This is a genomic window from Streptomyces sp. NPDC005820 (genome assembly GCF_040630255.1).
Classification (GTDB): Bacteria; Actinomycetota; Actinomycetes; order Streptomycetales; family Streptomycetaceae; genus Streptomyces.
Map to the genome: position 1 here is coordinate 1 of NZ_JBEXXE010000003.1, position 115,343 is coordinate 115,343.

At 70.8% G+C, this 115,343-nt stretch carries 79 protein-coding genes and 1 tRNA gene (1 of these 80 running past the window's edge); 44 read left to right on the plus strand and 36 right to left on the minus strand.

Translation table 11 applies throughout. From position 1 onward, the window contains the following. Positions 1-96: 96 nt before the first annotated feature. The 3 genes from ABZ464_RS04260 to ABZ464_RS04270 are packed head-to-tail and all read right to left on the minus strand — an operon-like array spanning position 97 to position 4,087. A complete protein-coding gene (locus tag ABZ464_RS04260) occupies positions 97-2,013 on the minus strand; it encodes an ABC transporter permease subunit (RefSeq protein ID WP_359270699.1) in 1,917 nt (638 codons plus the stop codon). 5 nt (positions 2,014-2,018) lie between these two features. Continuing rightward, a complete protein-coding gene (locus tag ABZ464_RS04265) occupies positions 2,019-3,527 on the minus strand; it encodes an ABC transporter substrate-binding protein (RefSeq protein ID WP_359270701.1) in 1,509 nt (502 codons plus the stop codon). Between the two features lie 14 nt (positions 3,528-3,541). Continuing rightward, the gene (locus ABZ464_RS04270; RefSeq protein ID WP_359270704.1) at positions 3,542-4,087 is read right to left on the minus strand and encodes a GNAT family N-acetyltransferase; all 546 of its coding nucleotides are present in this window, start codon (positions 4,085-4,087) and stop codon (positions 3,542-3,544) included. Between the two features lie 163 nt (positions 4,088-4,250). Between ABZ464_RS04270 and ABZ464_RS04275 the strand changes: the two genes are divergently transcribed. Next, positions 4,251-5,198, plus strand: a complete 948-nt coding sequence (locus ABZ464_RS04275; protein ID WP_359270707.1) for an ArsA-related P-loop ATPase — start codon at positions 4,251-4,253, stop codon at positions 5,196-5,198. 62 nt (positions 5,199-5,260) lie between these two features. Further along, positions 5,261-5,653: an SCO5389 family protein gene (locus ABZ464_RS04280; RefSeq protein ID WP_359270710.1), complete on the plus strand. Its 393-nt coding sequence runs from the start codon at positions 5,261-5,263 to the stop codon at positions 5,651-5,653. 82 nt (positions 5,654-5,735) lie between these two features. Here ABZ464_RS04280 and ABZ464_RS04285 read toward each other — a convergent pair whose 3' ends face one another. Genes ABZ464_RS04285 through ABZ464_RS04300 form a run of 4 tightly spaced genes read right to left on the minus strand, consistent with a single transcriptional unit; the run spans position 5,736 to position 14,793 of the window. Beyond that, on the minus strand, positions 5,736-6,824 hold the full coding sequence (locus ABZ464_RS04285; RefSeq protein WP_359270713.1) for a DNA helicase: 1,089 nt from the start codon (positions 6,822-6,824) through the stop codon (positions 5,736-5,738). After that, positions 6,821-8,668, minus strand: a complete 1,848-nt coding sequence (locus ABZ464_RS04290) for a DUF1998 domain-containing protein (protein ID WP_359270715.1) — start codon at positions 8,666-8,668, stop codon at positions 6,821-6,823. Before ABZ464_RS04290 ends, ABZ464_RS04285 begins: the two co-directional genes overlap by 4 nt. Further along, a complete protein-coding gene (locus ABZ464_RS04295) occupies positions 8,665-11,790 on the minus strand; it encodes a helicase-related protein (protein ID WP_359270718.1) in 3,126 nt (1,041 codons plus the stop codon). The genes ABZ464_RS04290 and ABZ464_RS04295 overlap by 4 nt, the downstream gene beginning before the upstream one ends. 48 nt (positions 11,791-11,838) lie before the next feature. After that, positions 11,839-14,793: a sigma-70 family RNA polymerase sigma factor gene (locus tag ABZ464_RS04300; RefSeq protein WP_359270720.1), complete on the minus strand. Its 2,955-nt coding sequence runs from the start codon at positions 14,791-14,793 to the stop codon at positions 11,839-11,841. 546 nt (positions 14,794-15,339) lie between these two features. Between ABZ464_RS04300 and ABZ464_RS04305 the strand changes: the two genes are divergently transcribed. The 4 genes from ABZ464_RS04305 (at position 15,340) to ABZ464_RS04320 (ending at position 30,034) form a co-directional block, all read left to right on the plus strand. Further along, positions 15,340-21,627, plus strand: coding sequence for a protein kinase (locus ABZ464_RS04305; RefSeq protein WP_359270723.1), 6,288 nt, complete (start codon positions 15,340-15,342; stop codon positions 21,625-21,627). A 29-nt stretch (positions 21,628-21,656) separates the two neighbouring features. Continuing rightward, entirely contained in the window at positions 21,657-24,602 is a 2,946-nt protein-coding gene (locus tag ABZ464_RS04310; RefSeq protein WP_359270726.1) for a helicase-related protein, read from the plus strand. Continuing rightward, the gene (locus tag ABZ464_RS04315; protein WP_359270729.1) at positions 24,602-28,678 is read left to right on the plus strand and encodes a DNA methyltransferase; all 4,077 of its coding nucleotides are present in this window, start codon (positions 24,602-24,604) and stop codon (positions 28,676-28,678) included. The genes ABZ464_RS04310 and ABZ464_RS04315 overlap by 1 nt, the downstream gene beginning before the upstream one ends. 105 nt (positions 28,679-28,783) lie before the next feature. Next, positions 28,784-30,034 (plus strand): hypothetical protein, encoded by a 1,251-nt coding sequence (locus ABZ464_RS04320; RefSeq protein WP_359270732.1) that lies wholly within the window; start codon positions 28,784-28,786, stop codon positions 30,032-30,034. Positions 30,035-30,098: 64 nt separating this feature from the next. Here the strand turns inward: ABZ464_RS04320 and ABZ464_RS04325 are convergent, their stop codons facing one another. Together ABZ464_RS04325 and ABZ464_RS04330 are read right to left on the minus strand one after the other, a co-directional pair. Next, on the minus strand, positions 30,099-30,287 hold the full coding sequence (locus ABZ464_RS04325; RefSeq protein WP_359270735.1) for a DUF397 domain-containing protein: 189 nt from the start codon (positions 30,285-30,287) through the stop codon (positions 30,099-30,101). Next, positions 30,284-31,159 carry a helix-turn-helix transcriptional regulator gene (locus tag ABZ464_RS04330; RefSeq protein ID WP_359270738.1) on the minus strand — a complete coding sequence of 292 codons (876 nt, stop codon included), beginning with the start codon at positions 31,157-31,159 and terminating at the stop codon, positions 30,284-30,286. Before ABZ464_RS04330 ends, ABZ464_RS04325 begins: the two co-directional genes overlap by 4 nt. 165 nt (positions 31,160-31,324) lie before the next feature. On the opposite strand from ABZ464_RS04330, the gene ABZ464_RS04335 reads away from it, so the two are divergent. The 5 genes from ABZ464_RS04335 (at position 31,325) to ABZ464_RS04355 (ending at position 37,090) form a co-directional block, all read left to right on the plus strand. Further along, positions 31,325-31,786, plus strand: coding sequence for an ATP-binding protein (locus ABZ464_RS04335; RefSeq protein WP_359270741.1), 462 nt, complete (start codon positions 31,325-31,327; stop codon positions 31,784-31,786). A 114-nt stretch (positions 31,787-31,900) separates the two neighbouring features. Continuing rightward, on the plus strand, positions 31,901-33,190 hold the full coding sequence (locus ABZ464_RS04340; RefSeq protein ID WP_359270744.1) for a PIN-like domain-containing protein: 1,290 nt from the start codon (positions 31,901-31,903) through the stop codon (positions 33,188-33,190). Between the two features lie 13 nt (positions 33,191-33,203). Then, entirely contained in the window at positions 33,204-35,501 is a 2,298-nt protein-coding gene (locus ABZ464_RS04345) for a competence protein CoiA family protein (RefSeq protein ID WP_359270747.1), read from the plus strand. 178 nt (positions 35,502-35,679) lie between these two features. Further along, positions 35,680-36,666, plus strand: a complete 987-nt coding sequence (locus tag ABZ464_RS04350) for a hypothetical protein (protein ID WP_359270750.1) — start codon at positions 35,680-35,682, stop codon at positions 36,664-36,666. After that, on the plus strand, positions 36,659-37,090 hold the full coding sequence (locus ABZ464_RS04355) for a hypothetical protein (protein WP_359270753.1): 432 nt from the start codon (positions 36,659-36,661) through the stop codon (positions 37,088-37,090). The genes ABZ464_RS04350 and ABZ464_RS04355 overlap by 8 nt, the downstream gene beginning before the upstream one ends. Positions 37,091-37,158: 68 nt before the next feature. Here ABZ464_RS04355 and ABZ464_RS04360 read toward each other — a convergent pair whose 3' ends face one another. Continuing rightward, entirely contained in the window at positions 37,159-37,839 is a 681-nt protein-coding gene (locus ABZ464_RS04360) for a tellurium resistance protein (protein ID WP_359270755.1), read from the minus strand. Positions 37,840-38,055: 216 nt separating this feature from the next. Between ABZ464_RS04360 and ABZ464_RS04365 the strand changes: the two genes are divergently transcribed. From ABZ464_RS04365 to ABZ464_RS04385, 5 genes are read left to right on the plus strand one after another with little or no spacing between them, the layout of a single operon-like run. Beyond that, positions 38,056-39,525, plus strand: coding sequence for a hypothetical protein (locus ABZ464_RS04365; RefSeq protein WP_359270758.1), 1,470 nt, complete (start codon positions 38,056-38,058; stop codon positions 39,523-39,525). Further along, the gene (locus ABZ464_RS04370; protein WP_359270760.1) at positions 39,522-40,025 is read left to right on the plus strand and encodes a hypothetical protein; all 504 of its coding nucleotides are present in this window, start codon (positions 39,522-39,524) and stop codon (positions 40,023-40,025) included. Before ABZ464_RS04365 ends, ABZ464_RS04370 begins: the two co-directional genes overlap by 4 nt. Positions 40,026-40,058: 33 nt before the next feature. Next, positions 40,059-40,727: a VWA domain-containing protein gene (locus ABZ464_RS04375; protein WP_359270762.1), complete on the plus strand. Its 669-nt coding sequence runs from the start codon at positions 40,059-40,061 to the stop codon at positions 40,725-40,727. Next, positions 40,724-41,872 (plus strand): protein phosphatase 2C domain-containing protein, encoded by a 1,149-nt coding sequence (locus ABZ464_RS04380; RefSeq protein WP_359270764.1) that lies wholly within the window; start codon positions 40,724-40,726, stop codon positions 41,870-41,872. The genes ABZ464_RS04375 and ABZ464_RS04380 overlap by 4 nt, the downstream gene beginning before the upstream one ends. Beyond that, positions 41,869-42,822, plus strand: coding sequence for a hypothetical protein (locus tag ABZ464_RS04385; protein WP_359270767.1), 954 nt, complete (start codon positions 41,869-41,871; stop codon positions 42,820-42,822). The genes ABZ464_RS04380 and ABZ464_RS04385 overlap by 4 nt, the downstream gene beginning before the upstream one ends. 31 nt (positions 42,823-42,853) lie before the next feature. Here the strand turns inward: ABZ464_RS04385 and ABZ464_RS04390 are convergent, their stop codons facing one another. Both ABZ464_RS04390 and ABZ464_RS04395 read right to left on the minus strand, forming a co-directional pair. Continuing rightward, complete coding sequence (locus ABZ464_RS04390; protein WP_359270770.1) at positions 42,854-43,336, minus strand: hypothetical protein; 483 nt, start codon at positions 43,334-43,336, stop codon at positions 42,854-42,856. A 49-nt stretch (positions 43,337-43,385) separates the two neighbouring features. Then, positions 43,386-45,062 carry a DUF262 domain-containing protein gene (locus tag ABZ464_RS04395; protein ID WP_359270772.1) on the minus strand — a complete coding sequence of 559 codons (1,677 nt, stop codon included), beginning with the start codon at positions 45,060-45,062 and terminating at the stop codon, positions 43,386-43,388. Between the two features lie 251 nt (positions 45,063-45,313). On the opposite strand from ABZ464_RS04395, the gene ABZ464_RS04400 reads away from it, so the two are divergent. Both ABZ464_RS04400 and ABZ464_RS04405 read left to right on the plus strand, forming a co-directional pair. Next, entirely contained in the window at positions 45,314-47,785 is a 2,472-nt protein-coding gene (locus ABZ464_RS04400) for an AAA family ATPase (protein ID WP_359270775.1), read from the plus strand. Continuing rightward, positions 47,782-48,192, plus strand: a complete 411-nt coding sequence (locus tag ABZ464_RS04405; RefSeq protein ID WP_359270778.1) for a hypothetical protein — start codon at positions 47,782-47,784, stop codon at positions 48,190-48,192. The genes ABZ464_RS04400 and ABZ464_RS04405 overlap by 4 nt, the downstream gene beginning before the upstream one ends. Positions 48,193-48,299: 107 nt before the next feature. Here the strand turns inward: ABZ464_RS04405 and ABZ464_RS04410 are convergent, their stop codons facing one another. Beyond that, complete coding sequence (locus ABZ464_RS04410; RefSeq protein ID WP_359270780.1) at positions 48,300-48,944, minus strand: hypothetical protein; 645 nt, start codon at positions 48,942-48,944, stop codon at positions 48,300-48,302. Between the two features lie 285 nt (positions 48,945-49,229). Between ABZ464_RS04410 and ABZ464_RS04415 the strand changes: the two genes are divergently transcribed. The 3 genes from ABZ464_RS04415 to ABZ464_RS04425 are packed head-to-tail and all read left to right on the plus strand — an operon-like array spanning position 49,230 to position 54,422. Then, positions 49,230-51,038, plus strand: coding sequence for a DUF4357 domain-containing protein (locus ABZ464_RS04415; protein WP_359270782.1), 1,809 nt, complete (start codon positions 49,230-49,232; stop codon positions 51,036-51,038). Then, the gene (locus ABZ464_RS04420; protein ID WP_359270785.1) at positions 51,035-52,246 is read left to right on the plus strand and encodes a restriction endonuclease; all 1,212 of its coding nucleotides are present in this window, start codon (positions 51,035-51,037) and stop codon (positions 52,244-52,246) included. The genes ABZ464_RS04415 and ABZ464_RS04420 overlap by 4 nt, the downstream gene beginning before the upstream one ends. Positions 52,247-52,286: 40 nt before the next feature. After that, the gene (locus tag ABZ464_RS04425) at positions 52,287-54,422 is read left to right on the plus strand and encodes a UvrD-helicase domain-containing protein (protein ID WP_359270788.1); all 2,136 of its coding nucleotides are present in this window, start codon (positions 52,287-52,289) and stop codon (positions 54,420-54,422) included. Between the two features lie 30 nt (positions 54,423-54,452). On the opposite strand, the gene ABZ464_RS04430 is transcribed toward ABZ464_RS04425, so the two are convergent. Further along, the gene (locus tag ABZ464_RS04430) at positions 54,453-56,144 is read right to left on the minus strand and encodes an N-6 DNA methylase (RefSeq protein ID WP_359270790.1); all 1,692 of its coding nucleotides are present in this window, start codon (positions 56,142-56,144) and stop codon (positions 54,453-54,455) included. A gap of 935 nt (positions 56,145-57,079) precedes the next feature. Here ABZ464_RS04430 and ABZ464_RS04435 point away from each other — a divergent pair. Next, a complete protein-coding gene (locus ABZ464_RS04435; protein WP_359270792.1) occupies positions 57,080-58,945 on the plus strand; it encodes a coagulation factor 5/8 type domain-containing protein in 1,866 nt (621 codons plus the stop codon). Positions 58,946-59,111: 166 nt separating this feature from the next. Here ABZ464_RS04435 and fusA read toward each other — a convergent pair whose 3' ends face one another. Together fusA and ABZ464_RS04445 are read right to left on the minus strand one after the other, a co-directional pair. After that, positions 59,112-61,244 (minus strand): elongation factor G, encoded by a 2,133-nt coding sequence (gene fusA / locus ABZ464_RS04440; protein ID WP_359270794.1) that lies wholly within the window; start codon positions 61,242-61,244, stop codon positions 59,112-59,114. Positions 61,245-61,573: 329 nt separating this feature from the next. Beyond that, entirely contained in the window at positions 61,574-62,275 is a 702-nt protein-coding gene (locus tag ABZ464_RS04445) for a nucleotidyltransferase domain-containing protein (RefSeq protein WP_359270796.1), read from the minus strand. Between the two features lie 414 nt (positions 62,276-62,689). On the opposite strand from ABZ464_RS04445, the gene ABZ464_RS04450 reads away from it, so the two are divergent. From ABZ464_RS04450 to ABZ464_RS04480, 7 genes are all read left to right on the plus strand, one after another. Beyond that, a complete protein-coding gene (locus tag ABZ464_RS04450; protein WP_359270798.1) occupies positions 62,690-63,850 on the plus strand; it encodes an FAD-binding oxidoreductase in 1,161 nt (386 codons plus the stop codon). 31 nt (positions 63,851-63,881) lie between these two features. Continuing rightward, positions 63,882-64,181 carry a (2Fe-2S)-binding protein gene (locus ABZ464_RS04455; protein WP_359270799.1) on the plus strand — a complete coding sequence of 100 codons (300 nt, stop codon included), beginning with the start codon at positions 63,882-63,884 and terminating at the stop codon, positions 64,179-64,181. Continuing rightward, the gene (locus ABZ464_RS04460; RefSeq protein ID WP_359270801.1) at positions 64,174-65,583 is read left to right on the plus strand and encodes an FAD-dependent oxidoreductase; all 1,410 of its coding nucleotides are present in this window, start codon (positions 64,174-64,176) and stop codon (positions 65,581-65,583) included. The genes ABZ464_RS04455 and ABZ464_RS04460 overlap by 8 nt, the downstream gene beginning before the upstream one ends. Before the next feature lie 238 nt (positions 65,584-65,821). Then, the gene (locus ABZ464_RS04465) at positions 65,822-66,727 is read left to right on the plus strand and encodes a dihydrodipicolinate synthase family protein (protein WP_359270803.1); all 906 of its coding nucleotides are present in this window, start codon (positions 65,822-65,824) and stop codon (positions 66,725-66,727) included. 37 nt (positions 66,728-66,764) lie between these two features. Continuing rightward, positions 66,765-67,766, plus strand: a complete 1,002-nt coding sequence (locus tag ABZ464_RS04470; protein WP_359270806.1) for a proline racemase family protein — start codon at positions 66,765-66,767, stop codon at positions 67,764-67,766. A gap of 71 nt (positions 67,767-67,837) precedes the next feature. Continuing rightward, positions 67,838-68,548 carry a GntR family transcriptional regulator gene (locus tag ABZ464_RS04475; protein WP_359270809.1) on the plus strand — a complete coding sequence of 237 codons (711 nt, stop codon included), beginning with the start codon at positions 67,838-67,840 and terminating at the stop codon, positions 68,546-68,548. A gap of 165 nt (positions 68,549-68,713) precedes the next feature. Then, positions 68,714-70,015, plus strand: a complete 1,302-nt coding sequence (locus ABZ464_RS04480) for an NAD(P)-binding domain-containing protein (protein WP_359271414.1) — start codon at positions 68,714-68,716, stop codon at positions 70,013-70,015. Between the two features lie 170 nt (positions 70,016-70,185). Here ABZ464_RS04480 and ABZ464_RS04485 read toward each other — a convergent pair whose 3' ends face one another. The 9 genes from ABZ464_RS04485 to sucC form a co-directional block, all read right to left on the minus strand. Further along, complete coding sequence (locus ABZ464_RS04485; RefSeq protein ID WP_359270812.1) at positions 70,186-71,532, minus strand: cytochrome P450; 1,347 nt, start codon at positions 71,530-71,532, stop codon at positions 70,186-70,188. 8 nt (positions 71,533-71,540) lie between these two features. Then, entirely contained in the window at positions 71,541-72,134 is a 594-nt protein-coding gene (locus ABZ464_RS04490) for an ATP/GTP-binding protein (RefSeq protein WP_055639148.1), read from the minus strand. Then, positions 72,109-72,486 carry a DUF742 domain-containing protein gene (locus ABZ464_RS04495; RefSeq protein WP_055639149.1) on the minus strand — a complete coding sequence of 126 codons (378 nt, stop codon included), beginning with the start codon at positions 72,484-72,486 and terminating at the stop codon, positions 72,109-72,111. The genes ABZ464_RS04490 and ABZ464_RS04495 overlap by 26 nt, the downstream gene beginning before the upstream one ends. Further along, positions 72,483-72,884: a roadblock/LC7 domain-containing protein gene (locus tag ABZ464_RS04500; RefSeq protein WP_055639150.1), complete on the minus strand. Its 402-nt coding sequence runs from the start codon at positions 72,882-72,884 to the stop codon at positions 72,483-72,485. Before ABZ464_RS04500 ends, ABZ464_RS04495 begins: the two co-directional genes overlap by 4 nt. Next, the gene (locus tag ABZ464_RS04505) at positions 72,881-74,053 is read right to left on the minus strand and encodes an ATP-binding protein (protein WP_359270815.1); all 1,173 of its coding nucleotides are present in this window, start codon (positions 74,051-74,053) and stop codon (positions 72,881-72,883) included. Before ABZ464_RS04505 ends, ABZ464_RS04500 begins: the two co-directional genes overlap by 4 nt. A 492-nt stretch (positions 74,054-74,545) precedes the next feature. Next, a tRNA-Leu gene (locus ABZ464_RS04510) sits at positions 74,546-74,630 on the minus strand. Between the two features lie 675 nt (positions 74,631-75,305). Continuing rightward, positions 75,306-76,847, minus strand: coding sequence for an aldehyde dehydrogenase family protein (locus ABZ464_RS04515; protein WP_359270818.1), 1,542 nt, complete (start codon positions 76,845-76,847; stop codon positions 75,306-75,308). 9 nt (positions 76,848-76,856) lie between these two features. Then, entirely contained in the window at positions 76,857-77,747 is an 891-nt protein-coding gene (sucD, locus tag ABZ464_RS04520; protein WP_359270821.1) for a succinate--CoA ligase subunit alpha, read from the minus strand. Between the two features lie 17 nt (positions 77,748-77,764). Beyond that, on the minus strand, positions 77,765-78,901 hold the full coding sequence (gene sucC, locus ABZ464_RS04525) for an ADP-forming succinate--CoA ligase subunit beta (RefSeq protein ID WP_359270824.1): 1,137 nt from the start codon (positions 78,899-78,901) through the stop codon (positions 77,765-77,767). Between the two features lie 143 nt (positions 78,902-79,044). Between sucC and ABZ464_RS04530 the strand changes: the two genes are divergently transcribed. From ABZ464_RS04530 to ABZ464_RS04550, 5 genes are all read left to right on the plus strand, one after another. After that, positions 79,045-80,727 carry a thiamine pyrophosphate-binding protein gene (locus tag ABZ464_RS04530; RefSeq protein WP_359270827.1) on the plus strand — a complete coding sequence of 561 codons (1,683 nt, stop codon included), beginning with the start codon at positions 79,045-79,047 and terminating at the stop codon, positions 80,725-80,727. Positions 80,728-80,738: 11 nt separating this feature from the next. Beyond that, complete coding sequence (gene frc, locus ABZ464_RS04535) at positions 80,739-81,971, plus strand: formyl-CoA transferase (RefSeq protein ID WP_359270830.1); 1,233 nt, start codon at positions 80,739-80,741, stop codon at positions 81,969-81,971. A gap of 4 nt (positions 81,972-81,975) precedes the next feature. Further along, positions 81,976-84,120 carry an acetate--CoA ligase family protein gene (locus tag ABZ464_RS04540; RefSeq protein WP_359271417.1) on the plus strand — a complete coding sequence of 715 codons (2,145 nt, stop codon included), beginning with the start codon at positions 81,976-81,978 and terminating at the stop codon, positions 84,118-84,120. 122 nt (positions 84,121-84,242) lie between these two features. Continuing rightward, positions 84,243-85,631, plus strand: coding sequence for an OFA family MFS transporter (locus ABZ464_RS04545; RefSeq protein WP_359270833.1), 1,389 nt, complete (start codon positions 84,243-84,245; stop codon positions 85,629-85,631). Between the two features lie 3 nt (positions 85,632-85,634). Beyond that, positions 85,635-87,056, plus strand: coding sequence for an OFA family MFS transporter (locus tag ABZ464_RS04550; protein ID WP_359270835.1), 1,422 nt, complete (start codon positions 85,635-85,637; stop codon positions 87,054-87,056). A gap of 133 nt (positions 87,057-87,189) precedes the next feature. On the opposite strand, the gene ABZ464_RS04555 is transcribed toward ABZ464_RS04550, so the two are convergent. The 4 genes from ABZ464_RS04555 to ABZ464_RS04570 all read right to left on the minus strand — a co-directional run bounded on the left by ABZ464_RS04555 (position 87,190) and on the right by ABZ464_RS04570 (position 90,666). Next, entirely contained in the window at positions 87,190-87,867 is a 678-nt protein-coding gene (locus ABZ464_RS04555; protein WP_359270838.1) for a GntR family transcriptional regulator, read from the minus strand. Positions 87,868-88,087: 220 nt separating this feature from the next. After that, a complete protein-coding gene (locus ABZ464_RS04560) occupies positions 88,088-89,035 on the minus strand; it encodes a beta-ketoacyl-ACP synthase III (protein ID WP_359270841.1) in 948 nt (315 codons plus the stop codon). Between the two features lie 172 nt (positions 89,036-89,207). Beyond that, positions 89,208-89,351 carry a hypothetical protein gene (locus tag ABZ464_RS04565; protein WP_167738980.1) on the minus strand — a complete coding sequence of 48 codons (144 nt, stop codon included), beginning with the start codon at positions 89,349-89,351 and terminating at the stop codon, positions 89,208-89,210. Next, entirely contained in the window at positions 89,317-90,666 is a 1,350-nt protein-coding gene (locus ABZ464_RS04570) for an OFA family MFS transporter (protein ID WP_359270843.1), read from the minus strand. Before ABZ464_RS04570 ends, ABZ464_RS04565 begins: the two co-directional genes overlap by 35 nt. A gap of 227 nt (positions 90,667-90,893) precedes the next feature. On the opposite strand from ABZ464_RS04570, the gene ABZ464_RS04575 reads away from it, so the two are divergent. The 5 genes from ABZ464_RS04575 to fdhD are packed head-to-tail and all read left to right on the plus strand — an operon-like array spanning position 90,894 to position 97,337. After that, positions 90,894-91,865: a 2-dehydropantoate 2-reductase gene (locus ABZ464_RS04575; protein WP_359270846.1), complete on the plus strand. Its 972-nt coding sequence runs from the start codon at positions 90,894-90,896 to the stop codon at positions 91,863-91,865. 10 nt (positions 91,866-91,875) lie between these two features. After that, positions 91,876-93,795: a molybdopterin-dependent oxidoreductase gene (locus tag ABZ464_RS04580; protein WP_359270849.1), complete on the plus strand. Its 1,920-nt coding sequence runs from the start codon at positions 91,876-91,878 to the stop codon at positions 93,793-93,795. A gap of 5 nt (positions 93,796-93,800) precedes the next feature. Then, the gene (locus ABZ464_RS04585) at positions 93,801-95,624 is read left to right on the plus strand and encodes an NADH-ubiquinone oxidoreductase-F iron-sulfur binding region domain-containing protein (protein ID WP_359271420.1); all 1,824 of its coding nucleotides are present in this window, start codon (positions 93,801-93,803) and stop codon (positions 95,622-95,624) included. Continuing rightward, the gene (locus ABZ464_RS04590) at positions 95,621-96,481 is read left to right on the plus strand and encodes a 2Fe-2S iron-sulfur cluster-binding protein (RefSeq protein ID WP_359270852.1); all 861 of its coding nucleotides are present in this window, start codon (positions 95,621-95,623) and stop codon (positions 96,479-96,481) included. The genes ABZ464_RS04585 and ABZ464_RS04590 overlap by 4 nt, the downstream gene beginning before the upstream one ends. A gap of 7 nt (positions 96,482-96,488) precedes the next feature. Next, the gene (gene fdhD, locus ABZ464_RS04595; RefSeq protein WP_359270855.1) at positions 96,489-97,337 is read left to right on the plus strand and encodes a formate dehydrogenase accessory sulfurtransferase FdhD; all 849 of its coding nucleotides are present in this window, start codon (positions 96,489-96,491) and stop codon (positions 97,335-97,337) included. Between the two features lie 72 nt (positions 97,338-97,409). On the opposite strand, the gene ABZ464_RS04600 is transcribed toward fdhD, so the two are convergent. Beyond that, the gene (locus ABZ464_RS04600) at positions 97,410-97,937 is read right to left on the minus strand and encodes an isochorismatase family protein (protein WP_359270857.1); all 528 of its coding nucleotides are present in this window, start codon (positions 97,935-97,937) and stop codon (positions 97,410-97,412) included. A gap of 80 nt (positions 97,938-98,017) precedes the next feature. After that, positions 98,018-99,034 carry a bile acid:sodium symporter family protein gene (locus tag ABZ464_RS04605; protein ID WP_359270860.1) on the minus strand — a complete coding sequence of 339 codons (1,017 nt, stop codon included), beginning with the start codon at positions 99,032-99,034 and terminating at the stop codon, positions 98,018-98,020. A 139-nt stretch (positions 99,035-99,173) separates the two neighbouring features. Between ABZ464_RS04605 and ABZ464_RS04610 the strand changes: the two genes are divergently transcribed. Further along, positions 99,174-100,091, plus strand: a complete 918-nt coding sequence (locus ABZ464_RS04610; RefSeq protein WP_359270863.1) for a LysR substrate-binding domain-containing protein — start codon at positions 99,174-99,176, stop codon at positions 100,089-100,091. A 188-nt stretch (positions 100,092-100,279) separates the two neighbouring features. On the opposite strand, the gene ABZ464_RS04615 is transcribed toward ABZ464_RS04610, so the two are convergent. Continuing rightward, the gene (locus ABZ464_RS04615) at positions 100,280-101,260 is read right to left on the minus strand and encodes an AsnC family transcriptional regulator (protein WP_359270866.1); all 981 of its coding nucleotides are present in this window, start codon (positions 101,258-101,260) and stop codon (positions 100,280-100,282) included. 143 nt (positions 101,261-101,403) lie between these two features. On the opposite strand from ABZ464_RS04615, the gene ABZ464_RS04620 reads away from it, so the two are divergent. From ABZ464_RS04620 to ABZ464_RS04630, 3 genes are all read left to right on the plus strand, one after another. Continuing rightward, a complete protein-coding gene (locus ABZ464_RS04620) occupies positions 101,404-103,050 on the plus strand; it encodes an MFS transporter (protein WP_359270869.1) in 1,647 nt (548 codons plus the stop codon). Positions 103,051-103,285: 235 nt separating this feature from the next. Next, positions 103,286-105,112: an AMP-dependent synthetase/ligase gene (locus ABZ464_RS04625; RefSeq protein ID WP_359271423.1), complete on the plus strand. Its 1,827-nt coding sequence runs from the start codon at positions 103,286-103,288 to the stop codon at positions 105,110-105,112. Between the two features lie 99 nt (positions 105,113-105,211). After that, positions 105,212-106,048: an aldo/keto reductase gene (locus tag ABZ464_RS04630; protein ID WP_359270872.1), complete on the plus strand. Its 837-nt coding sequence runs from the start codon at positions 105,212-105,214 to the stop codon at positions 106,046-106,048. A gap of 132 nt (positions 106,049-106,180) precedes the next feature. Here the strand turns inward: ABZ464_RS04630 and ABZ464_RS04635 are convergent, their stop codons facing one another. The 4 genes from ABZ464_RS04635 to ABZ464_RS04650 form a co-directional block, all read right to left on the minus strand. After that, positions 106,181-108,724: a hypothetical protein gene (locus tag ABZ464_RS04635; protein ID WP_359270875.1), complete on the minus strand. Its 2,544-nt coding sequence runs from the start codon at positions 108,722-108,724 to the stop codon at positions 106,181-106,183. 370 nt (positions 108,725-109,094) lie between these two features. Beyond that, on the minus strand, positions 109,095-110,048 hold the full coding sequence (locus ABZ464_RS04640) for a class I SAM-dependent methyltransferase (protein WP_359271426.1): 954 nt from the start codon (positions 110,046-110,048) through the stop codon (positions 109,095-109,097). Between the two features lie 166 nt (positions 110,049-110,214). Further along, complete coding sequence (locus ABZ464_RS04645) at positions 110,215-111,939, minus strand: glycoside hydrolase family 6 protein (protein ID WP_359270878.1); 1,725 nt, start codon at positions 111,937-111,939, stop codon at positions 110,215-110,217. A 75-nt stretch (positions 111,940-112,014) separates the two neighbouring features. After that, on the minus strand, positions 112,015-113,511 hold the full coding sequence (locus tag ABZ464_RS04650; protein WP_359270881.1) for a cellulase family glycosylhydrolase: 1,497 nt from the start codon (positions 113,509-113,511) through the stop codon (positions 112,015-112,017). Between the two features lie 264 nt (positions 113,512-113,775). On the opposite strand from ABZ464_RS04650, the gene ABZ464_RS04655 reads away from it, so the two are divergent. Further along, positions 113,776-115,343, plus strand: the 5' portion of a protein-coding gene (locus tag ABZ464_RS04655; protein ID WP_359270883.1) for a glycoside hydrolase family 48 protein. The gene runs 1,348 nt beyond the window's last position; the window shows 1,568 of its 2,916 coding nt (coding positions 1-1,568); its start codon is at positions 113,776-113,778; the stop codon falls past the right edge of the window.

Below are 115,343 nucleotides of genomic sequence, written 5' to 3' on the forward strand. Positions count from 1 at the left end.
GTGGGTCACCATCACCACCGTCTGGCCCAGTTCCCGCACGGAGTTGCGCAGGAAGCCCAGCACCTCGGGGGGGGAGAGGGGGGAGCCGGCGGCGGTTCATCGGACCCCTCCGACGCGTATGCGCTCACGGCCCGTTGCGGTGACCGCGAGGGCGCCCAGCAGGGCGAGGACGGCGGCGGGGGCGAGAACGGCCCAGGGTGCGCGTTCGGCATAGGGCTGGTTCTCGGCGAGCAGCAACCCCCACTCCGGGGACGGTGGTTGGGCACCGAGCCCGAGGAAGCCGAGCGAGGCGAGCGCGAGCGCGACCCCGGGCAGCCGCAGCAGGGCGTGCCGGACCACCGGCGGCAGCACGGCGGGCAGGAGCGCCCTCCGCAGCAGATACCCGCGTCCGGCGCCGAGCGCACGGGTGGCGGCCAGATGCAGGGTGGCCCGCTCCTGCCGCAGCAGCGCGGAGGTGTGCGCGGCGAGCGGCGCCCACGCCACGGCGGTCACCGCGACCACGGGAGTGGCGTCCCCACCGCCCCACAACGCGGTGACGAGCAGGGCCGCCACCACGGGCGGCACGGCGTTGACGGTGTCCACGAGCGGCCCCGACAGCCGGGGCACCAGCCCGAGCAGCACACCGACGACGAGGGCCGGCACACTCACGGCGAGGGCGAGGAGGAGGGTGTCGAGAGCGCCGTGGGCGACCCGGGCCAGCATGTCCCTGCCGAGGGCGTCGGTGCCGAAGGGGTGGATGGGGGTGGGGGGTTGGAGACGGGTGGTGGTGTCGACGGCGAGCGGGTCGCGGGGGAGGCCGAGGGCGAGGACGACGAGCAGCAGGAGGGCGTAGGCGACGGGAGGACTGTATGCAATGGGCGGGATCCTGCGGGCGGTCGACGGTCGGCAGTGGCGTGTATGCGATGTCCGGTGGAGTGCATGCGATAGCCGGTCGAGTGCGTGCGGTCGCCGGTGGAATGTATGCGGCAGCCGGTCGAGTGCGTGCGGTCGCCGGTGGTGTGTATGCGATGACTGGTCGACCGTGTGCGATGGCCGGTCGAATGTATGCAGTGGCCGGTGGAGTGTATGCAGCGCTCCGTCGCGCAGGGCGGTGCCGACGAGCCGCCCCCCTGCCAGGCGGGCCACCGCCGTGGTGACGGCGGCGAGCGCGACGAGGGCGAGCGTGCCGGCCTGCAGGACGGGGAGGTCCTGGGCGAGGGCGGCCTGGAGGGTGGTGCGGCCCAGGCCGGGGATGTCGAAGATCTGTTCCACGGCGACCGCCCCTCCGGTCAGCCCCACGGCGAACAGCCCGAGGTTGGGCAGCAGTTCGGGCAGACAGCGGCGCAGCGCGTGGCGGGCGACGGTGCGGCCGGGCAGTCCGCGGGCGAGGGCGGCCGGGGCCCACGGTTCGGCGAAGGCGGCGGGCAGTCGGTCGTGGAGGAGGCGGCCGAGGACGGCGCCGGCGGGCAGGCCGAGGGCGAGCGCGGGCAGGACGGTCCACTGCGGCCCGTACCAGCCGAGGGCGGGCAGCCAGCCGAGCCGTACGCCGACGACGGTGGCGAGGACGGACGCGATGAGGAACTCGGGCAGCGCGGCGAGTACGGCGGAGACCGAGCCGCCCGGGGTCCGTCCGTGCAGTCGGCGTCGGGCGCCGAGGTACAGGGTGCGGGCGCACACCCCGGCGGCCGTGCAGCAGGCGACGGCGAGGGCCACCGTCATCAGCAGCAGGGATGCGCCCAGGGCCTGGGTGACGGCGGGGGCGACCTCGGCGCCGGAGATCCAGGAACGTCCGGCGTCCCCGCGCGGCAGCCCGCCGAGCCACCGCCGGAGAAGCACCAACGGGCCTTCGTCCAGACCGAGTTGGGAGCGGACGGCGGCCAGGGTCTCGGGGTCGGGGTCGCGGTCGGCGGAGCGGGCCTTGAGGACGGTGAGCGCCGGGTCGGTGTGCGAGAGCCAGGGCAGCAGCCCGATCCCGCACACCAGGGCCGCCGCCAGTCCGGCACGCCACAGCAGTGCGCCCACCCGGATTCGCATGCGGTTCAGCGCCGGGTGCCGGTGCCGACCAGGGTGCGCTCGTACGGGTCGAGGAGCACCCCGCCGACGGTGTCCGCGACCCCGGTGATGACGCGCTGGTGGACGAGGGGGACGACGGCGTCGGTGCCGAGGATCACGGCCTCGGCGGCCAGTGCGGCGTCCTGCCGCTCGCCGGTGTCGGCGACCGCCTGCGCCCGCTCCACTGCCTGGTCGACGTCCTTGTCGCACAGCAGCGCCAGGTTGTAGCCGCCGTCGCAGGTGAAGTCACCGGCGAGCAGGGAGACCGGGTCGCCGGTGTCGAGGAGGCTGTTGCGGGCGCCGACGAAGGCGTCGAACTTCCCGGCCAGCGCGTCGCTCTCCAGGCGCGCGTACTCGCGCACCTCCAGCTTCACGGTGAACCCCGCCTTCTCCAGCTGCTGCTTCAACACCTGTGCGACTTCCGGGAGTTCGGGACGGTTGTCGTAGGTGGCGAGGGTGATCGAGGCGCCGTCGGGCTGCCCGGCCTTCGCCCGCCCGACCGGTGCGACGCGCTTGGCCTCGGCCCAGGTGACGGCGGGGCCGTAGAGGCCGGCGCCGGGGTCGGCGTGGCCCTCGTATACGCCGTCGGCGAGCGCTCCGGTGTCGACGGCGGCGCGGGCGGCGGCCCGCAGTGCGGGGTCCTTGAAGACGCCCGACTCCGTGTTGAGGTGGAGGCTCGTGGTGCGGGTGGTGGAGGTCTCCCGGCGGCTGTCGGCGTCGAGAACGGCGGCCTGGGAGACGGGTATCGCCTCGGCGAGGTCGATCCGGCCGGTGCGCAGGGCGTTGGCGCGGGCGGTGCCGTCGGCGATGAACCGGGCGTCGATGCCGGCGGCCTGGGCGCGGCCGCCCCAGTAGTCGTCGAACCGGTCGAGGGTGGCGGCCGTGGTGCCGGTGACCTCGGTGAGGGCGAAGGGCCCGGTGGCGGTGCCGACCGGGTCGACGGCGTCCTTGTCCTCGTACGCCTTCGGAGCGAGTACGGCGAGTGCGGGACTGGCCAGTCGCAGTGGCAGCACGGGGTCGGGTGCGGTCGTGGTGATCCGTACACCCGTCGTGCCCTGTGCCCGGGCCGTGAGGGTGACGCCGGACAGGGCGGCCGGGGCGGGCGCGGCGCGGCCGGCGCGGGTGAGGGCTGTGACGACGGCGGCCGGGGTGACCTCCGTGCCGTCCTGGAAGACGGCCTCACGCAGGGTGAACAGCCAGGTCCGGTCGGACTCGCGGCGCCAGGACGAGCCGAGGGCGGGTGCGGCGGCGCCGTTGGCGTCGAGGGCGGTCAGGCCCTCGGTCACGCCGAGGCGGCTGAGGATCGTGGCGTCGGCGCCGTACGGGGAGAGGTTCTCGGCGGGCGGGAAGGCGAGGGCGACGCGCAGCCGCGTTCCGTCCTTGCCGTCGGCCGCCTCTCCGGCATCGCCGGTGGAGGCGAAACAGCCGGTGAGCAGCGGGGCGAGGAAGAACGCGGCGAGGAGGCGGGGGCTTCGGGGGCGGCGGGGAGAGCGCATGGGGGAAGGACGACCTAGGGGGTGAGGGAGGGCAGGGGGACCTCGAAGTGGACGATCCGCTGGCCGCCGCCGGGGTCCTCGCGTTCGTCGTGCACGACCTCGCCGAGCGACCGCCAGAAGCCCTCGGCTCCCTCGACGGCCGGGTCGGTGTGCAGATAGACGGAGCGGTATCCGCCGTCGGCGGCGGCGAAGGCGAGGAGTTCCGTGACGAGCCGGCGGGCGAGACCGCGCCGCCGGTGTTCGGGGCGTACGTACACCCGGCGCAACTGCGCGCTCTCCCCGGACGGGAAGCGTGCGGCGACCCGTCTCGGGTTCGGCGGATGGGCGGGCCCGCGGGAGTCGAGCGCGGCGGTGCCCACGACGTCGCCGCCGACGCCGTCCAGCGCCACCAGCAGGGTGTGGCGGACCGGGGTGAGATACGCGGCGGCCGGGTCGATGATGTCGCCGTGCCAGCGGGGGACGTATCCGGTGCCGAAGTCGCGGTAGACGGTGTCGAGCATGACGGCACGGGCACCGTCGAGGTCGTCACGGCCAGCGGGCCTTATGCAGTATTCACGCACCTGCACATCATATGCATTAAGCCGCTCGGTAACGATCACCCGCGACCCTCCTATGCGCTCGACCCCGCCCGGCCCCACTCCGGCCCTCCCGACTTGACAGTGATCACGATCGAGCCCTAAATCTAGCCACATGACATTCATTTTCAAAACGGCGGGCCGGTAGATGCGCGTCGCGTTCGTCGGCAAGGGCGGCAGCGGCAAGACCACCCTGTCGGCGCTGTTCGCCCGCGAACTGGCCCGCTCGGGCGCCCCCGTCCTGGCCGTCGACGGCGACATCAACCAGCACCTGGCCGAGGCGCTCGACCCCGACGCCGGCCCGTTCACCGCCGCGCCCCTGGCCGCGCACCTGGGCGAGATCAAGGACCTCCTGCGCGGCGCCAACCCGCGGATCGCCTCCCGCGAGGCGATGGTCAAGACCACCCCGCCGGGCAGGGGCTCACGGCTGCTGCGCCTGCTGGGCGACGACGAGTTGCACGCACGCCACGTCCAACGCATCGGCGGCGTCCCGCTGATGGTCACCGGCGCGTTCGACGAGAGCGATCTGGGAGTGGCCTGCTACCACTCCAAGCTCGGCGCCGTCGAGCTCTACCTCGGGCATCTGGTCGACGGCCCCGGCGAGTACGTGGTCGTCGACATGACCGCGGGCGCCGACGCCTTCGCCTCCGGCCTGTTCACCCGCTTCGACATGACGTTCCTGGTGGCCGAACCCACCCGCAGGGGCGTCTCCGTCTACCGCCAGTACCGCGACCACGCCGCCGAGTTCGGCATCCCGCTCGCCGTGGTCGGCAACAAGGTGACCGGCGAGGACGACCTGTTGTTCCTCAAGGAGCAGGTGGGCGACGACCTCCTCACCCACCTGGCCATCTCCCCCTGGGTCCGCTCCGCCGAACGCGGCACGCCCCAGGGCGAGTTGGAGGCGCACAACCGCCACGCACTCGCCGTCCTGCGTGAGACGGTCGACGCCCGCCCCAAGGACTGGCCGACCCTCCACCGCCACGCCGTCGCGTTCCACCTGCGCAACGCACGTGCCTGGGCGGACGCGGCGACGGGCCAGGACCTGGCGGCCCAGGTGGACCCGGAGTTCGTCCCCGGCCCCGCCTCCCTCGCCTGACCACCCCAGCGGCTTCCCTTTTCCCAGTTTGTCCCCTCCCCCACTACAGAAACAGGACACCCATGTCTCTCGACGTCTCCCCGAAGCTCCTCGCCGAGGCCGAAGCCGGTGACATCCGCGAGGCGGACTTCGTGGAAACCGTCCGCACCTCCCTCCCATACGCCTACGACCTCATCGAATCCCTCTCCGTCCGGCTCCACGCCGGTATCACCGAGTTCACCGACAACCAGACCCCGCCGCCCTCCGAGCAGGAGCGCGGCCAGTTGCTGCGCGCCCTGGCCAGCGACGCCATCCGCGGCAGCCTGGAGCGCCACTTCGGCGTCGCCCTCGCCTTCCAGAACTGCCACCGCGTGGCCGCGTTCCGGCCGGAGGCCCGGGCCGGACAGACGTACACCCGGTTCACCTCGACCCGGGCGCAGGTGCTGAACCAGTCGGCGGAGCTGCGGGACTGCTGACCGGCCACCCGTCGACGACGGTCCGTCTGCCCGGGAACAGCGGCGCCGGGCAGACGGGCCCCTTCGGCCTCCTGGCACAGGGTCAGCCTCGCAGCAGTGCGGCAGGTCCCACCTGGGCCAGCAGCGACGGCTCAGTGTCCCCTTCGTAGCAGAGATGCAGTTCGCGCCGGGCGCGGGTGGCCATGACGTAGTACTCCATGCGCAGTGCGCCCGACGTGGGATCGGTGGCCGCGTCGGCGTGCGTGTCGGGAACTACGACGGTGTCGAAGCCCAGACCCTTGGCGCTTCTGCGGTGAACCAGGACGACGCCGGGGCGGTCCAGGTCCAGTCGGCGGTAGCGGCTTCCCCGCGGGGCCTCGGAGGTGTACAGCTGAGGCTTCAGCCTGGGTGCCCTGTTCTGGAGTGTGCCGAGCAGCGAGAACTGAGCGCTCTTGGATCTCGTGATCACCCCGATGGTGTCTTGCGGATGCTGCTGGGCCAGCAGTGCCACCAGGTCGGCGACGCCACGCTCAGGAAAGCGGTGCAGCCGTGGTGGCGGACCCTCCCGTTCCGGCATCGGAGGAAGGCCCGGCCCCGTATGGAAGTGTGCCGCGAAGGAAGCGATCTGCAACGTGTTGCGGTGATTGCCGTCGAGTTCGTGACGGGCGCAGTGTCCCAGGCGCTCGGCGATCTCCGCGAGGGTGGAGTTGGTGTCGGTGAGACGCTGGCACTCGTCCGCGTACACCGTGGTGCGGGCTCCGAGCAGTCGGCACAGGCGGTAGAACTCCGGGGGGAGGTCCTGCCCTTCGTCCACGACCAGGGTGAGTCCCGGCGGAGGGCCGGTCTCGGCGGCCCGCTCGTACAGGGCGGGCCAGTCGAACCAGCCGTCCTCGGTACTGGGCGGCCGCCCGCCGTACCACTCGGTGAGCCAGGCGTGCACGGTCCGCACCCGGACGCTGCGGTCCGCGGGTCCCAGGGTGTGCACGGCGCCGGCGAGAGACTGGTGCAGCAGGTTGGAGTAGGTCAACAGGACCACCGGCGTTCCCGTCAGGGCGAGCATGACGGCCCGCTGGGCGGCCAACAGGCTCTTCCCGCTCCCCGGCGGGCCGCTGATCAGGTGATTGCCGTCGAAGGGCAGCCCGTCCAGGCAGGAGCGCTGTTCCTGGGTGAGGTCGAGATAGGTGACCGTCACATCTCCTCCACGGCGCCGGCGGCCGCGGCGCGGGCCGCGGCGACGATGGATTCCAGGTAACCGGGCACGTTGTCGCCGCCGATCACGAGAGCGCGGTCCAGGAGGGTGTTGCCGGTCTCGCAGCTGGTTTCGGGGAGCAGCGCGCAGGCGTGGCAGGCCGCGCGGTTGAGGTTGCCGAATCCCTGGCCGGTGTGTTCGGCGCAGAGCGGGTCGGCAGAGCACCAGGCGGCGGCCTCCGTCATGCGCAGCAGCGTCTCCGCCAGCTGCGGCGGCTCGCCCTGCCGGACGAGGCCTCCGAGGGTGCCTTCGGCGTCGCCGGCGGCCGTGTAGACGAGGATTCCGTACTGGTCCTGCTCGGGGCGTGCATAGATCCGTTCCCGCAGACTCGCCGTCGTGTACCCGGACTCGAAGGAGAGCTGGCGGATCAGCAGATGCGCCAGGGTGTGCAGGAGCACGAAACGAGGCCCGAGCTCCGGTCCGGTCAACGCTTCCAGCCGGTCCTTCTGGAAGGAGCGGTCGAGATCGGCCCGCATGCCGGCAACGTGGCGACCGACCCTCATGTCGCCTTCCCACGCCGCGAGTTCCTCCCGGTCGAGGGTGAGGAAGATCCCCTCGCCGAAGACCTCCACGGCCGGCAGCCATCTCAGGCGCCGTGCGGTGTCGGCGGGGACGGCGGTGGCATCCGGGGAGACGCGGGTGAAGCCCGACAGGGCGCGTACCTCGCGCAGCCGGTCGGCGAGGACGATCCTGCCGAAGCGGCGGCCGAGGCCGGCCCAGGGCTCCGCGGTCTCCCCGGCGAGGCCGAGCGTGGTCTCACGCAGCGCGAAGTCACGGGTGGCCGGAGGTGTCGGTGCCATGAAGGCGTCCCATTCCTCTCGGCTCAGATCGGGCCGGGCCGGGGTCTCGGATCCGGAGGAGGAAGTCGCGGGGGTCTGCCCCGTCTCCTCGGCGACGAGTGCGTCGAGGAGTTCGTCGTCGGCGCCGGTGTCCTCCTGGATCATCGTACGGAAGACCTCCGCGCGAGGTGTCCCGGTCACCCGGCACAAGGACACCCACAGGTCGTGCCCGCGCACGCGTGCGGCCAGGGCGTCGTCCGTCAGGAGCGGTACGTCCGTCTCGGGGATGTCGAGCGCCGAGTGCACGATGGGGTAGTACAGGTTCCCCGCCGTGCGCTGTACGACCTGTACAGGCTTCACGCACTCCACGGCCTCACTCGCCCGCTGCCACGGATTGCGCCCCGAGCAGCGCATTCCGTGCGTGCCGAGGATGTCGAGCAGGTCCCGGGCGGCTCCGCAGTCCTTGGCGGCGCAGGCGACGGAGAGTGCTTCGAGGCCTGAGGCACGCTCGGAGACCAGGAAGCGCAGCTTCTCCCGTTCGCCGCACTGTCGCCGCTGAGCGGCCTCGCGCCGCGAATGGGCCCAGAACCACCAGTCGACGTCACTGAGATGCCCGGCCGCGCAGATCTGCACGAACCGCATGGGGGCGAGGGTGCGGGCCGGCGAGCACGACGGACAACGCGGCGGCTGCCCCGGCTTCTCGTCCGCGATGCGCCACCGCTTCATACGCCGGCAGGCGCCGCAGAAGAGCCACGACGGGAAGCGGATGTACGGCGCTCCGGGGGCGTCCGGCGTGTCGAAGCGGTCGTTGGCCGTCGCGGGCGCGGCGTAGAAGCCGGTTACGCCGAGCCGGGAGGCCAGCCGTGGTGACTCGACCCGCTGCTTGCCCCGGCCCGGCCAGTCTCCGATGCCGGTGGCGACGAACGATTCGCCCTGGATGTCGAAGACCGCTCCGACCCCGAACGGCAGCACCGTCTGAGACTGTCGTACCCGTAGCGTGCGGCTCACAGGTCGGCTCCCTTCACCATCACCTGGCATTCCCTGTCGACGTTGCGCATGGAGTTCGGCGTCTCCCACAGGCCGTACTTCTGCTCGAAACTCTTGATGAGGTTGGACTGGCCCTTGCCCTGACTGCGGTAGTACAGCTCCCGGCCCTCCTTACGGGCTTCGCGTGCGGCGTCCTCCCAGTCGGCGAGGAGATCGGCGAGTTCCTTCCGCACGGCGTCGCCGACTGCGGGTTCGCATGTCTCGGCGTGCACCGCCAGGTGCTCCGCGAGGGCCTGCACTTCGGGCATCCGGTGGAGCACCTCCCCCGCCCGGTTCTCCGCGGCGAGGCCGAGCCGGTGCCGGACGAGGATGACGAGGGCCGCGTGCAACGCTCGGCGGCGCGAGGGCACCGACCAGGGAGTGACACTGGTCGGCTCGACGTGGCGGTAGAGCGAGCGGTGGTACACGTCGAACGCCTCGTAGTGCGAACGGTCCCGGGGACGCGTCGCGTTGAAGAAGGTGACGACGAGGCCGGGGACGGAGTGACGGCCGACCCTGCTGGTGGCCTGGATGTACTCGGCCGTCGTCTTCGGCTGGCCCTGCATGAGCATCAGCGCGAGCCGCTTCACGTCGACGCCGACGGACAGCATGTTGGTGCACGGCAGGAAGGAGACGGACTCCGGGTGGTCCCATCGCCTCTCCAGCCGGTCGAGGAGCACCGGCTGTTCGGCCCGTGGCAGGTTGCTGGTCAGTTCCTGCACCTGGTGGTCCGGCAACTCCCGTGTACCTGCTCCGGATTCGAGGCCGGCGAGCTGAGCGGGAATGTCGTCGGCCGCGGCGGTCACGGTGCGCCCCAGCTCGCGGAGGCTGTGGTGGTAGGCGACGAGCGTCCAGTAGGCGTCCCGGTGTTCCTCGGGCAGTTCCCACGCACCCTGCAGCAGAGCCGCGGCGACGGCGACGGCGGCACGACCGGCCGTGTGTCCCTGAGCCATGACGCCCAGGTAGCGGCGTCCGGGGCGGGAGGTGTCGGGTTCGGCGAAGTAGGAGTGGCGGGCGTCGATCCCGGCGGGCGGAAAGAGCTGTGCCCGAGCGCCGTACAGGGCCCGGATCTGTTCTCCGGAGCGGCGGATCGTCGCCGTCGACGCCACGACCTTGGGTCCGATGCCGTCGGGCGTGGTGCACAGTCCGAGCACGGCGGACTCGTACATGCCCACGGTGGTGCCGAGGGGGCCGGTCAGCAGGTGCAGCTCGTCCTGGATGACGAGCGACGGTGGCAGGTGCGGGCCTCCGCTGCCGAACAGTCGTCCGGCGCGGGGCTCCCACGCCAGCCGGGCGAACTTGTCCACGGTGCCGAGGACGAAGGTGGGCGGGCGATCGTAAAGGTGCTCGTCCACCACGGCGACGGGAAGCTCGTCGTGGAAGGCGCACTCGTCGCGTGGGCAGAAGAAGGCGAACGAGTCCGCGCCGACCCGTACTCCGTAGTCCCGGATGTCGGGCGACTTGTGGGAGGGCAGGACGCGGGTGCCGCACCACGGGCAACGGTCCAGGATGAACACGTCCTCCGGGCGCGCGGCGGCGCGCACGTCGTCGAAGGCCGCGCGGGCCTTCTCGTACGTGTTCGGGGTGGTGGTCTCGCCCACCCACAGGCCGATCGAGAACGGCTCCTCGCCGTAGGTGGCGGGATCGGCGCGGCGGAGGGTCTCCAGGGCGCACACGGTGGTGGCCGCGCGCTGGAACTGCTGGGTGGTGAGGAGGCTGAGGGTGTAGCGGCTCAGGACGGCCGTGCCTCCCCCGTCGGGTTCGCGTCTGCGCAGGACCATGGTGAAGGCGGCGAGCAGGAGGTACGCCTCGGTCTTGCCTCCGCCGGTCGGGAACCAGATGAGGTCGGTGACGGTCCGGTCCCGGTGCCGTGCGTCGACCACCCCGTCCAGGGCGAGCAGGAAGAAGGCCAGCTGGAAGGGGCGCCAGACAGCTTCCGGGGCCGGCCCCGGATCCAGGGGTACGGCGTCACGGCGGGACCGGCGGGTGCCCGCCAGGTCGGGGGCGGAGTGACGCATCTGGAGAGCCATGGCACGGTTGGCCGTGCGGAAGGCGCGCAGCAGTTCAGGGCGGGACGGGTCGCACAGGGTGCGGACGCCGGACTCGATGCGGGTGACGGCGGCACCGATGCGGTCGAGGACGCGGTCGGCCGCCTCCCGGCCCCAGTCGGGGATGTCCGCGTTCAGCTGCCCGACGTACCAGGCACGATAGTCTGCGGCGAACTCCCATAGTTCTTCACGGAGTTGGTCGGCCGTGACAGCGGGATCGGCGAGGTGTGCGAGGTCGAGCACCGGGGAGCCGCTGAGGCCGGCGGCGCGTACGCCGGTGACCTCGGCTTCGGGCATGACGGCCGTCCGCAGCCCCGTCACCCGCTTCCCTGTGGCGTCGTACCGCTCCTCGACCGCGCAGCCGTGGCCCACGGCGTGGGTGCGCACGTGCCGGTACTGAAGGCGCAGTTCCTGCTCCTCCGGGTCCCGGCTGGCCAGCCGGACGCTCGGATACTGGAGCACCCGGCCGTCCACGGCACGGGCCTCCAGCTCCACCTGGAACAGCATCCGGTCCCATTGGGCGGCCCGGCCCAGGGCCGGTTCGTGGTGCGCGGCGTTGACCAGCGCCACGGTGACGAGTTGTCCGGTGCCGAACGCGCGGCGGCGAACGCGGAGCTCGGCGCGCCCGTCGAGGACGGTGACCTGGCTGCGGTCGGGACCGAGCGTATGCGTCTCGGCGGGGAGGGGGACGCGCTGCCAGCTCCGGCCCCGTTCGCTGGTGCCGGCGCGCGTCTCGTAGCGGGCGCCCGCGCAGCGGATCTCCACGGTGGTGGCGTCGGTGTAGAAGCTGAGGCCGAGCGAGGAGGGCAGCCAGGAGTTGGACTCCGGGACCGGGTCGCCGGCGGGGGCGGTGTCCTCGGCGGCGCGTTCCGTGCCGGCCCCCTCCGGGTCCTCTGCCGCGAGGTACAACTGCCTTTGCAGATCCGCCTCTTGGGGATAGAGGGTGCCCATCAGATACTCCCGGTCGGGCGGGGCTTCGAGCGTCTCGTCTTCGCCCAGGGCCGGACCTACGAGTCGGCGGTGGAGATGGGCGACGAGTTCCTGTCTGGGATCCATGGTGTTCCTCGAGAAGTACGGGCAGGAGGGTGCGACGGCTCCATGCGGTCAGGAGCGGCGCCAGCGGTCCCGGAACGACGCACGGCCGGCGGCGGCTTCCTGCTCGGCGGCGAGCTGTTCCTGTAGTTCGGTGATGCGGGCCCGGGCGTCGTGCTCGGCCTGGGCGAGTCGCTGCGCAGCCCACTGTTCGGCCGCCTGCACCTGTGCTGCCGCTTCCTGGCGGGCCGCGCCGAGGTCACGGTCGCGTCGACTCAGCTCGGCTCCAGCCAGCCGCAGCCGCTCCTCAAGTTCCTCGATGCGTGCTTCGGTCTCCTCGCGGTAGCGGCGCAACCGCCGGTCACCCTCGTATCCACGCTGCTCGGCGCGGGCCGCCCTCTGCTCGGTCTCGCCCGCCCGCCGCTCGATCTCGGCGGCCCGCTCCTCGGCGAGGGTCGCGCGCCGGTCCGCCTCCACCGCCCGCTGGTCCGCTTCGGCCGCCCGCTGCTCTGCCTGGTCGGCGCGCAGACGTGCCACAGCCACCTGCTGCTCGTCGCGGGAGGCGCGCCGGGTGGCGGACAGCGTCTCCTGCGCAGCGCGCTCCGCTCGCTCGGCCGTGACACGCTGCGCCTCTCGGTGTTCCTCCCTGAGCTGCGCGAGCCGCTCCTCGGCCTGTCCGCGCAAGTGCCGCTGCCGGCGCAGCAACGCGGTGTCCACGCGGCGCAGGAGCGTCTCTTCGAGGGTGTCGAGCTGTCGCTCGGTCTCCGCCTCCGCAGTGGCGACCCGGTCGTCGGCCGCCTGCCGCTCCTCGGTCAACCGCTCCTGGTGCTCCTGCCGCATGCGCGCGATCTGCGCCTCGTACGCGTGGCGCAGATCGGCGAGAGGGCGGTCGGCTGCGGCGCTGTGTTGCGCGGATTGCTTCTCGTCCTCGGAGGGCGGGACGCGATCGAGCACCGGGGCCTGTCGCACGGGCACGTCGTCCGAGGGACTCGGAGAGCTGCCGTTCGCGTTCGCGGGCTCCTCCGCCGTCACGGTTGACGGCTCCGCGGCCTTCTTCCGCCGCTCCATCGCGGCGGCGAACTCGCGCAGGGCGTCGCGTACGGCGATGCGCGACTCGGTGTTCACCAGCGGCCGCCTGGCCAGATACGTTCGCGGGGTCACGCCGACCAGCGCCTCGGTCCGCCGCTCGAAGAAGTCCTCCGGTCTCAGACCGGCCTCCTTCACGCTGTCGAAGACACGCTGCAGCACTTCCAGGGCTGCGAGTACCTGCTGGTCCGGCGCCTGCCCCTCCCGCGCCGCGCGCACCACGTCCGCCGCGGCGGACGGCCCGAGCAGCACCGAGAGCTGGGAATGCCCCAGCGCCAGCAGCGCGTACCCGGCGAGCCAGTCGATCGCTCCGTCGAACGTCGCCGACATGCGTACGGCCTTGTCCCAGTCCGCCGTGTACTGCACCGGCTGAGGCGCGTCGGACGCCGCGCTCGGCTCGTCGCTCCGCGGGGCAGCCTCGGGGAGGGAAGCCTCACTCGAAGACCCCGCAGGAGCCGAAGACGTGGTCGGCGCCGAGGGCGTAGGAGTCGAAGGCGTGGCGTGCGCCGAAGCGGCCGACTCCGCGAGCGGATCGGGCGCATCCCGTCCCCCGCTCTCCTCCGCAGCTCCGGTCTCCTCCTCCGCCGCCTCGGTCTCCTCCTCGGTGCCCGGCAACGGCTCCTCAAACGGCGGCGACGGCTCCTCGGGCGGCGGCGAGGGCTCCTCGTCCAGCGTGAGCGGGGGCAGCGCATCGGGCTGCGCCTGCGGCTTCTCGTCCCGCCGCGGATCCCCGACGGCAGCGGCACCAGCAGCCGACCGCTCGCCTCGAGCACGCCGGTTCGCCGACCGGCCTTCTCCTCCGTCCACGCCGGCTTCCCGTCCGTCCCCGTCCCCGTCCGCTCCGGGGATCCCCGCCCTGCGCAGTCGCTCCCGGAACGCCGGGAGCGCCTTGCCCTCCACCTGACGGATACGCTCCCGGGTCACCCCGAACTCCCGCCCCAGCTCGTCGAGCGTCGAGGGTTCGTCCCCGTCGAGGCCGAGACGCCGGACGAGGACGCGGGCGTCGCGCTCGGAGAACGTGTCCACGACGGCCATCACGGCCTCCAGCACGAGGGTGTTCAGCACACCGTGTTCCACCGACGGCAGGGCCTTGGCCTCGCCCACGAAGTCACCGAGCGTCGCGCCGTCCCCGATGACCCGGTCGAGGGAGTCGGTGCGCCGGCTCAGCTTCCGGATCTCCTCCACCTTCTGCACGCTCATGTCGCAGTGCACCGCCACGTCCACGGCCCGCGCGGCGCGCCCCTGTGCGGCCAGGGTGCGCTCGGCGGCGGCCACCTTGCGCATCTGTTCGTGCATGTGGACGGGGACCCGGATGAGGGCGCCCTCGTCCGCGATGGCCCGGGTGACCGACTGACGCACCCACCAGGTCGCGTACGTCGAAAACTTGTTCCCCATGCTGGGGTCGAACTTCCGCGCGGCCCTCAAGAGACCCAGCACACCGTGCTGGAACAGATCCTCGTAGTCCAGCCCCTGTTCCAGATAGCCGCGGACCAGGGAATGCACCAGGCGCTGGTTGTGCAGGACGAGACAGTCCCGGGCCCTGATCCGGAGGTCGTCGCGCGGCAGAGCCACCAGCTCCGCCTCCTCGGGCTCGCGCGTCACACGGTCGGCGCCGCCACGGAGCAGGACCGCCAGACCGACCTCCGCTTCCGCGGCGAGAATGCGGTTCTCGGGCCGCCGCTGAACGCGGTCCACGCCGAGGACGGACAACGCGGCCGCCACGGCTCCCGCATACGCACCGGCGTCCGGTCCGGGCCCCGCCTCCGCATCCTCCGGGTCGCTCGCGGCCCCGCCGCCGGGCACGGGCGGGGCCACCGAAGGTGCGGGAGTGTCCGCCCGGCCGTCCACGGCCTTCACCTTCGCGCCCTCGCGCAGTTCGGCCGCCTCCCGCGCGTTCAGCCCGGCCAGCCTGATCACGCCGTCCAGGGCCGGCGAGGCCACATATCCCTCAGCGTCCGCGTAACGCGTCAAGAGCGCCCGAACCTGCCCGACCCGTGCCGACACATTTTCTTCACGGTTTTGTGCAACCTTTTCCACATCCGGAGAGTCCGCGTCTACATGTACGCGGACGTTCCGGACCGGCAGGCCCAATCGGGCCAGCTCGTCCCGCAGCCGGGCAGACTCGGCCTCGCCGAGTCCCAGGGTTCTCACCTGCTGAGCGAAGACCGGCTCGGGCACGGCACCGTTCACGGCCGCGCGCCTCAGCCGATCCAGCAGATCCCCCAGCGCGGCTCTCCATCCGGGCGCACCTGCCGCACCGGTGACGCGATCCTTCACGCCATCCACCCCCCACTCACTTCACGGCGAGATTAGAAGCGTCGCGTTGACGATGTCAACAGATGATTCCCTATCGATTTCTCCCCCGTTCGTGTACCGTGACGACTGCCTCACTGTCCGTTCTGACACCATGGGCCGTGCGGCGGCAGAGCAGGGGGCGCGTTCCGGTTCGCAACCGCGAGAACGCAGGCAGAAGGCAGAGGAGCGGCAGTGAGCCACGAGCTCGTCGACGGCAGATTCCGCATCGGGCGTGTCATCGGCAGGGGCAACATGGGAGAGGTCCACCAGGCCGAGGACCTGCACACTCCCGAGGGGGCGCCCGGGCGGACGGTCGCCGTCAAGACGATCCTGCGGCGCCGCACCGGCATCCAGGTCGACACCACCGGTGACAGCAAGGCCGTGGACCGCTTCCAACGCGAAGTGACCATCATGCGCCTGCTGGATCATCACCCCAACATCACCAGGCTCGTCGCGGGCGGCATCGCCGCAGACCGCGACGGTCTGCCCTACCTGGCGATGGAGTTCCTGGACGGCGAGTCGCTGCGCGACCTCGTCGAGGAGGAGTCACAGCTCCCGATCCCCTGGGCCGCCGCCATCGGTGCCCAGATCGCCGCCGGTCTCGCCGCCGCGCACGCGCAGGGCGTGGTCCACCGCGACCTGAAGCCCGCCAATGTGATGCTCACCCGCGGCGGGGGCACGGTCAAGGTGCTCGACTTCGGCATGGGCAGCATCGTCGACGACCCGGACCAGACCCGTCTGACCAGCACCGGCGTCAGCGTGGGCACGGCCCGCTACATGGCGCCGGAGCAGTGTCAGGCCCGGCAGGTGACGCAGGCCGCCGACCTCTACGCGCTCGGCTGCGTGCTCTACGAGATGCTGGTCGGCGTTCCCCCGTTCACGAGCGAGTCCGCGTACGAGCTCGCCGAACGGCACGTACACCAGGAGCCCAGCCCGGTCCGCGTGATCCGCCCCGAGATCCCGGCCGAGCTCGCCCGCCTCGTGGACCGGCTGCTGGCCAAGGATCCGGCCGACCGTCCGGCCGACGCCGTGACCGTACGGGACGCGCTGCTCCCCCTGGCCACGGTGGCCGACGGCCCGAGCCTGGTGCCCGCGTGGCGTGAGCTGGACCCCACGCTCCCGCTGCGTGCCGCCGCCCCGGCGCCCGCCCCCGCCGCGGAGCAGCCGGCGCCGGTGACCGCGTCCGGTACCGGCATGGACGTCTTCGGCGTCCACCGGGCGCTGATCCGCGACTACCGCTCCTTCACGGAGGGCGGCACGGTCATCCGGGACGAGCGCGTCAAGGCGTACGTCGCGAAGGACCTCGACGACAAGTCCCAGTGGCCGAACCCCTGGCTGTCGCTCAACCCCTTCTTCCAGGGCGGCGGCACGGTGGTCGAGCTCGCCCAGCAGAAGGTGCTGCACCCCGAGTGCGCCCGCATCTTCCAGGCGAGGAAGACCGAGGGGGGCACGGTGTGCGACGGCCGCCCCCTCACGCTGCACCGGCACCAGCGCGACGCCATCGACGCGGCCGCGTCCGGGGCGTCGTACGTCCTGACCACCGGCACCGGGTCCGGCAAGTCGCTCTCCTACATCGTCCCGATCGTCGACAAGGTGCTGCGCGAGCGCGACGAGGAGGGCCCGAGCGCCCCCAAGCGGGTGCGGGCGATCATCGTGTATCCGATGAACGCGCTCGCCAACAGTCAGCTGCGTGAGCTGGAGAAGTTCCTGCGCGACGGCTACGGCGCGGGCCGGGAGCCGGTCACCTTCGCCCGCTACACGGGGCAGGAGGACGACGCGAAGCGCAAGGAGATCCGCGACAACCCGCCGGACATCCTGCTCACCAACTACGTGATGCTGGAGCTGATGCTGACCCGCCCGGCCGACCGGGCGAGCCTCATCCGCATGGCGCGCGGCCTGGAGTTCCTCGTCTTCGACGAACTGCACACCTACCGCGGCCGCCAGGGCGCCGACGTCGCCCTTCTCGTCCGCCGTGTCCGCGAGGCCTGCCAGGCGGAGAACCTCCAGTGCATCGGCACCTCGGCGACCATGTCGACTGAGGGCACGCTGGAGGACCAGCGCCAGGTGGTCGCCGACGTGGCGAGCACGCTCTTCGGTACGAAGGTCCGCCCCGAGCACGTCATCGGGGAGACCCTGGTCCGCGCGACCGGCGAGGCACCCGACACCGTGTCCGCCGGACGTCTCGTCTCTCCCGCCCCCCGCGCCTACGACGATCTCGTCCGCGACCCCCTGGCCCGCTGGGTGGAGGACCGCTTCGGGCTCGTCGAGGACAGGGCCGCGGGCCGCCTCGTACGGCGGCCCCCGGCCCAGGTCGAGGTCGCGGCACGGGAGTTGCACGAGCAGTCGGGCGTCGACGAGGCAACCTGCGCGGAGGCGATCCGCGCCACGCTGGAGGCCGGCTCCCAGGCGCTCAACCCGCGCACCGAACGGCCCTTGTTCGCCTTCCGGCTGCACCAGTTCCTGTCCAAGGGCGACACCGTGTACGTCACCCTCGAGGACAAGTCCTCCCGCCATCTGACCCGCTCCTACCAGCTCGAACAGCCGGGCAGCGGCGGCAAGGTGCTGATGCCCCTGGCGTTCTGCCGGGAGTGCGGCCAGGAGTACCTGACGGTGTGGCGAACCGAGAAGGACGACGCCATCCGCTACGAGGCCCGCCGCGACACCTCGGCGACGGGCGGCCGGCAGGGCGACGGCTATCTGTACGTCGACCACGAACGCGAGTGGCCATCCAATGTGCAGTATGCGGTCGACGATCGACGGTTGCCGGAATCCTGGCTGGAGCTGGACGACAAGGGCCAGGAGGTCCTCAAGCGCGCCTACCGCGACCGGGTGCCGAAGGCCGTCACCGTCGACACCTTCGGCCACGAGGGGCGCGGCGAGCTGAAGGCCGCGTTCATCCCGTCGCCGTTCCTGTTCTGCCTGCACTGCGGTGTGGCGTACGAGCAGACGCGCGGCCGGGACTTCGCCAAACTGGCCACGCTGGACCAGGAGGGCCGCTCCTCCGCGACCTCGCTGGTCTCGGCGTCGATCGTCCGCTCGCTGAAGTCGGTGCCGGAGGAGGCCCTCGACAAGGAAGCGCGCAAGCTCCTCACGTTCGTCGACAACCGGCAGGACGCCTCCCTCCAGGCAGGCCACTTCAACGACTTCGTGCAGATCACCCAGCTGCGCGGGGCGCTGTACCGGGCCGCGCTGGACGCCGGCGAGGAGGGGCTGCACCACGAGGAGCTGGCCGCGTCGGTGACCAACGCGCTGGCCGTCTCCCCCGCCGACTACACCGGCGAGGCCGATCTGCCGCCGTCGCTGGCCCGCAACGCGGCCCGCACCCTGCGGGACGTGGTCGCCTTCCGGCTCTACCTCGACCTCGAGCGCGGCTGGCGCATCACCATGCCCAACCTGGAGCAGACGGGCCTGCTGGAGATCGACTACGAGGACCTGGACTGGGTCGCCGCCAAGCAGGACCGCTGGGAGGGAACCCACCAGGCGCTGCGGGACGCCGACCCGGCGCTGCGGGCGGAGATCACGAAGGCGCTGCTGGACGAGATGCGCCGCTCGCTCGCCATCGACGTGTCGTACTTCCGCGACGACACCTTCGACTCCCTCCAGCGGGCGAGCGAGGAGCGGCTGGTGGACCCGTGGGTGCTGTCCTCTGCCGACAAGCCGCGCGTCGGCACGGCCTACCCGCACCCCTCCCGCCCCGGTATGGACCGCTCCAGCCTGTTCCTCTCCGCGCGGGGCAAGTTCGGCAAGTACCTGCGGCGCGCGGACCGCACCTTCCGCGACCTGGACCAGGACGACCTGCAGCTGATCATCACGGAACTGCTGAAGGTCCTGACCAAGGCCGGCCTGGTGAAGGAGGTGGAAGCGGCCCCGCAGCGCGCCGGACGCTACCGCCGGACGTCGTCGGCCACCGCGACCGGCTACCGGGTGGCCGCCCAGTCGCTGGTGTGGCGGGCCGGCCGGGGCGAGTCGGGCGCGCACGACCCGCTGACCCGCACCTACCAGAGCGGCGACGGCCCGCGCATCAACACGTTCTTCCTCAAGCTGTACCGGGAGACGGCCGACGCGCTGTCCGGCCTGTACGCCCGCGAGCACACCGCCCAGGTGTCCCCGGAGGACCGGGAGGCCCGTGAGGAGGCCTTCCGCAAGGCGGAGCTGAAGCTGCTGTACTGCTCCCCCACCATGGAGCTGGGCGTCGACATCTCCTCGCTCAACGCGGTGATGATGCGCAACGTGCCGCCCACGCCCGCCAACTACGCCCAGCGTTCGGGCCGCGCGGGCCGCAGCGGCCAGCCCGCCCTGGTGACGACGTACTGCGCGACGGGCAACAGCCACGACCAGTACTACTTCCGGCGCTCCGAGCGGATGGTGGCGGGCGCGGTCGCCCCGCCCCGCCTGGACCTCGCCAACGAGGACCTGGTCCTCTCCCACCTCCAGGGCATCTGGATCGCCGAGGCCGGACTGCGCCTGGGCCGCTCCCTCCCCGACGTGCTCGACGTGTCGTACCCGGAGGGCGGCGACCGTCCGGACCCCGCGCTCGCCCTGCTGCCCGACATCCAGGCGGCGGCGCACGACGACGGCGCGCAGCGGCGCACGGTGGACGCGTCCCTCCGCGTCCTCGGCCCTCTCCTGCCGTCGTTCGTCGACACGACGTGGTGGCACGACGACTGGATCCAGGACAAGGTCAGAACCGTGGCGGAGCGGTTCGACCGCGCCTTCGACCGCTGGCGGAGCCTGTTCCGCGCCGCGCTGGACGACCAGTACGTCCAGAACAAGCGCCGCCTGGACTACAGCCTCACCGAGGGCGACCGCAACCGGGCCAACGCCCGCCGCCGTGAGGCCGAGACCCAGCTGAACCTGCTCATGAACGAGAGCGTCGACAGCAAGTCGGTCCTCTCCGACTTCAACCCTTACCGCTACCTGGCCTCGGAGGGCTTCCTCCCCGGCTACAGCTTCCCGCGCCTGCCGCTCGCCGCGTACATCCCGACGATCGGCCGGCGCAGGGGCGACGGCGACTACCTCCAGCGTCCCCGCTTCCTCGCCATCCGCGAGTTCGGTCCCGGTTCGCTCATCTACCACGAGGGCGCCCGCTACCAGGTCACCCGCATCCAGCTGCCGCCGGACTCCTCCGGCGACCTGACCACGGGCGAGGCCCGCCGCTGCCCCCACTGCGGCTACCACCACGAGCCGAAGGACCGCGAGGACCGCTGCGGGTTCTGCGACGAGACGCTCGGCGCGGCGACGTACGGCCTGCTGCAGCTGCACACCGTGTACACCACGCGCCGCGAACGCATCTCCTCGGACGAGGAGGAACGCCGCCGGGCGGGCTTCAGGCTGGAGATGTCGTACCGCTTCCACGACCACGGCATCCGCAAGGGCCGCCTCAACGCGACGATCGCCGACGGCTCCGGCGGGCAGCTCGCCGCGATCGCCTACGGCGACTCCGCGACCGTCCGCATCACCAACACCGGCCGGGTGCGCGCCCGTACGAACGAACCGCCCGGCTACTGGCTGGACCTCGCCGACGGCCGCTGGATGAACGACAAGGACGCCTCCGAGGCGTCCGGCGACTCCAGCGAGCTGCCGGTGGTGGACGCCGACGGCAATGAGCGCCGCCGCAAGAAGCGGGTCATCCCGTACGTGGAGGACCGTCGCAACATCCTCGTCGTCACCCTCGACGAGGCGCTGCCGGAGCCGATCGCGCTGACGCTGATGTACGCGCTGGAGCGGGGCATCGAGGCCGCGTTCGAGCTGGAGGACGCCGAGCTGTCGAGCGAACTGCTGCCGCCGGACGACGGCCCGAGGCGGCGCATCCTCTTCATGGAGGCCGCGGAGGGCGGCGCGGGCGTCCTGCGCCGACTCCAGGCCGAGGACGACGCCCTCGCCAAGGCGGCCCGCCGCGCGCTGGAGATCTGCCACTTCTCGGCCGACGGCAAGGACGAGGGCGGCGAGGAGCACCGCCCGGGGCGGGCCTGCGCGCTCGGCTGCTACGAGTGCCTGCTCACGTACGGCAACCAGCTCGACCACGCCCTGATCAACCGGCACACGGTGGCCGCACTGCTGGTGCGGTTCGCGTCGGCCACGGCGCGGCGGGAGGCACGGGGCGAGTCGCGCTCGGAGCAGTACCGGCGTCTGGTCAGCGACCCGGAGCCGACACCGGTGGAGGAGTCCGCCGCCGAGCTGGCGGCGCAGTGCGACTTCCTGGGCTGGGCGAAGGCACGGGGCCTGCGGCTCCCCGACGAGAAGGACGTCTTCCTGACGGAGGCGAACGCGGCACCGGACTTCGTCTACCGGCTGCCGGGCGCGAACGTCGCGGTCTTCGTCGACGGCCCCGACACCGAGACGACCGCGTTGCGTGACGCCGACGCCGAGGAACGGCTGCTCGACGCCCGGTGGGACTTCGTGCGCTTCGCCCACGGCGCCGACTGGGACGCCGTCGCCGCCGCCCACACCCGCTACTTCGGCTCCCCCGCCACCGACTGACCGACCACCAAGAGGATTTGACGATCGCTATGGCATTCACGTTCTCCGCCGGATCCCTGGTGAAGGCCCGTGGCCGCGAGTGGGTGGTGCTCCCCGAGAGCGAGCCCGACCTGCTCGTCCTGCGCCCGCTCGGCGGCTCGGACGACGACATCGCTGCGGTGTTCCCCTTCGAGCCCGTCGAGGAGGCCCGTTTCGCGCCGCCGGAGCCGGCCGACCTCGGCGATCAGCGGGCGGCCGGCCTGCTGCGCACGGCACTGCGCGTGGGCTTCCGCTCGGGCGCGGGCCCGTTCCGCTCGCTGGCCGGCATCGCGGTGGAGCCGCGCGCCTACCAGCTGGTGCCGCTGCTGATGGCGCTGCGCCAGAAGACGGTGCGCATGCTGATCTCGGACGACGTCGGCATCGGCAAGACGGTCGAGGCGGGCCTGGTCGCGAGCGAGCTGCTGGCGCAGGGCGAGGCGAGCGGCCTGGCGGTGCTGTGCTCCCCGGCCCTGGCCGAGCAGTGGCAGCAGGAACTGCGCAGCAAGTTCGGCATCGACGCGGAGCTGGTGCTGTCCTCGACCGTGTCACGTCTGGAGCGCGGCCTGGACCTCGGACAGTCCCTGTTCGACCGCTACCCGAACGTGATCGTCTCCACGGACTTCATCAAGTCCACGCGCCATCGCGACGACTTCGTACGTCACTGCCCGAACCTGGTGATCGTCGACGAGGCGCACACGTGCGTGGCGGCGGACGACACGTCGGCGAGCGCGCAGAGCCAGCTCCGCTACGAGCTGCTGCGCCGGGTCGCGGCGGACGCCGATCGCCACCTCCTCCTGGTGACGGCGACCCCGCACAGCGGCAAGGAGTCGGCCTTCCGCAACCTCCTCGGCCTGGTCAAGCCGGAGCTGGCGCAGGTGAACCTGGAGTCGGAGGCGGGCAGGAAGCTGCTGGCCCAGCACTTCGTGGCACGCAAGCGGGCGGACGTACGCCAGTACCTGACGAAGGAGGACGGCCTGGCGGACGACTCCCTGGCCGAACGCACGGCCTTCCCCTCCGACCGCTACTTCAAGGACGAGACGTACAAGCTGTCCCCCGACTACCGGGCCCTGCTCGACGACGCGATCGCCTACGCGAGTGAGCGGGTCGAAGAGGCGGGCGGCCAGGGCAGGCGGGAGGCCCGTATCGCCTGGTGGTCGGCGATCGCCCTGCTGCGCTCGCTGGTCTCGTCCCCGGCGGCTGCCGCGCAGACGTTGACGACCCGCTCGGCGGCGGCGATCGCCGCGAGCGCGGAGGAGGCCGACAAGCTGGGCGCCCCCCTCAACAGCGACGCGGCGGACAGCGACGCCATGGAGGGCATGGACGTGGCGCCGGGCGCGGAGACGGACGAGGGGAGGGTGAAGTCCCGCCTGGCCGAACTGGCCGAACGGGCGGAGCGGTTGCGGGGTCCGGAGCAGGATCTGAAGCTGAAGTCCCTGATCAAGCATCTCAAGGCGCTCCTGGCGGACGGCTACAACCCGATCGTCTTCTGCCGCTACATCCCGACGGCCAAGTACCTGGCGGAGCAGCTCGCGAACGACCCGGAGACGAAGAAGCGCGGCCCCCTGGGCGCGAAGACGGTCGTCAAGGCGGTCACCGGCGAGCTGTCGCCGCAGCAGCGCATCGAGCGGATCGAGGCACTGGCGGCGGAGGCCGGCGAGGACGCGGCGGCCCGCCGCGTCCTGATCGCCACGGACTGCCTGTCGGAGGGCGTGAACCTCCAGCACTACTTCGACGCCGTCGTCCACTACGACCTGGCCTGGAACCCGACCCGCCACGACCAGCGCGAGGGCCGCGTCGACCGCTACGGCCAGCGCCGCGACGAGGTCCGCGTCATCACCCTCTACGGCGACGACAACGGCATCGACGGCAAGGTCCTGGAGGTGTTGATCAAGAAGCACCGCCAGATCAAGAAGGACCTCGGCATCTCGGTCTCCGTCCCCGACGAACTGTCGACGGGCGTGACCGACGCGATCGTCGAATGGCTGCTGATGCGCGGCCGCGAGAACGAGGACGCGCTGTTCAGCGCGGACGCGTTCAAGGTGAGCACGACGAAGCTGGACAACGACTGGAACTCTGCGGCGGAGCGCGAGCGGCAGTCCCGCTCCCGGTTCGCCCAGCGTTCCATCCACCCGGAGGAGGTGGCCCGCGAGGTCGCCTCGATCCGGGAGGCGCTGGGTGGCGCGGGCGAGATCCGGACGTTCGTACGGGAGGCGCTGGGGGCGCTGGGCGCGGTGCTGCGGGGCGCCGATGGTGAGTCGGGGAACTTCACGGCGCAGGTGGGCGGCACCCCGGCGGGCCTGCGGGACGCGCTGGCACCGGTGGTGGGGGCGGAGGTCGTGGAGAAGGACCGGGAGATCCCGTTCCGCGGCGACCCGGCGGTGGCGCGCGGCGAGGCGGCACTGGTGCGCACGGACCCGGTGGTGGGCGCACTTGCTTCCCATGTGCTCAACGCCGCGTTGGACACCCAGGCGGAGGGCGCCCGCCCGGCCCGCCGCTGCGGGGTGATCACGACGGACTCGGTGAGCACGCGGACGACGCTGCTGCTGGTCCGCTACCGCTTCCACCTCACGCTGCCGTCCCGGAGCGGCGAGCGGCAGCTGGTGGCGGAGGACGCGCGGCTGCTGGCCTTCGAGGGCGCGCCGAGGAACGGGACGTGGCTGACGCCGGAACAGGCGGCGGGCTTGCTGGAGGCAACGGCGTCGGAGAACACCGACCCGCACTTCGGGGAGCGCACGATGACCCGCATCCTCAGCCAACTGTCCGATGTGGGAGACCACTTGGAGCGGTACGGCGATGAGCTCGCCGCCGACCTGGACGCGGCCCACCGCCGGGTGCGGGCCGCCTCCGGCGAGATCGTCCGGGGTCTGTCGGTCACGGCCCAGAAGCCGGCCGACATCCTCGGCGCCTACGTCTACCTGCCCGCCACCGCCTCTGTCGCCGCTGGAGTGTCCGCCTGATGTCCGCCACCACCCGCAACCAGGTGTTCACCGCCGTCCACACGGTCGGAGGTCTGCTGCCGGCCGACATGCTGGTACGGATCTCCGAGGGCAAGGACGTCCCGGGTTCCAAGCCCGCCGACTACGGCCTGCCGTCGTCCCGTTCGGTACGGGACGAGTCCGAGCGCAGCTGGGAGTATCTCAAGCCGCTGTGGCGCGAGATCCGCAAGCGCCTCCCGGAGGACCGGGAGACGGGCATCCCGGCGAGCGACCCCACCGGGCTCGCGGAGAACGACTGGCTGACCCCGCTCTGGCGCGAACTGGGCTTCGGCCGCCTGACGCAGGTCGGCGCGTCGGGCATCACCGCCGACTCCGACGCGGAGAAGAAGTTCCCGGTCTCGCACCGCTGGCACCACGCCCTGATCCACCAGACGGCGTGGAACGCCGAGTTGGACAAGCGACCGGGCGGCGCGGGCACGGTCCCGCCCCAGTCGATGCTCCAGGAGTGCCTGAACCGTACGGAGGCACACCTGTGGGGCGTCCTGACCAATGGCCGCCAGGTCCGCCTGTTGCGGGACTCCAGCGCGCTCGCCACGGCGTCGTACGTCGAGTTCGACCTCGAGGCGATCTTCGACGGTGAGTTGTTCAGCGAGTTCGTGCTGCTGTACCGGCTGCTGCACGCCTCGCGGTTCGAGGTGGCGGAGGGCGCGGCGCCGTCCTCGTGCTGGCTGGAGAAGTGGCGCACGGAGGCCATCGCCTCGGGCACGCGCGCCCTGGACCAGCTCAGGAAGGGCGTGCAGGAAGCGATCACTTCGCTGGGCACGGGCTTCCTGCGGCACCCGGAGAACACTGCGCTGCGGAAGGACGTCCGCCCGAAGGCCCTCCAAGCTGCGCTGCTGCGCATGGTCTACCGCCTGCTCTTCGTCTTCGTCGCCGAGGACCGTGAGGCGCTGCTGTCGCCGGGGGCGGAATCGCAGGCACGCGAGCGCTACGAGACGTACTTCTCGTCGGCGCGACTACGGGCCCACGCCAGGAAGCGGCGGGGCACGGCTCACGGTGACCTGTACGAGGCCCTGCGGATCGTCCTCACCGCGCTGGGTGACGAGAAGGGCCGCCCGGAGTTGGGCCTGCCCGGCCTCGGCGGTCTCTTCAACGACACGGACGCGGACGCCCCGCTGCGCGACCTGAGGCTCTCCAATGAGGCCCTGCTGACGGCTGTACGACACCTCTCTCAGGTCCGGGACGGGAGCTCGGGCCGCTGGCGGGCGGTGGACTACCGGCACCTCGACGCTGAGGAGCTGGGGTCTGTCTACGAGTCCCTGCTGGAGCTGGAGCCGAAGTACAGCGCGGCCGACCGCACGTTCACGCTGGTGGAGGTGGCTGGCAACACCCGTAAGACGACAGGCAGTTACTACACACCGTCCTCGCTGATCGAATGCCTGCTGGACTCCACGCTGGACCCGGTCATAGGGGATGCAGTGCGGCGCGGTGAGGAGGCGGCGGCGCGTTCGGGGGCCGCCGATCCGGCCGAGGCCATCGTCGACGAGCTGCTCTCCCTGACGGTCTGCGACCCGGCCTGCGGCTCCGGGCACTTCCTGGTGGCGGCGGCCCGCCGCATCGCCAAGCAGGTCGCGGCCGTCCGGGAACGCAACCCCGAGCCCACACTGGACGCGGTGCGCCACGCCCTGCACGAGGTCGTGGCCCGCTGCATCTACGGCGTCGACCTCAACCCCATGGCCGTGGACCTGGCCAGGGTGTCACTGTGGCTCGAGGCACTGGAGCCGGGCAAGCCGCTGAGCTTCCTCGACGCGCACGTCAAGCACGGCAACGGCCTGATCGGCGCCACGCCCAAGCTGCTCCGCGACGGCATCCCCGACGAGGCGTTCATCGCGACCGAGGGCGACGACAAGAAGCACGCGAAAGCCCTGGAGAAGATCAACCAGCAGGAGCGGGTGGGGCAGGGCAGCCTGTTCGACCTGGGCGGGGAGGCGGTCAGCGTCGCCAACACCGTCTTCGCCAGCGGCTTGCGGTCCATCACGCTGGCCCAGGCGGAGGAGCTGACCGACGTACGCCGGCAGGAGGACGCGTACGAGAAGTGGACGGGCTCGTCGGACTACCGGCGTGCGCTGCGTGTCGCCGACGCGTGGTGCGCGGCTTTCGTGTGGTTGAAGACGCCGGAGGCGCCTCGGCCGGTGACGTATGCGGTGTTCAAGGCGCTGGAGGATCCGAGCGGTCAGGGGGTGGCCGCGGAGACCGAGACCGAGATCGGGCGGCTGCGCGGGCAGTTCGCCTTCTTCCACTGGCACCTGGAATTCCCCGAGGTGTTCTCCGTTCCGGAGAACGGCCGGAGTGTGTCGCCGGACACCGGTTGGGCGGGGGGCTTCGACTGTGTCGTGGGGAACCCGCCGTGGGACAGCGTCGACTTCCGCGAGCAGGAGTTCTTCGCCCAGCGGGCACCCGAGATCGCGGAGGCTTCCAGGACCGCCGTACGCAAGAAGATGATCGAGGCGCTCAAGGACTCGCCGGACACGCTTCCGCTCTACGAGGAGTTCGAGGCGGGCAAGCGGAAGGTGTACGCCGAGAGCCACTTCTTGCGGCGGTCGGGCCGGGTTCCGCTGACGGGGCAGGGGAACCTCAACACGTACGCGGTCTTCACGGAGACGGACCGCATACTGCTTGGGCCGGAGGGGCGGGCGGGGGTGATCGTCCCGACGGGGATCGCCACGGACGCGCGGACGCAGCACTTCTCCGGGGATCTGGTGCGGCGGGGGGCGATTGCTGCGCTGTATGACTTCGAGAACGCGGTACCTCTCTTCCCCGGCGTGCACCGCTCGTTCAAGTTCAGCATTCTGTCCATGGTCGGCCGTTCCCTGCGCGAAACGGCGGCTCGATTCGCTTTCTTCCTGCATGACCCGGCTGAACTGGACGACGCGAACAAGGCGTTCACGCTGACGCCGGACGAAATCGCGCTACTCAATCCCAACACGGGCACGCTTCCGGTGTTCAGGTCGAGGCGCGATGCCGAGATCACACTGGTTATGTACAGGCGACTGCCCGTCCTCTGGAAGGACGGTGTCCCCACGGGCAATCCGTGGAATGTACTGCTCTTCGCCATGCTGCACATGAGTCACGACTCGGCTCTCATGCACCCCCGCGATGAACTTGAGGACGACGGCTGGACGCTCGAGGGCAATGTCTTCACCCGGAACGGGGAGCGAATGCTCCCTCTCTACGAGGCGAAGATGCTCCACCACTATGACCATCGCTGGGCCACGTACGACACTTCAGGCGACACCAGATCCCTGTCCATGGAGGAGAAGGACGACGGTGACACTCTGGTTCTGCCCCGGTACTGGGTAGCGGAGGAAGACGCACCGTCCGGCAAGATCGGCAAGGACGGAGAGAAGATCTCCATTCCGGGTGTGCGCACACGCCTCGCCGACAAGGGATGGGACAAGGACTTCCTGCTTGGCTGGCGCGACATCTGTCGAGCCACGGATGAGCGGAGCATGATCAGCTCTCTTATGCCGACAGCCGGTGTCGGCGACACTTTCCTACTGGCGTTCTCACGCTCGCCAGAACTGCTGTGCGCTGCTTGGTCATCGTTCGCATTCGACTATGCGGCGCGACAGAACTTGAGCGGCACCCACCTGAAGTTCTTCACGGTGAAGCAGCTTCCCGTTCCCGCTCCCACTCAACTCTCACCACACGCCGCCATCATCGTCCCCCGACTCCTCGAACTCGCCTACACCACTACCGACATGGCGGGTCTCGCCAAACACCTCGGCGACACCAGCGCCCCCTTCCGATGGGACCAGGACCGCCGTCAACGCATCCGCGCCGAACTCGACGCCCTCTTCTTCCACCTGTACGGCGTATCCCGCGAAGACGTCGACTACATCCTCGACACCTTCCCCATCGTTCGCCGAAAGGACGAGGCCAAGTTCGGCACGTACCGCACCAAGGAACTGATCCTCGCCGAGTACGACCGCATGGCCGCCGCCGGCCTCACCCTGGAGAACCCACTCGTCGAGGGCGAGACCTACACCTCCACCCTCACCCCGCCCCCGGGCCACGGCCCCCGCCACCCCGCCTGACCGCGCCTCGCTCCCCGGGGGCTGATGTCGCGTCTCCACAAAGACACTTGCAAGGTCCAGACGGCGGTCACTGGCCAACCACGACAAACACTTCAGGAGCAGGCGTTGGACAACGAGATCCAGCTGATCAGTGACGGCGATGGACTGGCGGTCATCGGGAATGCGACGGACGTCGAACGCTTCCTCACCTCGGAAGGACTCCCGTCGAAGGACCTCGGGGCGCAACGATTCAAGTCCGTCTTCGGTACCGGGGCCACAGTCGCGCAGGCGGGTTCGGACATTGCCGCCAACTCCGGTCGCTGGGTGAAGCTGACCAAGGAGTCTGCGGAGCGTGTCAAGAAGTTCGGGCTGATGGAAAGCAAGACCCCAGGAATCAGCCACGCGATGATAGGGAAACCCGGCTCGATCAAGAATTGGCTTCAGATCGAGAAGGGGGCCGGCTCGTTCCTGACCAACCCCGCACGTCTGGCTGGTGCCGCAGGGCTCATGGCACAGCTCTCGATGCAGCAGACCATGGATGAGATCACCGACTACCTCGCCACGATCGACGAGAAGGTCGACGACGTGCTCCGCTCCCAGAAGGATGCTGTGCTGTCCCGCATGATCGGAATGGACCTCGTGATCGAGGAGACCATGACCATCCGAGAGCAGGTGGGTCGAGTCTCCGAGGTCACGTGGTCCAAAGTGCAGGCCGCGCCGACGACGATAGCGGAGACCCAGGCGTACGCATTGCGTCAACTCGACGCTCTCGCGGAGAAGTTGGAAAACCAACCCAAGATCGGCGATCTCGCCACGAAGGTCAAGGAAGTCGAGCCCAAGGTTCGGGAGTGGCTCGCTGTTCTGGCTCGCTGCTTCCAACTTCAGGACGCGATCGCCGTGCTCGAACTCGACCGGGTGCTGGACGCGCATCCGGATCAGCTGGATCAGCACCGCCTCGGGCTTCGGGCCGCCCGACAGAACCGGCTGGATCTCATCTCGCGGAGCACCGAGCGCTTGGTGGCCCGAATGAAAGCGGCTGCCGCCGCAGCCAACTCGAAGGTGCTGCTACACCCGACCAAATCTCCGGTTGTGGTGCAGTCGAGCAATCACGTGGTGACCGGCGTCCATGCCTTCCACGAGCGGCTCGGGATCGAGTCCGGTCGGCAGTCGTCGGAGGCAAGACGATGGGGGGAAGCGGCGACGGAGGTGAAGGACAAGGCGCTTGAGACTGGAGCGAAGGGCGTCAGTGCCGCCAGAAGCCTCGGCAGCGTGACCCTCGACCGGGCCAGTTCGGTCAAGGGCAGGCTCTCCAGCGAGATCGCCGAGCGAGCCCACCGCCTGCGCAGGGACGAAAAAGAACGTGCCGAGGAAGGCTGAGTGAGCGTCAAGTGCCCACACCGTGGGGCGAGCCATCAACCGCGCGCCCCACGGCTGGCCTCTGTCAGTCCCGCGCCGCCGCGAATCCCACGAACCGCGACCACTCCTCACGCCCGATGGCGAAGTGAGGGCGCGTCACATCCTTGGAGTCCCGGACGCAGACGGCCTGTTCGGTGAGGGCGACCTCAACACAGTCGTCACCCGAGCTGCCGCTGTAGCTGGACTTAAACCAGGCGAGTTGCGTCATGCTCATAGCTCTCCTCGGAGTCTCTCCAACAGACCCCGCGAGTCCTTAGGGTTCAGGGCCTGCGAGCGCAGTGTGTCATAGCGCTGGTGGAGGACCCTCACCTCTTTCGGGTCGGAGATCAGCCGACCGTTCTCCTGCCCTTCGCAGTACGCCAGCCCCTGGCCTTTCGGCGTCTCAAGCAGTCGTACAGGACCGTCCAGACAGGCGTGAAACTCTGCCTCCATCGGCATGAGTTGCAAGGTCACGTTGCGGCAACCCGTTCGCTCAAGGACGTGATCCAACTGACCCCGGAGCACATCCGCACCACCCAGTCTGCGCCGGAAGACACCTTCCTCCACGATGAAGTGGAACGGCACGGTGGGCCGCTCGTACAGCATTCTCTGCCGCTCGCGCCGCGCCTCCACCTGGGCCTCCAACTGCTCGTCCGTGAGCAGCGGAAGACGGTTCTCGAACAAGGCCCGCGCATACCCCTCCGACTGCAACAACCCCGGCACCAGCCTGCACTCATACGTACACAAACTCACCGCCTCCCGCTCCAGCCGAGCCCACCGCCGGAACCAGGCCGCCAGCCCGACATCCCCCCGCCCCCGCGTCACGTACCTGGAGCCCCTCCGCAGCGCGCCGGTGTTCCCCAACACCTCCTCCGCCCGCTCCACGAACGCCAGATCCGGCATTCGCCGCCCCAACTCCACCGACTCCACAGTGTGTTTGGAGAACCGGACCAGGTCCGCGAACTCGGCCCTGCTGTACCCCGCGTGCTCCCGCAGCGCCTGCGCGACCGCCCCGAAGGTCCGCAGGCTGTCCGAGGGATCTGGCTCGCGGTCGATCTCGCCGCCCGTCAGGTCGTGGTCGCTCTCCGTGCCGCCGCCGTCGGTCATCCGCGGCCACCTCCGTGTTCGTACGTGCTTCGTGGCCCCCACGCCCCGACAGCACCCAGGGTGACGGAAAGACCCCCGTACCGTCCACGGAATGTGCCCGTACGCTGACGCAGCGTACGTATCCAACAGCCCCGCGACACCTCTCGCACCCACCACCATGGCCCCATGAACGTGCCCCTCCCCCAACTCTTCTCGCCCGCACACACATTCGCCCAGCCGCTGTCCGCCACCCGACGCGCGGCCCGGCTCGCCCGCCTCCTCACCACCCGACAGCTCGAGGTCTGGCAGCTGTCACCCGCCGTGACCGACCGAGCCGAGCAGATCGTCGCCGAACTCGCGGCCAACGCCGTCCTCCACGGCCGCGTCCAAGGGCGCGACTTCCGCCTCGCCCTCACGCTCCACCCGGAGGCCGGCGTCCTGCGGATCGCCGTCAGCGACGCCCGCCCGGACCGCTTCCCCCTCGTCCCGGGAGACGTACCGCCCCTCCCCGACGCGGAGTCGGGCCGAGGCCTCCTCCTCGTCACCGCCCTCGCCGACCGCTGGGGAATGGACCTCTCCACCCCTCCCCTCAAGACGGTCTGGGCGGAACTCGACTGCCACCCTCCCCGCTCCCACGATCACCATTGATCGCGAAAAGTCCCCAGTTCACTGCCTCCCGGCACCCCTGAAGCGCTAGGGTCACCACGCACGCACCGGTGAGCGAACGTAGGTCCGGCGCACGAGTGACCGACGGGGGCAGCGGTGACCGAGACGACGCCTGGCGCGGACGACGTCCGTGGCCTCTTCGACGACTTCGGGGCTTTCCGGACCCCGACCGCCGAAGACTTCACAGCCGTACTGACGGGCGGCCTCGTCGCCCCGGACGCCAATGTCCTGCTCAACCTCTACCGGTACACCGAACAGGCACGGACCGACCTCCTCCAGGCGCTCGGCGCACTGGACGACCGGCTCTGGGTCCCCCACCAGGTACTCGTGGAGTTCTGGCGGAACCGGGAAGGAACCATCGGCGACGCGCGCTCGACCGGGACGAAGGCCGCGGAGGACATGGCCGGGCATGTGGCTCAGGCGGTGAAGACCCTGCGCACCTGGGCCAACCATGTCGCCCTGCCCGACGCGGAGTTCGACCGGCTTCGCACCCAGCTCTCCGAGGTGTTCGACGACGTCCAGGAGACGATCGTCAACGTCGGTGAGGGTGAGTGGCAGAACATCACGCCCGACACGAGCACCGACCCGGTGATCGCCCGCCTGGAGCCCGCGCTGGCGGGCCGCGCCGGGGCTCCCCTCGGTTCGGAGGACCACGACAAGGCCGTGAAGGAAGGGATGCGCCGGGTCGAGAAGCGCATTCCCCCGGGCTACATGGACCGGAGCAAGGACGGAGACGGGGCGTCCGGCGACTTCCTCGTCTGGGAGCAGATCCTCCGGGAGGCCGCCCACCGCAAGTGCGACGTGCTGTTCGTGACCGCGGACGGCAAGGAGGACTGGTGGCGGAAGGAGCGGGGCTTCAGTCGTGGACCCCGGCCGGAACTCACCGCGGAGCTCAAGGCACGCGGCGGTGGCCGACTCCTCATGCTCACTCCCAAGCGCTTCCTCGAAGTCGCCGCGCCGATCCTGAAGTTCAACCTGCGGGAGGGGTCGGTCGAGGACATCGAACGGGTCGAGCGGATCGGGACGGAGGACAAGTACGGCGGCTGGTCCGCCGCGGCACTGCACGAACTCTTCGACCGCCTGGCGTACGAGGGCTACCAGAACCGTGTCGACGTCATCAGGTACGCCGCCGAGATGAACGGCTTCGCGAGCGCCCTGAGCGTCTACGAGATCTGCGACTACGACGACGACCGCACCCTCAGGGGCTTCACCCGTCCGGTCAAGCGCATCGCCGGCCAGCTCCGTCAGCTCGGGAAGATTCCCGAGTCCGCGGTCTCCGTCCTGGAAACCCAGTACGAGCCGGGCGAGATGAAGGCCTCCGGATTCTCCGTCGACCCCCTCCTCGTGCCCTTGGTCAACGAGCTGACGGACGACGCCGAGGACTGACGCGAGGACACCCATGCCGTTCGAGGACGAGGACACGCGCAAAGTCCAGACCGCCGTCATCGGCCGGGCCGAATCCGACTGGCCCGTCTTCCTGCCGTACGACCACGACGACTTCGACCGCTTCATGCGCGGCCGGACCCGCGACGACTTCTACTGCGGCGTCCTGCTGGGCGGCTGCGGCAAGAAGCTGACTCCGAAGCGGTACACGGAGAAGAAGTGCCACTTCGCGCACCGGCCGCCCGTGCACTGCCGCCGCACGGAGACCGGTGAGGCCAGCGCCGACCACCTCTATATCGGGCAGGCGCTGCGGCGCTGGCTGCTGCGGCAGGGGTATCAGGACGCCGAGATCACGTACCTGGACCCCGGCTCGGTGCACGGTGGAGCTGTCGAGGTCCGGTTCGGTGAGGGCCGGTCCCGGCTCGTCCGGGTCCAGTTGGCCCGCCTCTCCCTCCGCGAGTGGCAGGAGACCCGCGAACGCCTCGCCGACCGGCACACCCACGTCCACTGGGCGTACGGACCGTACTGCGGGCTCTCGCACAACGAGGTGGACGCCGCCGGGCACGCCATCCGCATCTCCTGCCGCACCGAGGGCGAGACCCGCGAGGTGTACGTCGGCACGCAGTACCCGGACAACAGCCTCGCCTGGTCGGCCCTCACCGAGTGCCGCCTGTCGGACGTGGGGATCATCACGCCCCGCCTCGACGCCGAACCGCCCGCGAGCAGCACCCCCGTTCCCGCCCCTGCGCCCGTGGCCTTCCCGCTGGCTCCAGGCACCCTCGCCTTCACCGCGGCGACCGAACTCCCGGCACCGCGTCCCGACCCGGACGGCACCGCCGTACGCCTCTACGAGGCCGACCTCCAGCCGATCGGCTCGGCAGTCGTCCGGGCCCGGATCGCCCTGCCGCACGCCCATCCCGCCCCTCCTCCCCACCAACTGCACGTCATCTACTCCTCAGCGCGTCTGCTGCCGCTCACCGAAGCGGCTCCCTCCGGGCCCGCCTGGCTCATCCGCGCCGACGGCGCCTCGCCCCTGCCCCAGCAGACCGACTCACGCTGGCCGGACCTGCGCCCCGGATCTCCGCCGCCCGAGCCGGCTCCACCAACCCCCACGGCGACCGGACCGGCCGCCTCGACACCCCGCCCGCTCCCCCTCGGTGAGGCCGAGACGATCCATGTCTTCCGCTCAAGGCTCGGCGTCGTCGCCCGTGCCCGCGGCCTCATCAGCTGGGAGACGCTCGTCGGCCACGCGGGAGCGGCACCCGTCGGCATCACACCGGAGGAACGCGTCCGCCTGCTCATCGCGGTGGACCACCCCCGAGCCGACGGCAAGCCCGTGCTGTCGGCCCTCGTCACACCTGACCTCGCCCCAGCCGCACCCGCCCCGTACTTCGCTGAGGTCCTCGCCGGCCTCGGCTGGAGATCCGACCTGTCCGAGTCGAAGGTGGCGGAGATCTGGGAGCGCGAGCGAACGACCGCCTACTCCCTCGCGCCGGCGGCCGAAGCCGCAACCGCTGCGACACAGAACGAGGCGCGGCTCGTGGCCCGGTTCCGCGAGCATCTGGAACACGTCGCCAAGGCACACGGCATCATCAAGTGGTCGACCCTGCTCAAGAAGCAGCACATCTCGCCGTCCACGCTGTCGGACCAGGACCGGGTTCGACTGCTGGCCGCTGTGGACAGGTCCTACGTTCCCGGCCGACGGATGTTGTCGGCCCTGGTGAAGGCGGACGGCCAGACTCCGGGCCCGGCCCCGTTCTTCGGCGACGTGCTGGCCGAGTTGGGCTGGAAGCCCGATGCTGCCACCCCGACCGTGGAGGCGGCCTGGCGGGCCGCCGTGGACCGCGCCCACGCGCGGGGCACACGAGCCGTACCCGCTGTCGGCAGCGCTGCCGCCGATCGCCCCACCGAGGAGGACCGCGTGCGCTGGTCCAAGCTCGGGACCACCAAGAAAGCCGTGGTCGTGGCCGTTCGGCGGGCGCTGATCGACGCCGCCCGGCGGCAGGTCTGCGTGGGCTGGCACACGCTCGCCGCTGCCGCCCGGCTCAAGCCGACGGACCTCACCGACCGGACCAGGGAAGCGATCCTCGTGGCGGTCGACAGCCCGCCCACCTATGGGGTTCTGCTCTCCTCCCTCGTGGTCGCCTCCGAGCACACACCCGTGCCGTACTTCGACGCCATCCTCAAACGCCTCGGACGGCCCCACGGCCTGCGCCCCATCGAGCTGGGCCAGCTCCGAAAGGCGGAACAAGCCCGAGCGTTCGCGGCGTACAGCGCTGCTGCCGGCACTGACGGTTCGAAGGAGCGAACATAAGATCGAACCGCCACCGAATTACATCCTGTTGACAGCGCTAACAAGCTGTCGCCATGCTTGAAGTGCCAACAAGGCGCATCAGGAGCACGCCTGGCCCCTTTCGCCGCGCCCAGCAACGGGTATTGACGGTTGAACCCACTGGTTCACACAGGGGCATTGAGGCACCAAGGGGGAGACCGTGCCCATCTTCATACCATTCATACTCATCGGTGTCGGTGTGGCGACCGGCGGTAGCGGGGCCGTCCTCGGCGGCAAAGGCGCCCACGACATCAAGCGTTCGAAGGGCCGGCTCAAGGAGGCGAGCCAGTGCTACGAGCGACGCCGAGTCCAGACCGAGGACGCACTGGCAGCGACGAACACCGTCCTCGAGGCACTGGGGCAGCAGCAGAGGCAGGCGCGCCTCGATGTCGTCGCACGCATGGTCGACTTTCTGCGTCGTCACGAGCGACAGGTACGCGAGAGCGAGCGGCTGCTGGTGGAGGGCATCGACGCCACCATGACCAAGATCCCCGGACTTCGCGGCCTCGACGTGGACGCGGTGGCATGGATCGGCGGGGCTCTCGGATCCGCGGCGGCGGGAGCGGGCGCGGGCGCCGGGATCACGGCGGCAGCGAGCACCTTCGGGGTCGCGAGCACCGGAGCTGCGATCTCCGGCCTGGCGGGCGCCGCGGCCGAGAGCGCGACCCTCGCTCTCCTGGGTGGTGGGACGCTGGCATCGGGTGGCGGCGGGATGGCCCTGGGGGCCACGGCGCTCAACTTCGTCACCATCGGTCCCGCGCTGCTCGTCGGTGGACTGGTCCTCAAGGGCCAAGGAACGAAGGCGATCACCCAGGCGAGGGAGTTCGAGGCGAAGGTCGCCGTGGCGATCGCCGAGCTGGACGAGACTGACACCCGCCTGAAGGGCGTCGACGCCCGCGCCGCGGAGCTGCGTGAGCTTCTCACGGACCTCACCTCCCGAGCGCTCGAGGCGCTGGAGCTTCTGGAGTCCGAGCCGTTCGATCCGCCGAGGCACGCCGCGCGCTTCCAGCGGGCCATGGCACTGGTCATGGCGGTCCGCGACGTGGCGGCGACTCCGATCGTCGACGCCGAAGGCGAGTTGGACGAACGCAGCGCGAACCTCACCATCAGGTACAGCCCGTTGACCGAAGGAACTCAGAATGCCTGACCGACCCAAGGTGCATGTAGGCAAGGTCGTCAGCGCGGCCAAGAGCTCCGTTCAGGCGATGGACGGCTTCGCCGCGCTGAACCAGATCGTCGAAGCCGCCCGTGAGTGCATCCACATCCACGAGGTCGAGAGCACCAAGAGAGCCCGGCTGGAGGCCTACGAAGCCACGGAGGTCGCTCGGATCCGGGCCGCCGAAGCCGTCCTCAAGGACTACTTCACACAGGCATTCGCGGAGCGGCGCAACGTCTTCGAGGAGATGTTCGCCCGGCTGGACAGGGCGCTCGACGAGGGCAACGGCGAAGTGCTGAACACCGTCGTACGTGGGATCGTCGACATCGCCAAGAGCTCGCCGCTCGCGGACATCGGAGACCTCTCCCAGGTCCGGGCGGCCCTGGACGACCCGGATCAAGTGTGGGAACTCTGACCGCTACACGTTGAGAAGGGCGCGCCTTCCGGGGACCGGACTCCTCATCAGCAAGCGAACCGCCCCCCTCACAGAGGAGGCTTGACCCCGGGCACCCACTCGAAGCCGAAGCCGTACGCCTGGTCGATGAGCTGCTGGTTCGACGACCAGGGTGTGGCGGTGAACCAGCGGACCTCACGGCGGAGGTCGAGCGTGTCGCGCCCCGGGGTCAGCAGGGCGATCGCGCACGAGGTGGCCCCGGGCGGGGAGTCGTCGAGGTGGATCCGCCAAGTGCCGCTCGGCGCACTGATGGTGACGACGCCGCCGAGCGTCCGAAAGTCTGCGGCACCCTCGTAGATGTAGACGTGGACGAGGAGCTTCGCGAACTGACGCCGGTGCTCCAGGTTGATCCGCAGGGTCTCCCCGTCCGAGGTCTCGCCGGTCCGGTCGTCCTGGTCGAGGCTGACGTAGGGCCAGGCGTCGAGGTCGCCGAACACCGCTCCGAGCGGCTGCACCGCCGCACCCATGCCGTCGTGGGTGAGAACCATGCAGCCCAGGTCGAGGTCGGCCTCGGAGGCGACCGACCAGTTGAGGTTCACCTGGAGGACACCCCGCCCCGCGATCTCGGCGCGCGGCGTCTGCCGGGTGAGCTCGACCGTACCCGTACCCGTGCGCGGCGCCGGCTCCCGCGCCGTCCGCCTCCCGGACTCGACGGGAGACCCGCCTCCGGTCAGCTGGATGACACCCCGTCGCCTGCCGTCACCGCTCAAGAAAGCCCCTTGATTCAGCCCTTCGCATGACCGCTTCGCGCCATGCCGTCCACCGATGAGATCGTCGTCTATTATGGCGCGACTGGTGAAGAAGATGTGAAAGTCTGCGCCAGTTAAGTTCTGCGCGGCAGGGGGCATGCGCCGCTGGTCCCAGCCCAACCGTCGCCGCGCATTGAAGTGCAAAAACGTCCCGGCGTACACCGGGCAGGGGTGGGAATGTTCGCGGGGATACAACTCGACAAAGGGGTGACGGCACGTCACCTCGAGGACCTGGCGCAGGATCCTGCGCTCGCACCGCGCGCCGAGGAACTGCGCGCACTGGCACAGGCACTCGGCTCCACCGACACGGAAGCCCTCGACGCCTGGGCCGATCTCGACCTGATGGGGCACTTCGCCCGGCCCGAGAGTGTCGCCGAGCCCGTGGCCGAAGGCCGGGGCGCACGGTTCGACTCGGTGCTGGACTGGGTTCTCGGGGCCCTGGTCTTCCTGCCGCTGCTCTTCACCTGGTTCGGCCTGTGGCAGGCGTCGAGCGCGTACGGGGCGCTGACCGGTGACGACCCGAAGGCCGCGGGCCGGCCGTTCCTCCAGCTCTGGCAGTCCGGGTTCGACGGACACCTGGGCGGGATCTTCCGCTTCGGGCACGTCGCCGTGGGCGGGTGCCTGACCCTGGCGATGCTGTTCGTGCTCACCGCGGTGCACGGCTACCGGCGTACCGTCGCCGAACGCCGTGAGGAGGAGGCACGCGGGCGTACCCGTGCGGCTCTCGCCCGTCTGGCCCCAGTCCTCACCCGGGCACAGCTCTCGCTCAACGCCCACCGGTTCGCGTCCCCGCAGCGCTTCGCGGCGGAGCTGAACTCCGCGGCGGGGCGGCTCCAGCGTATGCAGACCAAGGCGATCGCCACGCAGGAGGAACTCACCCGGGCCGCCCAGGTGGTCGGTGAGGCCATGGACAAGGCTGAGCAGCGTCTCGCCCAGGCCGAGTCGTACGTGCGGCCGATCGAGCAGGTGGTGCTGCGGATCGAGGAGACCGTGCGCGACAGCGGGACGGCCATCCAGTCCGCCGTACAGGGCTTGGACGATCCGGTGACACAGGCGGGGCGGCGGCTGGCCGACGCCGTCAGCGGACAGACCGGTGTGCTCGACAAGGCGCTGGAGGAGCTGCGGACGGCCGGGGACGGGATGCGCGATCTCCTCGCCCGGACCGCGGACCGGCTGGAGACCGCGGTCGGCGCCAACGGCAGCAGCGTCCACAAGGCGCTGTCGGACGCGGCGCAGCAGGTCGAGGACTCCCTGACCGTGCTGGCGGCCTCGCAGCGCGGGTTCACCACCGGCGTCGAGGTCGTCGCGGACGTCAACGGCCGGCTGCTCCACGACCTCGGCGCGGTCGCCGACCGTACCGGTGAGGCCGCGGACGTCTCGCGCGAGGCCCTGCTCGGCATCGAGGCCCGCAGCCTCGCGCTCCACGAAGCCGCCGACCGCTTCACCGGCGTCACCGACGCCCTGGTACAGGCCCTGCGCGAGACGGAGACCGCCCGCGCCGAGACCGAGGCGGCGCGGGTCGAGGCAGAGACGGCACGCGCTGAGGCGGAGGCGGCGCGGGCCGGGGCCGAGGCGGCCCAGAAGCGGGCCGAGGACGAGCTACGGCAGGCGAAGGAGCTGCGGGCCGGGATCGGATCCGCGCGGTGAGCCCGTCGAGAAGAGGGTTCCGTTTCACGCCGCTGCATCTCGCCGGATGGCTCTTCGCCGACATGCTGCTCGTGCTCGCCCTCGTCTCCATGGGGGACCGGGGCGATCCGCTGGCCGCACAGGCCGCCACCCGTCCTTCCCCGTCCGCCTCGGCAGCCGACGCCGAGCCGTCGCCCGAACCGAGTCCGACTCCGCAGGGTCCCCGGTCGGTGGAACGCAAGCCGGTGAAGGTCCATGTGACGGCGGCGGTCGGTGACACGGCGCGGATGGTGAAGCAACTCCGTGCCGCCACCGCCCGCTACGAGGGCCGCGCCGCCGCCTTCGTCCTGACCTTCGGCCAGGCCGTCGAACCCAGTGACGGCCAGGCTTACGCCCGCGAGATCAACAAGTCTCTGCGCAAGGCGCGACCGGACATGTTCACCGACGCGACGACGCGGGACTTCTGGAACGGCGGTTCCGCGGGCGCGGCCGATCTGGAGATCTACTTCTACACCCGTTGACGGCTGCGCCGTCTCCTACGCTCAGGAGAGCTCATGCAGATCCTGCCCTTCTACATGGTGTGCGACGAGTCCGGTTCCATGGCCGGACCCGACGGCGTGGACACCATCAACGCGGCGTTGCCCGACCTCCACCACGAGATCAGCACCAATCCGAGCGTCGCGGACAAGACCCGCTTCGCGCTGGTCGGTTTCTCCACCCAGGCTTCCCTGTTGCAGCCGCTCGCCGACCTCAGCGAGCTGACGCAGCTGCCGTCGCTTTCGGCCGGCGGGGTGACCTCCTTCGGCGCCGCGTTCCGTCTGCTGAAGGACACCATCGACAAGGACGTCGCGGCCCTCAAGTCGGAGGGCCACGACGTCTACCGGCCGGTGGTGTTCTTCCTCTCCGACGGCATCCCCACGGACGACGACTGGCGTACCGCGCTCAAGGAGTTGAAGGAGTTCCGTTACGCGCCGAAGATCATCGCGTTCGGAATCGGCGACGCCGACGCAGCGATCATCTCCGAAGTGGCCAACTTCAAGGCGTTCATGCAGCAGGACCAGACGGTCACCCCCGCCGTCGCGCTCCGCGAGTTCGCCTCGAGTCTCACCCGGTCCATCGTCAATTCGGCGACCAGCATGGACTCCCAGGGCGGCGAGGGATTCCAGCTCGACGTCCAGGACCACGTGCCCGGCTTCACCCGCGTCTCCCTGGACAAGCTGTGAGCGGCCCGGCGTACGACGGAGGATTCCGCGACGCGCACGACGATCGGGGGCACACGGCCGCGGCCGTCGATCCCGACGGCCTCGACGCCCACATCGCCGGCCTGCCGTACGGGGTCATGGCGCGTGAGACCATCACCCGGGTCCCGGAGGCCCCCGTGCCGCCGGCGCCACCGGCCCCTCCGACGCCCGAGGGCCCCCAGCCGTACGCGGAGCCCGAGGCGGAGCCCCTGCGGGGGGTGCCGGCACACGTCGGCAACCGCCCTCCCAGCTATCCGCCCCACCCCCTGGGACGCCCCTCCGTGCGGGACACGGAGGACGCGTTGGCCGCCTTCTCCCCCGTGGTCCTGCTGGACGGGGCCCATATCGGGCGGTTGACCGTGCGGGCCGCCTCCGTGCGGGGCGACTCCCACAACTGGGAGGGCAGCTGCCGCCAGGACGCCATGACCGTGACGCGGATCGGCCCGCCGGAGGCGGAGATGCTCCTGCTGGCGGTCGCCGACGGGGTGGGCTCCGCGGTGTACTCGCACGTGGGCTCGTACGAGTTGTCCCGCCGGGCAGCCGTCTTCCTGGACCGGGAGGCGGAGAGCATCCACGCGGCGGTGTGCGCTCGCGACGAGAACGAACTCCGCGTCCTGGCCACCAAGGCGGTCGCCGGCGCAGCCGCCGAACTGCGCGCCGCATGGGCCCAGGCCGCGCAGCACAGGCCCCGCCCCTACGCCGACCAGGACTACGCCACCACCTTGCACGTCCTGCTGATCCCCACGGACCCCGGTATCCGCGACCGTGTCCTGTGCAGCGTCGGCGACGGCGGTCTGTTCGTGCTGCGCGAGGGCGGCTGGGAACACGGGGACCCGGACGACGGCGCGGGACTGCTCGACACCCGCACCGAGGCGCTCCCGCACGCCTACCGCAGCGTCAAGGCCACCCTGGTGCGCACCATGCCGGGCGAGGTCCTTCTGCTGGGCACCGACGGCATCACCAACCCTCTCACCCAGAAGGACCCGGAGTTCGCACGCCGCCTCGCCGAAGCGTGGGGCGGACCCGAGGTCCCTTCCCTCTCCGACTTCCTGTGGCAGGCGCAGACGCGGGCGAAGTCCTACGACGACGACCGGACCGTCATCTGCGTGTGGGAGGAGCGGGCATGAGCGCGGAGGACGGCGCCGATGTCCTTCTCTCGTCGCTCACCATGGGCGAGCAGGCCGGCAGTGGCGGCCAGGGCGATGTGTACGCCGTCGGCGACGGGGCGCTGCTCTACAAGCAGTACAAGGTCCCGGCCAAGGTCAACGGCGGTGCGCTCGCGGACCTGGTCGCGTTCCGGCAGGGGCTCGGCCAGGCCGACCGGACCCGCCTGGACGCCCTCGCCGCCTGGCCGTTGTGCCGTGTGGTCGAGGGCGGCCGGGCGCTCGGTTTCCTCATGCGGCGTGCCCCGTCCCCCATGACGTGGCGCACCGCGACCGGGGCGACGAAGCTCCTTGAGCTGCAGTACCTGATCAGGCCGCCGAAGGTGGCCTGGCAGGAGGTGTCGCAGCCGACTCCCGAGCAGCGCAGGGTGCTCGCGCTGGCCTGCGTCGAAGCCATCGGCTGGTTCCACGACGCCGGACTGGTGATCGGGGACATCTCGCAGGCCAACGTCCTGTGGTCCCTCACGCCCGACCCCGCCGTCCACTTCCTGGACTGTGACGGCTTCCGCCGGGTGGGGCGGGACGCCGTCCAGGCCCAGGCCGCCACTCCCGACTGGAACGACCCGCTCGCCCCGTCCACCGAGGCGAGCGTCGACACCGACGCGTACAAGACCGCCCTGACCGCCGGGCGCATCCTCGCGCGGGAGCCGTACCTCAGGCCGGTCCAGGCGTTGCGCCCCGTCGTCGGCTGTCTCAACGAGCGTCAGGCCGCGGCGGCGGAAAGGCTCTTCGCTCAGGCCGCCGGCGAGCGTGGAACCCGGCCCCGCCCGGCCGAGTGGCATACAGCGCTGAGCGACCGCGGCACGATCACCCTCACCGCGGCGACACCCCGGCCTCGTCCGTCCGTCGATCACACGGTCCTGGACGGGGTGCGCAACCGGACACCGATCGACTTGAGGGCACCACGCCAGTAGACGGGGATCCGGCGCTGAGCGGCCCCGGATCCTACCGATACCCCTCGACAGCCTCCTCGTACGGCAGCAACCAGGGCTCCAGCTCGGCCCGCACCACATCCGCGTCACCCGGCGGCAGGGTCAGCGACGCCCGCCGCATCCGTACGCTCCACGTGGCCGGATCGGGGAACACGGCCAGCCACGGCACCAGGTCACGCAGCACCAGCCCCTCCCGGAACCGCGCCAGAGCCGACACCTCCAGTCGACAGCCCTCCGTGAAGCTGCGCTCCCCGAAGACCACCGGGTCCTCCAGTACCCGTACCGGACTCGCCACGCGCGCCCTGGCGATCACGCGGCCAAGGTCGCGGGTCGGATTCCGGAAGCAGCCACGCGTCGTGTAGACGAAGATCTCGTCGCCCTCCTCCAGCGCCTGGGCCGCCTGGGAGCGCCCCGCCGGGAACGCCATGCGCTGCTCGGTCACCACCCAGCTCAGCGCGGCACGGTCACCGATGATCAGCAGGTGCGCGGAGGACATGCGGGGCACGCTAGCAGGGGATGTCCCCCTCCCCTGCGCAGGCTGCAGGTCACAAGCTCCACGCCCCGGCGAGCAGGCCTACGAGATGCCGTTGCTGTGCCTCCAGCACCTCCGGAGTCCAGTCGTCGTGCCGGAGCACCTGGCTGGTCAGAGCGAACGGGACGGAACCGCTGCTGCCGGTGAAGTACTTGGCCTTCTTCGTGGCGAAGTCGTAGTTCTGGGCGACGGAGTTCTTCACCCGGTTGAGCAGGACCAGATTGCCGAGCCGATGGGTCCAGTGCGCGCGCTGGTCCTCGTCGAACAGGTCGGTCCACCGGGAGCCGGGATCCGGATTCTGCGGGAGCACGTGCTCGACGGTGATGAGCGGCAGGTCGTACGTCACACCGTGGGCCTCGGAGAGCAGTTCGTCGACGCGGAGCAGCACATACTTGCGGATCTTGGCGACGAGGTACAGCTCGCCCTCGAGCCGGGCTCGGGTGTCGGCCCTCTCGGCGTCGGTGAGCGCGAGCGCCGGGGAGTCCAGGCCGAGGCCCTGGTCCAACTGGCGGAGGAGCTCAGCGAAACGGGTCACGCGCGGTGTGGTGTAGACGCGCCGGATGAACATACTGGCGGACAGACGCTCCAGGGCACCGAGGAAGCGGTCGAGCCAGACCGGGTCGTGTTCGTGGTTGTGCAGGGCCCACAGCGCGGCCGGCCTCCAGTCGTTGTTGTCGGTCTGCCGGAGGCGCTTGAACCAGGCGTTGACCTTCTCCGAGCCGGACGACGCCTCGTACCGCGCGTCGCGAATCTGCGCATAGGCTTCGGCGTACGGGACGATGACGTCGTTGACGAAGGTCTCGGCCTTGTCCGGCAGGTAGTGGCTGAGCACCTGCGCGGGGAACTCCTTGAGCAGTTTCCCCTCCGCCCGCTTCTTCTCGTAGATCATCCGCAGATGGAGGAAGAGGTCGGCGAAGTCGTCCCTGCCCAGAGCCTCTTCGGCGTCCTCCCACTTGCGGGCGCAGTCCTCCGAGTCCTGCGGGACCTTGATCGCCCCGATGACCGTCGACTTGAAGATGTCGGTGGGCGAAAGGTCGAGGCCGCGGGAGTTCATGACACTGAAGATCCGGTGCGCGCTCTCCAGGTCCGGAGTGGCCACCACGACCAGGAAGGTCCGTTCACCGAGCATCCGGACCAGGGCGAGCCGACGGTCCTCCGGCCAGCGGACCAGTTCGGCGCGCAGGGCCATGGCGTTGTCCAGGACAGCCTGCTGCGCGTCGGTCGGCAGGGTCGCCCTGTCGAGACCGAGCAGCTTCTCCAGGGCTCCGCTGGTCTGGACGTGCTTGCGGAAGAAGTCGGCGTCGCGCTGGCGGGGCGTCAGCCTCGGCTGGGGCTTGCGCCCGAGAATCGGGTCACCGGGCTGGTTGACCAGCTTGTGCAGGGCCTGCTTCAGCTCGGGGGCTTCCGTCAGGTCACGCAGGACGGACAGGAGGATGGTCAGGGTGGTGAGGCGCTGCTGGCCGTCGATGACGTCAGCCCTTGGCTTGCCGCTCTCCTTGACGAGGACCAGCGAACCCAGGAAGTACGGCTCTTCGGTGCCGCGCTCCAGCGCCTCCGTCAGGTCCGTGAGAAGTTGGACCGCCTGTTCCGGCTCCCAGGCGTACGGACGCTGGTAGTTCGGGATCCGGAAGTCGTAGTCGCTGCTGAACACCTTGTACAGGGGCATCTCGTGTGCCTCGAGCTTCTGCATGCGCCCCATCATGGCGGCCCCCTCTGACAGCCCGACATCCGCTTGCCCTGAGCCATCCCATGTCAGTGCCCCACCCGGCAGGGACGCGTCGGCACGCTCCCGACAAAGACCACTCCGAGCCATGTACACAAGTTCGAGGAGGTGAAATCTGTTGACGACGCTAACAGGCGATACTCATACTCGGAGCGAAAACACCCCGGCCTGCCCGTCGCGCCGGCACCTCCCGGCTCGCCCTGCCCGAGGACTCGACCATGACAGACCAGCCACACGTTTCCCCCGATACGTCCCACCCCTCGGCCTCACTGCCGGCCGCCGACGCCCCCTCCTCCCTCCGTGAGCTCCTCCTCAACCGTCTCGGCTCCTCCGGCCTCGCCCCGGAACCGCGGGCGCTCCTGCGCGAGTTGCTCCCCGACGAGCAGGCCATGCGCGGCGGAGGACGGGCCGGGCCCGTCGTCCAGCTGCGGTCCATCACCGCGGCCGGCTGGCGGGGCATCGGCCCGCGGACCACCCTCGCACTCCCGCCGGGCCCCGGCCTGGTCGTCGTCGCGGGCCCCAACGGCTCCGGCAAGTCGAGCTTCGCCGAGGCCGCCGAAACCGCGCTCACGGGGCGAAACTCCCGCTGGGAAGGGAAGCGGGCCACCGACTGGCAGAAGGGGTGGCGCAACCTGCACAGCCCCGACATCACTCCCGAGGTCTCGGTCGAGCTGTCCGTCGGGGAAGGCGGCGAAGCGGTCACCGTGCGACGAACCTGGTACGGGGCCAAGGTCGGCGAGGCCCGTACCCGGGTGGAGAGAGCGGACGGTACCGAGCGGAAGCTCGAGGAGGTCGTCGACCCCGAGGCGCTGGACCTGGCCCGGCCCTTCCTGCCGTACAGCGAACTGGGTTCGATGATCAACGGCACGCTCGGCGGACTGCACGACGCCTTCTTCAAGCTCCTCGGCCTCGAACTGCTCGCCGAGTTCGACGCGCAGGTGAAGGACGTCGTGGGCGCCTGCGACCAGGCGGTCAAGGACGGGGACGCGCTCACCGCGAAACTGCTCGACGAACTGACCGCGCTGGACGACCCCAGGGCTCGCGAGGCCGCCCAGGCGCTCTCGGGTCCCAGGCCCGATCCCGCTCGGGTGCGGGCGCTGCTGGAGAGCCGTTCCCCGGCGGCCGAGGTCGAGCTGACGCGGCTGCGGCGGTACGCGAGCCTCGCCGGGCCGGACCTGGAGGAGGTCGGCGGCGCCGTGACCCGGCTACGGGAGGCCGACGCCGACGCCGAGGAGGCCCGGTACGGCAGTGCGGAGGACTCCCGCCGCCTGGCAGGGCTGCTGGAGTCGGCCCTGGACCACCGGCGCCGTTCCCAGGGCACGGACTGCCCGGTCTGCGGCAGTGAGAACCGGCTCGACCAGGCGTGGGCCGAGCGGGCGCGGGCCGAGGTGGAGCGGCTCCGGACGGAGGCCGTCGGTGCCGAGGCCGCCCGGCAGGCGGTGGCGACCTCGCGGCGCGCCGTCCACGACCTCGTACAGCCGGTTCCGGTGTGGCTGCGCGGAGAGACGTCCGCGCTCGTCACGGTCTGGCAGGAATGGACCCAGTGCCGCGACATCACCCACCCGCAGGAGCTCGCGGAGCGTGCCGAGCGCGCCGCGGCCGTCCTGGACGACGCCTGCCGTCAGATCCGGGAGGAGTCCGCCCGGCGTCTCGCCGACCACGACGAGGCCTGGCAGCCCGCAGCCGTCCGGCTCGCCGAGTGGCTGGGTGTGGCGGAGGCGGCAGACACCGCGCGGAACCGTCGCCAGCATGCCCGTAAGGCCCGTACCTGGCTGCGGCCGATCATCGACGAGCTGCGGGACGAGCGGCTGCGGCCCTTCGCCCGGCAGTCGCAGGACGTGTGGCGGAAACTGTGCGAGCACAGCAGCGTCAACCTCGGGTCCGTCACCCTGGAGGGCACCCCGGGCCGCGGCCGGGTCAAACTGGACGTCTCCGTGGACGACATGGAGGCGCCCGCCTACAGCGTGATGAGCCAGGGGGAGCTGCACTCCCTCGCACTCTCCCTGTTCCTGCCGCGCGCCACCCACGCGGCGAGCCCCTTCGGCTTCCTCGTCATCGACGACCCCGTGCAGTCCATGGATCCCGAGAAGGTCGAAGGGCTGGCCCGGGTCCTCGACACCTTCGCCCGGGACCGGCAGGTCGTCGTCTTCACCCACGACACCCGCCTCGCCCAGGCCGTCGAGCACCTCGGCATCGAGGCGACCGTCCTGCAGGTCACGCGGCAGGCCGACTCGGTGGTGGGCGTCGAGACCGTCAACGACGCGGTGGAGCAGGCGCTCACGGAGGCGCGGGCCGTGTCCTTGGACCCCGGGCTGCCGCAGGACGTGGCCGATCACGTACTGCCCGCCCTGTGCCGTAGGGCCGTCGAGGCCGCCTGCATCGAGGTGGCGCGGCGCGAGTTGCGCGACGAGCACGGGCTCGGGCTGGCGGCTGTGGAGGCGCGGGTCGGCCGCCTGGACCGCACGAAGACGTACATCGCTCTCGCCCTGCTCGGAGACGAGCGTCAGCACGCCCGTGAGGCGGTCGAGGTGATCTGTCCCGGCGGATGGGCGCTGATCACCGCGTTCAACGCCGGATCGCACACTCCGCTGCCGACTGTCGACGACCGCAAGGACCTCGTACGCCGGACCACGGCTCTCGTGAGGGCGATCCGCGGTACCCGGGGCCGGTCCGCCGGAGGTGCCCGGTGACCGTGTCCCCCGAGTCCCTCGTCTCCAACGCCGGGCGTCTCCTGCAGCCCGTGCCGGGGGACGCGGCCACCCTGTCGCCCGGTCTGCGGGCCCGTGCCGCCGCCGTGCTGCTCCGTATGGCACTCGACGAGGCCCTCGACGCCTACTGGCTGCGGATCACCCCGTCGATGACCCGGATCGGCAGGCACCGGATGGTGTGCCTGGAGTGGTACGCGGGACGGGACACCGCCCGCAGATGCCGCGCCGTCTGGTCGGCGCTCAGCGCGGCCTGCCACCACCGCACCGGTGACCTGCCGCCGTCCCCGGCCGAGATCCGCACCCGCCTGCACGAGGTCACCGCTCTCCTGGCGGCCCTGAGGGCCGGGCAGCCGACGACGGCGCCGTTCACGCCCACGACGGGCATCTGAGGACGCGCCCCGACTCTGTCTCAGCCCCCTGTCACCGCCCCGGACTCGGGAGGAATCATCCCTTGCGCACCCGCCGTCACCGCACGGTCGTCACCCGCGGACCTGAACTAGCCCACGTCCCGGCGGCGCTCCTCCAGGCACTGCTTCCACAGCCGCACCGCCCGGCGAGCCTCGTCCATGGCATCTTCTGCGAACCGTTCATCGGCGAAGCCGGTTGCGGCTGCGGACCGGACGACCTCCACCACGTGATCGGATGCGGTCCTGATCCGCTCTCGATGGGCACGTTCCAACTCCGGCGCGAGCTGGGCTCCGCGGTCGGCGATCGCGATGAGGTCCTCGAAGTCGCCCTCACGGTACGCCGACGGCAAGGGTGGCAGACCGCTCTCAGTCAGGTGCACGACCCTTCGTCGGCCCGCCTCCACGTTCATGTCACGGCCCAGGACGTGACTCAACAAGCGGAAATCGGCCATCGCCCGCCGTACGTCTCCGGCTGCCTCCTCAAGTGCGCCCAGCTCGGCGTTGACACGCTCCGCGTCCTCGACGGCAAGCAGTTCCCGCAGGCGGACGGCGGCTGTCTGCCCCCGGGCGGCAGCTGTGTTGATCATTGCTTCGCAGGTGTCCAACTCGGCGAAGGCCCTCTCGGCGGTCCGTACGGACGCGAGCAGCAGGCCCGCCATGTCCGACTCGAACCGCCCCACCGCGGCTCCGAGTTCCGCTGCGGACATCGGCACCGCGGCCAACAAGGCTTCCATGCGGTGTCCGTGCACCGGTTCTCCACTCGCCAAGGCGCCCCCACCCCTCGATTCACCGGCATCGCCGAGCGGCCGGAAATGTGCGCGCCGTGAACCCAACGTGGCACGTGCATCACAGAATACGCACGTGATCACACACAAATCCGGGTTCGCGTTCGGCTCCCCCTCGAAGTCGTCTTCCGTGCCCCGACCACGGATTGGAAGAATGTCGACCAGCGCGGAGCAACCCGTAAGGTGCTGGTGAAAACGCCATCCAATGGGAGAAAAGACAGGGTGAGGCAATCGATGGCCGAGGAGTACCCAGAGTTCTTTCTCCGGCTTCCCAACGGCGGGCCGGAGGCCCGCGGACGACTGCTGACCGAGAAGGGGACGAACGGAAGTCAGAAGTTCGTCGTCCTGGCCGGATCCCCCGGCCGGGCCGAGGTGGTGCCCTCGTTCCCCATCCGCATGCCGTCGTCGTTCCGGCTGAGAGAGCGCCTGATCGACGAGGGTGTCCTCACCGCTTCACCCACCTGGCCCGGGTGGCTGGAGACGACGCGGGACGTCGAGTGCAACTCGCCGTCGGCCGCCGCCGAGATCCTCGTCGGGCGCAGCGCCAACGGCTGGCTGGAGTGGAAGACCGCCGACGGCCACCCGCTCTCCGACTACCTCGACCAGGTGTGGTGGGGGCCCAACCGGGCCTGGCTGGTGCGCGGCTCCAACGTCGCCGGCCTCGACCTCGTGCAGCGTCTGTGGCTGGCAGACGGGCTGGTCACCCTTCGGGCCCGGCATCTGCGACAGGGCGTCGAGCAGGGCATCAGCAAGGACCGGCTGCGAGCCGCCGTCGAGGAGGACTACGCCTCCACCGCGACGTACAACCAGAAGGTCCAGCTGGTCGAGGAACTGCACATGTTCCTGTCCCGGATGAGGCCCGGGGACACCATGTGCACGATCTCGGGCGGCCGGCTCCACGTCGGCAAGATCACGGGGGACGCCGAGCAGCTGGCCTCCGAGGACGGCCGGTCCGACCTGCGCCGGCCCGTGGACTGGGCGGACCAGGGACACGCGTACGAGGACCTGCCCGAGGCGCTCCAGCAGAAGCTCTCCGCACAGCATGACGTCGTCGACCTCACCGCGGTGAAGGATCTGATCGACGGCCTGGGGATCAGCGACGAGGATCTCCTCGAGGAGGCCGAAGCCTCCGATCGTGACCCGAGCGTGGAAATCCCCGCTCTCGCCGCCCGCCGCGAGCTCGAACTCCCCGAGCCGACGGACGAGCTGGCCGGCGAGTTGCTCGTGCACGACACCGGCTGGCTGTGCGAGGTGCGCGATCTTCTCTGGGACGAGCGGCAGCTGGTGCTGTACGGCCCTCCCGGCACCGGCAAGACCTACCTCGCCCTGAAGCTCGCCGAGTTCCTCGGCGGTGGGCCCGAGCAGGTCAAGCTCGTGCAGTTTCATCCCTCGTACGCGTACGAGGACTTCTTCGAGGGCTTCCGGCCGCAGGAGGACCCCCAGACACGCGAGGTCGCCTTCCGGCTCACCGCCGGGCCCTTGCGGGAACTCGCCGATCTCGCCTCCCGGGAGGGCAACCGGCACATCCCGCACTTCCTGATCATCGACGAGATCAACCGCGCCAACCTGGCGAAGGTCTTCGGCGAGCTGTACTTCCTCCTGGAGTACCGCAACAAGTCGGTCCGGCTGACGTACTCCGGCGACGACTTCGCGCTGCCGCCCAACCTCTTCGTGATCGGCACCATGAACACCGCCGACCGCTCCATCGCCCTCGTCGACGCGGCGATGCGGCGCCGGTTCGCGTTCGTGGAGCTGTCCCCGCGCACCGAGCCGACGAGCGGACTGCTGCGCCGCTGGCTCGCCCGCGAGGGTCACGACGCCGAACCGGCCGATCTGCTGGATGTGCTGAACTCCCGCATCGACGACGCCGACTTCCGCATCGGCCCCTCCTATCTGATGAAGAAGGGTGTCTTCCGGGACGGCGGCCTGGAGCGGACCTGGCGCACCAAGATCCTTCCGCTGCTGGAGGAGCACCACTACGGAGAAGGCGTGGACATCGAGAAGCGGTACGGGCTGGCCGCTCTGCGGGAGTCCCTGGGGTGACGCGGCTCGTCGAGCTCGTGGAACACGCGCCGGCAGTCGGTGTCGCCCTGCCGGACGGGGTCGGGCGGGCGCTCGCAGCCGGGGACATCGTGGAAGCCGTTCCCGATCCGTACGCGCCCGGACGCTGGTCACTGCGAGCCGGCAGCAAGGTCGGCGCAGTGACGGTCACCGCGCCCGGCGCCGAGGAACCGGTAACCGTCCGTGTCGTGCCCAAGGTTCCCATCGCCCGGCTGTTCTTCCTCCTCGGCTACAGCCTCGATCCGAAGGGCGGCTGGCGCGACGGTGACGTCCCGGTCGCCGGGCACCACGACCTGCTGCCCGCGCTCGCCCATGTCCTGGAACGCCAGGTGGACCGGGCCCTTCGGCAGGGGCTCCTCCAGGGATATCGAACGACCGAGGAGACCTCGTTCGTCGTGCGCGGCCGCATCCGGGAGGCCGATCAGACACGGCGGCGGTTCGGCGCGACGCTGCCGGTCGAGGTGGCGTACGACGAGTTCACGACCGACATCGCGGAGAATCGCATCCTGCGCACGGCCGTCGAGCGCCTGCTGCGGCTGCCCGGAGTGCCGCGCGAGGTTCGTCGCAGGCTGCTCCACCAGCGGGCCCGGCTGGCCGACGTCACGGTGATCGTGCGCGGCCGGCCACTGCCTCCGTGGCACCCGACCCGCCTCAACGCCCGCTACCACCACGCGCTCCACCTCGCCCGGACCGTGCTGGAGGACGCCTCCGTCGAGCACGCGCCCGGCGGTCTGCGTATCGACGGATTCCTGTTCGACATGAACAAGCTCTTCGAGGACTTCGTGACGGTGGCGGTGCGGGAGACCTGCCGCGCGTCGGGGCTCTCCGCGCGGCTCCAGGACCCGCACCACCTCGATGAGGCCTCGGCGATCCGCATGAAGCCCGACCTCGTGCTGTACGGGCCGGACGGACTCCCGTGCGCGGTGGCGGACGCCAAGTACAAGGCACAGAAGCGGAACGCGTTCCCGGACGCCGACCTCTATCAGATGCTCGCCTACTGCACCGCGCTCGGCCTGCCCGAAGGACACCTGGTGTACGCGAAGGGAAACGCCCCGCACGCGGCCCACCGGGTACGGCACGCCGGGATTCTCATCCATCAACACGCCCTCGACCTCGACCAGGAGCCCGCCGGGCTGCTCGCGGACATCGACGAGGTCGCCCGGCTGCTGGTGAACACCCCGCGCGTATGATCGACTGCGGAGTGTCCGTCCAGGGTGGGGAGTGCACCTCGTGCCACAGCTCGCGTTCGCCAACAGTTTCTGGGAGAGCTTCGACGTCCTGGAGAAGCCCGTCAAGGCCGGCGTGCGCAAGGCGATGCAGAAGTTCCAGCAGCTCACCGTGCCCGAGCTGCACGCGGACAAGGGACTGCACCTGGAGTCCGTGGAGAACGCGCGCGATCCCCGCATGCGGACCATCCGCATCAACGACTTCTGGCGGGGCGTGGTTCTCGCCCCCGACGACGGCAGTGATGTGTTCCTGCTCGTCAACGTGGTCCGGCACGACGACGCCTACACCTGGGCGGCCAAGCGGCTGTACACGACGAACTCCGCGACCCGGGGGCTCGAGGTCCGCAATGTCGTCGCCATCGAGCAGCTGACCCCCGCCCTGGAGAAAGCCGCCGCGGCCGCCGGCTCCCTGCTGTTCGCGAAGTACTCGGACACCGTGCTGCGCCACCTCGGCATCGACGACCAGGTCCTCAAGGCCGTACGGACCATCGTCGACAAGGCGCAGTTGCAGGCGTTCGAGACGCTGCTGCCGGAAGACCAGTGCGAGGTTCTGCAGTACCTCGCCGAGAACTTCAGCCCGGACGACGTGTACCGGGACGTGGTCGCCGTCCGCCGTCCCCTCGACGCGGGACCCGATCCGGACGAGAGCCTGGCCGTCGTCATCGCCAACACCAAGAGCCGTATCACCCTGGTCACCGGGCCGGAGGAGCTCGCCGACATCCTGGAGAAGCCGTTCGCGGCGTGGCGCGTGTTCCTGCACCCCTCGCAGCGCCGTGTCGCCTACCGGGTGTCGTACGGCGGTCCCGTCCAGGTCACCGGCGGCCCCGGCACCGGCAAGACGGTTGCCGCGCTGCATCGCGTCAGGCATCTCCTCGCCCGCTCGCCCGACACCCGCGTCCTGCTCACCACCTACACGAACGCGCTGGCCGCGTCACTGCGGCAGAACCTCGCTTTCCTCCTCGACCACGATCCCGCCCAGCTCGACCGCGTCGACATCACCACGGTCAACGCCTACGCCCACGGCATCGTGAGCCGCCTCGACGGCAGGTCCCCCTCCCCCATCGGTGACCGGGACGAGCGTCTGCTGTGGCAGCGCGTGGCCAGAAAGCTCGGGCTCCCGTGGACGGAGCAGTTCCTGGCGCAGGAGTACCGGCACGTCGTCCTGGCCCAGGACCTGCGCACCCTGGACGACTACCGCACCGCCGTCCGCCGCGGCCGCGGAAGCGCCCTGTCGTCTGCGCGACGCGAACAGCTGTGGCCTGCCGTGGAGCTGTTCGACTCGATGCTGCGCGATCAGAAGGTCACGACGCACTTGAAGGTGTGCGCCCGCGCGGCAGAGCTCCTGGCGGCCTCCGCACCCACCCATGACCATGTGGTGGTCGACGAGGCACAGGACCTGCATCCGGCGCAGTGGCGGGCCCTGCGGGGCGCGGTCGCGCCTGGCAGCGACGACCTCTTCATCACGGGCGATCCTCACCAGCGGATCTACGACGCGAAGGTCTCGCTCGGCTCGCTGGGCATACCGGTGAGCGGGCGCACGCATCGCCTGCGCATCAACTACCGCAGCACGGAGGAGATCCTCACCTGGGCCACCGGCATCCTCAGCCCGGTGTCCGTCGACGACCTGGGCGGCGAGGGAAGCGACACGCTGGCCGGATACCGCTCGCTGCTGCACGGCCGCAGGCCGCACACGGAGGGCCACGGCACCGAGCAGGCGGAGGTCACGGCGCTCGTCGAGCGCGTCGAGGACTGGATCGCGCAGGGCATCCGGCCGTCGGAGATCGGCGTGTGTACACGCTTCAACGTGCTGCTGGACAAGGTGTACGACAAGCTCGGTGCCGCGAACATTCCGGTGGTCCGGGTCCGGGACACCCCGGGGCCGGACGTGGACGGGGTGCGCCTCGCCACCCTGCACGCCATGAAGGGGCTGGAGTTCCGCTGCGTGGCCGTGGCGGGCGTGACCGCGGGCGCGGTGCCGTTCACCCGCGAGGTGACACCGCCGTCCGTGGACGCGCTGCAGCACGACTCGGACCTGCTGCGGGAGCGGTGCCTGCTGTTCGTGGCGTGTACGCGGGCGAGGGAGGCCCTGACCGTGTCGTGGAGCGGGACGGCCAGCCCGTTCCTGCCTCCCCGTGGGTGACGGGCCGGCCGCGTGCGGTCCGATGGAAGGTCACTCTTCGGGCGCGAGGGCTCCATTGCCCAGGCCGTCCCTGGCCAGTGCGGTCGCCTGCCTGCCCAGCTCGGCCACCCGCCGGCTCCGCTCCTCGAGCTCCTGGAGAGCCCGGAACGCCGCCCCGTAGCGGCGCTGCTCGGCAATGTCCATCTGCGGGATGCGGGCGCCCTTGCCGTCGAGGCGGAAGGTGCCGCTGGCGCTGGTGGACCGCCGGGTGTTGGCCGTGCTGCGCAGAAAGCCCTGGAGGAAGTCGGTGTCGAGCTGATCGCTGACGGAGACGGGCTGCGGCTCACCGTACTCGACGAGTCCGGCGCGTACGAGGTCGGCGACGCCGATGGAGGGGCCGTCCAGCGCACCGGGTCCCGCACCGGAGATCAGTTCCGGGAGCAAGGAAACCAGCGATCGCACCTGTTCCGTCAGTTCCCGCCGTAGTGCCTGGTACTCGGTCACGTAATCCCGGTGGGAGTCCTCGACATGCCGTCCGGGTGTGAGGTCCACGATGTCATCGAGCAGATCGATGAGGGGTACGTCAGCCGTCTGGTCGGGCCGGGGATCCAGGGATCCGTCCGGTTCGTTCGCCGTCAGGTCGACCATACGCACGCTGGTGGCCGCGTCACCGAGAGACAGCGGACGACGCAACTGCCAGAGATGCACGGGGAGGGCGTGTGAGGCCGCCGAGCCGGGCGGGAGGGAGACGATCCGGGTGAGGATGCCGCGCCGTACGAGTTCCGCGCGAATACGGCGGCCCGCCTTGCGGTAGGCCACGGACGCGTGCATGACCATGAGGACGCGCCCGCCGGGCGCTGTGTGTGCGTAGGCGTTCTGCAGCCAGGCGAGTTCGCCCTCCGCGCGGGAGGGCGTGCCGAGTTCCCAGCGCGGGTCGAGGAGGAGATCCTCCCGCCCCCAGTCGGCGTCACCGACCGGGGGATCGCAGATCACGAGATCGGCTTTGAGGTCCGCGAACCGGTCGTCCCGGAGCGCATCGCCAGTGACGATGTCCACGCCCTCGTATCCGGTCAGCTCGGCGCGCAGGCGTGCGAAGCGGGCGCTTCGGGCGTCGATCTCCTGACCGTATCTCGAGGGCCCTCGCTCGGGGCCGACGGCCAGAAGGAGCGTACCGATCCCGCAAGCGGGGTCGAAGACGGTCGCGCCTGGTGCGACATCACCGGCGAAGTGCCGTACGGCACGGATGATCCGTGGCGATGTGACCTGGTCGGAACCCGCCCGGCGCACGGACTCGGTGAAGCGGTCGGCGAGGTCGCCGACGAGTTCGCCGGGAGAGCCGTCTCCGACGAGACGGCGCACCAGGCGAACGCCGTCCGGCGGAAGCCCACTCCGTGACTTCCCCGCAGGGTCGGTGAGGAACTGTGCGACATCCGCCAGGCCACTGATCAGATCGTCGCCGTAGGCGCCGCGCAAGGCCTGCCAGAGTTGGACCTCCTCCGACACGTCCTGGCCCTTGCGCTGTCTGTCAAGCCACGCCTGGACCTCGGCGAGATCGAACTGGGGACTGTTCGCACCGCCGGCGACGGGCACGGGAAAATCGTCGTACCGCCGCCTCCAGTTGGAGACGGCGGCACGGGTGACGCCCGCGATCCGGGCGATCTCGGAGCCGGTGACCAGCGGCGCGGCCGAGCCAGCGGAAGTCTCTGACACATGGCCCACCGTACACAGAAACGACGCACCCATCAACGAAGAGAATTGTTGACGATGTTAACAACGGCATCCGCGCCGACGGACGTGCGCCGTGCCGCCCCCGCGCCCCGGCTCCAGCGGGCCTGCCGTCTCCTCGTACGGCTCGCGTGGTAGGACCGTCCACAGGCTGGCCGTCACCATCAGGCATGTCCCACGAGGGAGAGCGCCTGCGGCAGGCCGCGGCCGTGGCACGGGTCCTGTCTGAAGATCGCGGCCGCGATGCCGATCGGCTGGGGCGGGGCGACGGGAACATCGGTGAACGCGACGGTGAAGTAGCTGTCGAGGCCGGACCAAGCTGATCCGGCGGATAAGGCCAGGGCGCGAGGCAAGACGCCCTGGCCTCGCCGACCCGCGCCTTCTGCCGGGTGGATGCCGTGATGGCCCGACGCGGGTGGTGACCACGCTCCGGCGGCCGCATCGGCGAACGGCTCTTCGGAGGCGTACCGACCGCGGTCTCGCATTCACGGCCACGCCCATCGAACCGACCTGGGTGCCCGTGGCGGGGGCCCGACTACAGAGGGACGGATGCGCCTTCGTAGGTGTCCTCGCTCACGCCCCGGGACTCAAAGGTTGGCCGAGGCGGACCGCCGAGGAAGCACTCCACATTGCCGGCAGTCGACTGATTTCCGGCGCAGGCGACGATCCGCTCAGGCACTGCCCATGTTCAGGCCATCCGATCCTCGCCCCGAAGCCGCCGCCATGGTGATCCCGCTGGGCGAGCCGTTCGACCGCCGCCGTCCGCCGACGCACCCCGCTCGGAGAGCTCGCGCACCACCACTTGACTTACATGTTCGGGCAGTTGAAGCATTCAGCGACGAGAGAGCGCTCTCAACAGCGTGCACGTTCACTTCCTGAACCCGCCGTCTCCGTCCCGTGTGTCAGCCGTTCGCCACGAGCCGCCCGAGCCGCACCACCGAGGAGAGCCGCCCATGCCCCACACTCCGGAGCAGTCCCCCGAGCAAGCCGCAAGGCAGTCCCCCGGGCAGTCCACCGGGCAACCTGCCGCCCCGCGCCGCAGGGCCGTCCTCGCGGCGGCCGCCGCGGCCGCGCCCGCCCTCGCCGGGGTGTCGGCGGCACCGGCCGCGGCCACTCCACATGCCCCACATGCCCCGCGTGCCCCGCGTGCCCCGCGCACCCGCCTCCTGCCGGGAGGTGGCGATCTCGGCCCGAACGTCCTCGTCCTCGACCCGTCCACCCCGGACATCCAGGCCCGCCTCGACGAGGTGTTCCGGAAGCAGGAGTCCGCCCAATTCGGCACCGGCCGCTACGCGTTGCTGTTCAAGCCCGGCACGTACCACGGCCTCAACGCCCAACTCGGCTTCTACACCTCGATCGCCGGCCTCGGGCTCTCCCCCGACGACACGACCATCAACGGGGACGTGACGGTCGACGCGGGCTGGTTCGGCGGCAACGCCACGCAGAACTTCTGGCGTTCGGCCGAGAACCTCGCACTCGTCCCCGCGAACGGCACCAACCGATGGGCCGTCGCCCAGGCGGCCCCCTTCCGCCGCATGCACGTCCACGGCGGCCTCAACCTCGCGCCCACCGGCTACGGTTGGGCCAGCGGCGGCTACATCGCCGACAGCCGTATCGAGGGCCAGATCGGACCGTACTCGCAACAGCAGTGGTACACCCGGGACAGCGCGATCGGCAGCTGGCTCAACGGCGTCTGGAACATGGTCTTCTCCGGCGTCGAGGGCGCCCCCGCCCAGAGCTTCCCCGACCCGCCCTACACCACGCTCGAGACGACCCCCGTCTCCCGCGAGAAGCCGTTCCCGTACGTCGACGGCGGCGGCGGCGCCTTCCGGGTGTTCCTGCCCGCCAAGCGGACCGACGCGCGCGGGGTCAGCTGGGGCAACGGCACCCCGCGCGGCACCTCCCTGCCCTTGTCCCGGTTCTACGTGGCCCGGCCCGGCGTCACCGCGGCGACCCTCAACCGGGCCCTCGCGCAGGGCCTCCACCTGCTGCTCACCCCGGGCATCTACCACCTCGACCGGCCGATACGCGTCGACCGCGCCGACACCGTCGTCCTTGGCCTGGGGTACGCCACCCTCATACCGGACAACGGCGTCACCGCGCTGAAGGTCGCCGACGTCGACGGGGTCCGCCTCGCGGGATTCCTGGTGGACGCCGGTCCGGTCAACTCGCCCACCCTGCTGGAGATCGGGCCGCGCGGCGCCTGTCTCGACCACTCCGCCAACCCCACCACCGTCCAGGACGTGTTCGTCCGGATCGGCGGCGCGGGCGCCGGCCGGGCCACCACCGGCATGGTCGTCAACAACCGGCACACCATCGTCGACCACACCTGGGTCTGGCGTGCCGACCACGGCGACGGCGTCGGCTGGGAGACCAACCGCGCCGACTACGGCGTCGTCGTCAACGGCCACGACGTGCTCGCCACCGGACTGTTCGTGGAGCACTTCAACAAGTACGACGTGCAGTGGTACGGCCAGCGCGGCCGCACCATCTTCTTCCAGAACGAGAAGGCCTACGACGCCCCGAACCAGGCCGCCGTCCAGAACGGCCCGCTCAAGGGCTACGCCGCCTACAAGGTCGGCGACGACGTCACCACGCACGAGGCCTGGGGCCTGGGAAGCTACTGCTACTACAACGTCGACCCGACGATCGTGCAGCACCACGGCTTCGCCGCCCCGAACACCCCGGGCGTGAAGTTCCACGACCTGCTGGTGATCTCCCTCGGCGGCAACGGCCAGTACGAGGCGGTCATCAACGACACCGGGGCGCCCACGTCGGGGTCGTCGACCGTGCCGTCGACGGTCGTGTCGTATCCCTGAGCAGGTGTCTCGGAGGCAGTATCCGAGACGCTGCATACAGCGGACGATATCCAGGATCCTGCATCCCGGATATCGCCCGCCGGATGTCCCATACGGCAGACAGCCGACCCCGGTGAACCCCCCGGGGACTCCGTGTACAGGAGCCCCCGAGGGCGGCGGCGGAAACCTACGACGTCATCGCCGCCGCAGGCGCCGGGGCGTACCCCGTCGGCCGGGCCGTGAAGGTGCCGCGGCCCTGGGTGCGGCTGCGCAGCCGGGTCGCGTAGCCGAACAGCTCCGCCAGCGGGACGGTGGCGGTGACCACCGCCGACCCGCCGCGCACCAGCGAGTCGGTGACCCGGCCGCGCCGGGCGGCGAGGTCGCCGAGGACCCCGCCGACACCGTCCTCGGGCACGGTGACCGTGACCTCGACGACCGGTTCCAGCAGGACCATCGCGCAGGCGCGCAGGGCCTCCCGGAGCGCGAAGCGCCCAGCCGTGCGGAAGGCCGTGTCGGAGGAGTCCTTCACATGGGTCGCCCCGTCGGTCAGGGTGACCCGCAGCCCGGTCACCGGGTGACCGCCGAGGGGGCCCTCGGCGAGGGCGTCCCGGCAGCCGGCCTCGACGGCCCGCACGTACTCCTGCGGAACCCGTCCGCCGACGACCGCCGACCGGAACTCGAACCCCTCCTCCAGCGCCTCCACGTCGAGCACCACGTGCGCGAACTGCCCGGCCCCGCCGTCCTGTTTGACATGCCGGTACACCACACCGGACACGCCCCGGCCCACCGTCTCCCGGTACGTCACCCTGGGACGGCCGACGTTGACGTCCAGCCCGAGGGCGCGGCGGATCTTCTCCACCGCCACCTCAAGGTGCAGTTCACCCATGCCCGACAGCACGGTCTGCCCGGTCTCGGAATCGGTCCGCACGACGAGCGACGGATCCTCCTCGGCCAGCCGGGCGAGCGCCGAGGCCAGCCGGTCGGTGTCGGTGCTCCGGCACGCCTCGACCGCCACCGACACCACCGGGTCGGCGACACCGGGCGGCTCCAGGACCAGCGGGGCCCCGGGCGCGCAGAGGGTCGAGCCGGGCCGGGCCGACTTCAGCCCGACCACGGCCACGATGTCCCCCGCGACCGCGCGGTCCACCTGGGCGTGGCGGTCGGCCTGCACCCGCAGGATCCGGCCGATCCGCTCGACACGCCCCGTGCCGGACTCCCACACCGGGTCTCCCTTCTCGATCGTTCCGGAGTACACCCGCAGGTAGGTGAGCCTGCCGGTGGGTGTGGCGCCGACCTTGAAGGCGAGGGCGGCGAACGGGGCGGCCGGGTCGGCGGGCCGTCGCTCGTCGGCGGCATGCCGCATACGGTCGGCAGCACTTTGCATATCGCCGACCGTCGCCTCGCTCCGGTCTCCGCCTCGCCGCATACGGTCGACGCCATCCCGGACTCCGCATACAGCCGGCACGTCCAACGGCGACGGCAGATAGTCGACGACGGCGTCCAGCAGCGGTTCGATCCCCCGGTTGCGGTACGCCGACCCGCACAGGACGACCAGTCCGTCCCCCGTGCGGGTCAGTTCCCGCAGAGCGGCGGTGAGGGTCTCGGCCGAGAGCGTCTCCCGGTCGCAGAACTCCTCCAGCGCGGCCGGATGCCGTTCCGCCACCGTCTCCTCCAGGAGTCGGCGCCGACGCAGCGCCTCCTCCCGCAGCGTCTCCGGTACGTCACCTTCGACGGCGGTGTCGTTGCCGTCGCCCCAGGTCAGTGACCGCAGGCGGAGCAGGTCCACGACTCCGGTGAAGGTGTCCTCGGAGCCGATGGGGAGATGGACGACGAGCGGGACGGGGTGCAGGCGGGCGCGGAGGGAGGCGACGGCGGTGTCGAGGTCGGCGCCCGCGCGGTCCATCTTGTTGACGAACGCGATCCTCGGTACGCCGTGCCGGTCGGCCTGGCGCCACACCGACTCGCTCTGCGGTTCCACGCCGGCGACGGCGTCGAACACGGCCACCGCCCCGTCGAGGACCCGCAGGGCACGCTCCACCTCGTCGGCGAAGTCGACGTGTCCGGGGGTGTCGATCAGGTTGACGCGGTGGCCGTTCCAGTCGCAGCTGACGGCGGCGGCGAAGATGGTGATCCCACGGTCGCGCTCCTGGGGGTCGAAGTCGGTGACGGTCGTGCCGTCGTGGACCTCGCCGCGCTTGTGCGTGGTCCCGGTTGCATACAGGATCCGCTCGGTGACGGTGGTCTTGCCGGCGTCGACGTGGGCGAGGATGCCCAGGTTGCGCACGGTGGACAGGTGACGACGGTCGAGGTTGTTGCGCACGGCCCTTGGCCTTTCGGGTGTTCTCGGGGAACGGGCGGCGCGATGGGCTGATGGCACGTGAGGGACGCGCCGTCGGCTCGGTGGAGCGGACGGCGCGTTCGCGTACTCGGACGGGCGTCAGCGCATCCGATGTCCGGCGCGCAGCGGACACCGGACGGACGAGGACACGAGGATCACCTCGTAGCGTGCGCGGGGAGCGACGGCGGCGGTGCGGTCTCGCATGGCCGGGCTCCCTTCGTTCGTCATGGCGCGCCGCGGCCCGGTCGTGGGCGGCGCTCGACCTGCGGTGAGTGTAGGTGCGGGGCGGTGCGCCCCGCACCGCATTTACCTCACGCCGGGGTGGTCGGCTCGGTGTAGAAGTGCCGCCGGACCCGGCGCAGCCAGGCTTCCGCCGCTCTCTCGTCGGGCTGTTCGGGCAGCACGCTGTGGGTATCGGCGAACTTCTCCTCGAAGCCGCGCAGCAGCGGCAGGGCGGCCTCGGGGTCGGCGGCGACCTGTTCTCCGAAGCGGCGGTAGCTCTCCGGGTCGTCGACGCGGATCGTCAACCGGCCCTCGGCGTACAGCTCGTAGCCCTGGGTGCACAGCCGCTTGAGGTGCCGGGCGTGCTTGGCGATCCGCTTGGCGGTCTGCTCGGTGGGCGTGCCGTCGCCGCGGTTCTGCAGCTTGCGGAACTGCTGGGTGGCGTAGCCGAGGTAGGCGTCGCGGACCCGGCTGGAGCCGAGCAACGTCGTGCGGATGTCGCGGAGTTCGTCGCCGAGGGGGGTGCGGACCTCGTACAACTCGTCGGGGAGCCAGACGAGTTCCATGACGGTCGGGTTGCCGCCGAGGGCGAGCCGGCACCACTTGGCGGCCTCGTGCAGGGTGCGGTCGGGCGCGGTGGAGACGTGGGACTCCTTCGGCGTGTGCAGGCCGTGCAGGTCCTCTGTGGGGGCGGCGAACATGCCGAGGCGGTCCACGTCGGATCCCGCGTGCGCGAGTCCGTAGGCGGTCGAGCCGACGACGCCGGACAGAAGGATGTTGCTGACGGTCACTGGTGCCCCCGTGGGTGTGCGCCCGGCGGTGTGCCCGGGCGACGGACCGCCATGATGCCCCGGCGCGCCCCGCCGCCACCTCGCCTTTTCGGCATCCGGCCACCGTCGCGCCGTTCACCCGGACGGATCAGTGCGCTGGTCGCGGGGCCGGCCCGGTGGTGCCGTAAAGGGGCGGCCGCTGCCGCGATCCGACCTCAGGAGGTATCCGTGACCACCCCCAGCCCGTCCCGGCCGTCCGGCCCGACCCGTCCCGCCGGTCCGGGGCGCCCGGGTCGTCCCGGCCGTCCGGGACGACCGGTCCACGCGCAGGCCGCCCCTCCGCGGCGCCGCGTAGCGGACCGCGGCCCGTCGGCGGCCGTCGCCACCCGTTGCGGCCTTCTTCCTCACTCCAGAACCATGTGACATATTACTGCGGTGACCAAGCGGCCGAGCGGTGACGTGGTGGTCGTCGGCGCCGGCATGGTGGGCGCCGCCTGTGCGCTCTACGCGGCCCGTGCCGGGCTCGATGTCGTCCTGGTGGACCGCGGTCCGGTGGCGGGCGGCACCACCGGCGCGGGCGAGGGCAACCTCCTCGTCTCCGACAAGGAGCCCGGTCCCGAACTCCAACTGGCCCTGCTGTCACTGCGTTTGTGGGCGGAGCTCGCCGAACCCCTGGGCGCGGCGGTGGAGTACGAGCCGAAGGGCGGGCTGGTCGTCGCGTCCACGTCCGAGGCCCTCGCCGCCCTCACGGACCTGGCCGCCGGTCAGCGCGCCGCCGGGGTGACGACGGTCGCCGTGGGGCCCGGTCAACTTCATGACCACGAACCGTACTTGGCGCCGGGCTTGGCGGGAGGTGTGCTGTATCCGCAGGACGCCCAGGTGATGCCCACCCTCGCCGCCGCCCATCTGGTACGTGTCTCCGGCGCGCGTCTGGAGACGGGCCGGACCGTGACGGGAGTGCTGCGCGGCGCCGACGGTGCCGTGCGCGGGGTACGGACCGACCGGGGCGACCTCCTCGCGCCGGCCGTGGTGAACGCGGCCGGCACCTGGGGCGGTGAGATCGCGGCGATGGCAGGGGCGGCCCTGCCCGTACTCCCCCGCCGCGGGTTCGTACTGGTCACCGAGCCGCTGCCGCCGCGGGTACGGCACAAGGTGTACGCCGCCGACTACGTGGCCGACGTGGCCAGCGACTCCGCCGCCCTGCAGACCTCGCCGGTCGTCGAGGGCACCGCCGCCGGGCCCGTGCTGATCGGCGCCAGCCGTGAACGGGTGGGCTTCGACCGGTCGTTCTCCCTGCCGGTGGTACGGGCGCTCGCCGCCGGGGCGACCCGGCTGTTCCCCTTCCTGGCGGAGGTACGGGCGATGCGCACGTATCTCGGTTTCCGCCCCTACATGCCCGATCATCTGCCCGCGATCGGCCCCGATCCGCGCGTGCCGGGCCTGTTCCACGCCTGTGGGCACGAGGGCGCGGGCATCGGGCTCGCCACCGGCACCGGCCATCTGCTCGCACAGGCGCTGACCGGCAGGAGCCCTGAGCTGGATCTGACGCCGTTCCGTCCCGACCGCTTCGCCGACACCGAGGAGGCCGCACGGTGAACACCCACAAGTCCCTGCGTGGAGGCCCCTCTTGAACCCGCTGCGACTGGTGCGGGCCCTACCCGGCGCGCCGTTCACCGTCACCTTCGACGGCCGCGAGATCGAGGCGCTGCCGGGACAGACCCTCGCAGCCGTGCTGTGGTCCGCGGGAGTCGCCGCCTGGCGCGGCACGCGGGGCGGGGGCCGGCCGCGCGGGGTGTTCTGCGGGATCGGCGTGTGCTTCGACTGCCTGGTCACGGTCGACGGCCGGCCCAACCAGCGGGCCTGTCTGGTTCCCGCCGTGCCGGGCGCGGACATCCGTACGCAGGAGGGGACGGGACACGATGACTGAACGCCGCCCGGTGCTCGCGGTGATCGGGGCGGGACCGGCCGGTCTCGCCGCCACTCTGGCGGCGGCCGCGCGGGGTGTCCGGGTGACGCTGGTCGACTCGGCTGCGGAACCGGGCGGTCAGTTCTACCGGCAGCCCGCGCGCGGCCTCGGCGCCCGCCGCCCCGAGGCGCTCCACCACCAGTGGCGCACCTGGCGGCGCCTGCGCACCGGACTCGACGCGCTGCTCGCCGCCGGACGGGTCACACATCTGAGTGACCGTCATGTGTGGTGTGTGGAAAGGGAGTCGGAGCCGACCGGCTTCACCGTGCACGCGCTGCTCGGTCCGGAGCAGCGGGAGTCCGTCGCGGTGCGCGCCGACGGGGTGCTGCTGGCGACCGGCGGCTACGAGAAGGTCCTGCCGTTCCCGGGCTGGACGCTGCCCGGAGTGGTCACCGCCGGGGGCGCGCAGGCGCTGCTGAAGGGCGGACTCGTGCTGCCGGGCCGTACCGTGGTCGTGGCCGGGACGGGTCCGCTGCTGCTGCCCGTCGCGACGGGTCTCGCCGCTGCGGGCGCGAACGTGGCCGCCCTGGTCGAGTCGGCCGACCCGAGGGCCTTCGTCCGCCGGTCCCGGTCACTCGTCGGCGCCCCCGCCAAGCTCGTCGAGGGCGCCGGATACGCGGCCCAACTCCTGTGGCACGACATCTCCGTGAAGGTCCGTCATACGCTGCTGGAGGCGCACGGCGGCGAGCGGCTGGAGTCCGTGACCGTCGCCGCGCTCGACTCCGGGGGCCGCCCGTCGCCGGGCAGCGAGCGCCGGATCGCCTGCGACACCCTGGCCGTGAGCCACGGGCTGCTGCCGCACACCGATCTCGCGGACGGGCTCGGCTGCGGTCTCGACGGGACGACCGTGCGCGTGGACGACGAACAGCGCACCGACGTCCCCGGCGTCTGGGCGGCCGGCGAGGCCACGGGCATCGGCGGCGCGGCCCTGTCGCTGGCCGAGGGCCACATCGCGGGACGCTCGGCGGCGGCCCGGCTGCGGGGCACCGCCCTCGACCGGGACGGATGGGCGTCGGCGGCCCGGACCCGTACCCGGCTGCGCGCCTTCTCCACCGGGCTCGACGACGCCTACGCCCCCGCGGCCCACTGGGCTGAGCAGGTGACCGACGCGACGGTCGTGTGCCGGTGCGAGGAGGTCACGGCCGGGGCCGTCCGTGCCGCGGTGGGTTCGCTGGGCGCCGGCGATCTGCGCACCGTGAAGCTGCAGACGCGGGCCGGGATGGGCTGGTGCCAGGGGCGGATGTGCGAACCCGGCGTGGCGGGCGTGGCGGGCTGCGCACCGGCCCCGGCCAGAAGACTGCTCGCCCGCCCGATCCCCCTCGGCGTCCTGGCCGCACCCGCCGAACCTCCGCCCCCACCATGAGCCGCTCACACCGATCGCCGCCCCCACCGTGACCCGCTCACACCGATCGCCGCCCCCACCGTGACCCGCTCACACCGATCGCCGCCCCCACCATGAGCCGCACACACCGATCGCCGCCCCTACCGTGAGCCACCCCACCGCGACCAGCCCGCACCGTAAGCCCGCACCCACCGAACCCCCGCCGCCCAGTGATATGTCACATGCCGCCGACGGAACACCGGAAGAGAGGCCCGCTGCCATGACCCCCTCCGAGCACTCCGACCACCGCCCCTGGCGAGGCGTCCTCGTCGCCACCGCTCTCCCCCTGCGCGACGACCTCTCCGTCGACCACGACCGCTATGCCGAGCACTGCGCCTGGCTGGTGGCGAACGGCTGCGACGGTGTCGTACCGAACGGCTCGCTCGGCGAGTACCAGGTCCTCACGCCCGAGGAACGCGCCCGGGTGGTGGAGACCGCGGTGGCCGCGATCGGCGGGGACCGGGTGATGCCGGGCGTGGCGGCGTACGGCTCGGCGGAGGCGCGGCGCTGGGCGGAGCAGGCGCGCGAGGCGGGCTGCGGGGCGGTGATGCTGCTGCCGCCGAACGCCTACCGCGCCGACGAGCGGGCGGTGACGGCCCACTACGCGGAGGTCGCCGAGGCGGGGCTGCCGGTCGTGGCGTACAACAACCCGATCGACACCAAGGTCGACCTGGTGCCGGAACTCCTGGCCCGGCTGCACGCGGAGGGCCTCATCCAAGGGGTGAAGGAGTTCTCGGGCGATGTGCGACGCGCCTACCGGATCGCCGAACTCGCCCCGGAACTCGACCTGTTGATCGGCGCGGACGATGTGCTGCTGGAGTTGGCGGTGGCCGGGGCCAAGGGATGGGTGGCCGGATACCCCAACGCGCTGCCGAGGGCCTCGGTGGAGCTGTACCGGGCGGCGGTCGCCGGGGACCTCACCACCGCCGTGCCCCTGTACCGGCAGTTGCATCCGCTGCTGCGCTGGGACTCGCGGGTCGAGTTCGTACAGGCGATCAAACTGTCGATGGACGTGGTGGGCCGGCACGGCGGCCGGTGCCGGCCGCCGCGGGTCCCGCTGCTGCCGGAGCAGGGGGCGGCGGTCCGCGCGGCCACCGAGAAGGCCGTCGCCGCCGGCCTCGCCTAACCGGGCGCCACAACATCACGGCACAGAAAGGGACTTCATGCGCAGCAAACTCGTCCTGCACGCCGTCGACTCGCACACCGAGGGCATGCCCACTCGGGTGATCACCGGCGGGATCGGTACCGTCCCGGGCGCGACCATGAACGAGCGACGGCTGTACTTCCGTGAACACCGCGACGACATCAAGCAGTTGCTGATGAACGAGCCGCGCGGCCACTCCGCCATGAGCGGTGCGATCCTTCAGCCGCCCAGCCGGCCCGACTGCGACTGGGGCGTCGTCTACATCGAGGTCTCCGGCTATCTGCCGATGTGCGGGCACGGCACGATCGGGGTGGCGACCGTGCTGGTGGAGACCGGCATGGTCGAGGTCGTCGAACCGGTGACCACCATCCGCCTGGACACTCCGGCCGGGCCGGTAGTCGCCGAGGTGGCGGTCGAGGACGGCTCGGCCACGGCGGTCACGCTGCGCAACGTGCCGTCGTTCTCCGTCGGCCTGGACCGCAAGGCGACCCTGGCCGACGGGCGTACGGTGACGTACGACCTGGCGTACGGCGGGAACTTCTACGCCATCCTGCCGCTGGAGGAGTTCGGGCTCCCCTTCGACCGGGCGCGCAAGGACGACATCCTCCGGGCCGGGCTGTCGCTGATGGAGGCGATCAACTCCGAGGGGGAGCCGGTCCATCCGGAGGATCCGTCGATCCGCGGCTGCCACCATGTCCACCTGTACGCGCCCGGCGCAACCGCCCGCCACTCGCGGCACGCGATGGCCATCCATCCGGGCTGGTTCGACCGCTCCCCGTGCGGTACGGGGACGAGTGCGCGGATGGCGCAGCTGCACGCGCGGGGTGAACTCCCCCTGCACACCGAGTTCGTGAACGAGTCGTTCATCGGCACCCGGTTCACGGGGCGGCTGCTCGGTACGACGGAGGTGGCCGGCCGTCCCGCGGTCCTTCCCAGTTTCACCGGGCGGGCCTGGATCACCGGAACGGCACAGTACCTGCTGGACCCGACGGACCCGTTTCCGGCGGGGTTCGTGCTGTGACGCCGGGGACTTCACCACCGTAGATACTGGTGCTACGTGATATGGCACAGCCCGTACCGAGGAGACCCGCCATGGCCGCCCCGCCCCCGAGCAGCAGCCCGACACCCGCAGTGCCGTCTCCGCTCTCGCTCCCTGTGCTCGGCGGCCGACGCAGCAGCTACCGTGAGCGGGTCGCCGACGCCCTGCGGGCGGCGCTGATCGCGGGTGAACTGCTGCCCGGCGAGGTGTACTCGGCGCCGGCCCTGGCCGCGCGCTTCGGTGTGTCGGCGACCCCGGTGCGCGAGGCGATGCTCGACCTGGCCAAGGAGGGCCTGGTGGACGCGGTGCCCAACAAGGGGTTCCGGGTCACGGACGTCTCCGACCGGCAGCTCGACGAGTACACGCACGTCCGTGCGCTCATCGAGATCCCCACGGTGGCGGCGCTGGCGAGGACCGCCGACCCGGTGTCGCTGGAGGCGCTGCGGCCGGCCGCCCGGGAGATCGTGGCCGCCGCGGTGGCGGGAGACCTCATCGCCTATGTCGAGGCCGACACCCGTTTCCACCTGGGCCTGCTCGCGCTGGCCGGGAACGCCCATCTCGTGGAGGTGGTACGGGACCTGCGCGGCCGGGCCCGGCTCTACGGTCTGACCGCGCTGTCCGCGTCGGGCCGGCTGCTGGCCTCCGCCGAGGAGCACCTGGAACTCCTGGACGCCCTCCTGGAACGCGACGAACAGGCCGTGCGCGAGGTCATGACCCGGCACCTCGGACATGTGCGGGGGCTGTGGGCGTCGGCCCGCGGATGACACCGCGACCGCCCGAGAGGTAACCGCTTCCGCCCCTGATCACACCTTCTCCCCCCGCGCCCGCCTGTGATTCTTGTCGCGGACGGGTGACGCGTGGCAAAAGCGCCGGATGGGCAGTCACTTGCCCGTGCGTGAAAGGATGGCATCTCACTTGTGGGGGAATTCGTGCGGCTGTGTGTGATTGGTGCGGGTCTGTCAGGTCTGGCGACGGCACACGCCCTCCAAACCGCCGGGGTCGACTTCGTCTGTCTGGAGCAGGCGAGCGATGTCGGGGGGCTCTGGCGTCGGCCGGAGGCCGGCGAGCGCGGTCCAGGCTATCTGTCGCTGCACCTCAACACCGCCAAGAACCTCACGGGTTACGCGGACTATCCGATGCCGGCCTCCTACCCGCTCTACCCGCGGCACGATCAGATCGCCTCGTATCTACGCGCGTTCGCCGACTGGGCCGGCATACGGGACCGCATCGAGCTGGGGACGACCGTGGAGTCCGTACGGCAGGACGCGGGCGGTGGGTGGACGGTCGTCAGCCGGGACGCCGAAGGCACGGTCTCGTCCCGCCGCTTCTCGCACGTGGTCGTCGCCTCCGGGCACAACTCGGAGCCGGTGATGCCCGCGCTGCCGAGGGGCGCGGACACGTTCACCGGAACGATTCGCCATTCCCTCGACTACCTCGACGGCCGCGAGTTCGCCGGACAGCGCGTCATCGTCGTCGGGCTCGGCAACTCGGCGGTGGACATCGCCGCGGACCTCTCCCGGCACGCCGAGCTGACGGTCCTCTCGGTGCGGCGGGGACTGCACATCATGCCCAAGCAGTTGTTCGGCATGGCCCTCGACCAGATCGCCGACGCCGCGTGGTGGGTCAGCATGTCCCTGTCCGAGCAACGCCGTTTCATCGAACAGGCCCTGCTGGTCGCCCGCGGCAAGCTGCGCGACCACGGGCTGCCCGAGCCGGACCACCCGGTCTTCTCCTCCGCCGTCACCATCTCCGACGAGATCCTCAGCCGTATCCGCCATGGCGCGGTCACACCGAAGCCGTCGATCGACGCCATCGACGGCGACAAGGTCTCGTTCACCGACGGCGCGTCCGTGCGGGCCGACGCGATCGTGTACTGCACCGGGTACCGGATGGCCTTCCCGTTCCTGCAGCCCGGCTCCTCCCCCATCGGCGAGCAGGGTTCCGTCGAGCTGTACAAGCGGGTCGTCCCCCCGGATCTGCCGGGGCTGTTCTTCGTCGGTCTGGTCCGCCCCGTCGGGTCGATCACGCGGTTGGTGGAGGCCCAGGCCCGGTGGATCACGCGGCTCGTCACGGGCGACGCGGTGCTGCCGGAAGAGGAGCTCATGCGCAAGGAGATAGCGGCCTACCTGAGCAGTGTCGCGGGTCAGTACGGGCAGCGGGAGGGGGCGTCGGTCCAGGTCAACGTGGCGCCGTATCTGCAGGAGTTGCGGGAGGAGTACGCCTCCCGGTGACCCGCCGGACGAGATGCCCGGAGCAACGTCCGGGGCGATGCCCGAAGACATGCCCGAAGACATGCCCGAAGCCGTGTCCGGGGCAAGAAGATGCCCGCCCCGGAGGGCGGGCATGGTCTTCCCGTGGGCGCGACCGGTACTTCATGGAGTCGGCCCGGCCACGGGGTGGATCACTTGGTCAGCCAGTTGAGGAACTTGCTCCACACACCGGCCTGTTCGGGCTGACGGGCCCCTGCCGTGGTCGGGCGCTGCGGTGCCTGGGCGGTGGTCTGCCGGGTCGGCCGGCTCACCGGCTTGACCGGGGTGAACCGCGTGGGCAGCGTGACGAGACCACGGCTGAACGCACCCTGACGCCATGTCAGGCTCTGCTCGGGCACGCTGATTTCGACGTCGGGCAGCCGGTTGAGGAGGTTCTCGACGGCCGAGACGACGATCTGCCGGGCGGGCTCCTTCGAGGGGCAGGCGTGCGGGCCGGCGCTCCAGGCGAGGTGCGCACGGTTGCTGCCGGCCTTGCGGGCCGCCGACAGCGTGGGGCCGGTGTTGGCCGCGGCGATGCTGACCAGCATCAGGTCACCGGCGGTGAGCTTCTGGCCGGCGAACTCCATGTCGGACACCGGGTAGTGGGCGGCGAAGTTCGTCATGGGCGGGTTCTCCCACAACGTGTCGTCCATCGCCTCCTCGATCAGTCCGCCCTCGTTGGCGTACCGGTCGTCGGTGAGCAGCCGGTGCAGGGTGTTGCCGATGAGGTTGACCAGGGGCTCGGCTCCCGCGCCCAGCAGCAGGGAGACCTGGTGCAGCATCTCCTCGTCGGACAGGCCGGTGTGATGCTTCAGCAGCCAGGAGGTGACGTCCTCACCGGGCTTGCGCCGCTTCAGGGCGATCAGCTCGCCGACGGCCTGGAACAGCACCTCGGCGGCCTGTTCGGCGTTGATTCCGTCGAACATCCCGGAGATGCCGAAGAAGACGCGGTCGCCGATGTCGGCGGTGCAGCCGAACAGCTCGTTGAACACGAACAGCGGAAGCTGCTTGGCGTAGGAGCCGACGAGGTCGGCCGAACCGCGTTCGCTGAACTGGGAGATGAGGAAGTCGGAGATCCGCTCCACGCTCTGGCTCAGTCGCATCGGGTCGATGCGCGCCATGCTGTCCGTGATCGACTGACGCAGCCTCAGATGCTCGGCGCCGTCGGAGGACATGCAGTTGGGCCGGTAGGCGAGCACGGGGAGGACGGGGCTGTCGGGGGCGATCCGGCCCTCGTTGAAGTCCCGCCAGCGACGCGCATCCTTGCGGAACGACCCGGAGTCCTGGAGGAGTTGGAGTGCGGTGGCGTATTCGGTGACGAGGGTGGCCTCGACTCCCGGGGCGATCTCCACGGGCGCGGTGGGCCCGTAGTGCCGCAGGTAGGTGTAGTAGGCCTGCGGGTCGGCCGCGTACTCCGGCCCGTACAGCGGCACTCTGCCGCCGGGCTGGTGCGCCGGGCAACCCGGAGGGGGCACGGGGGCGGTGGGTTGGGCGTCCATTTCTGCTCCTAGTGGGCACGGTCCTGCAAGTGACGGACGAGGGTGATCAGCGCTTGGGCCGAGGACTTCTCGTCCCGTGCGTCGCAGGTGACGACGGGGGTGTCGTCGAGCAGGTCCAGTGCTTCGCGCAGGGCCGTCACGTCACGCGGGGGCGCGCCGTCGAAGTGGTTGACGGCGATGGCGTAGTCGAGTCCGTACTGCTCGATCAGGTCGATCACGGCGAAGGAGTCCGCGAGCCGCTCGGGGTCGACCAGCACCAGCGCGCCGAGCGCGCCGCGTGCCATGTCCTCCCACATCTGTACGAAGCGCTGCTGGCCCGGCGTTCCGAACAGGTACAGCACGACGCGGTCGCTGATGGTCAGCCGGCCGAAGTCCATGGCGACCGTGGTGGTGGTCTTGCCCTGGACTCCCTTGAGGTCGTCGACCGATTCCGCTGCCCGCGTCATCGTCTCCTCGGTGGACAGCGGCTGGATCTCGGAGATGGCCCCGATGAACGTGGTCTTGCCCACCGCGAAGTGGCCCACCACGAGGATCTTCACCGCGGTCTGCGTCGCGCCCTCACGGACGTACGCCGTCTCATCCAAACTTGGCCCTGAGACCATTCAGCACCTCCTCCAGGATCTCCCTGTCGGCGAGCGGGGCCCGTTGTACGGGCGGGCGGGTGACGAGGTAGCCGCCCTCGGTGAGGGCGGCGAGGAGGATCTTGACCACGCCGAGGGGCAGTTGGGTGTGCCCCGCGATCTCGGCGACCGAGAGGTAGCCCGCCGAGCACAGGTCGAGCAGGTTCTGCTCCTCCGGGGACAGCCGGGTGGGCCGCTGCTGCCGGTCGGCGACGGCGGTGACCAGGGTGATGAGGGAGAGCTTGTCCTCATCGGGCAGGCCGCGTCCCTTGGTGATGACGTACGGCCGCACTAATTCCGGTGTCTGGGGCTCCAGTTCGTCGAAACCGGTCATGACCGTACGCCGAGGTTCTCGCGCGGCGGGGTCGTCAGGGCCTTGCCGAGCTGGCCGACGAGCTGCTGCATCCGGAAGGTGATGTCCTGCATGTCGACGTCGGGCGAGGCGGAGACGCCGAGGTAGGCGCCCTCACCGGCGGAGATCAGGAAGACCCAGCCCCCGTCGAACTCGACGAGCGTCTGGCGCCACCGCTGGCCGGCGTCCTCGCAGAAGAAGGCGAGCGAGCGGCTGAGCGACTGCACACCGCTCATCGCCGCCGCCACCCGGTCCGCGTCGTCCTTGCCGAAGTCCTGCGTCCGTGCCATCAGCAGGCCGTCGGCGGAGATCAGGACGGCGTGCAGGGCCCCGGGGATCTCCAGGGCGCTGTCAAGCATCCATGACAGGTCGTCGTTCACGAGAACTCATGCCCTTCGCTGCTTGCACCACGGGTGCTGCTCGACTGTTCCGCGGGGTCCGTCTGCGAGGCCCGGCCGGACCGGGTTCCACGCTGGAAGGCGCCCATGATCGCTGCCGTCTCCGCGCCCGAGCGGGCGGGGCCGGTGCCGTTCGAGGCGCTGCCGGGCACGATGGCCATCGGCCGCTTGCGGCGCCGCTTCGGCAGCCCGTCGGCGGTGGTGGCCATGGTCAGCGGGGCTTCGGGGCCGCCGGTGGCCGGTGCAGCCGTCACCGTGGACGGGGCGGGGGTGGGATCCTTCTGCTCGGGTGCGGTGGTGAGCAGGTCGTGCGGCAGGAGAAGGACCGCGCGGACGCCGCCGTACGGGGAGGAGGAGTCCACGGACACCTCGAAGCCGAAGCGCTCGCTGAGCACGCCGATGACCGCGAAGCCGAACTGCGGCGGGTTGCCGAGTGCGGAGACGCCGGAGACGCGCTCGGTGGACAGGAGTTTCTCGGCGCGGGCCCGTTCCTCGTCGTTCATGCCGACACCGGCGTCGTCCACGACGATGCAAATGCCCTTGGGCACGGTGCGGATGTTGATTTCGACGACGGTGTCCGGGCTGGAATAGCTGGTGGCGTTGTCGAGGAGTTCGGCGAGAGCCAGGGCGACCGGTTCGACGGCTCGGCTGGTGATGCCGAAGTCGACCTGCGAGAGAATTTCCACCCGCCGGTAATGGCGGACCCTGCCCTGGGCGCTGCGGACGACGTCGTAGACCGAGGCGACATCGCGCTGACGTCCGAGCCAGCCGTCGCACAGGACGGCGATGGACTGGGCGCGTCGGCCGAACTGGGAGTTGGTGTGGTCGATCTCCAGCAGGTCCTGGAGGATGACCGACTCACCGTATTTGTTCTGCAGCCGGGAGACAATCAACTGCTGTTCCGCGGCGAGGCCCTGGAGGGTCCGCATGGCGGACTTCAGGACCGTTTTCGTAGCCTCTTCGGCTCTTTCCTGAGCTGCCTCGACGGATTTCGCGTACCCGTTCTCGAGCTCGGCATGGCGAGCCCGGACATCTGCGAACTCCTGCCTTAACGTCCGCGCCGCCCTGCGCTGGCGAACTATGACGGCGACTGCGACGAGTACGGCGACGAGGAGAGCCCAGAGTACCGGGTTCTGTATGTAATCAGTCATAAGACTCTCTTCAGGCGGCCTCGACTGACGGCCAGTTGCTGAATTCCCGTCAATATGCGGGTGGATCGGCGGACCGCCCGCATCGGGGTTGCCGCCCGGACTGTCCCCGTAGTCGGAGATGTCGTCTTGCACCCATCCGCCCGCTCTACAAGCGAGCGTGATCGTATCACCACAAGATGGCGCCACAGACCGTCAATATGCAGACCCTGATGCATATTGACGGATCGTCAGTAGTACCGGGGAGTGCCCCCGCGGCGACCCGCGCGAGGACGGCGACAGAACAAGTGATAAACGGGCTTCCGCGACATTCGGGCGAGATGCAAACAATTACTGCGCGTCGCGGGACGGCCGGAACGGCGGCCGGCCAGAACGGCCCGAGGGGACAGCTGGAACGGCCGGAACGGCTGGAACGAGAAAGCCCGTACCGGCAGGAGCCAGGTACGGGCATCAAGGACTCACCGAGCGAATTCCGCCCGGTACGGAGAGTGAGAGTGTCCGAGGGGGGACTTGAACCCCCACGCCCGATAAAGGGCACTAGCACCTCAAGCTAGCGCGTCTGCCATTCCGCCACCCGGACAAGGTGTCTGTCGACCGGCAGGGTGTTCCCCGCGGCGACATGGACAACAATACCAAGCTTTCGGAGTGCGTTTCACCTGCATATCCGCACGCCAGACAGCCTCGACGGGGTCGGGCGCGGGGGCGTCACCGGTGGTGACGGACCGGTCACCCCGATGCCGAATCACGGGCCCGGTCGGCGTCGTCCGCCCCGTACGGGGGCGAGCGCCTCCGGGGTCGCGATCCCCGTCCCGCGATCACTCACCATGCCCCGACGGTAGGCCACTCACCTGATCCGCTCGTCGATCTTGCCGAGCCCGTCCTGCGGCCTGGTCCCCGTGCCCCGCTGCCCGTCGGCGGCTGAGGCACCCGGCCGCTGCGGCTGGTCGCCGAGCATGCGGCATCCGGAACACCCCCGGGCCGCCCGACCACACCATCGGCTTCGCCGCCGAGCGCGCCCGGATCGTCGACGGGCCCCACGCCGGCCTCGGCCGGGGCCCCGAGCCCTGCCGCGATCGTCCGTTCCGTCCGGGTCCTCGTGTCGTACGAGGACCCGGCGGCCGCCCGTGAGACGGTCGCCGGCCTCGTCGGCGCCGGGATGATTCGCGACGCGCCCAGCCTCCCGCGCCCCTGCCCGCAGGGCCTGGCGCGGTGGTGGCGGACGAGATCGCCGCCCGGGCGAGGTGACGCGGACGCGTCAGGGCATCAGCTGGTACTCCGGGAAGTTCCCCGGCAGCCGCTCCCCCGCCGGGCCCCGGGTCACCGCGCGCACCAGCAGCTCGCCGCCGACGAACGCGCCCCGCCAGGACGCGCCGAAGCCGCCGAAGAGCTCCTCGCGGTCGCCGCGCGAGCGGGGCCGGCCGTGCCCGACCTTGAACGCGCGGATCTGCGGGGCCAGTCGCTCGTAGGTGGCGCGGTCGTCCGTGGACAGGGTGGCGACGAGCGCGCCGTTGGAGGCGTTCATCGCGGCGAGCAGCTCCGCCTCCGTGTCGACCAGGACGATCGTGTCGACCGGCCCGAACGGCTCCGCATGGTGCAACGGCGAGGACGGCGGCGGATTGAGGAGCGCGACGGGCTGGACATACGCCGAGGTGTCCTGGCCGGGCAGGAACCGGGCGTCGGCCGGGTCGCCGCGGTACAGCGGGACGGCTCCGCGGTCGACGGCCTCGGCGACCTGGTCGCGCAGCTCCTTGGCCTTGGCCGCGTTGATCACCGGGCCGAAGTCCAGCCGGGGGTAGGGGTCGGCGCGCCGCTCCACGGCCAGCGGGTGCCCGACCGTCAGTGTGCGCACCGCCGGGAGGTAGGCGGTGAGGAACGCGTCGAACAGTTCACGCTGGACGACGAACCGCGGATACGCCGTGCAGCGCTGCTTGCCGTAGTCGAACAGCTTGGGGATCACCGTGGCGAGGGTGTCCCAGTCGGAACAGTTCCAGATGCCCCAGGTATTGAGTCCCTCCTGTTCGAGTACATGCCGTTTGCCGAGGTCGGCGACGGCCGTGGCCACGTGCGCGCCGGTGTCGCGGCCGCCGACGAAGGAGACGCAGCCGATCTCGGGCGCCCGCACCAGCGCCTGCGACAACTCGCCCCCGCTCCCGCTCAGCAGGGTGACGGGGATGCCCTCCCGCGCGGCCAGCGCGCAGGCGAGGGTCAGACAGGCGACACCGCCGTCGGTGGGGGTCTTGGCGATGACCGCGTTGCCCGCCAGTGCCTGCACCAGCACTGCGTGAACGAGCACGCTCATCGGGTAGTTCCAGCTCGCGATGTTGGAGACCGGGCCGTCCAGCGGGGCCCGGCCGGCCAGCATCGGCTCGATGCCGTCGACGTACCAGCGCACCCCGTCGACGGCCCGGTCCACGTCGGCCTGCGCGAGCCGCCAGGGTTTGCCGATCTCCCAGACCAGCAGCAGGGCGAGGAGTTCGCGGTGCTCGGCGAGGGCGTCGAGGGTGGCGGCGATCCGGGCCCGGCGTTCGTCGAGCGGGACATGCCGCCAGGCGCGGTGCCGGTCGAGAGCGGCGCGGACGGCCCGGTGCGCGGTGTCCGCGTCCAGGCGGGGCGGTCCGGCGACGGGTGTGCCGTCGACGGGGCTGGTCGCGGGCAGCGTACGGCCGTCCGCATGCCAGCCGGCGTTCCAGAGGTTGAGGACGCGGTCGTCGCGGAAGGCCTCCGGGGCCACGGCGAGGCAGCAGCGCCAGGCGTCGTCCCAGGAGGTGCCGGACTTCAGGGTGAGGGTGGCGGCCATGGGACGCGGTCACGCCCCTTCGTCTTCGTCGAGTACGGCGAGGGCGAGCCGGGCGGTCCCGGTCGGCGTGCCGCCCACCCGGACCCCCGCCGCCTCCAGCGCCTCCTTCTTGGCCTGCGCGGTGCCCGACGAACCGGACACGATCGCGCCCGCGTGCCCCATCGTGCGGCCCTCGGGCGCGGTGAAACCGGCTACATAGGCGACGACGGGCTTGGTGACGTGGTCGCGGATGTAGGCGGCGGCCCGCTCCTCGGCGTCGCCGCCGATCTCCCCGATGAGGACGATGAGTTCGGTGTCGGGGTCGTCCTGGAAGGCGGCCAGGCAGTCGATGTGGCTGGTGCCGACGACCGGGTCACCGCCGATGCCGACACAGGTCGAAAACCCGATGTCCCGTAGTTCGTACATGAGTTGATAGGTGAGGGTGCCGGACTTGGAGACCAGTCCGATACGGCCCGGCTTGGTGATGTCGGCCGGGATGATGCCCGCGTTGGACTGGCCGGGGGTGATCAGACCGGGGCAGTTGGGTCCGACGACGCGTGTGCCGCGTGCGGTCGCGTACGCGGTGAAGGCGACGGAGTCGTGGACCGGGACGCCCTCGGTGATGACGACGGCGAGGCCGATGCCGGCGTCGGCGGCCTCGGCCACCGCGGCTTTGACGAACGCGGGCGGGACGAAGACGACACTGACATCGGCGCCGGTCGACTGCATACAGTCGGCGACCGACCCGTAGACACGTACGGCACGGTCGTCGAAGTCGACGGTACGGCCCGCCTTGCGCGGGTTGACGCCGCCGACGACGTTCGTGCCGGCCGCGAGCATGCGCCGGGTGTGCTTCATGCCCTCGCCGCCGGTCATGCCCTGGACGAGTACCTTGCTCTCCCTGGTGAGGTAAATGGCCATGGCGTCCTCCGGTGTCCTCAGGCTGCGGTGGCGAGTTCGGCGGCACGGCGTGCGGCGCCGTCCATGGTGGTGACCTGCTGGACCAGGGGATGCCGGTGCTCGTCGAGGATCGCTCGCCCCCGGTCAGCGTTGTTGCCGTCGAGCCGGACGACGAGCGGCCTGGTCAGCCGTACGGTGTCCAGGGCCCGCACGATGCCCTCGGCGACCGCGTCGCAGGCGGTGATGCCGCCGAAGACGTTGACGAGGACGGACTTCACGGCGGGGTCGGACAGGATGACGGCCAGTCCGTCGGCCATGACCTGCGCGGACGCTCCGCCGCCGATGTCGAGGAAGTTGGCGGGGCGGGCGCCGCAGCCGGCCACCGCGTCGAGGGTGGACATGACGAGGCCGGCGCCGTTGCCGATGACGCCGACCTCGCCGTCGAGCCGGACGTAGGTCAGGCCTTTGGCCGCGGCGGCCGCCTCCAGCGGGTCGGCGGGCCCGTCGGTGTCCGTGCCCGCGGCCCAACGGGCCTGCCGAAAGGCGGCGTTGTCGTCGAGGGTGACCTTGCCGTCGAGGGCCAGGATCCGCCCCTGCCGGGTGCGCACCAGCGGGTTGACCTCGACGAGCAGGGCGTCCTCGCGGACCAGGACCTGCCACAGCCGTATGAGGACGTCGGCGGTCTGCGAGGGGAGTCCGGCCGCGGCCGCGATCTCGGCGGCCTTCGCCGAGGTGACGCCCACACCCGGGTCGACGGGGATCCTGGCGACCGCCTCGGGCCGGTCGGCGGCGACCTCCTCGATGTCCACACCACCCTCGGCGGAGGCGATCGCGAGGAACCGGCCGGCCGCGCGGTCCAGTACATAGGAGACGTAGAACTCGCTGTCGATGTCGACGGGTTGGGCCAGCATCACCGTGCCGACCGTGTGCCCCTTGATGTCCATGCCCAGGATCTGACGGGCCGTGAGCTCGGCGGCGGCCGGGTCGGCGGCGACCTCGATCCCGCCCGCCTTCCCTCGCCCACCCGTCTTGACCTGGGCCTTCACCACGACCCTGCCGCCGAGTCGGCGGGCGATCTCCCGTGCCTCCTTGGGCGAGTCGGTGACCTCGGCCCTCGGCACCGGGATGCCGTGTTCCTCGAAGAGTTCCCTTGCCTGGTGTTCGTACAGGTCCATTTCGGCTCCTGTCTGAAAGTGCCGCACGCCCCCTGGACACCACCCACCGGATGCGGGATAACAAGCTTCATACAGTATTCGTCGACTGTATGCAATGTACTGCATACAGCATCCCACCCCCTACGAAGGGACAGGACTGCGCCATGCCCGACGACACGCAGGACGTGATCTCCGGCGGCCATCTCGTTGCCAAAGCCCTGAAGGCGGAGGGGGTCGACCGCATCTACACCCTGTGCGGCGGCCACATCATCGACATCTACGACGGCTGCGTCGACGAGGGCATAGAAGTCGTCGACGTACGACACGAACAGGTCGCCGCACACGCCGCCGACGGCTACGCCCGCATCACGGGCAGGCCGGGCTGTGCGGTGGTCACGGCCGGCCCCGGCACCACCGACGCCGTCACCGGTGTCGCCAACGCCTTCCGAGCGGAGTCCCCGATGCTGCTGATCGGCGGCCAGGGCGCGCTCACCCAGCACAAGATGGGATCCCTGCAGGACCTGCCGCACGTCGACATGATGGCGCCGATCACCAAGTTCGCGGCGACCGTGCCCGACACGGCGCGCGCCGCCGACATGGTGTCGATGGCGTTCCGCGAGTGCTACCACGGCGCGCCCGGGCCGTCCTTCCTGGAGATCCCGCGCGATGTCCTCGACGCCAGGGTGCCCGTGTCCAAGGCACGTGTCCCCCAGGCCGGCGCCTACCGCGCCTCGACGCGGTCGGCCGGCGACCCCGAGGCGGTCGAGAAGCTCGCCGACCTCCTCGTGCACGCCGAGAAGCCCGCGATCCTGCTGGGCGGCCAGGTGTGGACGACCCGCGGCACGGAGGCCGCCGTCGAACTGGTGCGCACGCTGAACATCCCCGCGTACATGAACGGCGCCGGCCGCGGCACCCTGCCGCCCGGCGACCCCCACCACTTCCAGCTCTCGCGCCGCTACGCCTTCTCCCACGCCGACGTCATCGTGATCGTCGGCACGCCCTTCGACTTTCGCATGGGCTACGGCAAGCGGCTCTCCCCGGACGCGACCGTCGTGCAGATCGACCTCGACTACCGCACCGTCGGCAAGAACCGCGACATCGACCTCGGCATCGTCGGCGACGCGGGCCTCGTGCTCAAGTCGGTGACCGAGGCGGCCTCGGGGCGGATCAACGGGGGCGCCTCGAAGCGCAAGGAGTGGCTCGACGAGCTGCGCGCGGCCGAACAGACCGCGATCGAGAAGCGGTTGCCGCAACTGCGCTCGGACGCCTCCCCCATCCACCCCTACCGTCTGGTGAGCGAGATCAACGACTTCCTCACCGAGGACTCGATCTACATCGGCGACGGCGGCGACATCGTCACGTTCTCCGGGCAGGTCGTCCAGCCCAAGTCGCCCGGCCACTGGATGGATCCGGGGCCGCTCGGCACCCTCGGCGTCGGCGTCCCCTTCGTCCTCGCGGCCAAGCAGGCACGGCCCGACAAGGAGGTCGTGGCGCTCTTCGGCGACGGGGCGTTCTCCCTCACCGGCTGGGACTTCGAGACCCTGGTCCGCTACGACCTGCCGTTCGTCGGGATCGTCGGCAACAACTCCTCGATGAACCAGATCCGTTACGGCCAGGCCGCCAAGTACGGCGTGGAGCGCGAGCGGGTCGGCAACACCCTCGGCGACGTCCACTACGACAAGTTCGCCCAGATGCTGGGCGGTCACGGCGAGGAGGTGCGCGACCCCGCCGACATCGGCCCCGCGCTGCGCCGCGCCCGCGAGTCGGGCAAGCCGTCACTGATCAACGTCTGGGTGGACCCCGACGCGTACGCCCCCGGAACCATGAACCAGACCATGTACAAGTGAGGTGAACACCCATGACCGCCAAGGCACTCGAGGGTATTCGCGTCCTCGACATGACACATGTCCAGTCCGGTCCCTCCGCGACCCAGCTGCTCGCCTGGCTCGGCGCCGACGTCGTGAAACTGGAGGCGCCCTCCGGTGACATCACCCGCAAGCAGCTGCGCGACCTCCCGGACGTCGACTCCCTCTACTTCACGATGCTCAACTGCAACAAACGGAGCATCACCCTCAACACCAAGACCGAGCGCGGCAAGGAGATCCTCACCGAGCTGATCCGGCGCTCGGATGTCATGGTCGAGAACTTCGGGCCGGGTGCAGTCGACCGTATGGGGTTCACCTGGGATCGCATACAGGAGATCAACCCCCGGATCGTGTATGCGTCCATCAAGGGCTTCGGGGAGGGGCCGTACACCGACTTCAAGGCGTACGAGGTCGTCGCCCAGGCCATGGGCGGGTCGATGGCGACCACCGGCTTCGAGGACGGGCCGCCGCTGGCGACGGGGGCGCAGATCGGTGACTCGGGCACGGGGGTGCATACAGTCGCCGGGATACTGGCGGCACTCTTCCAGCGGGAGCGGACCGGACGCGGTCAGCGGGTCAACGTCGCCATGCAGCACGCCGTGCTCAACCTGTGCCGGGTGAAGCTGCGCGACCAGCAGCGCCTGGCGCACGGGCCGCTCGCCGAGTACCCCAACGAGGACTTCGGCGACGAGGTGCCCCGCTCCGGCAACGCCTCCGGCGGCGGACAGCCCGGCTGGGCGGTCAAGTGCGCGCCGGGCGGCCCCAACAACTACGTGTACGTGATCGTCCAGCCCGTCGGCTGGCGGCCGGTCACCGAACTCATCGGCCGGCCCGAACTGGCCGACGACCCCGAGTGGTCGACGCCCGAGGCCCGGCTGCCGAAGCTGAACAAGATGTTCCAGCTGATCGAGGAGTGGTCCTCGACGCTGCCCAAGTGGGAGGTGCTGGAGCGGCTCAACGCCCACAACATCCCGTGCGGGCCGATCCTGTCCACCCGGGAGATCATCGAGGACGAGTCGCTGATCGCCAACGAGATGGTGGTCCGCGTCCCGCACCCGCAGCGCGGCGAGTTCACCACCGTCGGCAGCCCGCTGAAGCTCTCCGACTCCCCCGTCGAGGTGACCTCCTCCCCGCTGCTCGGCGAGCACAACGAGGAGATCTACGTCGGTGAACTCGGCCTCGGCGACGAGGAGTTGTCCCTGCTCAAGTCGAACGGGGTGATCTGACGTGATGGCCGAGGACCGGATCGCGCGGGTGCGCGCGCTGCTCGACGCCGTGCGGGCGGAGGGGCGCACCGCGCTCACCGCGCCGGAGGGCAAGGTGATCGCCGACGCGTACGGGATCGCCGTACCGGGCGAGGAGCTGGCGACGGACGTCGAGGCGGCCGTGGCATACGCGGCACGGTTCGGCGGGCCGGTGGTGATGAAGATCGTCTCGCCGGACATCCTGCACAAGACCGAGGCCGGCGGGGTCGTCGTGGGCGTCGAGGGCGCGGCGGACGTGCGGGCCGCGTTCCGCCGGATCGTCGAGAACGCCCGCGCTCACGACGCCGGCGCCCGGATCGAGGGCGTGCAGATCCAGGAGCTGCTGCCGAAGGGCCAGGAGGTCATCGTCGGGGCGGTCACCGATCCGACGTTCGGGAAGGTGGTGGCGTTCGGGCTCGGCGGGGTGCTCGTCGAGGTGCTCAAGGACGTCACCTTCCGGCTGGCGCCGGTGGACGCCGACGAGGCGCTGTCGATGCTGGACTCGATCCGGTCGGCGGAGATCCTGCGCGGGGTGCGGGGGCAGGCCGGGGTGGACCGGTGGGCGGTCGCCGAGCAGATCCGGCGGGTGTCGCAACTGGTCGCGGACTTCCCGGAGATCGCGGAGGTGGATCTCAATCCGGTGATCGCGACGGCGGAGGGGGCGGTCGCCGCCGACATCCGGGTGATCCTCAGTCAGTCGCAGCCAGTATCTCGTCGACGGTATACACGCGACGAGATCCTGTCGACGATGAGCCGTCTGATGCAGCCGCGCTCCGTAGCCGTCATCGGCGCCTCCAACGAGCAGGGCAAGATCGGCAACTCGGTGATGCGCAACCTCGTCGCCGGCGGATTCGCCGGCGACATCCATCCGGTGAACCCCCGGGCCGATGACATCCTGGGCCGCAAGGCGTACAAGAGTGTCACGGACGTTCCCGGTGAGGTGGATGTGGCGGTCTTCGCGATCCCCGCCAAGTTCGTGGCCTCGGCGCTGGAGGAGGTGGGACGCAAGGGGATCCCCAACGCCGTGCTCATCCCCTCCGGTTTCGCCGAGACCGGTGAGCACGAACTCCAGGCGGAGATCGTGGCGGTCGCCGAGCGGCACGGCGTACGCCTGCTCGGGCCGAACATCTACGGCTACTACTCGACCTGGCACGACCTGTGCGCCACGTTCTGCACACCGTACGACGTCAGGGGCGGGGTGGCGCTGACCTCGCAGTCGGGCGGCATCGGGATGGCGATCCTCGGGTTCGCCCGCACCACGAAGACGGGTGTGTCGGCGATCGTCGGGCTCGGCAACAAGTCGGACCTGGACGAGGACGACCTGCTGACGTGGTTCGGCGAGGACCCGCACACCCAGTGCATCGCGATGCACCTGGAGGACCTCAAGGACGGGCGCGCGTTCGTCGAGGCGGCGCGGGCGACCGTGCCGAGGAAGCCGGTCGTCGTCCTGAAGGCGGGGCGTACGGCGGCGGGGGCGAAGGCGGCCGGTTCGCACACCGGGGCGCTCGCCGGCGACGACGCCGTGTACGACGACATCCTGCGCCAGGCGGGCGTGATCCGTGCGCCGGGGCTGAACGACATGCTGGAGTACGCGCGTGCACTGCCCGTCCTGCCGACTCCGCAGGGCGACAACGTGGTGATCATCACCGGGGCCGGCGGCAGCGGGGTGCTGCTGTCCGATGCGGTCACCGACAACGGGCTGACCCTGATGGAGATCCCGCCGGACCTGGACGCTTCGTTCCGGGAGTTCATCCCGCCGTTCGGCGCCGCGGGCAACCCGGTCGACATCACCGGGGGCGAGCCACCGTCGACGTACGAGGCGACGATCCGGCTGGGGCTCGAGGACCCGCGCATCCACGCGCTGGTCCTCGGCTACTGGCACACCATCGTCACCCCGCCGATGGTGTTCGCGGAGCTCACCGCGCGGGTGGTCGCCGAGTTCCGTGCACACGGTATACAAAAGCCTGTCGTCGCGTCGCTCGCCGGCGACGTCGAGGTCGAGGAGGCCTGCCAGTACCTGTTCGAGCGGGGCGTCGTGGCGTACCCGTACACGACCGAGAAACCGGTTGCCGTGCTCGGTGCGAAGTACCGCTGGGCTCGGGCGGCAGGCCTGCTGGGGGGCGGTTCATGAGGTGACGAGGAGGGGGCCGGCCGGCGGGTGCGCGTCGGCCGGCCCCGGGACCCGTGCGCGCACGAAAGGCAATGGACAGGGGGCGCTGGCCAGAACTTTCGACGCAAGGGGTGCTGAGCGACATGACGACAACCGACTACTCGACGTCCCTCCCCTACCGGGAGGTGACCGACCGCAACGGCCGTGTGTACCGGATCGGCGAGTCCGACGTCGACATCATGGGCCGCAAACGCCGGTGGATGGTCATCCTGCCGTGGGTGGGCATGATGGGCATCAGTTCCGCCGAGTACGCGTTCACGTCGGCGGAGGACACGCTCCACGAGGCGCATCTGTGGAGCAGCGGACACATCTTCTGGCTGATGGGCGTCTGGGTGTTCTTCCAGGCGGCCGTGGCCTTCCCGGCCGGGCAGCTGCGGGAGAGCGGCAGGCTCCCCGCCCGCACGGCGATGCTGATCGGCGCGGTCGGGACCCTGCTGGGCTATGTCTCGCTGGCGTACGCGCCGAACGTGCTCGTCGCCTACTTCGGCTTCGGCATGTGCAGCGGCATCGGCGCCGGTCTGGTGTATGCGACCTGCGTGAACATGGTCGGCAAGTGGTATCCGGAGCGCAAGGGCGGCAAGACCGGCTTCGTCAACGGCGGCTTCGCCTACGGCTCGGTGCCGTTCGTGTTCCTGTTCACCTCGTACATGGACCTGGGCAACTACCAGGGTGTGCTGGCCTCGGTGGGCGTCGGGCTGTGCCTGGTGGTGGCTTCGGCGGGCTGGTTCTTCCGGGACCCGCCGAAGAACTGGTGGCCCACGCAGGTGGATCCGCTGAAGGTGACCGACGACCCGAAGATCCGCCGGGCGCTGGCGAAGAACCCGCCGGCGGCCCGGCAGTACACCCCGAGGGAGGCCGCGCGCACGCCCGTCCTGTGGATGATGTGGTTCTGTCTGCTGTGCACGGCCGGCATCAACATCTTCGGCATCGCCTTCCAGGTGCCGTTCGGCAAGGACATGGGCTTCGCCGGCGGGATCGTGGCCACCGCGATGTCCCTGAAGGCGATCGTCAACGGCACCGGCCGCGGTGTGATCGGCTGGATCTCCGACCGGTACGGCCGCCGCAACACGCTGATCATCGTGTGCATCGTGCTGGGCACCGCGCAGTTCGGCGTGCTGGTGTCCGGCCAGATGGGCAGCATGCCGTTCTTCCTGTTCTGCTCGATGGTCTCCGGCTTCGGCGGCGGGGCGATCTTCCCGCTGTTCGCGGCCATGACGGCCGACTACTTCGGTGAGAACAACAACGCCAGCAACTACGGCATGGTCTACAGCTCGAAGCTGATCTCGGGGCTCGTCGGTTCCGGTGTGGGCGCGCTCGTCGTCGACGCGTGGGACTACGAGGGCGCGTTCGTGCTCGCGGGCTCGATCGGGCTGGCCTCGGCGGTCCTGGCGCTGTTCCTGAAGTCACCGGGCACACCGAAGGCCCGGAGCATCGTCCCCAACCCGCAACCGCTCGGCGAGGAGATGGCGTAGACAATGACGGCGGATCGCATACAGGCGAACGGCTCGTCGACCGACTCCGGCGCCCGCGAGGGACTCCCCTACCGGGAAGTGTCCGACGCTCGTGGCCGCGTCTACCGCATCGGCGAGAGCGACCGGGACATCCTCGGTCACTCCCGCAAGCTCATGATCTGTCTGCCATGGGTCGCCATGATGGCGATCAGCGTCTTCGAGTACGCGTACGGCTCCGCGGAGGACACCCTGTCCCACGCGCACGGCTGGACGCAGTCCGACACCTTCTGGATCCTCAGCGTCTGGGTGTTCTTCCAGGCCGGGGTCGCGTTTCCGGCGGGCTGGCTGCGGGAGCGCGGGATCCTGTCGGCACGCGGCGCGATGTATACGGGATCCGGTATGTGCCTGATCGGATTCCTCGCACTGTCGCACCTGAGCGATGTGCTGCTGGCGATTCTCGGTTTCGGTGTGATCGGCGGCATCGGCGCCGGACTGGTGTACGCGACCTGCATCAACATGGTCGGCAAGTGGTTCCCGGAACGGCGCGGCGCACGCACCGGGTTCGTCAACGGCGGCTTCGCCTACGGGTCGCTGCCGTTCATCTTCATCTTCAACTACGGCTTCGACACGGCCAATTACCACCGGGTGCTGGACCTGATCGGCTGCTACATCATGATCGTGGTGTTCGGGTGCGCGTTCTTCTTCAAGGACCCGCCGAAGAACTGGTGGCCGGCCGACATCGATCCGCTGACGTACGCCGGCCACGGCGCGAACGCGACGAGCCTGGCCAAGAACCCTCCCGCGGTACGGCAGTTCACGCCGAAGGAGGCGATCCGGACCGGGATGCTGCCCCTGATGTGGGTCTCGATCGTGATGACGGCCGGGGTGTCGATCTTCGGCATCTCCTTCCAGGTCGACTACGCCAAGGACATCGGTTTCGGACCGCTGGTCGCGGCGTCCTCGATGGGTGTCATGGCGGTCGTCAACGGCGTCGGCCGCGGGGTCGTGGGCTGGCTGTCCGACCGCCGGGGCCGCAGGTCCACCCTGGTGTTCGTCATCGTCGTGCTGGGGCTCGCGCAGTTCGGCGTGATCTGGGCCGGTGACGTGCAAAGCGAAGGGCTGTTCCTGTTCTTCGCCTTCCTCTCCGGCTTCGGCGGCGGCGCGTTCTACCCGCTGTTCGCCGCGCTCACCCCGGACTACTTCGGCGAGAACTACAACGCGACCAACTACGGCCTGGTGTACAGCGGCAAGCTCGTCAGCGGCCTCTTCGGCGGCGGCCTCGGCTCCCTGGTGGTCGCGGCCTGGGGCTACGACGGCGCGTACGCCCTGGCGGGCGGCGTCTCGATGGTGGCGGCGGGCATCGCCCTGCTGCTGCGGCAGCCGGGGGCCACGACAGGCGGTCCGGCCGGAGGGGGGAGGGCTCGCACTAGCGGCGCCACCGCCTAGATCGGCGTACCGGATCGGGGCCCACCATGGCGTGGCGGGCCCCCATCGGCGTGCCTGCGACGGTTTTTGAGCGGGCGCCGGATGAGCCTGGAACCCCCGGTGCAGGACCGCCTGGTCCTGCACCGGGGAACGGTCAGGACTTGGCGCGGGCGTGGTACGAGCGCCGGGTGTGCTCCGTGTGCTCCCGCATGAGCCGGGTGGCCAGCTGTTCGTCGCGGTTGAGGATCGCGGTGATCAGATCACGATGCTCGATCCAGGACTGCTCGCCGCGCTGCCGGGCGACCGGCGTGTAGTACCAGCGCACGCGCCGGTCGACCTGGGCCGCCAGCTCGGCCAGGACCGCGTTGCCCGCCAGCTCCATGATCTTGGCGTGGAAGCGGGCGTTGAGGGCGACGGCGGCGTCCACGTCGTCGTCGGCCACGGCCTGCAGGCCCAGGGCCAGGATCTCGTCCAGGGCGTCGACGTCGTCCGTCTTCGCCTGCGTGGCGGCGAGGCGGGCCGCCTCGGCCTCCAACAGCGTGCGGACCGTGAGGAGTTGGTCGGCCTCCTCCTCGGTCGGCTCGTGCACGAACGCGCCCTGCGCGGGCCTGAGGTCCACCCAGCCCTCGGTGTTGAGCCGCTGGAGCGCCTCGCGCACCGGCTGGCGCGAGACGCCGAGATGGTTCGCCAGCTCGCTCTCGACGAGGTGCTGACCCGGCTGGAGGGCACGGGTGGTGATGAGCTCGAGCAGCGCCTCGTAGACGCGGTCGCGCAGCGGGCCTGGCCGTTCGAGCTTGGGCACCGCACCCTGCGGCAGTCCTGTCGACAACATCGGTCGGTTCCCCTCCTGGGCAGCGCCGGGCGGCAACGGCCAGCCGGAGTAGCCACGAATGCGAAAGACGTATGGAGTCAGACTGTATGAAGTCGGCTGTCCACTGTGTACTGCGTACTGTCTACAGCCGAGTATCGATTGTCTTTCGTCTACAGTCTACGGCGCACTGTGGCCAGCCCCCCGGGCCGTCGGACGCGTCACACCGCCACCGGCGAGCCGTTCACGGGCAGCGTACGACCTGTCCGGCGTACGACAGGTTGCCTCCGAAGCCGAACAGCAGCACCGGATCCCCGGTGGAGATCGCGCCCTGCTCGACCAGCTTGGAGAAGGCGAGGGGGATACTGGCGGCGGAGGTGTTCCCCGAAGCGGTGACATCGCGGGCGACCACCGCGTTGACGGCGCCGATCTTCTGGGCGAGCGGCTCGATGATCCGCAGGTTCGCCTGGTGCAGCACGACGGCGGCGAGATCCTCGGGGCGCAGTCCGGCGCGCTCGCAGGCCTGGCGGGCGAGGGGCGGCAGCTGGGTGGTGGCCCACCGGTAGACGCTCTGCCCCTCCTGGGCGAACCGCGCCGGCTGGCCCTCGATGCGCACCGCGTGTCCCATCTCGGGCACCGATCCCCACAGCACGGGCGAGATCCCGGGCTCGACGCCGTCGGGACAGGCCTCGACGACCGCGGCGCCCGCTCCGTCGCCGACGAGGACGCAGGTCGTGCGGTCGGACCAGTCCGTCACCTCGGACATCTTGTCGGCGCCGATGACCAGGGCGCGGGTCGCGGCGCCCGCGCGGACGGTGTGGTCGCCGGTGGCCAGGGCGTGGGTGAAGCCGGCGCACACGACGTTGACGTCCATGGCGGCCGGGCGCGGGATGCCGAGGCGGGCGGCGACCCGGGCCGCCATGTTGGGCGAGCGGTCGACGGCGGTGGAGGTGGCGACCAGCACCAGGTCGATGTCGGCAGGGGCGAGGCCGGCGGCGGCGAGCGCCTTGGAGGCGGCGTGCGCGGCCAGCTCGTCCACGGGCTCGTCGGGGCCGGCGATATGGCGGGTGTGGATGCCCACCCGGCTCCTGATCCATTCGTCACTGGTGTCGACCATGCCCGCCAGCTCCTCGTTGGTGAGCACCTTGGCGGGCTGGTAGTGGCCGACGGCGGCGATGCGCGAGCCGTTCATGTGGGGGTCCCCCTCGTTGCCGTGGGTAGCGGGATCCACCAGTCTGATCAGTGACTCGCGGGTACGGGGACAGGTGTTGCGACAGGAAACGGGCGCCGGGGTTGTCGGCTTCCCTCTAACCCTCGGACGCCCGAACACTTCCCGAACGCCTGCCCGTGAGCAGCGCGAACGGCTACCCGGTGAACAGTTTCGCCGCCTTCTGGACCAACTCGTAGAGTCCGTAGGCGAGCGGGGCGCCCACCCACAGCCAGGCGAGCGCGATGAGCGGCCGGCGGTCCGGCTCAGGCGGACTCGGGCTGCTGTCGGGCTGCGACATCGGCGGCCTCCTTCGTCGGGGCGGGCATGTGGTGGCGGGCGGCGACGGGGCGGACGAGCTCGTTGGCGACGAAGCCGACGGCGAGCAGCCCGATCATGATGAAGAGGGACAGGGAGTAGAGGTCCGAGCCGTGCTTGCCGGCCTCCTCCTGACGGTCGGCGATCCAGTTGACGATCAGCGGTCCGAGGACGCCGGCGGTCGACCAGGCGGTGAGCAGCCGTCCGTGGATCGCGCCGACCTGGTAGGTACCGAAGAGGTCCTTCAGGTAGGCGGGGATCGTGGCGAAGCCGCCGCCGTAGAAGGAGAGGATCACCAGGGCGCACAGGATGAACAGCGGCTTGGAGGAGTCGCCGATCAGCGCGATGAGCGCGTACATGAGCGCGCCGACGCCCAGGTAGAGGCGGTAGATGTTCTTGCGGCCGATCAGGTCGGAGGTGGACGACCAGCCGATGCGTCCGGCCATGTTGGCCGAGGACAGCAGGGCGACGAATCCGGCCGCGGCCGTGACGGACACCGGGGTGGAGGTGTCGGCGAAGAAGTCCGTGATCATGGGGGCGGCCTTCTCCAGGATGCCGATGCCGGCGGTCACGTTCATGCACAGGACGACCCACAGGCACCAGAACTGCGGGGTGCGCACCGCGGAGCGGGCCGAGACCTGCACGCCCGTGACACTGCTCGGACCGCTGCTCGCCTCGTCGGCGACCGCCGGGGCGGCGCGCGGGACGCGGACGAGGAGCACGCCGAGGGTCATGAAGACTGCATACGATATTCCGTGGACGAGGAACGCGAGCGCGATCCCGGAGTGGTCGGCACCGAAGGACTCCAGCATCTGCGCCGACCAGGGCGAGGCGATGAGCGCGCCGCCGCCGAATCCCATGATGGCGATGCCGGTGGCCATGCCGGGCCGGTCGGGGAACCACTTGATCAGGGTGGAGACGGGCGAGATGTAGCCGATGCCGAGGCCGATGCCGCCGACGAAGCCGTAGCCGAGGACGATCAGCCAGTACTGCTCGGTGGCGGCGCCGAGCGCGGAGATCAGGAAGCCGGTGGAGAAGCAGACCAGGGCGACCGTCATCGCCCAGCGCGGCCCGTTGCGCTCGACGAGCGTGCCGCCGAACGCGGCGGACAGCCCGAGCATGACGATGGCGAGCTGGAAGGGCAGCGCACTCTGGGTGCCGCTGAGGCCGAGAGCGGACTCCAGCGGGGGCTTGAAGACGGACCATGCGTAGGCCTGGCCGATGGAGAGATGGACCGAGAGGGCGGCCGGGGGCACGAGCCAGCGGCTCCAGCCGGGCGGTGCGACAGGGGGACTCATGAAACCCGAACGGTAGGAAGGATCAAGGGCGTTGAGAAGGCGGCGCGTCGACCGTATGCGATGAACGGTATGCAGCATGCGCCGAACGGTCGGACCGGCCGGTTTCCCCTGCGCGCGGCCGGTGCTGCGCGAACCCTTGCCGCCGTAACCACCATACTGTAGACAATATTCAGTCGACAGTGTTCGGCAGTTCCTCGGTACCCTCGACCGAACGGAGCTCCCTCACCATGAAAGTCGCAGTCCTCGGCGCCGGTGCGATCGGCGCCTACGTCGGTGCAGCGCTCCATCGCGCGGGCGCCGATGTGCATCTCGTCGCCCGTGGACCGCATCTGGCGGCCATGAGGCGGGACGGGGTGCGGGTGCTCAGTCCGCGCGGTGACTTCACCGCGCGCGCCCACGCCACCGACGACCCGGCGGAGATCGGCCCGGCCGACATCGTGTTCCTGGGTCTGAAGGCCCACTCGTACGCGGCGTGCGGGCCGCTGATCGAGCCCCTGCTGCACGACACCACGGCCGTGATCGCCGCCCAGAACGGCATCCCCTGGTGGTACTTCCACCGGCACGGCGGCCCCCACGACGGTCACCGCGTGGAGAGTGTGGACCCCCGTGGTGCGGTCAGCGCGGTGCTCGCGCCCGAACGGGCCGTCGGCTGCGTGGTGTACGCGGCCACCGAACTCGAAGCGCCGGGCGTCGTACGGCACTTGGAGGGCACCCGGTTCTCGGTCGGCGAGCCCGACCGCAGCGTCTCGGCCCGGTGCTCCCGCTTCAGCGAGGCCATGACGGCGGGCGGCCTGAAGTGCCCGGTGGAGCCGGATCTGCGCAACGACATCTGGCTCAAGCTGCTGGGCAACATCTCCTTCAACCCGATCAGCGCGCTCGCCCGCGCCACCATGCGGCAGATGTGCCTGCACGGCGGCACCCGCCGGGTCATCGAGACGATGATGCGCGAGACGCTGTCCGTCGCCGAGGCCCTCGGCTGCGAGGTGGGCGTCTCCATCGAACGCCGGCTCGCGGGCGCCGAGCGGGTCGGCGACCATCGCACCTCCACGCTCCAGGACCTGGAGCGCGGCAAGCCGCTCGAACTCGACGTACTGCTCGCGGCCGTCGTCGAGTTGGCGGAGATCACCGGCGTCGAGGTGCCCACCCTGCGCACCGTGCACGCCATCTCGGACCTGCTCGCCATCAGGAGCGCCGCATGAGGAGTGTCGTATGAGGAAGCGGCCGTCGAAGACCTACACCCGGCTCACCCATCCGCTGGTGCGCGACTCCCGCGACGAGCCCTTCCGGCCCGCGAGCTGGGAGGAGGCGCTCGACCGCGCGAGTCGGGGACTCGGGCGCAACCGGGGGGCGTTCGGGATGTTCTCCTGTGCGCGGGCCACCAACGAGATGAACTTCGTGGCGCAGAAGTTCGCCCGGGTGGTGATGGGCACCAACAACGTCGACTCCTGCAACCGTACGTGTCACGCGCCGAGCGTCGCGGGGCTGTCGGCGGTCTTCGGCTCGGGCGGCGGGACGTCGTCGTACAAGGAGATCGAGCACACCGACCTCATCGTGATGTGGGGCTCCAACGCCCGTTTCGCGCACCCGATCTTCTTCCAGCATGTGCTGAAGGGGATCAGGAACGGCGCCCGGATGTACGCGGTCGACCCGCGCCGCACCTCCACCGCCGAATGGGCGGAGAGCTGGCTCGGGCTCAACGTCGGCACCGACATCCCGATGGCGCACGCGATCGGCCGGGAGATCATTCGAGCGGGCCTGGCCAACGGGGCGTTCATCGAACGGGCGACCTCCGGATTCGAGGAGTACAAGGCGCTCGTCGAGCCCTGGACGCTGTCGCTGGCGGAGAAGGTGACGGGCGTACCGGCGGCAGCCATCCGGGAGTTGGCGCACGCCTACGCCCGTGCGGAGCGCGCCCAGCTGTGCTGGACCCTCGGCATCACCGAGCACCACAACGGCACCGACAATGTGCGCGCGCTGATCAACCTGTCGCTGCTGACCGGTCAGATCGGCCGCTACGGCGCCGGGTTGCAGCCGCTGCGCGGCCAGAACAACGTCCAGGGCGGCGGCGACATGGGCGCCATACCCAACCGGCTGCCCGGCTTCCAGGACATCCTCGACCCCGCGGCCCGGCTGAAGTTCGAGTCGTCGTGGGACACCGTCATCCAGCCCCACTACGGGCTGAACCTGACGGAGATGTTCGAGGCGATGGAGGAGGGCACGCTCAGGGCGGTGTACTGCATCGGCGAGAACCCGGCGCAGTCGGAGGCCGACAGCGAGCAGGCCGTACGGCGCATGCGGCAGCTGGACTTCCTCGTGGTGCAGGACATCTTCCTCACGAAGACGGCCGAGTTGGCGGACGTCGTGCTGCCCGCGACCGCCGGCTGGGCGGAGACCGACGGCACGACCACCAACAGCGAGCGGCGGGTGCAGCGGGTACGCCGGGCGGTCGTACCGCCCGGTGAGGCGCGCGAGGACATCGACATCATCTGCGAGCTCGCGGCGCGGCTCGGCCACGACTGGAAGTACGCGGACGCCGAGGCCGTGTGGAACGAGCTCCGGTCCCTCTCCCCCGACCACCACGGCATGACGTACGCCCGGCTGGAGGAGCACCAGGGCATCCAGTGGCCGTGCCCGAGCACCGAGCGGCTTGAACCCACCTATCTGCACAGCCGGTTGTGGGAGACCGACCCGCAACAGCGGGGCAGGCGGGCGCCGTTCGGGATAGTGCGGCACGATCCGCCGGTCGACCTGACCGACGATCGGTACCCGATCCGGCTGACCACCGGACGGCGTCTGGACTCGTACAACACCGGTGTGCAGAGCGGGAGTTTCGCCTCCCCGCTGCGGCGCGGCGAGTTCGTCGAACTGTGCCCGGAGGACGCCGAGCGGTACGGGGTCGTGGTCGGTGAGCAGGTGCGGGTCACCTCACGGCGGGGCGCGGTCGTGGCGCCGGTGTGGATCGACACCGCGCTGCGGCCCGGGCTCGCGTTCATGACGATGCACTTTCCGGACGAGGTGGACACCAACCAGCTGACCATCGAGGCCAATTGCCCCATCGCGGGAACGGCGGAGTTCAAGGCGTCGGCGATCCGGATCGAGAAGCTCCCCGCCCCGATCACTGTGAGGTGACGCAAGTGGACCTGCACTTCGGCGACAGCAAGCCGACCGACGAGGAACGGGCAGCCGTGGACGCCCTGCTCGGCCCTCCGCAGTCGTCGTGGGAGGGCGCCGACCGCACGGACGCCGACCTTCGGTGGGCGCGCGGCGGGCGCGAGGCCCGCGACCGCCGTGACCTGCTGCTGCCGGGGCTGCACGCCCTCAACGACCGCGTCGGCTGGATCAGCGAGGGCGCCCTGGACTACCTGTGCCGGCGGCTGACCGTGCCGCCGGCGGAGGCGTACGGCGTCGCCACCTTCTACGCGATGTTCTCCGTGCGGCCCCGCCCGGCGACCGTGCTGCACCTGTGCACGGACCTGGCCTGCGCGGCGGCCGGCGCGGCGGAGCTGTGCGCCGGGGTCGAGGCCCGGCTCGGTCCGGGCAGTGGGGTGGCCGTGGAGCGCAGCCCCTGCCTCGGCCTGTGCGAACGCGCCCCGGCCGCCCTCGCGATCAGGGCGGGTGATCCGGTGCGTACGGCGGTGTCGGCGCCGTCGGGCGTCGAGGCGGCCGTACTCGCCGCGAGCGCGCCCGACTCGGCACCGCAGGAGCCGCCGCCGGCGCGGGCCGTCCCGCAGGCCGGCGATCCGTCGCTGACGCTGCTGCGGCGCATCGGCGAGGTCGATCCGTCGTCGCTGGACGACTACCGGGCGCACGGCGGATACGCGGCCCTGCGGCGGGCGTTCGCGCTCGGCCCCGCCGGGGTCATCCGCGAGGTCACCGACTCCGGCCTGGTCGGCCGTGGCGGCGCGGCCTTCCCCACGGGCCGCAAATGGCAGGCCACGGCGTCCCAGCCGGACCGTCCGCACCATCTGGTGTGCAACGCCGACGAATCCGAGCCGGGCACCTTCAAGGACCGCGTGATCATGGAGGGTGATCCGTACGCGCTGGTGGAGGCGATGACGATCGCGGCGTATGCGATCGGCGCGCATACCGGATACCTCTACCTGCGCGGCGAGTATCCGCGGGCGATACATCGTATGCAGTATGCCGTCGACCAGGCGCGGGCCCGCGGTCTGCTCGGCGACGACGTCCTCGGCCAGGGTTTCGCCTTCGACATCGAGATCCGGCGCGGCGCGGGCGCCTACATCTGCGGCGAGGAGACCGCACTGTTCAACTCGATCGAGGGATACCGGGGCGAACCGCGGTCGAAGCCGCCGTTCCCCGTGGAGAAGGGCCTGTTCGGCAAGCCGACGGTCGAGAACAACGTGGAGACACTCGTCAACGTCCTGCCGATCCTGACCATGGGCGCGCCGGCATACGCGGCGATCGGCACGGCGGCGTCCACCGGCCCCAAGCTGTACTGCGTCTCGGGCAGTGTCGAGCGTCCCGGCGTGTACGAGCTGCCGTTCGGCGTGACGCTGGGCGGGCTGCTGCAACGGGCGGGAGTGCGGCCGGGGCTGCGGGCCGTGCTGCTCGGCGGTGCGGCGGGCGGCTTCGTACGGCCGGACGAGCTCGGCATCCCGCTCACCTTCGAGGGCACCCGCGAGGCGGGCACGACGCTGGGTTCGGGGGTGGTCATGGCGATCGACGACACGGTGCCGCTCCCCCGGCTGCTGCTGCGCATCGCGGAGTTCTTCCGCGACGAGTCGTGCGGGCAGTGCGTGCCGTGCCGGGTGGGGACCGTGCGCCAGGAGGAGGCGCTGCGCCGGATCGCCGACCGTGCGGGCGCGGCGGCGGCCGATGACATCGCCCTGCTCAGGGAGGTGGGGCGGGCGATGCGGGACGCCTCGATCTGCGGTCTGGGGCAGACCGCGTGGAACGCCGTGGAATCCGCCATCGACCGTCTGGGGGCGTACACATGACCGTGACACCGCTGGGGATCCCGCGTCGGCTGCTGGAGTTCACGATCGACGGGACGGAGGTCCGGGTTCCGGAGGGGGCGACGATCCTCGACGCGTGCCGGGCCGCGGGGAAGGACGTGCCGACCCTGTGCGAGGGGGACACGCTGCGGCCGAAGAACGCGTGCCGGATGTGCGTCGTCGAGGTCGAGGGGGCGCGCACGCTGGCGCCGGCCTGCTCGCGCCGGGCCGAGCCGGGGATGGTGGTGCGCACGGACACCGAGCGCGTCCGGCACAGCCGGAAGATCGTCCTGGAACTGCTGGCCTCCTCGGTCGACCTGTCCACGACACCCCGGACCGCGGGATGGATCAAGGAGTACGAGGCGAAGCCGGACCGTTTCGGCCCGGACGCGGCCCGCCTGAACGAAGAACCGAAGATCGACAACGATCTCTACGTCCGTGACTACGACAAGTGCATCCTCTGCTACAAGTGCGTCGACGCCTGCGGGGACCAGTGGCAGAACACCTTCGCGATCTCCGTGACGGGCCGGGGTTTCGACGCCCGGATCGCCGTGGAACAGGACGCGCCGCTGACCGACTCGGCGTGTGTGTACTGCGGGAACTGCATCGAGGTGTGCCCGACGGGGGCGCTGTCGTTCAAGTCGGAGTACGACCGGCGCGAGGCGGGCACCTGGGACGAGTCGGCCCAGACCCGGACGACGACGGTGTGCGCATACTGCGGAGTGGGCTGCAATCTGACCCTCCACGTGCAGGACAATGAAATCGTGAAGGTCACCTCTCCGCACGACAACCCGGTGACCCACGGCAATCTCTGCATCAAGGGCCGCTTCGGCTACCAGCACGTACAGAACCGGGGCTGATCACCACATGGGACGAGTCACCGAACGACGCAAGGTGCTCCGCATACGCGACGGAGCGGTATCCACCCGCCCGGACACACTCGTCGCCGAGGAACCGATGGAGATCCGGCTGAACGGCAAGCCGCTCGCCATCACCATGCGCACCCCGGGCGACGACTTCGCGCTGGCGGCCGGATTCCTGGTCAGCGAGGGCGTACTGGCTACTGCATCCGATCTGCAGAACATCGTCTACTGCGCGGGGGCGACCGCCGACGGCTCCAACACCTACAACGTCGTGGACGTGAGGACGTCCCCCGGCGTCACGGTCCCCGACATCACCCTCGAGCGGAACGTGTACACCACCTCGTCCTGCGGGCTGTGCGGCAAGGCCAGCCTGGACGCGGTGCGGACGACCGCCCGCTGGCCCATCGCCGACACTCCCCCGGTCCGCGTCGACGCCGACCTGCTCGCGGAACTCCCCGACCGGCTGCGCGCGGCCCAGCGGGTCTTCGACCGGACCGGGGGTCTGCACGCGGCGGCCCTGTTCACCGAGGACGGCGAGCTGCTGGACGTACGTGAGGACGTGGGCCGGCACAACGCGGTCGACAAGCTCGTCGGGCGTGCCCTGCAGAACGGTGACCTGCCCCTGTCCCGCACGATCCTGCTGGTGTCGGGGCGGGCCTCCTTCGAGCTGGCGCAGAAGGCCGTGATGGCGGGCATCCCGGTGCTCGCGGCGGTCTCGGCGCCGTCCTCGCTGGCCGTGGACCTGGCCGCGGAGACGGGACTGACGCTGGTGGGCTTCCTGCGGGGCAGCTCCATGAACGTGTACGCGGGTGAGGACCGCATCGCCCTGCGGACCGCGGCCGCCCGCGGGTGACCCGGTCTCCCCGCGGCACGGCGGCGGGGCCCCGAACGGCGGGGAGCGCCCCCTGCGCCGCGGGGCCCCGCCTCAGTCCGCCGCCAGGCGCAGCCGCGCCGCCCGTACGACCGTGCCGAGCCGCGGGAAGTCCAGCTTCACCGACGCCTGGTGCTCGGCCTCGGTGAGCGCGGCCATGGCGTCCTCGACGAAGACGAGGTCGTAGCCGAGGTCGCCGGCGGCTCGGGCGGTGGACTCGACGCCGAGGTTGGTGGCGATGCCGCCGAGCACGACGGTGGTGACGCCACGGGCGCGCAGCGCCTCGTCCAGGCCGGTGCCCTGGAAGGCGCCGATCGTGCGCTTGACGATCTCCACGTCGCCCTCGGCGAGCAGCCCGTGGACGAGTCCGCTGCCGGGCGGCTGTTCGGCGACGCCGGGGCGTTCGACGCGGACGAGGACGACCGGGGCGCCGGCCGTGCGGAAGGCGTGCGCCAACTCCTCGGCGACGGACAGCACTTCGGTGCCCTTGCGGGGTTCCAGGGGCAGGGCGACGATCCGGTCCATCAGGTCGACGAGGACGAGGGCGGTGCGCGCGGGGGCGAGCGTGAGGGGTGCGGTCATGACGGAACGTTATCGGTCATGAGCCCTGCGTGCCCGGGATCCGGATCAACAGGCCCGTGCGGCGGTCACGTTCGGGCGCCTCACACCGCTGCCGACGCCCGCTGTTCGTTGGCCGTCCGTGACTCCTCCAGCGGATCCCGTGCGCGCCGCTTGGCGATCACCGCGCACACCATCAGCTGCATCTGGTGGAACAGCATCAGCGGCAGCACGGCGAGGGAGGCGTGCGCGCCGAACAGGACGCTCGCCATGGGCAGTCCGGAGGCGAGGGACTTCTTCGAGCCCGCGAACTGCAGGGCGATCCGGTCCTCCCGGCCGAAGCGCAGCGCCTTGCCGCCGTACCAGGTCAGGGCGAGCATCACCACGAGCAGCACGGCCTCGACGACGAGCAGGCCGCCGAGGCGTACGGGGCTGACCTGGTGCCAGATGCCCTGGACCATGCCCTCGCTGAACGCGGTGTAGACGACCAGGAGGATCGAGCCGCGGTCGACCAGCCCGAGCACCTTCTTGTGGCGGGCGACGAAGGCGCCGATCCAGCGGCGCAGCAGCTGCCCGGCGGCGAACGGCACCAGCAACTGCAGCACGATCTCCACCAGCGAGTCGGCCGAGAAGCCCCCTCCGCCGCTGCCGAGGAGGGCGGCCGCGAGCAGCGGGGTGACGACGATGCCCACCAGAGAGGAGAAGGAGCCGGCACAGATCGCCGCAGGAACGTTCCCGCGGGCGATCGAGGTGAAGGCGATCGACGACTGGACCGTCGACGGGACCAGGGTGAGGAAGAGTAGCCCCTGGTAGAGCGGCTGGGTGAGGAACACCGGCACGAGGCCGCGGGCGGCGAGGCCCAGCAGCGGGAAGACGACGAAGGTGCAGACGAGGACGGTGGTGTGAAGCCGCCAGTGCTTCAGACCGTCGAGTGCTTCACGGGTGGAGAGACGGGCGCCGTACAGGAAGAAGAGGAAGGCGATGGCGGCCGTGGAGGCTCCGGAGGCCACGTCGGCGGCGGCGCCGCGGGCCGGGAACAGTGCCGCGAGCCCGACCGTCCCGAGCAACAGCAGGATGTAGGGGTCGACCGGCATCCGACTCGGCCACTGCAGGCGTTTCACGGTGCTCCACGTACGTTCGATGGGGGCGCGTCGGGGGCCGGGGGCCCCTCTCCATCGTCCTCTTCCGTTCCGTGATCGGGAATCCGTCATACCGCTCTGACTGTGATCGCTGTATGCGATAACCAGTACAGTGCCTACTGTGTACGATCCCTCGCATCTGCGGACCTTCCTGGCGGTCGCCCAGACACTGAGTTTCACTCAGGCCGCGCGCCGGCTCGGGCTTCGCCAGTCCACCGTGAGCCAGCACGTACGGCGACTGGAGGACGCGACCGGACGGGCCCTGTTCACCCGGGACACGCACTCCGTGGAGCTCACCGAGGACGGCGAGGCGATGCTGGGTTTCGCGCGCCGGATTCTGGACGTCCACGAGCAGGCAAGCGCTTTCTTCACGGGCACGCGACTGCGCGGCCGGCTCCGTTTCGGCGCCTCCGAGGACTTCGTGCTGACCCGGCTGCCGGAGATCCTGGAGGGCTTCCGTTACGACCACCCCGAGGTCGACCTCGAACTGACCGTGGAACTGTCCGGCACCCTCTACGAACACCTCGCCGCCGGGAAGCTCGACCTGGTGCTCGCCAAACGGCGCCCCGAGGACCCGCGCGGCGAACTGGTCTGGCACGACGACCTGGTGTGGATCGGCGCCGAACGGCTCCGCCTCGACCCCGAACGCCCCGTGCCGCTCATCGTCTTCCCGCCGCCCGGCATCACCCGCGCCCTCGCCTTCGAGGCACTCGAACGGCAGGGACGCGCCTGGCGGATCGTCTGCACGAGCGGCAGCCTCAACGGGCTGATCGCCGCCGCCCGGGCCGGCCTCGGCGTCATGGCCCACTCCCGCGGCCTCGTCCCACCGGGCCTCGTCCGCGTCCCGGACCGGGCTGGACTGCCGGAACTGGGCCGCGTCGACTTCGTCCTGGTACACGGGCGGCGGCACACATCGGCCCAGGGAGCGGCGGACGCACTGGCGGCGGCGATCCTGGCCGGCGGGGACCGGCTGCAACGACGGCCGGTGGCGGGAGGCGGGAGGCGGGGTGGTTCTCGGGAGGGCGGGGAGGGCGGATGAGGTGGCGGCCATGGGGTGCATACACGAGGCGGAACATTGCATACCGCACACTGCGGCCGGGAGACGGCGGACCGCAGACCGCAGACCGCAGACCGCAGACCGCAGACCGCAGACCGCATATTGCATACCGTCTGCCGTCGACCTAGACCACGCCCGCTGCCCCTCCCCCCTTCACCCCCTCACCCCCCTCACCGCCCCACCTCCTGATAAGTCAGCTGCTTCACCCTCCGCAGGAACGGCGTGGCCTCCACATGCTGTACCCCCTCCAGCCGCCCGAGCGCCCCGCTGAGGTATCCGTACAACCCGGCCGTGTCCCGGACGACTGCGGTGACGACGATCTGGGAGGGGCCGGCGGTGGCCGAGGCGAAGGCGATCTCGTCGTGGGTGGCGAGGGCCTCGCCGACCGCGTGCAGCGCGGAGGGCGCGGTCGTGATCCACAGGGCGGCGGCGAGGCCGTGCCCGAAGGCCTCGGAGTGGTACTCGACGTCGATGTAGACGGCGCCGGAGGCGAGCAGGGCGGCGAGGCGGCGTTTGACGGCGGACTCGGAGCGGCCGGTGGCGCGCTGGAGTTCGGGGTATCCGGCGCGGCCGTCGCGTTCGAGGACGGCGAGGAGGGGTTCGTCCTCGGGGGTGATCCGGGCGGGGCCGGCGGGGGTGTCGAAGCAGGGGGTGAGGGCCGCGGTCTGGTCGGCGTCGAGGGCGCCGTACTTGCGCAGCCAGCCGGTGGGGCCGCCGTAGAAGCGGTGCAGGAGCTGCTGGGCGCGGATCTCGACGACGCTGGGGGTGCGCGGGAGTTTGGCGAGGAGCAGGTCGTCGTGGTCGCCGGGGTGGCGGGGGCGGGTCATGCAGACGATCTCGGTGCCGCCGGAGCCCAGGCCGATCCAGGCGGTGTCGCGGCGTTTGGCGAGGGCGTCGGCGATGACGGTGGCGCTGTCGGGGACGCAGCGCAGGCGGAGCATCCACTGGTCCTGGCCGAGGCGTTCGGCGTCGCGGACGGCGACGACCCGGAGGCCCGCCTCGGCGCTGAGGCGGCGGAAGCGGCGGGCGACGGTCTGGTCGGAGACGCCGAGGACCGCGCCGAGCCGGCTGAAGGAGGCCCGGCCGTCGACCTCCAGCGCCGACAGCACCTGCAGGTCCAGCTGATCGAACGTGTCGGATTCCATCCTCATCGGACGCTCCCCCGTCGGATTCCGTCGGCGGTATGCCGTATACCGCCGCGATCGGCCGCGCTGTAGCCATCGTACGGAATGCTGCATACACAAGGCACGCAGCAGCATTTCGCATACAGCATCCATCGGACAGGAGTGGAGAGATGCGCGGTTGGGGGCCGCTGACGGCGGTGTGTCTGGGCACGTTCATGTTGTTGCTGGACGTGACGATCGTGGTGGTGGCGCTGCCGGACATGGCGAAGGCGCTGGGCGCCTCGCTGAGTGATCTGCAGTGGGTGGTGGACGGGTACGCGCTGGCGCTGGCGGCGCTGCTGCTCGGGGTGGGGGCCGCGGCCGACATTCTGGGGCGGCGGCGGGTGCATGTGGCGGGGGTGGTGCTGTTCGCGGCGGCGTCCCTGCTGTGCGGGCTGGCGTCGGGGCCGGGGACGCTGGTGGCGGCGCGGGCCGTGCAGGGCGTGGGGGCGGCGGCGATGTTCGCGACGACGTTGCCGCTGCTGGGCTCGGTGTACGAGGGGCGGCGGCGGTCGGCGGCGCTCGGGGTGTGGGGCGCGGTGAGCGGCGGGGCCGCGGCGGTCGGGCCGATCGCGGGCGGGCTGCTGGCCGAGGGGCCGGGCTGGCGGTGGATCTTCTTCGTGAATCTGCCGGTGAGCGTGGTCTCGGTGTGGCTGACGCTGAGGGTGGTGCCGGAGTCCACCGGTCCGCGGGGGAAGCGGGTCGACTGGGCGGGTACGGGGGCCTTCGCGGCGTTCGCGGGCGGGACGACGTACGCCGTCGTACGGGCCGGGGAGGACGGCTGGACGGCGACGGCGACGGCGGCCTCGTTCCTGCTGGCCGCGCTCGCGCTGGTCTGTTTCGTGCTGGTGGAGCGGCGGGCGGCGCATCCGCTGCTGGATCTTGCGCTGCTGCGCCGGCCGGCGTTCGTCGGGGTGCTGGTGGGGGCGCTGGCCTTCAGCGGGGTGGCGTTCGGGGTGACGCCGTATCTGTCGATCTGGATGCAGACGCTGCTGGGGATGAGCCCGGTGCGCGGGGGGCTGACGCTGCTGCCGATGACGGTGGCGGCGATGGTCACGGCGATCGTGGTGGGCAAGAGGCTGGACGGTGTACCGGCGCGGCTGACGATCGGGGGCGGGCTGCTGCTGATCGGCGCGGGGTGTCTGGCCCAGGCGGTGCTGGGGGCCGGGTCGGACTGGAGGGCGCTGGTGCCCGGGTTCGTGCTGGTGGGCGTGGGGACCGGGTTCGTGTCGCCGACCGTCGCGGGCGCGGCGCTGGCGGCGGTGGAGCCGGCGCGGCACGGGATGGCGGGCGGTGCGGTGAACACCGTACGGCAGCTGGGGTACGCGCTCGGGGTGGCGGTCTTCGGGACCGTACTGACGTCGCGGATGGCGGACGATCTGCCGCGGGGGACCGCGCACGCGGTGGCGGGCGGGGGTGCGGCGGCGTTCGAGGGGGTCGTACCGGCGCACACGCTGCGGGCGGCGTTCGCCGCCGGGCTCGACGCGGCGCTGGTGGCGGCGGGCTGTGCGGGGCTGGTCGCCGGTCTGCTGGTACTGCTGCTGGTGCGGGCGCCACGCGTGGCGGCCGGCGCCGGAGCGACCGACTCGGCCGCAGGCACAGCGGCCGATGCGGCTGTCGGCACTGTGCCGGACCCGACCGCAGGCACAGTGACCGATTCGTCCGTCGGCACTGTGCCGGACCCGACCGCAGGCGCAGTGACCGATGCGGCTGCCACACCAGTGACGGATTCGGCCGTCGCGGCGCTGTCCGAGGAGAAGGTGGCGCGTCGTCCGTGAGCCTCGTGGGGAGGGGGCGGGCGGCGTAAGTGCCGCGGGCAGATTCGGTGGAGATTGCGGCACCGAAACTTACTGAACCGTCAGTTTTCTGTCCGACCCTTCCCCATGTGAGCCCATTTTCCGGCACTGACCAGCGCAGACGAGAGCATCACTCGCTTTCCGGCCCCTCCCGCCCCGCCCGAGGGTGGGGTAGCTTTCACGGCGCTGCGCGGCCTTGAGAAGCGGGGTGCTGGTTTTGCGCGAGTTCACCAACCCTCCGTTGGCGTTGGCACCGCCGGTCGGCGGTCTGGCCGATGTCGTGTTCACGCATGCCCAGCAGGACCCGCACCGTGTGGCGCTCGGCCGCAAGGACGAGCACGGCCGGTGGCGGGACGTGACGTCCGCCGAGTTCCGCGACGAGGTCCTCGCGCTCGCGAAGGGCCTGCTCGCGCAGGGGGTCCGGTTCGGCGACCGGGTCGCGATCATGTCCCGCACCCGTTACGAGTGGACCCTGTTCGACTACGCGCTGTGGACGATCGGCGCGCAGGTGGTGCCGGTGTATCCGACGTCGTCGGCGGAGCAGTGCTTCTGGATGCTGTACGACGCGGAGTGCACGGCGGCGGTCGTGGAGCACGAGGACCACGCGATGACGATCGCCACGGTCATCGACCGGCTGCCGCGGCTCGGGCGGCTGTGGCAGCTGGACGAGGGGTGTGTGCAGGAGCTGTACGACGCGGGCGCCTCGGTGGAGGACGAGGTGGTGCACCGGCACCGGGAGGCGGTCACGCCCGACTCGATCGCCACCGTCATCTACACCTCGGGCACCACGGGCCGGCCCAAGGGCTGTGTGATCTCGCACGGCAACTTCATGTTCGAGGCGGACACGGTCATCGAGCGGTGGGAGCCGGTGTTCCACTCCCGCAAGGGCGACGAGGCGGCGACGCTGCTGTTCCTGCCGCTCGCGCATGTCTTCGGGCGGATGGTGCAGATCGCGGCGATCCGCGGCAGGGTCCGTTTCGGTCATCAGCCGCAGCTGCACGCGGCGGCGCTGCTGCCGGACCTCGCCGCGTTCCGGCCCACGTTCTTCCTGGCCGTGCCGTACATCTTCGAGAAGGTGTTCAACGCGGCCCGCCGCAAGGCCGAACGGGAGGGCAGGTCGGGGCCGTTCGAGAAGGCGGTGGAGGTGGCGACGGCGTACGCGGAGGCGGTGGAGGCGAAGGCGTGGGGCACCGGGCCGGGCCCGTCGGCGGGGCTGCGGATGCAGCACCAGTTCTTCGACAAGGTCGTCTACTCGAAGGTGCGCGCGGCGATGGGCGGCCGGGTGCGGCACGCGATGTCGGGCGGTTCGGCGATGGACCGCCGGCTCGGGCTGTTCTTCGCGGGCGCGGGGGTGCAGGTCTACGAGGGGTACGGGCTGACCGAGTCGACGGCGGCGGCGACCGCGAACCCGCCCGGCCGCACCCGCTACGGCACGGTCGGGCAGCCCATTCCCGGCATGACCGTGCACATCGCGGACGACGGGGAGATCTGGCTGCGCGGCGACAACGTGTTCCAGGGCTATCTCAACAACCCCAAGGCGACCGACGAGACCCTGCACGACGGGTGGCTGGCCACCGGCGACCTGGGCTCCCTCGACGAGGACGGCTATCTGACCATCACCGGCCGCAAGAAGGAGATCCTCGTCACCTCGGGCGGCAAGAGCGTCTCGCCGGGGCTGCTGGAGGAGCGGGTGCGCGACCATCCGCTGGTCGGCCAGTGCATCGTCGTCGGCAACGACCGGCCGTTCGTCGCCGCTCTGGTCACGCTCGACCACGAGGCGGTGGAGCACTGGCTGCAGATGCGCGGCAAGCCGCCGATGACGCCCGCCGAACTGGTGCGGGACGCGGATCTGGAGGCGGAGGTGCGCCGGTCGGTGGTGGCCGCGAACACGCTTGTCTCGCAGGCCGAGTCGATCCGCACCTTCCGCATCCTGGCGCAGCCGTTCACGGAGGAGCACGGGCTGCTCACTCCGTCGCTGAAGCTCAAACGCAAGGCGATCGAGAACGCGTACGCGAACGAGGTCGACGCGCTGTACCGGACGTAAAGCTTTGGGGTGTGGGTGCGGGGTCAGGAATGCTGCACGGTGTGTGATCGTTGACGATGGGAGTACGACTTTGACGGACAACCGAAGGATCGAGAGCTCGTGAGCAGCAAGGTCCCCCCGATCATCCTCAACAACGGCGTGGAGATGCCCCAGCTGGGCTTCGGCGTCTGGCAGGTGCCGGACGACGAGGCGGAGCGGGCGGTCTCCATCGCGCTGGAGGCCGGGTACCGCAGCATCGACACAGCGGCGATCTACGGCAACGAAGAGGGCACCGGCAAGGCGATCGCCGCCTCCGGGGTGCCCCGCGAGGACATCTTCGTCACCACCAAGCTCTGGAACTCCGACCAGGGCTACGACGCGACCCTGCGCGCGTTCGACACCTCGCTCGGGAAGCTGGGCCTGGACCACGTCGACCTGTTCCTCATCCACTGGCCGCTGCCCGCCCGGGACCGGTACGTCGACACGTACAAGGCGTTCGAGAAGCTGTACGCCGACGGCCGGGTCAAGGCGATCGGCGTCTCCAACTTCCCCGTCGAGCAGCTGCGGCGCCTGATCGAGGAGACGTCGGTGATCCCGGCGGTCAACCAGATCGAGCTGCACCCGCATCTGCAGCAGCACGCGCTGCGGGAGTTCCACGCGGAGCAGGGCATCGCCACCGAGGCCTGGTCGCCGCTGGGTCAGGGCAAGGGGCTGCTGGAGGTGCCGGCGATCGTCGCGATCGCCCAGAAGCACAACCGCACGCCGGCCCAGGTGGTGCTGCGCTGGCACCTCCAGGTCGGCAACGTGGTGATCCCGAAGTCCGTGACGCCGTCGCGGATCAGGGAGAACATCGAGGTGTTCGACTTCAGCCTGGACATCGAGGACCTGGCGGCGATCAGCGCGTTGAACGAGGACCGGAGGATCGGTCCGGATCCGTCGACGTTCGACATCGGCTGAGGCCGGGACCGTCGACGGGACCGTCGTGGGGTGAGGGGCGTGGCCGCCGGGCGCGCCCCTCTTCTCTTCTCTCCTCTTCTTCTTTTCTTCTCTTCTCCTCTCAGAGCAGGGTTTGGGGGAGACAGGCGCCTCTCACAGCAGGGCCCGGGAGACCGGGGCCGCGCCGTCCACCGATTCGGACAGGACGACGGGAACGGTGGTGGAGGGCGGGGTGGTGGTGGGCGGTGGAGCGGTGCCGCCGCCGACGACGAGATCGCGGACGCACATGTCGAACGCCGGGTCCGAGAAGTAGTCGGAGTGGCCCTTCGGGGGCTGGTAGCAGGTGTCGCCCAGCTGCTTCGACAGCTGCATCGGGTCGAGCAGCTGCCGGTCTCCCCGGTGCGGGGTGGCGCCCGGCGGCAGCGGGTCCGCGTCCCGTACGACCCATCCGCCGATGGGGTCACTGGGACGGTACAGGTTGTACCAGCGCGTGTCCCGGGCGAGGCCGGGGTTCTCCCCGGGGGCGGGCAGGGCGTCCCCCGGCGCGAGGGCGAGGAGCTGTCCGAGCCGGTGTACGGCGTCGGCGTTGAAGTAGGCGGGGAAGAACCGCGCGTACAGCCGGGTCAGCGGGCAGCCGTAGGTCAGCAGGGCGGTGCGGACGCCGGCCGTGGTGTTCGCCTGCAGCAGGACGGCCGCCCCGATCACGGACCCCTGCGAGTGGCAGGACAGCAGGACCCGGCCGCCCGGCGGCTCCTGGTGGTCGACGGCGGTGCCGGTGAGGTATTCCAGGCGGGTCAGCAGGTCGGGCACGGTCCGCTCGGCGTAGCAGGGCGGGGCGAAGGGGTGGGTGGCGCGCGGCCAGAAGGTGCCGACGTCCCAGAGGATGCCGACCGTGCGCCGGAAGCGTTCGCTGCGGTAGGCCTGGCGTCCGGCCCACAGCAGTGCGGCGACCAGGCCGGTCAGGACGAGGTTGGCGGCGGTGGTCAGCCAGCGGGAGCCGTCGGTGACGAGCCGGGTGCCGAGGGCCAGGTCCAGGGCGACTCCGGCCACCGTGATCACGGCGGCGGCGAGGAGCAGCAGGCCGAGGGCGTCCTGGGCGGCGGGTCCGAGCCCCCGCGCGCGGGCCCACCCGGCGGCGATGCGCCGACGCCGGCCCCGCGGTGCTCCGTGGGTGTCGTCGGCAGGGTAGAACGCCTCGACGCGGCTGAGCGCGTCCGTGCGGCCGCGGCGGATGTCCGTCCAGGCGAGGGCGGCGAGGAGCAGGGCCACGACGACGAGGGCGAGCGCGCACACCGCCGTCCAGAAGTACACGGTCGGCACCACGAGGGGCCGCTGATCGCCGGTGGTGTGTCCGGGGACCGTGGGGGCGCCCAGTATCTCCGCGATGCGCAGGGTGACGCCCGCGGCGAGGGCGGTCGCCAGCAGGGTGGCGAGCAGGGCGACCCCGGCCATGGTCATGCCGCCCCAGGCCGGGCGCGGGAAGTCGGGGTTGCCGAGGACGTCGTGTCCGGCCGGTGCCTTCTTCGCCGTGCCGCGGACGACGTGGGAGGCGGCGAGGAGCAGCAGCAGCGCGCCCTGTGCGATGAGCAGCCAGCGTACGGCGCCGGTCTGCCAGGGCAGGGCGGTCGTCCCGGCCGTCGCGTCCGTCGTGGCCGCCGGGTTGCCGTCCGCCGCGCCCCAGCAGGCGACGGCGAGGGCACCGGCCACGAGTGCGGCCACGAGCCAGGGCAGGAGGCGGTAGGGGCCGCCGTCGCCGTCCCGCCGGGTCGCGTCCTGCCCGGGCCGGTTCCGGTCCTTCACCCAGGGCACCCAGGCCACGACCAAGACGACGACGAGAAGCAGGGCGAGCAGCAGGAGGTTGCGCAGGACGGCCGCCGCCGGGTGCCAGGCGTCGCCGTGGGAAAGGGCTGTGAGGTCCGCGCCGGGCAGCAGCGGCGCGAGCAGCAGGACGCCCACGACCGCGAGGGCCCCGGCGACGTGCAGGGCGCGCAGCTTGCGCACGGGTCCGCGGCCGTTCCACAACCGGCGGTCCTCCAGCGGCAGTCGGACGTCCGCCGCACGGTCGACCTGCGGGACCTGTTGGGCCTCCATGGTGGCCCAGGTCCTGCGGGCCGTCCACCACAGCAGTCCGACGAGGGCGAGCGGCACGATCGCGGCGACGGCGAGGTGCCGGCCGGTGGAGTCCATCCAGCCGTAGTGGAGCCAGTTCAGCCAGAACCCGCCGCTGGAGCAGGCCGGTTGGGAGGATCCGGTGGGCGCGCCGCACTGCCAGCCGACCAGGTCCATCGACACCGAGGTGGCGGCCAGCACATAGGTGCCGGTGAGGGAGAGCGCGAGGAGCCGCTGGACGGCGTTGCGCTCCGGGACGACCCGGGTGCGGCCGTCGGCGATGCGGTGTCCCGGGTCCATGTAGTAGGCGAGGTTGAGGAACATGAAGGGGAGCAGGAGCAGCCACAGGGCACGGGAGTTGTCGCCGGAGGTGAGCTTTCCCCAGGCGTATCCCTCGCGTCGGAAGTCCGGCCCGTCCGGGGCGCCGCGGGCGCCCTCCCAGACCCGGCGGTAGAAGCCGGCGAGCCGGTCGCCCGCCACCAACGCGACGGCGGGGTGGCAGAGTTCGGCCTCCGGCGGCGTCCCCGGCACCCCGTGGACGCGCAACTCCGTCCAGCCGCTGATGTCCTGACTGACGTAACGGTCCATGACGGCCCCCGTCTCCCCCCGCACGGACCGCGTCCGGGATGCCGCGTCCGAGCGGAACCGCACTCCCATCGTACTGCTGAAACGTGACCCAGGTCACTATGGATGACGAGGGGTGAGCGGATGGCGGGGGCGTCGGCGGAGGGCAGGGCCGTCGGCGCATTGCGGGGGCTGTGGGCGGATGACGGTCGACGGTCGACGGGCGGTGGTCGACAGTCGACGGTCGACGGAAGAAGGGCGGCGGTCGGCGGTCGGCTGTCCGCGGTCGGCGGTCGGCGGTCGGCGGTCGGCGGTCGGCTGTCCGCGGTCGGCTGTCCGCGGTCGGCGGGAGAATGATGACGGGCGGCGGGCGTGCGGGGGCTCGCCGACAGGGTTACGCGGGCTTCACCGCCGTATGCACCGTGTGTGCCGCCAGGACGAACACGTCGGACCTGCGCCGCACGCCGGCCGGGTCGGCGGGGTCGAGGAGGCGGTCGAGTGCGGCGCGGTCCTCCGGGTCGAGGGCGTCGCCGTAGATCTCGCGCAGCCGGCCCAGCCAGTCGGCGATGTAGGTGCGGGCCCGGTCGGAGGCGGGGGCGGGCAGGTCGAGCAGGAAGCTGCGACTGCGGGTGTGCTTCAGGCCGGCGGAGCCGAGCAGGGCCGGCCAGTCCTCGGCCACCTCGACGGAGCCGGGCAGGTCGGCCCGCATCTGCGCGAACCACTCCTCCTGCAGCGCGTCGAGCCGCGACTCCAGGCCGGGGCGGCCGAGGCCGATGTCACGCGGCAGGAACCGGCTCGGCAGACCCCCTTCCATGATCGCGAGCGTGCCGCCGGGTGCGAGCCGCTCCGCGAAGGCGGTGAGGGCGGCGCGCTGGTCGCCCAGGTGGTGCAGACTGCGGCCCGCCCACAGCAGGTCGGCCGGGTAGTCCAACTCGTCGAGTACGCCGGGGAGTTCACCGGCCAGGGTGCCGAAGCGGTCGGCGTACCCGAGCCGGGCGGCCCGCTCGCCGGCCCGCTTCAGCAGCGGCTCGGAGCCGTCGACCGCGAGGACCCGGGCGCCGGGGAAGGTCTCGGCGAACAGTCCCGAGACGACGCCCGGACCGCTGCCCAGGTCGACGATCAGCCCCGGCTCGGTCACCTCCTTGCCGAGCCAGGCCAGGGCCCGCTCGTACAGCGGCGTGAAGAGTTCCGCCTGGGCCTCGAGGTGCGGGGCCATCTCCGCCCAGTCGATGTCGGTGTGGTGGCCGTGCCCGTGCCGGTGGCCGCGGCCGTGCCCGTGCTCGCCGGTGTCCCGGTGATCGTGCCCGGACTCGCCCTCGTGCCGGTGCTCGTGCGGGTGGTGCGCCATGGTGGTCAGCCTCTCGTCGGTGTGTCGCAAGCGTGCTCCGACCGACCGCGCGAGGGCCATGTTTGTTGCCGGGACGGCAAAAATTTCGCTCCTCCGGTCCCGGAATCCGCCGTGTCCGGCCGCCCCCCGAGGTCGGGAGCGGCCGGACGGGACCACGCGCCGGTTCCTACAGCGGCGGGTAGGCGTTCTGCATCAGCTGCTGGAACTGGGCCGAGAACCAGTGCCCGGACAGCGGAGCGTTGGCCAGGGCTCCCGACATGTTGTTCCCGTTACGGGCGTTGCCCGTGTACGTCGGGTCGCACATGCGGTCGAAGCCCTTGCCCTCGTCGTTGGCGATGGCGGTGCTGGAGCCGTCGGACTCGCCCGGCGGCTTCATCCACACGTACGCGTCGACCCCGGCGGCCGGTGCGGCCTGCGGGCGCTCGCCGAGGCCGGCGCCGGACTGGTTGCACCAGTTGCCGATGTGGATACGGCGGTCGTAGCGGCCCCCGTTGACGTACGTGTCGACGCTGGTCGTGGCGCCCGGACCGGTGGGCCGTGCGGTGCCGCCCCAGCCGTTGCGGGAGGTGTCGATCAGCATGCCGATGCCCGACCGGAAGCCGGTGGACACCAGCTGGGTGCGGAAGGCCTGTGCGTACGACAGCTCGTCGACGTACCGGTTCCAGTCCACCCACTTCGACTGGCGTACGGAGGTGCCGTTGACGCTGTCGTTGATGGTGAAGTTGTTCTCCTTCAGGGCGCTGTAGTTCGCCGTGTTGGTGATGAAGCCGTGCACATCGTCTACAGTCGCCCCCTCCGCGTTGGCGGCCTCGTAGAAGACCTGGGCGGCGGGCGCGAAGTTGTCGTCCCAGCCGAGCCAGCCGTGGTGGCCGGCGTCGATGTAGTTGTAGACGTTGGGGATCGCGCCGAGCTTGTTCAGGGCGTAGCCGACGCCCTTCACGTAGTTGCCGTTGGCCTTCATCGTGTCGCAGGCCGCGGTGGCGGTGGGCCGGCTGCCGGTGTTGGTGACCAGGTTGGGCAGCGAGTCGATCTCGATGGTGGTGACGATCCGCAGCGAGGCGTACTTGCTGTCGGCGAGGATCGCCGCGATCGGATCGATGAACTGCGTCTTGTACTTGTCGATCTCCGTCGGGCCGAGTTCGCCGTTGGAGGCGAGGGCCGCGCAGTCGCGGCCGGGCAGGTCGTAGACGACCAGCTGGACGACCTCTTGACCGCTGCCCTTCTGGGCGAGGGCCGCGTCGAGGTGGGCGCGCAGGCCCATGCTGGTGCTGGTGCCGTTGATCGCGGCGATCCGGTCGAGCCAGACGCCGGTGGGCTGGCTGGAGATGCGGGAGCCGCCCGTCTCGGCGGCCGCCTTCGCCGACCACTCCGGGTTCACGTACACCTTGGCGCCCGCATACGGGTTGTCGACCTTGGTGGACGGGGTGCCCGGGTCGGTCGGGGTGCCGGGGTCGGTGGGGGTGCCGCCGCCGCTGTCGACGTTGCAGGTGACCCCGTCGAGTGTGAACGTGGCCGGGACCGCGTTGGTGCCGCTGTAGGAGGCCTGGAACCCGAAGCTGACCGAACCGCCGTTCGGCAGCGTCCCGTTGTAGGTCTCGTTGTTCGCGGTGACGGCCGTACCGGACTGGGTGATCTTCGCGTTCCAGCCGTTGGTGATCTTCTGGTTGCCGGCGTACGCCCACTTCACCGACCAACTCGTCTTCGCGGCCGAGTTGTTGGTCACGGTGACGTTGGCGGTGAAGCCGGTGTCCCACTGGTTCTGCACCGTGTAGGCGACGGTGCACGGGATGGCGGCGATGCCCGGGTCCCCCGGGACCACCGCGAGTGCCGTCCCGGAGGCGCCGGCGACCAGCGCCAGCGCGGCGAGCATCGCTGTTCTGCTACGGCTCATGAGTGCGGGTTTCCTTGTCCGTCGCGGGTGTTGTCCGTTCTGTCCGTTCCTGACATCCCTTGCTGCTGATGGCGCCTATCCGTCGAGGGCGCGCAGATGGTCGCGCAGCCCGGTGCCGTACGCGGTGGGGGTCCCGTCGTAGCTGGAGATCAGGGACGGGCCCGAGGAGCAGTCCCAGGTGTTCCAGGTCCAGCCCAGGTACGACAGGCTCCGGTCGTCGAACCACTTCATGACCTGGTCGACGAACCCGTGCGAGCAGGTGTTCTCCCCGATCTCGCCCGCCACGAGCGGCACCTGGGCGGCGACGGGGGCGAGCGTGGAGTTCCAGCAGCTCTCGCTCGCGCAGGAGTTGAAGTTGTAGACGTGGTAGGCGGCGGCGAGATTGCCGGTCGGGTCGGTGGGTTTGTAGGTCAGCCACTGGCTGAGGTCGTTGGAGTAGGCGATGCCGCCGGCGAGGATCACGTTGCGGGCGCCGGTCGACCGTATGGAGTCGACGAGATCCTGCATACCGGCGACCTCGTACCCGATACCGGGGCAGGTGCCGCCGTCCCGCCAGCACTGCCACGCCTGGGTGGCCGTGGAGGTGGCCCGGTCCGGGTAGGGCTCGTTGAACAGGTCGAACACGACGGCCTGGTCGCCCTTGAAGGTGTTCGCGACCGACGTCCAGAACGACGGGGTGTACTGCATGTCGGGCATCGGCTTCTGGCAGCTGGCGTGCACGTCCGCGCAGCCGGCCGAGTTGCCGGTGTACTGGCCGTAGGTCCAGTGCAGTTCGACGACGGGTGTCATGCCGTGCGCCTCGACGCGGGCCACCAGGTCCTTGACGGCGTTGATGTAGTTCGATCCGCCGTAGGCGGAGTTGATGTTCGACAGGCCCAGCCAGCACTCCTCGTTGAGGGGGATGCGGACCGTGTTGGCGTTCCAGTCGGCGATGGCCTGCACGGCGGCGTCGTCGACCGGGCCGTCCCAGATGCCGCGGCCCTGGACGCACATGAACTCGCCGCCGGACCGGTTCACGCCGAGCAGTCGGCGGGTGCGGCCGTCGGCGTCCACGAGCTTGTTGCCGGAGACGTGCAGGGCGGGCGGTGCGTCACCGGTGCCGGGCGGGGTGGTGGCCGTCGCGGTGGGTGTCGGCGTCGGGGTCGGGGTGGTTCCGCCGTCGACGTTGCAGGTGGTGCCGTTGAGGCGGAACGCCGTCGGCACGGCGTTCGTCGTGCCTTTCGACGCGATGAAGCCCGCGTCGACGCTCGCGCCGGTACCGAGCGAGCCGTTCCAGCTCTCGTTGGCCGCGGTGACCGTCGTGCCCGTCTGGGACCACTTGGCGCTCCAGCCCTGGGTGACCTTCTGCCCGTTCGCGAAGTCGAAGGTCAGGCTCCAACTGGTCACGGCCGCCGCGTTGTTGGTGATCCGCACGGCCCCCTGGAAGCCGGCGTCCCACTGGCCGGTGACGGAGTACTCCACCGTGCACGCGGGCGTGGCTCCCTGTGCCGTCATGACCGGCACGGTCACGCCCGTCCCGAGGGCGACCGTGCCGGCGACGGCTAAAAGGATTGAACGAGGGGGGTGTCGCATGAGCGACTCCTTGCAGCTCAGCGCGTCGTGACGGACGCGTCGACTGATGGAATCGCTCCCACTGGTGTCTCGAAGTTAGCGCCAAGCCCTGGCAAAGAACAGGGGAGACGCTGACTTTCCCTCAACTTCTCGCGTCGAATGTTTTCGACTCTTCAAGCACCTTGACCGCCTTCACCCCCTTCCCCACTATGGGAGCGCTCCCACTGGTTCAGGGCTTGTTGCTCCTCCCCCCACCGTTCAGAGCCGCAAGGAGGAACCGGAACCATGGATCCCGTACGCAGACGTCGCGCGACGCGGCGCCTGTGGACCGCCGTAGTCGCGGCCCTCGCGCTTCCCTTCGCCATGCTCAGCACGCTCCCGACGCCCGCCCAGGCGGCGGCGCTCCAGTGCAGCGTGGACTACAAGACCAACGACTGGGGCTCCGGCTTCACCGCCGACCTCACCCTCACCAACCGCGGCAGCGATCCCATCAGCGGCTGGACCCTGACGTACGCGTACACGGGCAACCAGAAGCTGACGAACGGCTGGAACGGCACCTGGGCGCAGTCCGGCCAGCAGATCACGGTGAACAACGCCACCTACAACGGGACCATCGCGGCGGGCGCCGCGGTGAGCACGGGCGCGCAGTTCACCTACAGCGGCACCAACACCGCGCCCACGAGCTTCGCGATCAACGGCACCACCTGCGCCGGTGCGCACCAGCCGCCGGTCACCGTGCTGACCAGCCCCGCGGCGGGCGCGGTCTACACCCAGGGCGGCGCGGTGCCGCTCGCGGCGACCGCCGCGGCCGCCGACAACGCGACGGTCACCAAGGTCGAGTTCTACGACGACACGACCCTGCTGGGCACGGACACGACCTCGCCGTACACCCTGTCGGCCTCCGGGTTGTCGGTGGGCAGTCACTCGCTGGTGGCGAAGGCCTACGACAGCCTGGGCGCGTCGGGCACGTCGACGCCGGTCGGCATCACGGTCGCCTCGGGACCGGCCGTGGTCGCCTCCGCCGGCCAGCTGGCGGTGCAGCAGGGCAAGACCGGCACGTACGAGGTGAAGCTGTCGACCCAGCCGTCGGCCAATGTGACCGTGGCGACCGCGCGGGTCAGCGGCAACACGGGTCTGACGGTGACCGGCGGCGCCTCGCTCACTTTCACCCCGTCGAACTGGAGCACCGCCCAGAAGGTGACCGTCACCGCGAACGCCTCCGGCACCGGCGCGGCCGTCTTCGACTCGACGGCGACCGGACACGCGAAGGCGTCCGTCACGGTCACCGAGATCGCCGGCAGCAAGGTGTACGACGCGCGGTTCCTGGACCTCTACGGCAAGATCACCAACCCGGCGAACGGCTACTTCTCCCCCGAGGGCATCCCCTACCACTCGGTGGAGACGCTGATCGTCGAGGCGCCGGACCAGGGCCACGAGACCACGTCCGAGGCCTACAGCTACCTTCTCTGGCTGCAGGCCATGTACGGCAAGATCACCGGCGACTGGACCAAGTTCAACGGCGCGTGGGACATCATGGAGAAGTACATGATCCCCACCCACGCGGACCAGCCGACGAACTCGTTCTACAACGCGTCCAAGCCGGCGACGTACGCGCCGGAGCTGGACACGCCGAACGAGTATCCGGCGCGGCTGGACACGGGTGTGTCGGTGGGATCGGATCCGATAGCCGGTGAACTGAAGACTGCATACAGTACGGACGACGTCTACGGTATGCACTGGCTGCAGGACGTCGACAACGTCTACGGCTACGGCAACGAGCCCGGCAAGTGCGAGGCGGGCCCGACCGCGACCGGACCCTCGTACATCAACACCTTCCAGCGCGGTGCGCAGGA

What these genes read in the sequence shown, in the direction of transcription:
- ABZ464_RS04260 (WP_359270699.1), bottom strand. Translation starts at nt 2,013, where the DNA reads ATGCGAATCCGGGTGGGCGCACTGCTGTGGCGTGCCGGACTGGCGGCG.
- ABZ464_RS04265 (WP_359270701.1), bottom strand. Translation starts at nt 3,527, where the DNA reads ATGCGCTCTCCCCGCCGCCCCCGAAGCCCCCGCCTCCTCGCCGCGTTC.
- ABZ464_RS04275 (WP_359270707.1), top strand. Translation starts at nt 4,251, where the DNA reads ATGCGCGTCGCGTTCGTCGGCAAGGGCGGCAGCGGCAAGACCACCCTG.
- ABZ464_RS04280 (WP_359270710.1), top strand. Translation starts at nt 5,261, where the DNA reads ATGTCTCTCGACGTCTCCCCGAAGCTCCTCGCCGAGGCCGAAGCCGGT.
- ABZ464_RS04295 (WP_359270718.1), bottom strand. Translation starts at nt 11,790, where the DNA reads ATGGATCCCAGACAGGAACTCGTCGCCCATCTCCACCGCCGACTCGTA.
- ABZ464_RS04310 (WP_359270726.1), top strand. Translation starts at nt 21,657, where the DNA reads ATGGCATTCACGTTCTCCGCCGGATCCCTGGTGAAGGCCCGTGGCCGC.
- ABZ464_RS04315 (WP_359270729.1), top strand. Translation starts at nt 24,602, where the DNA reads ATGTCCGCCACCACCCGCAACCAGGTGTTCACCGCCGTCCACACGGTC.
- ABZ464_RS04325 (WP_359270735.1), bottom strand. Translation starts at nt 30,287, where the DNA reads ATGAGCATGACGCAACTCGCCTGGTTTAAGTCCAGCTACAGCGGCAGC.
- ABZ464_RS04330 (WP_359270738.1), bottom strand. Translation starts at nt 31,159, where the DNA reads ATGACCGACGGCGGCGGCACGGAGAGCGACCACGACCTGACGGGCGGC.
- ABZ464_RS04335 (WP_359270741.1), top strand. Translation starts at nt 31,325, where the DNA reads ATGAACGTGCCCCTCCCCCAACTCTTCTCGCCCGCACACACATTCGCC.
- ABZ464_RS04345 (WP_359270747.1), top strand. Translation starts at nt 33,204, where the DNA reads ATGCCGTTCGAGGACGAGGACACGCGCAAAGTCCAGACCGCCGTCATC.
- ABZ464_RS04355 (WP_359270753.1), top strand. Translation starts at nt 36,659, where the DNA reads ATGCCTGACCGACCCAAGGTGCATGTAGGCAAGGTCGTCAGCGCGGCC.
- ABZ464_RS04365 (WP_359270758.1), top strand. Translation starts at nt 38,056, where the DNA reads ATGTTCGCGGGGATACAACTCGACAAAGGGGTGACGGCACGTCACCTC.
- ABZ464_RS04375 (WP_359270762.1), top strand. Translation starts at nt 40,059, where the DNA reads ATGCAGATCCTGCCCTTCTACATGGTGTGCGACGAGTCCGGTTCCATG.
- ABZ464_RS04385 (WP_359270767.1), top strand. Translation starts at nt 41,869, where the DNA reads ATGAGCGCGGAGGACGGCGCCGATGTCCTTCTCTCGTCGCTCACCATG.
- ABZ464_RS04390 (WP_359270770.1), bottom strand. Translation starts at nt 43,336, where the DNA reads ATGTCCTCCGCGCACCTGCTGATCATCGGTGACCGTGCCGCGCTGAGC.
- ABZ464_RS04395 (WP_359270772.1), bottom strand. Translation starts at nt 45,062, where the DNA reads ATGCAGAAGCTCGAGGCACACGAGATGCCCCTGTACAAGGTGTTCAGC.
- ABZ464_RS04400 (WP_359270775.1), top strand. Translation starts at nt 45,314, where the DNA reads ATGACAGACCAGCCACACGTTTCCCCCGATACGTCCCACCCCTCGGCC.
- ABZ464_RS04410 (WP_359270780.1), bottom strand. Translation starts at nt 48,944, where the DNA reads ATGGAAGCCTTGTTGGCCGCGGTGCCGATGTCCGCAGCGGAACTCGGA.
- ABZ464_RS04415 (WP_359270782.1), top strand. Translation starts at nt 49,230, where the DNA reads ATGGCCGAGGAGTACCCAGAGTTCTTTCTCCGGCTTCCCAACGGCGGG.
- ABZ464_RS04430 (WP_359270790.1), bottom strand. Translation starts at nt 56,144, where the DNA reads ATGGGTGCGTCGTTTCTGTGTACGGTGGGCCATGTGTCAGAGACTTCC.
- ABZ464_RS04435 (WP_359270792.1), top strand. Translation starts at nt 57,080, where the DNA reads ATGCCCCACACTCCGGAGCAGTCCCCCGAGCAAGCCGCAAGGCAGTCC.
- ABZ464_RS04460 (WP_359270801.1), top strand. Translation starts at nt 64,174, where the DNA reads ATGACTGAACGCCGCCCGGTGCTCGCGGTGATCGGGGCGGGACCGGCC.
- ABZ464_RS04465 (WP_359270803.1), top strand. Translation starts at nt 65,822, where the DNA reads ATGACCCCCTCCGAGCACTCCGACCACCGCCCCTGGCGAGGCGTCCTC.
- ABZ464_RS04470 (WP_359270806.1), top strand. Translation starts at nt 66,765, where the DNA reads ATGCGCAGCAAACTCGTCCTGCACGCCGTCGACTCGCACACCGAGGGC.
- ABZ464_RS04475 (WP_359270809.1), top strand. Translation starts at nt 67,838, where the DNA reads ATGGCCGCCCCGCCCCCGAGCAGCAGCCCGACACCCGCAGTGCCGTCT.
- ABZ464_RS04485 (WP_359270812.1), bottom strand. Translation starts at nt 71,532, where the DNA reads ATGGACGCCCAACCCACCGCCCCCGTGCCCCCTCCGGGTTGCCCGGCG.
- ABZ464_RS04490 (WP_055639148.1), bottom strand. Translation starts at nt 72,134, where the DNA reads ATGGTCTCAGGGCCAAGTTTGGATGAGACGGCGTACGTCCGTGAGGGC.
- ABZ464_RS04495 (WP_055639149.1), bottom strand. Translation starts at nt 72,486, where the DNA reads ATGACCGGTTTCGACGAACTGGAGCCCCAGACACCGGAATTAGTGCGG.
- ABZ464_RS04505 (WP_359270815.1), bottom strand. Translation starts at nt 74,053, where the DNA reads ATGACTGATTACATACAGAACCCGGTACTCTGGGCTCTCCTCGTCGCC.
- ABZ464_RS04515 (WP_359270818.1), bottom strand. Translation starts at nt 76,847, where the DNA reads ATGGCCGCCACCCTCACCCTGAAGTCCGGCACCTCCTGGGACGACGCC.
- sucD (WP_359270821.1), bottom strand. Translation starts at nt 77,747, where the DNA reads ATGGCCATTTACCTCACCAGGGAGAGCAAGGTACTCGTCCAGGGCATG.
- sucC (WP_359270824.1), bottom strand. Translation starts at nt 78,901, where the DNA reads ATGGACCTGTACGAACACCAGGCAAGGGAACTCTTCGAGGAACACGGC.
- ABZ464_RS04530 (WP_359270827.1), top strand. Translation starts at nt 79,045, where the DNA reads ATGCCCGACGACACGCAGGACGTGATCTCCGGCGGCCATCTCGTTGCC.
- frc (WP_359270830.1), top strand. Translation starts at nt 80,739, where the DNA reads ATGACCGCCAAGGCACTCGAGGGTATTCGCGTCCTCGACATGACACAT.
- ABZ464_RS04540 (WP_359271417.1), top strand. Translation starts at nt 81,976, where the DNA reads ATGGCCGAGGACCGGATCGCGCGGGTGCGCGCGCTGCTCGACGCCGTG.
- ABZ464_RS04545 (WP_359270833.1), top strand. Translation starts at nt 84,243, where the DNA reads ATGACGACAACCGACTACTCGACGTCCCTCCCCTACCGGGAGGTGACC.
- ABZ464_RS04550 (WP_359270835.1), top strand. Translation starts at nt 85,635, where the DNA reads ATGACGGCGGATCGCATACAGGCGAACGGCTCGTCGACCGACTCCGGC.
- ABZ464_RS04555 (WP_359270838.1), bottom strand. Translation starts at nt 87,867, where the DNA reads ATGTTGTCGACAGGACTGCCGCAGGGTGCGGTGCCCAAGCTCGAACGG.
- ABZ464_RS04560 (WP_359270841.1), bottom strand. Translation starts at nt 89,035, where the DNA reads ATGAACGGCTCGCGCATCGCCGCCGTCGGCCACTACCAGCCCGCCAAG.
- ABZ464_RS04565 (WP_167738980.1), bottom strand. Translation starts at nt 89,351, where the DNA reads ATGTCGCAGCCCGACAGCAGCCCGAGTCCGCCTGAGCCGGACCGCCGG.
- ABZ464_RS04570 (WP_359270843.1), bottom strand. Translation starts at nt 90,666, where the DNA reads ATGAGTCCCCCTGTCGCACCGCCCGGCTGGAGCCGCTGGCTCGTGCCC.
- ABZ464_RS04575 (WP_359270846.1), top strand. Translation starts at nt 90,894, where the DNA reads ATGAAAGTCGCAGTCCTCGGCGCCGGTGCGATCGGCGCCTACGTCGGT.
- ABZ464_RS04580 (WP_359270849.1), top strand. Translation starts at nt 91,876, where the DNA reads ATGAGGAAGCGGCCGTCGAAGACCTACACCCGGCTCACCCATCCGCTG.
- ABZ464_RS04590 (WP_359270852.1), top strand. Translation starts at nt 95,621, where the DNA reads ATGACCGTGACACCGCTGGGGATCCCGCGTCGGCTGCTGGAGTTCACG.
- fdhD (WP_359270855.1), top strand. Translation starts at nt 96,489, where the DNA reads ATGGGACGAGTCACCGAACGACGCAAGGTGCTCCGCATACGCGACGGA.
- ABZ464_RS04600 (WP_359270857.1), bottom strand. Translation starts at nt 97,937, where the DNA reads ATGACCGCACCCCTCACGCTCGCCCCCGCGCGCACCGCCCTCGTCCTC.
- ABZ464_RS04615 (WP_359270866.1), bottom strand. Translation starts at nt 101,260, where the DNA reads ATGAGGATGGAATCCGACACGTTCGATCAGCTGGACCTGCAGGTGCTG.
- ABZ464_RS04620 (WP_359270869.1), top strand. Translation starts at nt 101,404, where the DNA reads ATGCGCGGTTGGGGGCCGCTGACGGCGGTGTGTCTGGGCACGTTCATG.
- ABZ464_RS04635 (WP_359270875.1), bottom strand. Translation starts at nt 108,724, where the DNA reads ATGGACCGTTACGTCAGTCAGGACATCAGCGGCTGGACGGAGTTGCGC.
- ABZ464_RS04640 (WP_359271426.1), bottom strand. Translation starts at nt 110,048, where the DNA reads ATGGCGCACCACCCGCACGAGCACCGGCACGAGGGCGAGTCCGGGCAC.
- ABZ464_RS04645 (WP_359270878.1), bottom strand. Translation starts at nt 111,939, where the DNA reads ATGAGCCGTAGCAGAACAGCGATGCTCGCCGCGCTGGCGCTGGTCGCC.
- ABZ464_RS04650 (WP_359270881.1), bottom strand. Translation starts at nt 113,511, where the DNA reads ATGCGACACCCCCCTCGTTCAATCCTTTTAGCCGTCGCCGGCACGGTC.